At 63.6% G+C, this 111,726-nt stretch carries 113 protein-coding genes, 1 tRNA gene and 2 pseudogenes (1 of these 116 running past the window's edge); 55 read left to right on the forward strand and 61 right to left on the reverse strand.

Annotated features, from left to right (window positions below; translation table 11 throughout):
* Positions 1-276: 276 nt before the first annotated feature.
* Positions 277-405, forward strand: coding sequence for a hypothetical protein (locus tag AC0L24_RS14680; RefSeq protein ID WP_473563896.1), 129 nt, complete (start codon positions 277-279; stop codon positions 403-405).
* Positions 406-445: 40 nt separating this feature from the next.
* Here AC0L24_RS14680 and AC0L24_RS14685 read toward each other — a convergent pair whose 3' ends face one another.
* Together AC0L24_RS14685 and AC0L24_RS14690 are read right to left on the reverse strand one after the other, a co-directional pair.
* The gene (locus AC0L24_RS14685; protein ID WP_127328062.1) at positions 446-955 is read right to left on the reverse strand and encodes a flavin reductase; all 510 of its coding nucleotides are present in this window, start codon (positions 953-955) and stop codon (positions 446-448) included.
* Between the two features lie 6 nt (positions 956-961).
* On the reverse strand, positions 962-2,506 hold the full coding sequence (locus tag AC0L24_RS14690; protein WP_473563897.1) for a 4-hydroxyphenylacetate 3-hydroxylase N-terminal domain-containing protein: 1,545 nt from the start codon (positions 2,504-2,506) through the stop codon (positions 962-964).
* A gap of 92 nt (positions 2,507-2,598) precedes the next feature.
* Between AC0L24_RS14690 and AC0L24_RS14695 the strand changes: the two genes are divergently transcribed.
* From AC0L24_RS14695 to AC0L24_RS14765, 15 genes are all read left to right on the forward strand, one after another.
* Positions 2,599-3,468 (forward strand): helix-turn-helix domain-containing protein, encoded by an 870-nt coding sequence (locus AC0L24_RS14695; RefSeq protein ID WP_473563898.1) that lies wholly within the window; start codon positions 2,599-2,601, stop codon positions 3,466-3,468.
* A gap of 163 nt (positions 3,469-3,631) precedes the next feature.
* Positions 3,632-4,129, forward strand: a complete 498-nt coding sequence (locus AC0L24_RS14700; protein ID WP_127328068.1) for a hypothetical protein — start codon at positions 3,632-3,634, stop codon at positions 4,127-4,129.
* A gap of 176 nt (positions 4,130-4,305) precedes the next feature.
* Positions 4,306-5,400, forward strand: a complete 1,095-nt coding sequence (locus tag AC0L24_RS14705; RefSeq protein WP_128306893.1) for a transporter substrate-binding protein — start codon at positions 4,306-4,308, stop codon at positions 5,398-5,400.
* A complete protein-coding gene (locus AC0L24_RS14710) occupies positions 5,397-6,014 on the forward strand; it encodes an ANTAR domain-containing response regulator (RefSeq protein ID WP_127268207.1) in 618 nt (205 codons plus the stop codon). The genes AC0L24_RS14705 and AC0L24_RS14710 overlap by 4 nt, the downstream gene beginning before the upstream one ends.
* 19 nt (positions 6,015-6,033) lie before the next feature.
* Complete coding sequence (locus AC0L24_RS14715) at positions 6,034-6,900, forward strand: ABC transporter permease (protein ID WP_128278528.1); 867 nt, start codon at positions 6,034-6,036, stop codon at positions 6,898-6,900.
* Entirely contained in the window at positions 6,897-7,817 is a 921-nt protein-coding gene (locus tag AC0L24_RS14720; RefSeq protein WP_128287728.1) for an ABC transporter permease, read from the forward strand. Before AC0L24_RS14715 ends, AC0L24_RS14720 begins: the two co-directional genes overlap by 4 nt.
* An 82-nt stretch (positions 7,818-7,899) precedes the next feature.
* Positions 7,900-9,495, forward strand: a complete 1,596-nt coding sequence (locus tag AC0L24_RS14725) for an ABC transporter substrate-binding protein (protein WP_473563972.1) — start codon at positions 7,900-7,902, stop codon at positions 9,493-9,495.
* On the forward strand, positions 9,485-10,429 hold the full coding sequence (locus AC0L24_RS14730; RefSeq protein WP_127808394.1) for an acetamidase/formamidase family protein: 945 nt from the start codon (positions 9,485-9,487) through the stop codon (positions 10,427-10,429). Before AC0L24_RS14725 ends, AC0L24_RS14730 begins: the two co-directional genes overlap by 11 nt.
* 211 nt (positions 10,430-10,640) lie before the next feature.
* Positions 10,641-12,404: an ABC transporter ATP-binding protein gene (locus AC0L24_RS14735; protein WP_127808393.1), complete on the forward strand. Its 1,764-nt coding sequence runs from the start codon at positions 10,641-10,643 to the stop codon at positions 12,402-12,404.
* Between the two features lie 205 nt (positions 12,405-12,609).
* The gene (locus tag AC0L24_RS14740) at positions 12,610-13,818 is read left to right on the forward strand and encodes an ABC transporter substrate-binding protein (RefSeq protein ID WP_027040146.1); all 1,209 of its coding nucleotides are present in this window, start codon (positions 12,610-12,612) and stop codon (positions 13,816-13,818) included.
* A gap of 12 nt (positions 13,819-13,830) precedes the next feature.
* The gene (locus AC0L24_RS14745; RefSeq protein WP_127267607.1) at positions 13,831-14,610 is read left to right on the forward strand and encodes an ABC transporter ATP-binding protein; all 780 of its coding nucleotides are present in this window, start codon (positions 13,831-13,833) and stop codon (positions 14,608-14,610) included.
* Complete coding sequence (locus AC0L24_RS14750; RefSeq protein WP_127808392.1) at positions 14,603-15,313, forward strand: ABC transporter ATP-binding protein; 711 nt, start codon at positions 14,603-14,605, stop codon at positions 15,311-15,313. The genes AC0L24_RS14745 and AC0L24_RS14750 overlap by 8 nt, the downstream gene beginning before the upstream one ends.
* Positions 15,314-15,320: 7 nt before the next feature.
* Complete coding sequence (locus AC0L24_RS14755) at positions 15,321-16,208, forward strand: branched-chain amino acid ABC transporter permease (protein WP_127808391.1); 888 nt, start codon at positions 15,321-15,323, stop codon at positions 16,206-16,208.
* Between the two features lie 22 nt (positions 16,209-16,230).
* Complete coding sequence (locus AC0L24_RS14760; RefSeq protein ID WP_127808390.1) at positions 16,231-17,202, forward strand: branched-chain amino acid ABC transporter permease; 972 nt, start codon at positions 16,231-16,233, stop codon at positions 17,200-17,202.
* A 177-nt stretch (positions 17,203-17,379) separates the two neighbouring features.
* Positions 17,380-18,438 carry an aminopeptidase gene (locus AC0L24_RS14765; protein WP_127811286.1) on the forward strand — a complete coding sequence of 353 codons (1,059 nt, stop codon included), beginning with the start codon at positions 17,380-17,382 and terminating at the stop codon, positions 18,436-18,438.
* Positions 18,439-18,523: 85 nt separating this feature from the next.
* Here the strand turns inward: AC0L24_RS14765 and AC0L24_RS14770 are convergent, their stop codons facing one another.
* From AC0L24_RS14770 to AC0L24_RS14810, 9 genes are all read right to left on the reverse strand, one after another.
* A complete protein-coding gene (locus AC0L24_RS14770) occupies positions 18,524-18,757 on the reverse strand; it encodes a hypothetical protein (RefSeq protein WP_127267610.1) in 234 nt (77 codons plus the stop codon).
* A 104-nt stretch (positions 18,758-18,861) separates the two neighbouring features.
* Positions 18,862-19,245, reverse strand: coding sequence for an SMU1112c/YaeR family gloxylase I-like metalloprotein (gene gloA2 / locus AC0L24_RS14775; RefSeq protein WP_127328086.1), 384 nt, complete (start codon positions 19,243-19,245; stop codon positions 18,862-18,864).
* A gap of 95 nt (positions 19,246-19,340) precedes the next feature.
* Positions 19,341-20,321 (reverse strand): 2-dehydropantoate 2-reductase, encoded by a 981-nt coding sequence (locus tag AC0L24_RS14780; protein ID WP_127808389.1) that lies wholly within the window; start codon positions 20,319-20,321, stop codon positions 19,341-19,343.
* A gap of 2 nt (positions 20,322-20,323) precedes the next feature.
* Entirely contained in the window at positions 20,324-21,850 is a 1,527-nt protein-coding gene (locus tag AC0L24_RS14785) for an acyl--CoA ligase (protein ID WP_473563899.1), read from the reverse strand.
* A gap of 90 nt (positions 21,851-21,940) precedes the next feature.
* Positions 21,941-23,527: a gamma-glutamyltransferase gene (ggt, locus tag AC0L24_RS14790; RefSeq protein ID WP_473563900.1), complete on the reverse strand. Its 1,587-nt coding sequence runs from the start codon at positions 23,525-23,527 to the stop codon at positions 21,941-21,943.
* Positions 23,528-23,574: 47 nt separating this feature from the next.
* A complete protein-coding gene (locus AC0L24_RS14795; protein ID WP_473563901.1) occupies positions 23,575-24,375 on the reverse strand; it encodes an ABC transporter permease in 801 nt (266 codons plus the stop codon).
* A complete protein-coding gene (locus AC0L24_RS14800) occupies positions 24,372-25,298 on the reverse strand; it encodes an ABC transporter permease (protein ID WP_127380931.1) in 927 nt (308 codons plus the stop codon). The genes AC0L24_RS14795 and AC0L24_RS14800 overlap by 4 nt, the downstream gene beginning before the upstream one ends.
* Positions 25,298-26,380, reverse strand: a complete 1,083-nt coding sequence (locus AC0L24_RS14805) for an ABC transporter ATP-binding protein (RefSeq protein ID WP_127398375.1) — start codon at positions 26,378-26,380, stop codon at positions 25,298-25,300. The genes AC0L24_RS14800 and AC0L24_RS14805 overlap by 1 nt, the downstream gene beginning before the upstream one ends.
* 79 nt (positions 26,381-26,459) lie before the next feature.
* On the reverse strand, positions 26,460-27,500 hold the full coding sequence (locus AC0L24_RS14810; RefSeq protein WP_473563902.1) for an ABC transporter substrate-binding protein: 1,041 nt from the start codon (positions 27,498-27,500) through the stop codon (positions 26,460-26,462).
* A gap of 238 nt (positions 27,501-27,738) precedes the next feature.
* On the opposite strand from AC0L24_RS14810, the gene AC0L24_RS14815 reads away from it, so the two are divergent.
* Entirely contained in the window at positions 27,739-28,440 is a 702-nt protein-coding gene (locus tag AC0L24_RS14815) for a GntR family transcriptional regulator (protein ID WP_127268040.1), read from the forward strand.
* Positions 28,441-28,511: 71 nt separating this feature from the next.
* On the opposite strand, the gene AC0L24_RS14820 is transcribed toward AC0L24_RS14815, so the two are convergent.
* From AC0L24_RS14820 to AC0L24_RS14835, 4 genes are all read right to left on the reverse strand, one after another.
* On the reverse strand, positions 28,512-29,051 hold the full coding sequence (locus tag AC0L24_RS14820; protein WP_473563973.1) for a cytochrome c: 540 nt from the start codon (positions 29,049-29,051) through the stop codon (positions 28,512-28,514).
* Positions 29,052-29,074: 23 nt separating this feature from the next.
* Positions 29,075-30,583, reverse strand: a complete 1,509-nt coding sequence (locus AC0L24_RS14825) for a multicopper oxidase family protein (RefSeq protein WP_473563903.1) — start codon at positions 30,581-30,583, stop codon at positions 29,075-29,077.
* Positions 30,584-30,779: 196 nt separating this feature from the next.
* Positions 30,780-31,544 (reverse strand): SDR family NAD(P)-dependent oxidoreductase, encoded by a 765-nt coding sequence (locus AC0L24_RS14830; protein ID WP_256746507.1) that lies wholly within the window; start codon positions 31,542-31,544, stop codon positions 30,780-30,782.
* A gap of 290 nt (positions 31,545-31,834) precedes the next feature.
* Positions 31,835-33,250 carry a LuxR C-terminal-related transcriptional regulator gene (locus AC0L24_RS14835; RefSeq protein ID WP_473563904.1) on the reverse strand — a complete coding sequence of 472 codons (1,416 nt, stop codon included), beginning with the start codon at positions 33,248-33,250 and terminating at the stop codon, positions 31,835-31,837.
* A 261-nt stretch (positions 33,251-33,511) separates the two neighbouring features.
* On the opposite strand from AC0L24_RS14835, the gene AC0L24_RS14840 reads away from it, so the two are divergent.
* Entirely contained in the window at positions 33,512-33,778 is a 267-nt protein-coding gene (locus AC0L24_RS14840; protein WP_473563905.1) for a hypothetical protein, read from the forward strand.
* Positions 33,779-33,785: 7 nt separating this feature from the next.
* Here the strand turns inward: AC0L24_RS14840 and AC0L24_RS14845 are convergent, their stop codons facing one another.
* A complete protein-coding gene (locus AC0L24_RS14845) occupies positions 33,786-33,929 on the reverse strand; it encodes a hypothetical protein (protein WP_473563906.1) in 144 nt (47 codons plus the stop codon).
* On the opposite strand from AC0L24_RS14845, the gene AC0L24_RS14850 reads away from it, so the two are divergent.
* Positions 33,922-34,662 carry a hypothetical protein gene (locus AC0L24_RS14850; protein WP_473563907.1) on the forward strand — a complete coding sequence of 247 codons (741 nt, stop codon included), beginning with the start codon at positions 33,922-33,924 and terminating at the stop codon, positions 34,660-34,662. The two genes, AC0L24_RS14845 and AC0L24_RS14850, sit on opposite strands and share 8 nt — an antisense overlap.
* Before the next feature lie 444 nt (positions 34,663-35,106).
* Here AC0L24_RS14850 and AC0L24_RS14855 read toward each other — a convergent pair.
* Together AC0L24_RS14855 and AC0L24_RS14860 are read right to left on the reverse strand one after the other, a co-directional pair.
* Positions 35,107-35,183 (reverse strand) — tRNA-Arg (locus AC0L24_RS14855).
* A gap of 254 nt (positions 35,184-35,437) precedes the next feature.
* Positions 35,438-36,938: pseudogene (locus tag AC0L24_RS14860) on the reverse strand (ATP-binding protein).
* 278 nt (positions 36,939-37,216) lie between these two features.
* Between AC0L24_RS14860 and rpmH the strand changes: the two are divergent.
* The 4 genes from rpmH (at position 37,217) to AC0L24_RS14880 (ending at position 40,275) form a co-directional block, all read left to right on the forward strand.
* Positions 37,217-37,351: a 50S ribosomal protein L34 gene (gene rpmH / locus AC0L24_RS14865; RefSeq protein ID WP_008833937.1), complete on the forward strand. Its 135-nt coding sequence runs from the start codon at positions 37,217-37,219 to the stop codon at positions 37,349-37,351.
* Positions 37,352-37,367: 16 nt separating this feature from the next.
* Positions 37,368-37,721 carry a ribonuclease P protein component gene (gene rnpA / locus AC0L24_RS14870; RefSeq protein ID WP_027040126.1) on the forward strand — a complete coding sequence of 118 codons (354 nt, stop codon included), beginning with the start codon at positions 37,368-37,370 and terminating at the stop codon, positions 37,719-37,721.
* Positions 37,722-37,735: 14 nt separating this feature from the next.
* On the forward strand, positions 37,736-39,535 hold the full coding sequence (gene yidC / locus AC0L24_RS14875; RefSeq protein WP_127270245.1) for a membrane protein insertase YidC: 1,800 nt from the start codon (positions 37,736-37,738) through the stop codon (positions 39,533-39,535).
* Between the two features lie 179 nt (positions 39,536-39,714).
* The gene (locus tag AC0L24_RS14880; RefSeq protein ID WP_127271417.1) at positions 39,715-40,275 is read left to right on the forward strand and encodes a fasciclin domain-containing protein; all 561 of its coding nucleotides are present in this window, start codon (positions 39,715-39,717) and stop codon (positions 40,273-40,275) included.
* A gap of 383 nt (positions 40,276-40,658) precedes the next feature.
* Here AC0L24_RS14880 and AC0L24_RS14885 read toward each other — a convergent pair whose 3' ends face one another.
* The 3 genes from AC0L24_RS14885 to AC0L24_RS14895 are packed head-to-tail and all read right to left on the reverse strand — an operon-like array spanning position 40,659 to position 43,946.
* Positions 40,659-42,200: a DHA2 family efflux MFS transporter permease subunit gene (locus AC0L24_RS14885; RefSeq protein ID WP_473563908.1), complete on the reverse strand. Its 1,542-nt coding sequence runs from the start codon at positions 42,198-42,200 to the stop codon at positions 40,659-40,661.
* Positions 42,197-43,489 carry an HlyD family secretion protein gene (locus AC0L24_RS14890; protein WP_127808380.1) on the reverse strand — a complete coding sequence of 431 codons (1,293 nt, stop codon included), beginning with the start codon at positions 43,487-43,489 and terminating at the stop codon, positions 42,197-42,199. Before AC0L24_RS14890 ends, AC0L24_RS14885 begins: the two co-directional genes overlap by 4 nt.
* Positions 43,482-43,946, reverse strand: a complete 465-nt coding sequence (locus AC0L24_RS14895; protein ID WP_127808379.1) for a MarR family winged helix-turn-helix transcriptional regulator — start codon at positions 43,944-43,946, stop codon at positions 43,482-43,484. Before AC0L24_RS14895 ends, AC0L24_RS14890 begins: the two co-directional genes overlap by 8 nt.
* Positions 43,947-44,125: 179 nt before the next feature.
* Between AC0L24_RS14895 and AC0L24_RS14900 the strand changes: the two genes are divergently transcribed.
* From AC0L24_RS14900 to yihA, 3 genes are all read left to right on the forward strand, one after another.
* On the forward strand, positions 44,126-44,440 hold the full coding sequence (locus tag AC0L24_RS14900; RefSeq protein WP_127318876.1) for a peptidase associated/transthyretin-like domain-containing protein: 315 nt from the start codon (positions 44,126-44,128) through the stop codon (positions 44,438-44,440).
* A 124-nt stretch (positions 44,441-44,564) separates the two neighbouring features.
* Positions 44,565-45,203 carry a CatB-related O-acetyltransferase gene (locus AC0L24_RS14905; protein WP_164873738.1) on the forward strand — a complete coding sequence of 213 codons (639 nt, stop codon included), beginning with the start codon at positions 44,565-44,567 and terminating at the stop codon, positions 45,201-45,203.
* Positions 45,200-45,859, forward strand: a complete 660-nt coding sequence (gene yihA / locus AC0L24_RS14910) for a ribosome biogenesis GTP-binding protein YihA/YsxC (protein ID WP_024502094.1) — start codon at positions 45,200-45,202, stop codon at positions 45,857-45,859. Before AC0L24_RS14905 ends, yihA begins: the two co-directional genes overlap by 4 nt.
* Positions 45,860-45,882: 23 nt before the next feature.
* On the opposite strand, the gene AC0L24_RS14915 is transcribed toward yihA, so the two are convergent.
* Positions 45,883-46,617, reverse strand: a complete 735-nt coding sequence (locus tag AC0L24_RS14915; protein WP_127380942.1) for a TetR/AcrR family transcriptional regulator — start codon at positions 46,615-46,617, stop codon at positions 45,883-45,885.
* 132 nt (positions 46,618-46,749) lie between these two features.
* Here AC0L24_RS14915 and AC0L24_RS14920 point away from each other — a divergent pair, with 132 nt between their 5' ends.
* Both AC0L24_RS14920 and AC0L24_RS14925 read left to right on the forward strand, forming a co-directional pair.
* Positions 46,750-47,949 carry an HlyD family secretion protein gene (locus tag AC0L24_RS14920; protein ID WP_127808377.1) on the forward strand — a complete coding sequence of 400 codons (1,200 nt, stop codon included), beginning with the start codon at positions 46,750-46,752 and terminating at the stop codon, positions 47,947-47,949.
* Between the two features lie 22 nt (positions 47,950-47,971).
* A complete protein-coding gene (locus AC0L24_RS14925) occupies positions 47,972-49,570 on the forward strand; it encodes a DHA2 family efflux MFS transporter permease subunit (protein WP_127808376.1) in 1,599 nt (532 codons plus the stop codon).
* Between the two features lie 200 nt (positions 49,571-49,770).
* Here AC0L24_RS14925 and msrB read toward each other — a convergent pair whose 3' ends face one another.
* The 4 genes from msrB to AC0L24_RS14945 all read right to left on the reverse strand — a co-directional run bounded on the left by msrB (position 49,771) and on the right by AC0L24_RS14945 (position 52,533).
* On the reverse strand, positions 49,771-50,274 hold the full coding sequence (gene msrB / locus AC0L24_RS14930; protein WP_127808375.1) for a peptide-methionine (R)-S-oxide reductase MsrB: 504 nt from the start codon (positions 50,272-50,274) through the stop codon (positions 49,771-49,773).
* A 212-nt stretch (positions 50,275-50,486) separates the two neighbouring features.
* Positions 50,487-51,044, reverse strand: coding sequence for a fasciclin domain-containing protein (locus AC0L24_RS14935; protein ID WP_027040113.1), 558 nt, complete (start codon positions 51,042-51,044; stop codon positions 50,487-50,489).
* Positions 51,045-51,268: 224 nt separating this feature from the next.
* Positions 51,269-51,997, reverse strand: a complete 729-nt coding sequence (locus AC0L24_RS14940) for an anti-sigma factor (protein WP_127267218.1) — start codon at positions 51,995-51,997, stop codon at positions 51,269-51,271.
* Positions 51,994-52,533 carry a sigma-70 family RNA polymerase sigma factor gene (locus AC0L24_RS14945; RefSeq protein WP_127267227.1) on the reverse strand — a complete coding sequence of 180 codons (540 nt, stop codon included), beginning with the start codon at positions 52,531-52,533 and terminating at the stop codon, positions 51,994-51,996. Before AC0L24_RS14945 ends, AC0L24_RS14940 begins: the two co-directional genes overlap by 4 nt.
* 153 nt (positions 52,534-52,686) lie before the next feature.
* Between AC0L24_RS14945 and AC0L24_RS14950 the strand changes: the two genes are divergently transcribed.
* A complete protein-coding gene (locus tag AC0L24_RS14950) occupies positions 52,687-54,186 on the forward strand; it encodes an amidase (protein ID WP_473563909.1) in 1,500 nt (499 codons plus the stop codon).
* 159 nt (positions 54,187-54,345) lie between these two features.
* On the forward strand, positions 54,346-55,239 hold the full coding sequence (argB, locus tag AC0L24_RS14955) for an acetylglutamate kinase (RefSeq protein WP_013528489.1): 894 nt from the start codon (positions 54,346-54,348) through the stop codon (positions 55,237-55,239).
* Positions 55,240-55,401: 162 nt separating this feature from the next.
* Here argB and bchE read toward each other — a convergent pair whose 3' ends face one another.
* Together bchE and AC0L24_RS14965 are read right to left on the reverse strand one after the other, a co-directional pair.
* On the reverse strand, positions 55,402-56,949 hold the full coding sequence (bchE, locus tag AC0L24_RS14960) for a magnesium-protoporphyrin IX monomethyl ester anaerobic oxidative cyclase (protein WP_473563910.1): 1,548 nt from the start codon (positions 56,947-56,949) through the stop codon (positions 55,402-55,404).
* 116 nt (positions 56,950-57,065) lie between these two features.
* Positions 57,066-57,542 (reverse strand): Lrp/AsnC family transcriptional regulator, encoded by a 477-nt coding sequence (locus tag AC0L24_RS14965; protein WP_127808371.1) that lies wholly within the window; start codon positions 57,540-57,542, stop codon positions 57,066-57,068.
* Positions 57,543-57,681: 139 nt separating this feature from the next.
* Here AC0L24_RS14965 and phhA point away from each other — a divergent pair, with 139 nt between their 5' ends.
* A complete protein-coding gene (gene phhA / locus AC0L24_RS14970) occupies positions 57,682-58,518 on the forward strand; it encodes a phenylalanine 4-monooxygenase (protein ID WP_127808370.1) in 837 nt (278 codons plus the stop codon).
* A 10-nt stretch (positions 58,519-58,528) separates the two neighbouring features.
* On the opposite strand, the gene AC0L24_RS14975 is transcribed toward phhA, so the two are convergent.
* The 3 genes from AC0L24_RS14975 to AC0L24_RS14985 form a co-directional block, all read right to left on the reverse strand.
* On the reverse strand, positions 58,529-59,968 hold the full coding sequence (locus AC0L24_RS14975) for a GMC oxidoreductase (protein ID WP_473563911.1): 1,440 nt from the start codon (positions 59,966-59,968) through the stop codon (positions 58,529-58,531).
* Positions 59,965-60,141: a hypothetical protein gene (locus AC0L24_RS14980; RefSeq protein ID WP_081738956.1), complete on the reverse strand. Its 177-nt coding sequence runs from the start codon at positions 60,139-60,141 to the stop codon at positions 59,965-59,967. Before AC0L24_RS14980 ends, AC0L24_RS14975 begins: the two co-directional genes overlap by 4 nt.
* A gap of 194 nt (positions 60,142-60,335) precedes the next feature.
* A complete protein-coding gene (locus tag AC0L24_RS14985) occupies positions 60,336-61,097 on the reverse strand; it encodes a GGDEF domain-containing protein (RefSeq protein WP_127808368.1) in 762 nt (253 codons plus the stop codon).
* Positions 61,098-61,257: 160 nt separating this feature from the next.
* Here AC0L24_RS14985 and AC0L24_RS14990 point away from each other — a divergent pair, with 160 nt between their 5' ends.
* Positions 61,258-61,974 (forward strand): pyrimidine 5'-nucleotidase, encoded by a 717-nt coding sequence (locus tag AC0L24_RS14990; RefSeq protein ID WP_127808367.1) that lies wholly within the window; start codon positions 61,258-61,260, stop codon positions 61,972-61,974.
* A gap of 81 nt (positions 61,975-62,055) precedes the next feature.
* Here the strand turns inward: AC0L24_RS14990 and AC0L24_RS14995 are convergent, their stop codons facing one another.
* Complete coding sequence (locus tag AC0L24_RS14995) at positions 62,056-62,901, reverse strand: LOG family protein (RefSeq protein ID WP_023810769.1); 846 nt, start codon at positions 62,899-62,901, stop codon at positions 62,056-62,058.
* Positions 62,902-63,128: 227 nt separating this feature from the next.
* Here AC0L24_RS14995 and dapD point away from each other — a divergent pair, with 227 nt between their 5' ends.
* The 4 genes from dapD to AC0L24_RS15015 all read left to right on the forward strand — a co-directional run bounded on the left by dapD (position 63,129) and on the right by AC0L24_RS15015 (position 65,575).
* A complete protein-coding gene (gene dapD, locus AC0L24_RS15000) occupies positions 63,129-63,983 on the forward strand; it encodes a 2,3,4,5-tetrahydropyridine-2,6-dicarboxylate N-succinyltransferase (RefSeq protein WP_127269742.1) in 855 nt (284 codons plus the stop codon).
* 72 nt (positions 63,984-64,055) lie between these two features.
* Positions 64,056-64,418, forward strand: coding sequence for a DUF805 domain-containing protein (locus AC0L24_RS15005; RefSeq protein ID WP_127318322.1), 363 nt, complete (start codon positions 64,056-64,058; stop codon positions 64,416-64,418).
* A complete protein-coding gene (locus AC0L24_RS15010) occupies positions 64,411-64,788 on the forward strand; it encodes a DUF805 domain-containing protein (protein ID WP_023810766.1) in 378 nt (125 codons plus the stop codon). Before AC0L24_RS15005 ends, AC0L24_RS15010 begins: the two co-directional genes overlap by 8 nt.
* Before the next feature lie 13 nt (positions 64,789-64,801).
* A complete protein-coding gene (locus tag AC0L24_RS15015) occupies positions 64,802-65,575 on the forward strand; it encodes a hypothetical protein (protein WP_127318320.1) in 774 nt (257 codons plus the stop codon).
* On the opposite strand, the gene AC0L24_RS15020 is transcribed toward AC0L24_RS15015, so the two are convergent.
* The gene (locus tag AC0L24_RS15020; protein WP_473563912.1) at positions 65,478-66,518 is read right to left on the reverse strand and encodes a 2-dehydropantoate 2-reductase; all 1,041 of its coding nucleotides are present in this window, start codon (positions 66,516-66,518) and stop codon (positions 65,478-65,480) included. The two genes, AC0L24_RS15015 and AC0L24_RS15020, sit on opposite strands and share 98 nt — an antisense overlap.
* 127 nt (positions 66,519-66,645) lie before the next feature.
* Here AC0L24_RS15020 and dapE point away from each other — a divergent pair, with 127 nt between their 5' ends.
* The gene (gene dapE, locus AC0L24_RS15025; RefSeq protein WP_127273255.1) at positions 66,646-67,839 is read left to right on the forward strand and encodes a succinyl-diaminopimelate desuccinylase; all 1,194 of its coding nucleotides are present in this window, start codon (positions 66,646-66,648) and stop codon (positions 67,837-67,839) included.
* A 5-nt stretch (positions 67,840-67,844) separates the two neighbouring features.
* On the forward strand, positions 67,845-68,480 hold the full coding sequence (locus AC0L24_RS15030) for a transporter (protein WP_473563913.1): 636 nt from the start codon (positions 67,845-67,847) through the stop codon (positions 68,478-68,480).
* On the opposite strand, the gene truA is transcribed toward AC0L24_RS15030, so the two are convergent.
* The 5 genes from truA to AC0L24_RS15055 are packed head-to-tail and all read right to left on the reverse strand — an operon-like array spanning position 68,447 to position 71,451.
* Positions 68,447-69,217, reverse strand: coding sequence for a tRNA pseudouridine(38-40) synthase TruA (gene truA / locus AC0L24_RS15035; RefSeq protein ID WP_127318314.1), 771 nt, complete (start codon positions 69,215-69,217; stop codon positions 68,447-68,449). The two genes, AC0L24_RS15030 and truA, sit on opposite strands and share 34 nt — an antisense overlap.
* 23 nt (positions 69,218-69,240) lie before the next feature.
* Positions 69,241-69,747 (reverse strand): GNAT family N-acetyltransferase, encoded by a 507-nt coding sequence (locus tag AC0L24_RS15040; RefSeq protein ID WP_127398815.1) that lies wholly within the window; start codon positions 69,745-69,747, stop codon positions 69,241-69,243.
* Positions 69,744-70,697: a methionyl-tRNA formyltransferase gene (fmt, locus tag AC0L24_RS15045; RefSeq protein WP_292632362.1), complete on the reverse strand. Its 954-nt coding sequence runs from the start codon at positions 70,695-70,697 to the stop codon at positions 69,744-69,746. The genes AC0L24_RS15040 and fmt overlap by 4 nt, the downstream gene beginning before the upstream one ends.
* A 44-nt stretch (positions 70,698-70,741) precedes the next feature.
* The gene (locus tag AC0L24_RS15050; RefSeq protein WP_127383449.1) at positions 70,742-71,167 is read right to left on the reverse strand and encodes a type II toxin-antitoxin system VapC family toxin; all 426 of its coding nucleotides are present in this window, start codon (positions 71,165-71,167) and stop codon (positions 70,742-70,744) included.
* The gene (locus AC0L24_RS15055; RefSeq protein ID WP_127328141.1) at positions 71,164-71,451 is read right to left on the reverse strand and encodes a plasmid stabilization protein; all 288 of its coding nucleotides are present in this window, start codon (positions 71,449-71,451) and stop codon (positions 71,164-71,166) included. The genes AC0L24_RS15050 and AC0L24_RS15055 overlap by 4 nt, the downstream gene beginning before the upstream one ends.
* Positions 71,452-71,603: 152 nt before the next feature.
* Between AC0L24_RS15055 and AC0L24_RS15060 the strand changes: the two genes are divergently transcribed.
* A complete protein-coding gene (locus AC0L24_RS15060) occupies positions 71,604-71,870 on the forward strand; it encodes a hypothetical protein (protein WP_473563914.1) in 267 nt (88 codons plus the stop codon).
* 3 nt (positions 71,871-71,873) lie between these two features.
* Here the strand turns inward: AC0L24_RS15060 and def are convergent, their stop codons facing one another.
* Positions 71,874-72,404: a peptide deformylase gene (gene def, locus AC0L24_RS15065; RefSeq protein ID WP_292141391.1), complete on the reverse strand. Its 531-nt coding sequence runs from the start codon at positions 72,402-72,404 to the stop codon at positions 71,874-71,876.
* Between the two features lie 103 nt (positions 72,405-72,507).
* Between def and AC0L24_RS15070 the strand changes: the two genes are divergently transcribed.
* Positions 72,508-73,779, forward strand: coding sequence for a DNA recombination protein RmuC (locus AC0L24_RS15070; RefSeq protein WP_292632367.1), 1,272 nt, complete (start codon positions 72,508-72,510; stop codon positions 73,777-73,779).
* Positions 73,780-73,799: 20 nt separating this feature from the next.
* Here the strand turns inward: AC0L24_RS15070 and AC0L24_RS15075 are convergent, their stop codons facing one another.
* The 3 genes from AC0L24_RS15075 to AC0L24_RS15085 form a co-directional block, all read right to left on the reverse strand.
* Positions 73,800-74,204: a GFA family protein gene (locus AC0L24_RS15075; protein ID WP_013528467.1), complete on the reverse strand. Its 405-nt coding sequence runs from the start codon at positions 74,202-74,204 to the stop codon at positions 73,800-73,802.
* A gap of 61 nt (positions 74,205-74,265) precedes the next feature.
* A complete protein-coding gene (locus AC0L24_RS15080; RefSeq protein ID WP_127808360.1) occupies positions 74,266-75,231 on the reverse strand; it encodes a cation diffusion facilitator family transporter in 966 nt (321 codons plus the stop codon).
* 127 nt (positions 75,232-75,358) lie between these two features.
* Entirely contained in the window at positions 75,359-76,168 is an 810-nt protein-coding gene (locus tag AC0L24_RS15085) for a transglutaminase-like domain-containing protein (protein WP_027040094.1), read from the reverse strand.
* A 210-nt stretch (positions 76,169-76,378) separates the two neighbouring features.
* Between AC0L24_RS15085 and AC0L24_RS15090 the strand changes: the two genes are divergently transcribed.
* Positions 76,379-76,504 (forward strand): hypothetical protein, encoded by a 126-nt coding sequence (locus tag AC0L24_RS15090; RefSeq protein WP_013528464.1) that lies wholly within the window; start codon positions 76,379-76,381, stop codon positions 76,502-76,504.
* A gap of 206 nt (positions 76,505-76,710) precedes the next feature.
* Positions 76,711-77,025: a quaternary ammonium compound efflux SMR transporter SugE gene (gene sugE, locus AC0L24_RS15095; RefSeq protein WP_013528463.1), complete on the forward strand. Its 315-nt coding sequence runs from the start codon at positions 76,711-76,713 to the stop codon at positions 77,023-77,025.
* A 128-nt stretch (positions 77,026-77,153) separates the two neighbouring features.
* On the opposite strand, the gene AC0L24_RS15100 is transcribed toward sugE, so the two are convergent.
* Complete coding sequence (locus AC0L24_RS15100) at positions 77,154-77,582, reverse strand: DUF6481 family protein (protein ID WP_023761392.1); 429 nt, start codon at positions 77,580-77,582, stop codon at positions 77,154-77,156.
* 301 nt (positions 77,583-77,883) lie between these two features.
* On the opposite strand from AC0L24_RS15100, the gene AC0L24_RS15105 reads away from it, so the two are divergent.
* From AC0L24_RS15105 to AC0L24_RS15115, 3 genes are all read left to right on the forward strand, one after another.
* On the forward strand, positions 77,884-78,945 hold the full coding sequence (locus AC0L24_RS15105) for an LLM class flavin-dependent oxidoreductase (protein ID WP_128364010.1): 1,062 nt from the start codon (positions 77,884-77,886) through the stop codon (positions 78,943-78,945).
* Between the two features lie 253 nt (positions 78,946-79,198).
* Entirely contained in the window at positions 79,199-80,368 is a 1,170-nt protein-coding gene (locus AC0L24_RS15110) for an AI-2E family transporter (RefSeq protein ID WP_473563915.1), read from the forward strand.
* Between the two features lie 68 nt (positions 80,369-80,436).
* Positions 80,437-81,438 carry an LLM class flavin-dependent oxidoreductase gene (locus AC0L24_RS15115; protein ID WP_292660866.1) on the forward strand — a complete coding sequence of 334 codons (1,002 nt, stop codon included), beginning with the start codon at positions 80,437-80,439 and terminating at the stop codon, positions 81,436-81,438.
* 32 nt (positions 81,439-81,470) lie between these two features.
* Here AC0L24_RS15115 and AC0L24_RS15120 read toward each other — a convergent pair whose 3' ends face one another.
* Positions 81,471-82,490 (reverse strand): LacI family DNA-binding transcriptional regulator, encoded by a 1,020-nt coding sequence (locus AC0L24_RS15120; protein WP_473563916.1) that lies wholly within the window; start codon positions 82,488-82,490, stop codon positions 81,471-81,473.
* A 220-nt stretch (positions 82,491-82,710) separates the two neighbouring features.
* On the opposite strand from AC0L24_RS15120, the gene AC0L24_RS15125 reads away from it, so the two are divergent.
* From AC0L24_RS15125 to AC0L24_RS15140, 4 genes are all read left to right on the forward strand, one after another.
* Complete coding sequence (locus AC0L24_RS15125) at positions 82,711-84,294, forward strand: sugar ABC transporter ATP-binding protein (RefSeq protein ID WP_473563917.1); 1,584 nt, start codon at positions 82,711-82,713, stop codon at positions 84,292-84,294.
* Positions 84,291-85,607 (forward strand): ABC transporter permease, encoded by a 1,317-nt coding sequence (locus AC0L24_RS15130; RefSeq protein ID WP_127322601.1) that lies wholly within the window; start codon positions 84,291-84,293, stop codon positions 85,605-85,607. Before AC0L24_RS15125 ends, AC0L24_RS15130 begins: the two co-directional genes overlap by 4 nt.
* On the forward strand, positions 85,604-86,572 hold the full coding sequence (locus tag AC0L24_RS15135) for a substrate-binding domain-containing protein (RefSeq protein WP_127411071.1): 969 nt from the start codon (positions 85,604-85,606) through the stop codon (positions 86,570-86,572). Before AC0L24_RS15130 ends, AC0L24_RS15135 begins: the two co-directional genes overlap by 4 nt.
* A gap of 156 nt (positions 86,573-86,728) precedes the next feature.
* Positions 86,729-87,481, forward strand: a complete 753-nt coding sequence (locus AC0L24_RS15140; protein WP_473563918.1) for a DUF5131 family protein — start codon at positions 86,729-86,731, stop codon at positions 87,479-87,481.
* Here the strand turns inward: AC0L24_RS15140 and AC0L24_RS15145 are convergent.
* From AC0L24_RS15145 to AC0L24_RS15175, 7 genes and pseudogenes are all read right to left on the reverse strand, one after another.
* Positions 87,478-88,328: pseudogene (locus AC0L24_RS15145) on the reverse strand (three-Cys-motif partner protein TcmP). The gene AC0L24_RS15140 and the pseudogene AC0L24_RS15145 overlap by 4 nt on opposite strands.
* 116 nt (positions 88,329-88,444) lie before the next feature.
* Positions 88,445-88,906: a MarR family winged helix-turn-helix transcriptional regulator gene (locus tag AC0L24_RS15150; protein ID WP_023810741.1), complete on the reverse strand. Its 462-nt coding sequence runs from the start codon at positions 88,904-88,906 to the stop codon at positions 88,445-88,447.
* Positions 88,903-89,487, reverse strand: a complete 585-nt coding sequence (locus AC0L24_RS15155) for an amino acid synthesis family protein (RefSeq protein ID WP_292660879.1) — start codon at positions 89,485-89,487, stop codon at positions 88,903-88,905. Before AC0L24_RS15155 ends, AC0L24_RS15150 begins: the two co-directional genes overlap by 4 nt.
* On the reverse strand, positions 89,480-90,364 hold the full coding sequence (locus AC0L24_RS15160) for a UPF0280 family protein (protein WP_473563919.1): 885 nt from the start codon (positions 90,362-90,364) through the stop codon (positions 89,480-89,482). Before AC0L24_RS15160 ends, AC0L24_RS15155 begins: the two co-directional genes overlap by 8 nt.
* Positions 90,364-91,905, reverse strand: a complete 1,542-nt coding sequence (locus tag AC0L24_RS15165; protein WP_128364623.1) for a 6-hydroxynicotinate reductase — start codon at positions 91,903-91,905, stop codon at positions 90,364-90,366. The genes AC0L24_RS15160 and AC0L24_RS15165 overlap by 1 nt, the downstream gene beginning before the upstream one ends.
* Positions 91,902-94,736, reverse strand: a complete 2,835-nt coding sequence (locus AC0L24_RS15170) for a molybdopterin-dependent oxidoreductase (RefSeq protein ID WP_473563920.1) — start codon at positions 94,734-94,736, stop codon at positions 91,902-91,904. Before AC0L24_RS15170 ends, AC0L24_RS15165 begins: the two co-directional genes overlap by 4 nt.
* Positions 94,733-95,593, reverse strand: a complete 861-nt coding sequence (locus AC0L24_RS15175; protein WP_128287695.1) for an FAD binding domain-containing protein — start codon at positions 95,591-95,593, stop codon at positions 94,733-94,735. The genes AC0L24_RS15170 and AC0L24_RS15175 overlap by 4 nt, the downstream gene beginning before the upstream one ends.
* A gap of 245 nt (positions 95,594-95,838) precedes the next feature.
* Here AC0L24_RS15175 and pncA point away from each other — a divergent pair, with 245 nt between their 5' ends.
* Both pncA and AC0L24_RS15185 read left to right on the forward strand, forming a co-directional pair.
* A complete protein-coding gene (gene pncA / locus AC0L24_RS15180) occupies positions 95,839-96,453 on the forward strand; it encodes a bifunctional nicotinamidase/pyrazinamidase (RefSeq protein WP_473563921.1) in 615 nt (204 codons plus the stop codon).
* Between the two features lie 244 nt (positions 96,454-96,697).
* Entirely contained in the window at positions 96,698-98,092 is a 1,395-nt protein-coding gene (locus tag AC0L24_RS15185) for a sodium:proton antiporter (protein WP_245482578.1), read from the forward strand.
* Here AC0L24_RS15185 and AC0L24_RS15190 read toward each other — a convergent pair whose 3' ends face one another.
* From AC0L24_RS15190 to gcvA, 8 genes are all read right to left on the reverse strand, one after another.
* Positions 98,093-98,812, reverse strand: coding sequence for an ABC transporter ATP-binding protein (locus AC0L24_RS15190; protein WP_127321450.1), 720 nt, complete (start codon positions 98,810-98,812; stop codon positions 98,093-98,095).
* A complete protein-coding gene (locus AC0L24_RS15195; RefSeq protein ID WP_127395496.1) occupies positions 98,809-99,537 on the reverse strand; it encodes an ABC transporter ATP-binding protein in 729 nt (242 codons plus the stop codon). Before AC0L24_RS15195 ends, AC0L24_RS15190 begins: the two co-directional genes overlap by 4 nt.
* A complete protein-coding gene (locus tag AC0L24_RS15200) occupies positions 99,534-100,496 on the reverse strand; it encodes a branched-chain amino acid ABC transporter permease (protein WP_292134377.1) in 963 nt (320 codons plus the stop codon). Before AC0L24_RS15200 ends, AC0L24_RS15195 begins: the two co-directional genes overlap by 4 nt.
* On the reverse strand, positions 100,493-101,374 hold the full coding sequence (locus tag AC0L24_RS15205; protein ID WP_127321453.1) for a branched-chain amino acid ABC transporter permease: 882 nt from the start codon (positions 101,372-101,374) through the stop codon (positions 100,493-100,495). Before AC0L24_RS15205 ends, AC0L24_RS15200 begins: the two co-directional genes overlap by 4 nt.
* A 38-nt stretch (positions 101,375-101,412) precedes the next feature.
* Positions 101,413-102,717 (reverse strand): ABC transporter substrate-binding protein, encoded by a 1,305-nt coding sequence (locus AC0L24_RS15210; protein WP_127398032.1) that lies wholly within the window; start codon positions 102,715-102,717, stop codon positions 101,413-101,415.
* 128 nt (positions 102,718-102,845) lie between these two features.
* Positions 102,846-104,204: a hypothetical protein gene (locus tag AC0L24_RS15215; RefSeq protein ID WP_473563922.1), complete on the reverse strand. Its 1,359-nt coding sequence runs from the start codon at positions 104,202-104,204 to the stop codon at positions 102,846-102,848.
* Positions 104,205-104,207: 3 nt separating this feature from the next.
* Entirely contained in the window at positions 104,208-105,512 is a 1,305-nt protein-coding gene (pncB, locus tag AC0L24_RS15220) for a nicotinate phosphoribosyltransferase (protein WP_127808348.1), read from the reverse strand.
* A 136-nt stretch (positions 105,513-105,648) separates the two neighbouring features.
* On the reverse strand, positions 105,649-106,623 hold the full coding sequence (gcvA, locus tag AC0L24_RS15225) for a transcriptional regulator GcvA (protein ID WP_127808347.1): 975 nt from the start codon (positions 106,621-106,623) through the stop codon (positions 105,649-105,651).
* Between the two features lie 207 nt (positions 106,624-106,830).
* Here gcvA and speB point away from each other — a divergent pair, with 207 nt between their 5' ends.
* The 4 genes from speB to AC0L24_RS15245 all read left to right on the forward strand — a co-directional run bounded on the left by speB (position 106,831) and on the right by AC0L24_RS15245 (position 110,086).
* Entirely contained in the window at positions 106,831-107,892 is a 1,062-nt protein-coding gene (gene speB, locus AC0L24_RS15230) for an agmatinase (RefSeq protein WP_127330421.1), read from the forward strand.
* 80 nt (positions 107,893-107,972) lie between these two features.
* The gene (locus AC0L24_RS15235) at positions 107,973-108,779 is read left to right on the forward strand and encodes a transporter substrate-binding domain-containing protein (protein ID WP_128289350.1); all 807 of its coding nucleotides are present in this window, start codon (positions 107,973-107,975) and stop codon (positions 108,777-108,779) included.
* A 6-nt stretch (positions 108,780-108,785) separates the two neighbouring features.
* Entirely contained in the window at positions 108,786-109,442 is a 657-nt protein-coding gene (locus AC0L24_RS15240; protein ID WP_473563923.1) for an amino acid ABC transporter permease, read from the forward strand.
* Complete coding sequence (locus AC0L24_RS15245; RefSeq protein WP_473563924.1) at positions 109,439-110,086, forward strand: amino acid ABC transporter permease; 648 nt, start codon at positions 109,439-109,441, stop codon at positions 110,084-110,086. Before AC0L24_RS15240 ends, AC0L24_RS15245 begins: the two co-directional genes overlap by 4 nt.
* Positions 110,087-110,124: 38 nt before the next feature.
* Here AC0L24_RS15245 and AC0L24_RS15250 read toward each other — a convergent pair whose 3' ends face one another.
* Both AC0L24_RS15250 and fabF read right to left on the reverse strand, forming a co-directional pair.
* A complete protein-coding gene (locus tag AC0L24_RS15250; protein ID WP_473563925.1) occupies positions 110,125-110,940 on the reverse strand; it encodes an oxidoreductase in 816 nt (271 codons plus the stop codon).
* Positions 110,941-111,033: 93 nt separating this feature from the next.
* Positions 111,034-111,726, reverse strand: the 3' portion of a protein-coding gene (fabF, locus tag AC0L24_RS15255) for a beta-ketoacyl-ACP synthase II (protein ID WP_473563926.1). The gene runs 573 nt beyond the window's last position; the window shows 693 of its 1,266 coding nt (coding positions 574-1,266); its start codon lies off the right edge, out of view — the gene reads right to left on this strand; it ends in the stop codon at positions 111,034-111,036.

Genomic DNA, 111,726 nt, shown 5'->3' on the forward strand with positions numbered 1-111,726 from the left:
CTCCCCCCCCCCCGCCCCCGCCCCCCCGCCGCCCCCCGCCCCGCCTCTTCCGCGGCGGCCGCGGCCCCGCCGCCCCCCCCCCCCCCCCCCCCCCCCCCGCCCCCCCCCCCCCGCGGGGGGGGGGGGGGCCGCCCCCCCCCCCCGGCGTGGGCCGGGGCCTCCCGGGGCCGGGGGGGGCGGCGGTGGGGGCCCGCGCCCGGGGCGGGCCCCCGGGGCGCGGGCGGCCTCGGCGACCTCGCCATCCGCTACGGCTATCAACGATTTGAGACGTCCGTCATGATCGCGGTGGTCATCGTGCTGATCATCCTGGTCTGCGGCATCCAGTGGGCGGGGGACCGGCTGGTGGCGAGGCTGGATCGGCGGGGGGTGAAAGACTGGCTGATGGCACGGCCGCGTACGGGATAGGCGGAGGCCTTCCCGCCACCAAACCGTCTGACGCCCGGCTTCACCCGCCAAAGCTGCCCAGCCGCGTCGGCTGCGTATAGCTGCGGTCGACATAGAGCAGGGCCGAGCCGCCGCTGCCGTGCCGGACGTCGATGACGCGGCCGATCATGACATTGTGCGTGCCGACGACATGCACAGTCTCGATCTCGCAATCGAAATTGACGATCGCATCCGAGAGTGCCGGCGTGCCGGAGGTCAGCGTCTGCCAGCGCGCCGAGGCATAGCGTGCCTCCATGTCCCTGGCCGCGCCAGCGAATTTTCCCGCCAGATGCATGTGGTCATGCGTCAGCACGTTGACGCAGAAGCGCTGGTTGGACAGGAACATGGCGGCCTGCGTCGAGCGCCCGTTCATGCACACCAGCAGCGTCGGCGGCTCGTCGGAGACGCTGCACATGGCGGTGGCGGTGAAGCCGCCGCGCCCTGCCGGGCCATCGGTGGTGACGATGTTGACCGGCGCACAGACCCTCGCCATGGCGTCGCGGAAATCGGCTTTCGAAATCTGCGTGGCCATCTGGTTTCACTCGGCCGTTGAGACAAGCGGATTGAACCAGGTATCGCCCGTCCAGCCATTCTCGTCATAGTCGGCCATGCAGGTGTCGACGAGCTCTTCCATCGCCTTCAGCCGCCCGCCGCGTTCAGCTCCTTTCAGCACCTGCAGCCGCACCTCTTCCGGCGCGCCGGCATAGTTGAGCTCGTAGAGCGCGTGGCGGCCGCCGAACTCGGTGCCGGTCGCGTCCCACAAAAGCTTCATGATCTTGATGCGCTCGATGTGGCCCATGTCGTTGGAGCCGCGCACATATTGCGCCAGATACTTGTCGATCTCGGGGTTGTTGAAGTCGCGCACCGACGACGGCAGGTAGATCAGCCCGGACGCGATCACCCGGCGCACGGTGTCGATGACGCGCGGATAGGCTTCCGACATGAAGGTGCGGTAGGCGAGCGCGGCTTCCAGATTGGGCAGCACCGCGCCATTCGCCCACGGGATCGGGTTGTAGGCCATGGCGTTGGAAAAGCTCCAGAACATGTGCCTGAGCGCGATGACCTCGCCCAGTGCCGCCTGGTTGCCGCGGAAAGCATCGCCGCCCGTGGCGCGCAGCGCCTTGGCCAGCAGGCCGGCGAGGAAGTCGAGCTTGACGGCGAAACGCGTGCAGCCCTGGAAGCAGTAGCCATGCATGAAGCCGGATGCCGGATGGAAGGACAGGATTTTCTGCGCATCGCGCAGCACCAGCACGTCCTCCCAGGGGATGAAGACATTGTCGAGCACCAGGATCGCATCGTTCTCGTCGAAGCGCGACGACAGCGGATAGTCGAAGGGCGCCGCCACCGTGTTGGCCGTCTGCTCGTAGGAGACGCGGCAGAACATCTTTATCCCCGGCGCATTCATCGGCACGATGAACATCACCGACAGCGACGGATCCTCAGTGATCGTCGCCGAGCCCTGCGCCAGGAAATTGTAGTGGGTCAGCGCCGAGGACGTCGCCACCACCTTTGCGCCGGAGACATAGATGCCGGCATCCGTCTCCTTGGTGATGTGGACGAAGACGTCCTTCACTTGTTCGGCCGGCTTGTGGCGGTCGATCGGCGGATTGACGATGGCATGGTTCATGAACAGTGCGGCTTCCTGGGCACGCCTGTGCCAGGACAGCGCATTGTCCCTGAACGGCCCGTACCAGTCGGCATTGGCGCCGAGCGTGTTCATCAGCGCCGCCTTGTAGTCGGGCGTGCGCCCCATCCAGCCATAGGACATGCGCGACCACTCGGCGATCGCCGTCTGCTGGGCGGCGAGTTCGCCAGAGGATTTGGCAACGCGGAAATATTTGTGGGTGTAGCCGCCCGAGCCGGTGTCGGTCGGCGAGGTCAGCGTGTCCCGTCGCAGGGGATCATGCAGCGCATCGTAGAGGCGCGCCAGCGACCGCGCCGAATTGCGCATCGACGGGTGCGTGGTGACATCGGCAATGCGTTCGCCATTGATATAGACCTCGCGGCCGTCGCGCAGGCTCTCCAGATACTCGGCCCCGGTGAACGGCCGTGCCTTATCAGTGCGGAAGTCTTCTGATCGCATGATGGTCCTCCTCTTGAGTCGCAACACTAGCGCCTTGGGCATGCATCTGTTATGGACGGAACGGCAAAACCGATTGGACTTTTTCGGGCGCCATGAGCCAGAATTCCATCCCCGACTTCTTCGTCTATGGCGAGCCGGTGAGGCCGCTCGATGTCGGTTTCCTGCATGTCGAGACGGTGCTTGCGCGCAGCAATATCCATCTTGGTCAGGTTGCGGCGCACAAACATCCGCAGATGGGCCAGATCACCTACTGGACCAGCGGCTCCGGCACCTACCGTATCGAAGACCGATCCTGGGACTTTTCGGCGCCTGCCGTCAGCTTCGTGCCGAGCGCTGTCGTGCATGGCTTCTCGATCGGACCCGGCACCGACGCCATCGTCGTCTCGGTCGCCGACGGCGCGCTCGCGGCCATCGCCGCTCACAGCCTGCTGCCGCTGGACAGGCCGGTCTTTGCCGACGGTCTGCCACGACACGCAGCGTGGGCGAGACTGGCGGCGGTGCTGGAGATGATCGCCGCCGAATATGCCGAGGCGCAAGCCGGCAATGACAGGGTCCTGCCGGCGCTGATCGCAGTCGCACTCTCCCACATTGCGCGCCTGAGCCCCGGCGTGACCGCCTCCGCCGCCTCTTCCGATGCTTCGCTGGCGCGGGGCCTGCGTCGGCTCGCCGACACGCATTTCCGCGACAACTGGCCGGTCGATCGCTACGTCGAGGCGCTGGCCACCACGCCGCATCTTCTCGACAAGGCTGCCCATGCGGTGCTGGGCGTCGGCGTCAAGCGGGTCGTCAGCGAAAGGCGGCTGCTGGAGGCCAAGCGCCTGCTGCTGTTCACCGTACGCACGGTGGAGGACATCGCTTACGAGATCGGCTTCGACGACCCGGCGTATTTTTCACGGTTCTTTCGCGCGCGGGTCGGCGAAGCGCCCGCCGCGTGGCGCCGGAGGCACTTGCAGGGCCATTGATCCTGCGCGAAATGCAGACCCCGTGACGCGCAAATCCTCGATGTTGCAGCCACAGCCACTTTTTCGTGAAGCCGAACGGGTTGATCCCTTCGCCTGTCTGCCTAGGTAGAAAGGAGCGGCGGGCGCCACGCAAATCTGACATCGGACCAATCTGACGGTCGGCATGATATTTTCCTGCATTCAAAAGCTTGCCCTACCTGTTCTCTTCGTTGGCATCCAGTCTTCCTGCGTCGTTCCCGACGATGCGTCGCGTATCGCCAAGGTTGATCCAACGGCGGCGGCCGCCCGCAAGGAGATGGTCGGCCTCAGCGAAGCCGATGTTCGAATGTGCGCCGGGTTTCCGACCGCCACCGCCGACGCCGGCCGATCGGGCCAGATCTGGACCTACAAGCGCATCGTCCAGCGCGGCAATCTCAGCATTGTGGTTCCGACTCTAGCGGTAGGCGCGATCCCGGCGGTCGGCGGCTCCGTCAATGTTGCTCCCGGCGGTTATTGCGACACGCAAATTCGCATGGTCGACGGCCGCGTCGCCGAAGTTGCCTATGCCGGCGACAACAATTTGCCGAACAGGCGCGACGCGCTTTGTGTCAGCACGGTGGACGCCTGCGTGACCTATGCGCGTCAACACGGTCAGAGGCCGGCGGCCAGATCGGCCAGATAGCCGGCGGCAGCGAAACGGCGATGACGGTCACGCAAATACCGTTGAGGGCTTGACTGACCCGCCGGACAGAATACGCTAGCGCAAAATACCGGCTCTGATCGCCGGGCGGCAAGAATGCCTCGTATGCCTCGCCCTTCCGGCGCTGGCTGCGAGGCATTGTCATTTTGGGGATCTGTTTGAAACGGCGTATCGAGATCGGCATCCTGTATTCCCGCTCGGGGAGCTATCAGCTCGTCTCCGATGCGTGCCGCATCGGCGCCATGCGCGCCATCGCCGACATCAACGCCGATCGCAGCTCAGGCATCGAACTGGTGCCGGTCGAGCGCGATCCGCAAAGCAATGCGGACCGCTACGCGACGCTGTGCGAGGATATTTTCAGGACCAGCAGCGCGCGCCATGTCGTCGGCTGCGTCACCTCGTGGAGCCGCAAGGAAGCCATTCCGGTGCTCGAGAAGGCGGGCGGCATGCTCTGGTACGCCTGCCCCTATGAGGGCTTCGAGGCCAACGAGCACGTCGTCTACATGCACGCTTGCCCAAACCAGCATCTGGTGCCGCTGATGGCGCATGTCGTGCCGCGTTTCGGCGCCAATGGCTTCCTGCTCGGCTCGAACTACATCTGGGGCTGGGAGATGAACCGCGTCGCCCGCGACCTGATCGCCGATGCCGGCGGCAAGGTGCTGGGCGAACGCTATCTGCGCATCGGCGAGACCGACGTGTCGCGGCTGATCGCGGAGATCCGTGCCACACGGCCGAACTTCATCCTCAACAACCTGATCGGCACCTCTTCCTACGCCTTCCTGGCGGCCTATTGCGATCTCGGGAATGAGGATCCTGCCTTCCGCCCGGAAACCTGTCCCGTCATCTCCTGCAACCTCACCGAAGGAGAGTTGCCGGCGATCGGCGAATCCGGGAAAGGGCACCTGTCGGTCGGGCCGTACTTCGCGCCGCGGCCGGCCGCCTTCGCCTCGTCTTTCGAGGCCTCCGCCTATGCCTCCGTGCAGGTGATGGCCGACGTGCTCTCCAGCAATTCCGAAGCCGGTCCGGCGGAATTTTCCAGAGCCTTCGCAGAACGCCGCTTCTCCACCCGGCTCGGGCCGATAGCCATCGACGCCCATTCCCAGCACGCGACGCTGCCGGTGATCATCGGGCGCATCGCGGATGGCTTCTTCGAGGTCGTCAGCCGCGAGGACGAAGTCGCGCCAGACCCGTATCTGTCGCGCTACGACCCGGCAAAAACATTCGGCCGCCCGCGCCTGAGGGTGGTGTCGTGACGAGAACCCCACGCATCCCCAATCTCGGCGGCGCCAGGGCCTTCATCCTGCACCGTCCGCACCCGACGGTGCAGGCGATCACCAGGCAATTGTCGGCCATCGGCCTGATCACGCTGGACTGCTGGCCGGAACTGCCGCCCGAGGCGCTGGCGGCCGATTTCGTCTTCTTCGACGCCGATCTCGGCTTCGACGAGCAATTCCCGTGGAAGCCGGGCGAAGCGCCGATGCCGCTGGTGGCGCTGATCGGCTCCGAGGCGCCCGGCCGCATCGAATGGGCATTGTCGCACAAGGCCGACGCCCAACTCTTGAAGCCGGTCGGCAATGCCGGCGTCTACAGCGCACTGCTGATCGCAAGGCAAAGTTTCGAGGCGCGAAAACACCTGGCCAGCGAAATCGCCTCGCTTCGCCAGCGCGTCGCCGAGCGCCAGACCATCGTGCGCGCGGTGACGGCACTGGCGAAAGGCGCCGATGACGGCCGCGCCTATGCGCAGCTTCGCTCGCTGGCGATGAGCTGGCAGATCAGCGTCGAGGATGCCGCGCGGCGGATCGTGGCCATGACAAGTGAAGAGGCAACGGGGGAAGAAGGCGGCGATGACCAGTCCCATCGCGCCTGATCTCACCGCGCCAGGGCGCATGCCGGTCAAGCCGCGCGCCGGCGTCTGGCGCCGGCTGGTCAGGCGCCGTCTGGCACTGCTTGGGCTGGTGATCGTCGCCATTGTCGTTGCCGGCGCCGTGCTGGCGCCATGGCTGACAGGCTACGATCCCAACGAGCAGATGTTCGACGGCCTGACCATCGAGGGCTCGCCCTTGCCGCCGGATGCAAAATTCTGGCTGGGCACCGACCTGCTCGGCCGCGACCTGTTGACCCGCATCCTCTACGGAGCCCGCACCTCGCTGATCATCGGCATCGTCGCCAATGGCGTGGCGCTGTTCATCGGCACGCTGGTCGGCGTTGTCGCCGGCTATTTCCGTGGCTGGATCGGCAGTGCGCTGATGCGTTTCACCGATTTGATGATGGCGTTTCCGGCACTGCTGCTCGCCATTTGCCTGGCCGCGGTGTTCGAGCCGAGCCTGTGGATCGTCGCCATGGTCATCGCCCTGGTCAACTGGGTGCAGACCGCCCGCGTCATCTACACCGAGACCTCTTCGCTCGCCGAACGCGAGTTCATCGACGCCGAGCGCACCATCGGGGCGAGCGCACCGCGCATCCTGTTTCGCCACATCCTGCCGCATCTCCTGCCGACCATCATCGTCTGGGGCACGCTCGGCATTTCGACCACGGTGCTGTTGGAGGCGACGCTCTCCTTCCTCGGCATCGGCGTGCAGCCGCCGACCGCGTCCTGGGGCAACATCATCTTCGAGAACCAGACCTACTTCCAGGCAGCACCCTGGCTGGTGTTCTTTCCCGGCGCGGCGATCCTGGCGCTGGCGCTGGCCTTCAACCTGATCGGCGACGCGCTGCGCGACATCCTCGATCCGACGCAAAGGGGCCGGGCATGATCGCCTATCTCGGCCGCCGCCTGATCCAGTCGCTGCTGATCCTGCTCGGCGTCTCGCTGATCACCTTCGCGCTGCTCTATCTCCTGCCGGCCGACCCGGTGCGCCAGATCGCCGGCCGCAGCGCCACGCCGCAGACGGTTGAGAACATCCGCCAGCAGCTCGGCCTCGACCAGCCCTTCATCGTCCAGTACTGGCGCTATCTCACGAAGCTCGTCAGTGGCGATCTCGGCCGCTCCTACATCCAGCGCTCCGAAGTCACCGAGCTGATCGTCTCACGGCTGCCGGCCAGCTTGTTGCTGATGGTCGGCGCCATCCTGTGCGAGCTGCTGCTCGGCCTGAGCATGGGCCTGATCGCCGCCGTCAAGCGCGGCACCGGCACCGACCAGACGCTGATGGTCGCCTCCTTTGTCGGCGTCTCGGCGCCGCAATTCGTCGTCGGCCTGCTGCTGCTCTACGTCTTTGCCGTGCGGCTCAGCTGGTTCCCGATCGGCGGCTATGGCACCTGGCGTCATCTCGTGCTGCCGTCGCTGACCATGGGCATACTCGGCGCCGGCTGGTACGCCCGCATGATGCGCTCGTCGATGATCGATGTTCTGCGTCAGGATTATGTCCGCACCGCCCGCGCCAAGGGCCTGGCGCGGCGAGCCATCCTGTTCCGACATGCACTGCCCAACGCCATCCTGCCGGTCATCGCCATGATCGGCATCGACATCGGCATCTTCATGGGTGGCATCGTCGTCGTCGAAAGCGTGTTCGGCTGGCCTGGCATTGGCCAGCTGGCGTGGCAGGCCATCCAGCGCGTGGACATCCCGATCATCATGGGCGTCACCCTGGTCTCGGCCTTCGCCATCGTGCTCGGCAATCTGCTGGCCGACGTCATCGCGCCCTTCATCGACCCCCGCATCAAGCTCAGATGAAAATGAAAACCAGACAGAGAAAGGGAACATAAAAATGAAAAAGTTTCTCGCATCCACGGTAGCGGCATCGGCGCTGGCGCTGATGCTCGGCATGACAAGTGTTCGCGCCGAGGACACCGTCGATCCGAACGCCAAGCAGGGCGGCGCCATCACCATCACCTACAAGGACGATGTCGCCACGCTCGATCCGGCGATCGGGTATGACTGGCAGAACTGGTCGATGATCAAGAGCCTGTTCGACGGGCTGATGGATTACGAACCTGGCACCACCAATTTGAAGCCCGATCTTGCCGAGAGCTACGAGATCTCGCCCGACGGCAAGACCTTCACCTTCAAGCTGCGCCATGGCGTGAAATTCCACAATGGCCGCGAGATGACCGCCGACGACGTGAAATATTCGCTCGACCGCGTCACCAATCCCAAGACCCAGAGCCCCGGCGCCGGCTTTTTCGGCTCGATCAAGGGCTATGACGATGTCGCCGCCGGCAAGGCCGAGAGCCTCTCCGGCGTCACCGTCGTCGATCCCTACACGGTCAAGTTCGAGCTGACCCGGCCCGACGCCACTTTCCTGCATGTCATGGCCATCAACTTCTCGCATGTCGTGCCGAAGGAAGAGGTCGAGAAATACGGCGCCGATTTCGGCAAGCATCCGGTCGGCACCGGCGCCTTCAAGCTCGCCGAGTGGACACTCGGCCAGCGCATCGTCTTCGAGCGCAATGCGGAGTATTGGCACAAGGGCCTGCCGCATCTGGACAAGATCACCTTCGAGATCGGCCAGGAGCCGATCGTTGCGCTGCTGCGCCTGCAGAAGGGCGAGATCGACGTGCCCGGCGACGGCATTCCGCCGGCAAAATTCCAGGAGGTGATGGCCGATCCGGAGCAGAAGGCGCGCGTCGTCGAAGGTGGCCAGCTGCACACCGGCTATGTCACCATGAACACCACCATGGCCCCGTTCGACAATGTGAAGGTGCGCCAGGCGGTCAACATGGCGATCAACAAGGCGCGCATCATCCAGATCATCAACGGCCGCGCCGTGCCGGCCAACCAGCCGCTGCCGCCGTCGATGCCCGGCTACGACAAGGAGTACAAGGGCTATCCCTATGATGTCGCCAAGGCCAAGGCGCTGCTTGCCGAGGCCGGCCATCCCGATGGTTTCGACACGCAATTGTTCGCCATGAACACCGACCCCAACCCGCGCATCGCCCAGGCGATCCAGCAGGACCTGGCGGCGATCGGCATCAAGGCCAGCATCCAATCGCTGGCTCAGGCAAACGTCATTGCCGCCGGCGGCGACAAGGCCGGCGCACCGATGATGTGGTCCGGCGGCATGGCCTGGATCGCCGACTTCCCGGATCCGTCGAACTTCTACGGCCCGATCCTCGGCTGCGCCGGCGCGGTGCCGGGCGGCTGGAACTGGTCGTGGTACTGCAACAAGGATCTCGACGCCAAGGCGGCCGAGGCCGACTCGGTGGTCGACCCGGCCAAGGCCGGCGAGCGCGACAAGATGTGGAGCGCCATCTACGACAAGGTGATGGAAGACGCGCCCTGGGCGCCGGTCTTCAACGAGCAGCGCTTCACCATGAAATCGGCGCGCATGGGCGGCGCCGACAACCTCTATGTCGACCCGGTCCATATCCCGATCAACTACGACAATGTGTACGTAAAAGATGTGCAATAACTGCGACTACACCATCCACGGGCGCCAACATCATTTCGGCTGGGACAATTCGTTTGCCCCGGCCGAGCGGGTGGCGCCCGGCTCGACCATCGAGTTCCAGTGCCTGGATTCCTCCGGCGGCCAGTTGCAGGCCGACAGCACGGTCGCCGACGTCGCCAGGCTCGACTTCGCCACCGTCAATCCGGTGACTGGGCCGATCTTCGTCGAGGGCGCCGAGCCGGGTGACGCGCTGAAGGTGACGATCGAGATGTTCAAACCGTCCGGCTTCGGCTGGACGGCCAACATTCCCGGTTTCGGGCTGCTCGCCGACGACTTCAAGGAGCCGGCGCTGAACATCTGGAAATACGACGCTGCCTCGCTCGAGCCGGCGCTGTTCGGCAAAAATGCGCGGGTGCCGTTGAAACCCTTCGCCGGCACCATCGGCAACGCGCTGGCGGAAAAGGGCCACCATTCGGTGGTGCCGCCAAGGCGCGTCGGCGGCAATCTCGACATCCGCGATCTCGCCGCCGGCACCACGCTGTACCTGCCGGTGGAAGTGGCGGGCGCACTGTTTTCGGTCGGCGATACCCATGCCGCGCAAGGCGACGGCGAGGTTTGCGGCACGGCGATCGAAAGCCCGATGGACGTCGTGCTCAAGCTCGATCTGGTCAAGGATGCCAGGCTGAAGACGCCGCGCTTCACCACGCCAGGCCCGGTGACGCGCCATCTCGACGCCAAGGGTTATGAGGTGACGACCGGCATCGGCCCGGACCTGATGGCGGGCGCCAGGGAAGCGGTCGCGCAGATGGTCGACCTGCTCGCCGGGAGGTACAAGATCGACCCGGTCGAAGCCTATATGCTGGCCTCTGTGTGCGGCGATCTCAGGATCAGCGAGATCGTCGACATGCCGAACTGGGTGGTGTCGTTCTATTTTCCGCGCTGCGTGTTTGAATGATGTCAAGTCGGCGCTGCACCCCCCTCTGTCCTGCCGGACATCTCCCCCTCAAGGGGGGAGATCAGATGTCACTTCGGCTTTCGCCAATCTCTAATGTTGCAAGGGGGAGCGCCGGCCCACGTGACGGCCAATCTCCCCCCTTGAGGGGGAGATGTCCGGCAGGACAGAGGGGGGCGTGCCGGAATAAACCTCTCAGAACTTTGCCTTTGCAATGACCTCAACCCCCGAACCCATCCTCGACATCGCCAACCTCTGCGTCAGCGTGCGCGGCGAGGACGGCGAGCGCGAGGTCGTCTCCGACCTGTCGCTGACGCTGGCGCGTGGCGAGACGCTCTGCATTGCCGGTGAATCCGGCTCCGGCAAATCGATGACCGCACTGGCCATCATGCAATTGCTGCCGCAGCCGGCGGCGCGCATATCGTCTGGGAAAATCCATCTGGGCGATACAGATCTGACGACTCTCGACGAGCGCCGGATGCGGCGCATTCGCGGCGACCGCATCGCCATGATCTTCCAGGAGCCGATGACCTCGCTCAACCCGGTGCTGTCGATCGGCCGGCAGCTCACCGAATCCATCGAGGCACACACCAGCCTGTCGCAGGGCGAAGCTCGTCAGCGCGCCATCGAGGCGTTGAAGGCGGTGCGCATTTCGGAAGCCGAAAGCCGGCTGAAGCAGTTTCCGCACGAGCTCTCCGGCGGCATGCGCCAGAGGGTGATGATCGCCATGGCACTGGCGCTCGAGCCGGACGTGCTGATCGCCGACGAGCCGACGACGGCCCTCGACGTCACCGTGCAAGGCGAGGTGCTGGAGCTGCTGCGCGACCTGCAGCGCCAGCACGGCACCAGCGTCATCCTGATCACCCACGACATGGGCGTCGTCGCCGAAATGGCCGACCGCGTCATCATCATGCGGCATGGCCGCATGGTCGAAGAGGGAAGAACCGCTGACATTTTTGCCAGGCCGCAAGCCGACTACACGCGCGAGCTGCTGGCCGCAGTGCCGCGCATCGGCAGCGGCGTCGGCCGCCAAAAATCCAGGGATGTCGAGACGGCGCTGCCGGCCAATGTCGCCGAAGTCACCGACCTGCATGTCCGCTTCGACCTGCATGGCGGCTTCTTCGGCCGGGTCACCCGTCGCGTCCACGCCGTCGAAGGCGTCAGCTTCTCGATCGCGCCCAACGAGACGCTGGCGCTGGTCGGCGAATCCGGCTGTGGCAAGTCGACCACCGCCAAGGCGCTGGCCGGACTGGTGCCCTACAGCGGCGATATCGCGGTTGGCGGGCGCAATCTGTCCGGCCTTGGTCGCGACGAGCGTAAGGCGGTGCGCCGCGACGTGCAGATGATTTTTCAGGATCCCTACGCCTCGCTCGACCCGCGCATGCGCGTCGGCGAACTCGTCGCCGAGCCGCTGCTGATCCATGGCATCGCCTCGAAGCAAGAGCGCAGTGACCGTGTCGCGGCGCTGTTCGAGCGCGTCGGCCTGTCGGCCGATCAGATGGAGCTCTATCCGCATGAATTCTCCGGCGGCCAGCGCCAGCGCGTCTGTATTGCACGCGCTCTTGCGCTGCGGCCGAAGCTGATCATCGCCGACGAAAGCGTCTCGGCGCTCGACGTTTCGGTGCAGGCGCGCGTGCTCGATCTGTTGAAGGAATTACAGCGCGAATTCGGCGTCGCCTATCTCTTCATCTCGCACGACATGGCTGTGGTCGAGAACATCTCCGACCGCGTCGCCGTCATGTATCTCGGCCAGATCGTCGAGATGGGCACGCGCGACCAGGTCTTTTCCAACCCGCGCCACCCCTACACCAGACGCCTCATCGAAGCCGTGCCGGTGCCCGATCCAGCCAAGCGAAGAAGCCGCTTCGCCCGCCTCGACCAGGAGATCCCGAGCGCCACCCGCAGGATCGGCGAGGCGCCGTTGAAACTGGCGCTGAGGGATGTCGGCAACGGCCACCTCGTCGCCGCCGAGGGCTGAGCCGGCACTGCCGCCGGCGGTTCACGTGTTTGTGTCTCTATCTCGCGCTCAAGGCTCGCGTTCCGCCGCCAAACCGTATCGCTTCGAGCACGAAATCCCTAACGGCCTCTTGCCCTCTGTCCCTATCTTCCTCATGTTCAATACCATTGCGATGATCGATCGTAGGAGGGTCGGTCGGATTCATCGCTATGGGAGGAAGTCAACCATGAAGGTAAGCCTTTTCGTTTCCGCGGCACTTCTCGCCGCATCCGCGATCCCTGCCTCGGCCGCTGAAATTTCCGACGGCAAGGTCAAAATCGGCATTCTCAACGACCAATCGGGCGTCTACGCCGATTTCGGCGGCAAGTGGTCGGTCGAGGCGGCCAAGATGGCGGTCGAGGATTTCGGCGGCAAGGTGCAGGGAGCGCCGATAGAAATCATCAGCGCCGATCACCAGAATAAGCCCGATATCGCCTCCAACATCGCGCGGCAGTGGTACGACACCGAACAGGTCGATGCCATCATGGAACTGACCACCTCTTCGGTGGCGCTCGCCGTCCAGGGGATCTCCAAGGAAAAGAAGAAGATCGACATCGTCACCGGCGCGGCAACCACGGAGCTGACCGGCAAACAATGTTCGCCCTATGGCTTCCACTGGGCCTATGACACTCATTCGCAAGCGGTTGGGACAGGCGGCTCTCTCGTGCAGCAGGGCGGCGACAGCTGGTTCTTCGTCACCGTCGACTATGCATTCGGCTATTCGCTGAAGGATCAGACCACCAAGTTCGTCGAGAGCCATGGCGGCAAGGTGCTGGGCGAGGTGCGTTATCCCCTGGGATCGACCGATTATTCGTCCTTCCTGCTGCAGGCGCAATCGTCGGGCGCCAAGGTCATCGGCCTGGCCAATGCCGGCCTCGATACCTCCAACTCGATCAAGCAGGCGGCCGAATTCGGCATCGTGCAGGGCGGTCAGCGTCTTGCCGCACTCCTGTTCACGCTGGCCGAGGTGCATGGGCTTGGCCTTCAAGCGGCGCAGGGCGTTGTGCTGACCGAAGGCTATTATTGGGATCGCGACGACAAGAGCCGCGAATTCGGGCAGCGCTTTTTCAAGCGCACCAACCGCATGCCGAACATGATCCAGGCCTCGACCTATTCGGCGGTGACGCAGTACCTGAAAGCGATCGACAAGGCCGGCACGGACGAGACCGAAGCCGTCGCCAAGCAACTGCATTCGATGCCTGTGGACGACGCCGCGATAACCAACGGCAAAGTGCAGGCGGACGGCAACATGGTCCACGACATGTACCTCTATCAGGTCAAGTCGCCAGCCGAGAGCACCAAGGAGTGGGACTACTACAAATATCTCGCCACCATTCCTGGCAACGAGGCCTTCCTGAGCGAAAAGGAAAGCGGCTGTCCGACGGCCGGCCAGTGATCGGCGCGGCCGATGGCGCCGACTGACCTGAGCGCGAACGAGCCGCCTGTGGTGCTTTCCGCCCGCGGGTTGCGGCGTGACTTTGCCGGCTTCATCGCCGTGAAAAACGTCGATCTGGATGTTCGCCATGGCAACATCCATGCCCTGATCGGACCCAACGGCGCCGGCAAGACGACTGTCTTCAACCTGCTCACCAAGTTCCTGGCGCCGACCAGCGGCAGGATCGAGCTGCTTGGCCATGACATCACCCGCACGTCGCCGGCCAGGGTCGCGCGGATGGGCCTGGTGCGCTCGTTCCAGATATCGGCGATTTTTCCGCACCTCAGCGTGCTCGACAATGTCCGCGTCGCCCTGCAGCGGCCGGGCGGGCTCAGCGTTCAGTTCTGGCGCTCGCTGGCGGCGCTCGACCGGCTGACGCCGCGTGCCGAGGAATTGCTGCGCTCGGTCGGTCTCGACGACGCCAGGAACAGGCTCGCCGGCGACCTTTCCTATGGCAGGAAACGCGTGCTCGAGATCGCCACGACCCTGGCGCTCGATCCGAAAGTGCTGCTGCTGGACGAGCCGATGGCCGGCATGGGGCACGAGGACGTGGCCACGGTTTCCGACCTTATCCGTTCGGTGGCCAAGGATCGCGCCGTGCTGATGGTCGAGCACAATCTGACTGTCGTGGCCGACCTTTGCGACTGGATAACGGTCATGCAGCGCGGCGAGGTGCTGGCCGCCGGCGACTACGCCACGGTCAGCCGCGACGAGCGCGTCAAGATCGCCTATATGGGCACCGCCGATGACTAGTACCGCACCTCTGCTTGCCGTCAGCGGCCTCAACGCCTGGTATGGCGAGGGCCATGCGCTGCACGGCGTCGATCTGGAAGTGTATTCCGGCGAGACGGTCACACTGCTCGGCCGCAATGGCGTCGGCAAGACGACGACGCTGCGCGCCATCATTGGGCTGATCCGCAAGCGAACCGGCGGGATCGCCTTCGACGGCCAGGATCTGATGCGGCTGCCGCTGCACCGCACTGCGCATCAGGGCATCGGCTTCGTGCCGGAGGAGCGCGGTATTTTCGCCACGCTGACCGTCGACGAGAACCTGGTTCTGCCGCCGGTCGTGGCCGAGGGCGGCATGAGCGTCGAGGAGATATTCGATCTGTTCCCCAATCTGAAGGAGCGGCGCAACAGTCCCGGCACCAGGCTGTCGGGCGGCGAACAGCAGATGCTGGCGATCGCGCGCATGTTGAGAACGGGTGTGAAAATGCTGCTTCTCGACGAGCCGACGGAGGGGCTCGCTCCCGTCATCGTGCAGCGCATCGGCGCGTTGCTGGCGACGTTGAAAAAGCGCGGCATGACGATCCTGCTGGTCGAGCAGAACTTCCGCTTCGCCAGCCGTGTCGCCGATCGTTTCTATCTGATGGAGCACGGCAAGGTGGTGGCGGGGTTCCCGGTCGGCGAGTTGCCGGACCGCATGACGCAGCTCCACGAAGTCCTGGGTGTATGATGGCGCCATGACGATGATCTTCGGAATCCCGGTTCAGGCCTTCCTCGGCCAGTTGCTGGTCGGCCTGATCAACGGCTCGTTCTACGCCATGCTGAGCCTGGGCCTGGCCGTCATATTCGGCCTGCTGCGGGTCATCAATTTCGCCCATGGCGCCCAATATATGCTCGGCGCCTTCGTCGGCTATCTGCTGCTCACCCATCTCGGCATCGGCTACTGGCCGGCGCTGATCCTTGCGCCGCTGATCGTCGGTGTCTTCGGCATCGTGGTCGAGCGCCTGGCGCTGTCGCGGCTGTACGATCTCGACCCGCTCTACGGGCTGCTCTTCACCTTCGGCCTCGCGCTCGTGCTCGAAGGCATCTTCCGCTACTATTACGGCGTCTCGGGAAACCCCTACGCCGTCCCGCCGCTGCTTTCGGGAGGCACCAATCTCGGCTTCATGTTCCTGCCCAATTATCGCGGCTGGGTCGTCGTCGCCTCGCTGATCGTCTGCTTCGGAACCTGGGTGCTGATCGAGAAGACCAGGCTCGGTTCCTACCTGCGCGCCGCGACGGAGAATCCCCGCCTCGTCCAGGCTTTCGGCGTCAACGTGCCGTTGCTGCTGACCCTGACCTACGGTCTGGGCTCCGCGCTGGCTGGGCTTGCCGGAATTCTGGCAGCGCCGATCTATCAGGTGAGCCCGCTTATGGGGTCGGATCTCATCATCGTCGTCTTCGCCGTCGTCGTGATCGGCGGCATGGGATCGATCCTTGGCGCCATCGTCACCGGCTACATGCTCGGCCTTGCCGAAGGCCTGACCAAGGTCTTCTATCCTGAGGCCTCCAACCTCGTGGTCTTCGTCATCATGGCCATCGTGCTTCTGGTCCGGCCGGCCGGCCTGTTCGGAAGGGACGCCTGACATGTCGGAAGGGACATCTGACATGTCGGAACTGACGCTTCGCGAGACATCGGCCAAAACCTCGGCGCGGCTTGAATGGACGCTGGTCGGGCTCGGCATCCTGGCGCTGCTGGTGGCGCCTTTCCTGGTCTATCCGATCTTCCTGATGAAGATGCTGTGCTTTGCGCTGTTTGCCTGTGCGTTCAATCTCCTGCTTGGCTACACCGGGCTGCTGTCGTTCGGCCACGCCACCTTTTTCGGCGGCGCCGCCTACTTCACGGCGCATGCCGTCAAGGTCTGGGGCTGGCCGCCGGAAGCCGGCATTCTGCTCGGCATGGCGGGTGCGGCCTTGCTCGGCCTTGTCATGGGCTTTTTCGCCATTCGCCGGCAAGGCATCTATTTCGCCATGATCACGCTGGCGCTGTCGCAGATGTTCTTCTTCTTCTGCGTGCAGGCGCCGTTCACGCAAGGCGAGGATGGCATCCAAGGTGTGCCGCGCGGCATGCTGCTGGGCGTCCTCGACCTGAACGTCTCGCTGAACATGTATTATTTCGTGCTGGCGGTGTTCCTCGTCGGCGTCTTCGCCATCTGGCGCATCGTCAATTCGCCGTTCGGCATGATCCTGCGCTCGATCCGCGAAAACGAGAATCGCGCCATTTCGCTGGGCTATTCCGTCGCCAACTACAAGCTCGGCGCTTTCGTCATGTCGGCGGCGCTGGCCGGGCTGGCCGGCTCGCTCAAGGCGATGGTTTTCCAGTTCGCCACGCTCACCGACGTCACCTGGCAGATGTCGGGCGAGGTGATCCTGATGACGCTTCTGGGCGGCATCGGCACCATGGTCGGGCCGATCATCGGCGCCAGCCTTGTCATCGGCCTGGAAAACACGCTTGCCACTTCCGGCTTTCCGGTGACCATCGCCACTGGCCTGATCTTCATGGTGTGCGTGCTCGTCTTCCGGCGCGGCATCGTCGGCGAATTTTACGCGCGGATTTTCAAGCGGGCGGGAAAGGACTGATCAGCTGCAGGTTGATGGGACGCGGCTTGCGCGTGATGACGCATGCGTCTCCCCAATGAGCACCTGTCCGGATACTTCAGAAAGCTATAGACCTCGATCAAATCGATGCGACTGCTTGCGACCTGGGGCAATTGCGACTCCATCGGAACGGGTGAGCACTGCTTTGGGCAAATCGTGATGCGCGCATTCTTTCGATTGCTTGTCGTTGTAATCGTGGCGTCCGGCGTGACCGGTTGCACCAGTATTTCCTACTACGCGCAATCCGTGCAGGGCCATGTGCGGATCATGACGGCGCGCCAGGATGTCGGAAAACTGATCGAGGATCCGTCGACGCCGAAGGCATTGCGCGCGCGAATGGCATCGGCGAGCGCTATACGACAGTTCGCAACGGATGAACTGGCGCTGCCTGACAACAACAGCTACCGCAGCTATGTCGACATTGGTCGGGACTCGGTGACATGGGCCGTCTTCGCCGCGCCGGCATTTTCGCTGACGCCGCGAACATGGTGTTTCCCTGTTTTCGGCTGTGTTCCCTACCGGGGGTATTTCTCCAGGAAGTCCGCGACTGAAACCGCTGTCGAACTTCAAGGACAGGGCATGGACGTCTATGTGACGGGCATCACGGCATATTCCACGCTTGGCTGGTCGAGCGACCCGCTGCTCAGCACGATGTTCGGCCAGGATGAAACCAATCTCGCAGCGCTGGTGTTCCATGAACTGGCCCACCAGCGCGTCTACGTGCACGACGATTCCGCATTCAACGAGGCGTTCGCTGTCGCCGTCGAAACAACCGGCGTGAAAAAATGGCTGCGCGCGACTGGCGATGCCGCCGCGTTGCGCCGTTACGAAGCCGCCCGGAAGCGAAAAGCTGAATTTCTTGCGCTGGTGTCGCGGACCCGGGACGAGTTGGCGCAAGTCTATTCCAACGCCGGCACCTCGGAGCAAAAACTGGCCGCGAAGACGGCCGCGATTGAACGGCTGCGGATGCGCTACCGACACATGCGCGACAGGCGCTGGGGCCGATACCGGGGATACGACGCCTGGTTCGCTTCCCCGATCAACAACGCAAAGCTCGCCGCGACGTCCGTTTATAGCGATCGGGTGACCGCGTTTCTGCGCCTGTTCGACTTGTGTTCGGGCGACTATGTCAGGTTCTATGCGTCAGTCCGACGGATTGGCGCACTGGACCAAGCTCACCGCGTCGATGCACTTGCGGCGGCAGATCGCTGTTATTGAGCCGGTCAAAAGGGATGGCCCGAAGCGTCGGGGAACTTGCGTCCGAAACCAACCAAATCGCGCGATTGAGATCGCCCGCGCGGTTCTACTGGTCCGAGAACTTCACGCTCACGCCGCGCTGCCGAAAATAAGCCTGCATCAACTTGCGGCCCGAGCGGTTGTTCTGCGCCAGCTTGGCCGGATCGAACACCGCCTGTTTGATCCCCTCTCGCGTCAGCGCCGCCTTAAGCGCCGCGATATGTGTGTCGATGTCGGCATTGTCCGCCCGGAGCGAGGCATAGATGCTCTCGGTCGCCTCGGCCACGGTCAGTTCGCTCATTGGTGTCGTCCTTTGGTTGGTTGGGCGGCGCTTAGCACAGATTCGCGGTCCGCCGATACCGAGACCGTCAGTACACAGCGCCCGTCGTGAAAGCGAACCGTTCCTTATGGTGCTTCGTAGAGTTCCAGCGGCAATCCATCCGGGTCCCTGAAAAAGGTAAACCGTTGGTCTGTGTATGGGTCGATCCGGATTGGCTCGACGGCAACGCCTGCGGCTTCCAGGCGGATAATTACGGGCTCAAGATTAGCCACGGCGAATGCCAGATGTCTCAGGCCTGTAGCCTCTGGGTGGGATGGCCGCATCGCTGGTGCAGGGAAGGAGAACAATTCCAGTTGGGCCGACCCGATCCGCAGATCCGCCTTCCATGATTGCCGCTCCTCCCGATAAACCTCCCGGATCAGATCGAGGCCGAGGAGTTCGACGTAGAACCGTCGCGACTGGTCGTAGTCGGTGCAGATGAGCGCGACGTGGTGAATGGCGTTCAGCATGCTGCTAACCTTGGTCAAGCCGGGATATGAGGCCAAGACGCTTCAAGGCCTGGATCGTCGCGCGCCACGGCTCTGATTTGCCCTGTCCTTCCATCTCACCCATAACACCCGCGTTCCACCGCCAGCCGCCGCACCAGCGCCAGCACGGCATCGATGGTCGGGGTCGGCTTGTCCGTGAGCCGGCCAAGTTCCTGCACCGCGCTCACCAGCGCGTCGATCTCCATCGGCCTGCCGCGCTCCAGGTCCTGCAGCATCGAGGTCTTGTGTTCGCCGACATCGCCGGCGCCCTTGATGCGCCGGTCGACCGCTATGGGAAAACGCACGCCGAGGCTTTCGCCGATCGCCTGCGCCTCCAGCATCATGGTGCGGGCCAGCGTGCGGGTGCCATCGTCGGCAACGATCGCGGCCAGCGTGCTGCCGGTCAGCGCCGAGATCGGGTTGAAGGAGAGGTTGCCCCACAGTTTTACCCAGATTTCGCTACGGATGTCCTCGCGCACCGGCGCTTGCAGGCCGGCCTTGACCATCTCCTCGGCCAGAAGCGTGACCCGTTCGCTGCGCTCGCCGGAGGGTTCGCCGAGCGAGAAACGTTTGCCCTCGACATGGCGGATGAGGCCCGGCGCATCGACCTCGACCGCGGGATAGACGACCGAGCCGATGACGCGGTCCGGTCCGATCCGCTGCCAGATCGCGCCGCCGGGGTCGACCGCGTTCAGCCTGGTGCCTTCGAGCGGCCCGCCGACGCCGTGGAAATACCACCAGGGCACGCCGTTCTGCATGGTGACGACTGATGTGTGGTCCCCAAGCAGCGGCGCGATCTGGTCAAGGGCTGGGGAGAGAGAATGGGCCTTCAGCGCCAGCACGACGTAATCCTGGGCGCCAAGCTCGTTGGCTTTGGCGGCGGCCCGGACGGGGACCGAAATCTCCTGGCCATCCTCGATCAGGCGCAGGCCGTCCGCCTTGATGGCTTCCAGATGGGCGCCGCGCGCGACGATCGAAAGATCGGTCCGCCCAGTGATGGCGAGCTTGGCCGCAAGATAGCCGCCAATCGCACCGGCGCCGAAGATGGTGATCTTCATCGTCAAAGCCCGAGTTTGGCAGCAAGGCCGATGCGCTGCAATTTGCCGGTCGCACCCTTGGGGATCTCGTCCAGGATCAGGATCTTGCGCGGCACCTTGAAATCGGCAAGCCGTGTCGCGGCATAGGTGCGGATGTCGCCCTCGGTGGCACTGATGCCTTCGCGCAGCACAACCGCCGCGGCCACCTCCTCGCCAAGCTTGTCATGCGGCATGGCGAAGGTGACGACCTGCGCCACCGCCGGATGGTCCATCAGCACGTCGTCGACCTCGAGCGGCGAGATCTTTTCGCCACCGCGGTTGATGATCTCCTTGAGCCGACCGGTGACCCTGAGATAGCCGTCTTCGTCGAGCACGCCCTGGTCGCCAGTGTGGAACCAGCCATGCGCGAAAGCCGTGGCATTGGCATCCGGGTTCTTTTCGTAGCCCGTCGTGACGTTGGGTCCGCGAATGACGATCTCGCCGGTCTCGCCGGCTGCGAGCAGCCGCCCGTCGGGCGCCATGACAGCCACGGCCGGACCGGCGGAGGCGCCGACGCTGCCGGGCTTGCGCTGGCCCGGCGGCAGCCGGTTCGATGCCATCTGGTGGGCGGCCTCGGTCATCCCGTAGGATTCGATCACCGGGCAGCCGAAGGTCGCCTCCAGCTCAGTCATCACCTGCGCCGGCAGCGACGCCGAGGATGAGCGGATGAAGCGCAGACGCGCCGCCGCCAGCGCCTCGGTGTTGCGTGCCGCGCGGGGCAGGATCGCCTGATGCATGGTCGGCACCGCCGTGTACCAGCTCGGCTGCGCCTCGCTCAGCCACTGGAAGAAGCGCAGCGCGTTGAAACCCGGCGTGCAGTAGATGCTGCCACCGGCAGCCAGCGACGACAGCACGGCCGCGATCAGGCCGTGGATGTGGAACAGCGGCATGATGTTGAGGCAACGGTCATCTGGCGTCAGGCCAAGCGTGCCGCCGATATGGGCAGCCGAGGCCGCGATGTTGGCATGGCTGAGCGGCACCAGTTTTGGACGCGATGTCGTTCCGGAGGTATGCAGCAGCAGCGCAATGTCGCTGTCTTGCGCCATGTCGGGCGCGGCCTGCGGTCCGATCGCTGCGCCCTCGATCGTGAAGCTGCCGGCGGGTGTGCCGGGCTGCACGATAAGCCGCAGCACGCCGATGCCGAGGCGTTCGGCCACCGTCACAGCCGGTCCGGTCTCGCCCTCCCCGACAAGGATCGCCTTGGCGCCGATGTCGGTCAGGTAGAAATCCAGCTCGTCGGCCCGGTAGGCGGGGTTGAGCGGAGCCGTCGAGGCGACGGCCGCCACGGCGACGAAGGCGGTGGCCATCTCGGGCCCGTTCGGCAGCACGATCGCCACCCTGTCGCCGCGGCCGATGCCGCGCGCATGCAGCTGTTTTGCCGTATCGGCGATCAGGCTGCGCAATTCGCCATGGCTAAGCGTCGCCCTGTCGGGTGCCAGGATGGCGGGCGCATCGTCGGCGCCGGCGGCGAGACGGCGGGAGAGATCTGCGTGGGTTTCGGTTTGGGTCATGATCACCGGCTGGATTTCGAACGACTATTGGCGGGAGCCCTTCTGACGGGCTTGCCTCGATACGGATACGCCATTGGACAACGGATCGCCTCAGTAGCCAAGCGCCAAACCATCCTTGCGCGGATCGGAAGCGCCGGTCAGCGTCCCCTTCTCCCAGTCGATCAGCACCACCTGCCCGCCGCCCAGCGGGTGATGCGGTTCGGCGATGCGGTGGCCGCGCCGGCGCAGGCCCTCGATCGCCTCGGTGGGAACGCCACGCTCGGCCTCCACGGTGTCGTCATTGTAAAACACCCTCGGCGCATCCAGCGCCTGCTGCGGGTCCATGCCGAAGTCGATCATGTTGGTCAGCAGATGGACATGGCCGAACGGCTGATAGCCGCCGCCCATGACCCCGAACGGCATCACCACGCGGCCGTTCTTCGTCGCCATGCCCGGCATGATCGTGTGCATCGGCCGCTTGCCCGGTGCGATCGCGTTCGGATGCGCCGGGTCGAGGCGGAAGCTCGAACCGCGGTTCTGCAGCACGACGCCGGTCTTCGGGCCGACGACGCCGCTGCCGAACGAATAATAGGTCGAGTTGATGAAGGAGACCGCGTTGCGGTCGCGGTCGACGATGGAGATGTAGACCGTATCGCTGCCGGGCAGCTCCACGCGCGGCAGATGCGTCATGGCGCGGCCGCGGTCGATCTCGGCGCGCAGCCGGTCGGCATAGGCGCCGGACAGGAGCTGCTTCACGGGCACTGGGACATGGTCCTGGTCGCCGACATAGCGGTCGCGGTCGCGATAGGCCAGGCGCCCGGCCTCGATCTCCAGATGCAGGCGCTCGGCGCCATTGGGGTCGAGCCCGCCAAGCTCGAAGCCCGACAATAAATTGAGCATCAAGAGCGCCGTCAGCCCCTGATTGTTTGGTGGCATCTGGTGGATCTCATGGCCGCCATAGGAGGTGCTGACCGGCGCCACATAGTCGCCTCGGGTCGCGGCGAAATCCTCGGCCGAATGAAGTCCGCCCAATGCGTTGAGCCGGCTCACCATATCGTCGGCGACAGCGCCTTCGTAGAAACCGGATCGGCCGTGTTTGGCGATGATGCGCAAGGTCGCCGCCAGTTCAGGCTGCCGGTGGACGTCACCCGCCTTCGGCGCCTTGCCGCCGGGCAGGAAGATGCGCGTGGCGTGCTCGTCGGCCGACAGGTCGGTTTCCGGTTCGGCCCAGTCGAAGGCGACGCGGTCGTGCACGACATAGCCGTTCTCGGCATAGTGGATGGCCGGCGCCAGCGCCTCGGCAAGGCCCTTGCGGCCATGGTCTTCGAGCAGACGGCTCCAGGCATCGACGGCACCCGGCACGGTGACCGCATGCGGCCCCTGCAACGGGATGCGGTCGAAGCCTTTTTCGCGGTACCAGTCGACTGTCGCCCTGGCAGGCGCGCGGCCGGACCCGTTGAAGGCCAGCACATTGCCTTGTCCCCCGGGAGAATAGAGCACGAAGCAGTCGCCGCCGATGCCTGTCGATTGCGGCTCGACCACGCCCTGCACGGCGGCGGCGCAGACCGCGGCATCCATGGCATTGCCGCCTGAGCGCAGCATGTCGATGGCCGCAAGGGTTGCAAGCGGATGCGAGGTCGCGGCAACCGCCTCGGTGGCACGAACCGGCGAGCGGCCGGGAAACTGGAAATCACGCATTCTGTCTGGATATCCCATGGGTCACTTCTGCGAATTCGTCTGGTGAATCAATGCCGCCGGCCGAAGATCTGCGCAACCGACAACAGCACGACCGAGAGCACGATCAGGCAGGTCGAGATGGCGGCGATCGTCGGGTCGATCTGATCGCGTAGCGCATTGAACATGCGGCGCGTCAATGTCGTGGTCTCGCCGCCCGATATGAACAGCGAAACCACCACCTCGTCGAAGGAGGTGATGAAGGCAAACAGCGCGCCCGAGACGATCGAGAAGCGGATCTGCGGCATCGTCACCTGCCAGAAGGCGGCGACACGGCCGGCGCCAAGGCTGCGCGCCACCCGCTCCTGGTTCATGTCGTAGGAGCGCAGCCCGGAAAGCACGGTCAGCACCACCAGCGGCAGCGCCTGCACTGTGTGCGCGATGACCAGGCCGGTCAGCGTGTTGTTGAGCCCGATGCGCGCATAGAGGAAGAAGGTGCCGATGCCGATCAGGATCACCGGGACGATCAGCGACGCCGTCAGCAGCGCATTGATGGTGCCGTTGAAGCGCAGCGTGCCCCGGTTGATGGCATAGGCTGCGGCAGTACCAAGCGGCGTCGCCACCAGCACCGTCATGATCGCGACCTTGACCGAGACGATCGTGGCGTCGCGCCATTCCAGCGACCCGAAATAGGTGTGGTACCAGCGCAGCGACCATTGCTGCGGCGGGAATTGCAGCAGCGTCGAGTCCGAAAACGACATGATGACGATGATGATCGACGGCGCGATCAGGAACAGAAGCACGAGGCCGCCGAGGCAATAGAGCCACAGCCGTTGCCGGTGCGAGATAGGCAGGCCAAAATCCTCGCTCATCGCGAACTCCACACACCTGTGGCGCGCGCGCCGAGCAGCCACTGGAACAGGCCGAGAAGCGCCAGCGTGACCACCAGCAGCACCACGCCGAGTGCTGCACCCGCGCCCCAGTTGGAATAGAGGCTGGTGGTCTGTTCCATGCGCATCGCCCACATGATGACCTTGCCGCCGCCCATCAGCGCAGGCGTGACGAAGAAGCCCAGGCAGAGCACGAAGACGATGACCACGCCCGAGGCGAGGCCGGGCAGCGACAGCGGAAAGAAGATCTGCCGGAAGGTGGCGGCCGGGCCGGCGCCGAGGTTCATGCCGGCGCGCAGGCAGTCGGTGTCGATTGTCTTCATCGAGGCGTAAAGCGGCAGCACCAGGAACGGCAGCAGGATATGCGTCATACCGATGACGACGCCCGAAAAATTGTTAGCGAGCGATAGCGGCTGGCTGATCACACCGAGGTCGATCAGCCAGCTGTTGATCAGGCCCTTGCGCTGCAGGATCACCAGCCAGGCATAGGTGCGCACCAGAACCGATGTCCAGAACGGCAGGATGACGAAGATCAGGCAGATCGACGCCGCGCGGCGCGGTAGTTGCGACAGCATGTAGGCCAGGGGATAGCCGAGCAGCACGCAGGCGCCGGTGACGATGAAGGCGACCTTGAAGGTGGTGACAAAGGTCTTGATGTAGGAGGCCTGCTCGAAGAATCGCGCATAATTGGCGGCGCTGAAGCCGCCCGCTTCGTCGAACAGCGACAGCCAGAACAGCCAGCCGATGGGCACGATGATGATGGCGAAGACCAGCAACAGGCTCGGCGACAGCAGCGCCAGCAGCCGCAACGACTCGCGCCGCGCGTCCGTGCGCAGCGCCTGCGTGTTCAAATCCGGGCCCGCGCGGCCGGCATTCTCCTGCATGACGGCGGTCTGCGCGCTCATCAGTCTGCCGCTACCAGGATTGTGTCCTGCGCATCGAGACCGAACGAGACTGGCTGGCCGGGCGCCGGCATTTTCGCCAGCACATCGCTGCGGCAATAGTCGCGCAAAGTCAGCTGCCGGCCGTCGCGCAGCACGGCATAGCAGACGAAGCTGTCGCCCTGATAGATGATGTCACTGAGCGTCGCGTTGAGCACGTTGACGCCGCTTGTCGGTTCGGCGGTTGCCAAGAGCCGCAGCTTTTCCGGCCGCACCACCATCAGGTACTGGCCTGCCGCCGGCGTCGCCGCCGCCGTATGGATTCTTCGGTCCTCGTACCAGACGGAGCCGTTGCGGCACTCGACCGGAATGAAATTCGATTCGCCGATGAAGCCTGCTACAAATTGCGTTTGCGGCCTGGCGTAGAGGCTTTCGGGCTTGTCGAGCTGTTCGATGCGTCCGCCGTTCATGACAGCAATGCGGTCCGACATGGTGATGGCTTCGCGCTGGTCGTGCGTGACATAGACGGTGGTCATGCCGAGCCGCCGATGCAGGGCGCGCAGCTCGATCTGCATGTGCTCGCGCAGGCCCTTGTCGAGCGCCGACAAGGGTTCGTCCATAAGCACGATGCGCGGCTCGAAGACGATGGCGCGCGCCAGCGCCACGCGTTGGCGTTGGCCGCCGGAGAGCTGGTCGACCCGGCGCTCGCCCAGTCCCTGCAATTTCACCAGATCGAGTGCCTTCTCGACACGCTCGGCCGTCTCGGCGGCGGCGACGCCGCGTTGCTTCAGCGGAAAGGCGATGTTGTGAAAGACGTTCATATGCGGAAACAGCGCGTAGTTCTGGAACACCATGCCGATGTTGCGCTTGTGCGGCGGCGTGGTGATGATCTCGTCGCCGCCGACCCTGATCGAGCCGGCATTGGCCCGCACGAAACCGGCCAGGATCATCAGCAGCGTCGTCTTGCCGGAACCGGAAGGCCCCAGCAGCGTCAGGAATTCACCAGCCTCGACATCGAGGTTGAGGTCGCGCAGCACAGGCACGCTGCCAAATCGTTTCTCGATCCCGCGCATGCCGATCGGCAACGCGGATGGCGCAATGGACAAGATTTTTCTCTCCCAGGGGCTGAGGCGGCGAAAGCAGGGCGAGGCGTCGCCCTGCCGTGGTTTGGATTGCGGCCGCAGCCTATTGCTGGATCAGATTGTTGAACTTTTCCGTCGCCTCGACCAGGTTGTCGCGCCAGAATTCTGCATCCTGCAACACCTGCTTCTTGACGTTTTCGGGCGCCGAATTGATGTCCTTGATCCTGTCCTGCGGGATCTTGCCAGTCTCGAAAGCCTTCTCGTTGACCGGGCCATTGTCGACATAGAGCGGCAGATTGACCTGCAATTGCGGGCTGACGAACATCGCCAGCGCCTTCATGGCCGCTTCCTTGTTCTTGGCGCCCTTGGGGATGACCATGCAGTCGGCGGTCAGCACGCCCTGGTCGAAGGAGAAGCTGATCGGCGCGCCTTCCTTTTTCAAGGTGCCGGCGCGGCCGTTCCAGATGCTCGCCATGTCGACTTCGCCGTCCTTAACCAGCTGCATGGCCTGGGCGCCGGAGGTCCACCAAGCGTCGACATTGCCGCGGATCTTGTCGACGGACTTCAACGCGCCGTCGATATCGACCGGATAGACCTTGTCGATCGGAATGCCCTCGGCCAGTGCGGCAACGCTCAGCGTTTCCGTCGCCTGGCTGCCGCTCAGCGCGCGCCGTCCCGGAAACTTTTCCACGTTCCAGAAATCGGCCCAGGTCTTCGGGCCTTTGTCGCCGAAGACGTCGGTCCGGTAGATCAGCACGACGGATGTGTAGGAAATGCCGACCCAGTCGTCGTGGACAAGCTTCGGGTTGATGCCGCTCTTGTCGATGATGCCGTAGTCGAGCTTCTCGAACAGCCCTTCCTTCGAGCCGCGCGCACATTCGTCGGCGCCAAGTTCGGTGATGTCCCACTTCACCGCATTGCCGGTCACCTGCAGCCGGACGTCGTCGAGGCCGTTGGTGGTGTCTTCCTTGATGGTGATGCCGAGCGCGTCGGCGGTCGGCTTGAAAAACGCCTTGGTCTGCGCCTCCTGGTAGGTGCCGCCCCATGAGGCGACGGTGATAGTGTCGCCCGCCATGGCGGGGGCTGCGAACGAAGCCATGAGGCCCGCCATCGCAACGATGCTAACGTTTCTGGTTCTGTTCATTTTTCGGCTCTCCAACCGGTGTTCCCATTGTTTTTGATTTGGCATGCTATTTTGTATACAATTTTGAGTGTAGCCTAGCGATCGATGTTGTCAACACCGCCGGCGCGCTCGAAATGTACGCTTCGTGCCGGACCAGGTTGGTGAGGGACGGCTTCGCCGGAGGCGTGGCAAATTGCGCCGACTGCGGCTACAGCTATGCGTGTTCCGGCTGAAAGGCCGGAGAAGTGGGAAGGGAAGCTTGGCCAAGGAAACCAAAAATACGCTGCGCGACTCGGTCTACTCCGCGCTGAAGGCGATGATCGTGACCGGCCAGATCCCGCCGGGCTCCCGCGTCACCGAAAACGACATCGCGGCGAAGCTGACGGTCAGCCGAACCCCGGTGCGCGAGGCTTTCAATCGCCTCGAGCGTGACGGGCTGGTCACCGGCCGGCCGCGCCAGGGCTATGTCGTCACCGAGTTCGACATCAACATGTTCCGCGAGGCCTTCGAGATCCGCGAACTGCTCGACGGCCATGCGACGGAACTTGCGGCAACGGCGGCGACGGAACAGGACAAGGCGCGGCTGCGCGCCATGCTGGCCGAATGCGAACGGCTGGCAGCCATTCCGGAACGCACGAACCGGGAAAAATTCCAGGAACTGGAAGTCGGCATCGACCTGCACCGCGTCATCGCCGAAATCAGCGGCAACGTCATGCTGCACAACATGCTGTGCGGCATTCTCGACAAGTGCCAGCACTACGTCTGGACCGAACTGTTGTGGCTGGACGAATGGAAGATCGCCCGCGACGAGCACGCCGAGATCGTCGATGCCATCTGCGCCGGCGACGCCGCCAGAGCCGGCACGCTGGCACGCGCCCATGTGCGCGGCTCGCGCGACAATGTGCTGCGCCTGCTGCAGGCCAAGTCGGATTATCGGAATTTTCTGGCGAAGGCGTCTTGATACAGGTGGCCTTCCTGGCATTCCGCATCGCTGCACAAGAGGGCAACAAATGGCGGTGTGATCGCCGGTTCTCACTTCACCTTTTGCCGAAACTTGGAATGGCAGCTTGAGCAATCCTGGAGGATAAGGTGCAGAAGATGCTCCGCCGGCAACCCGGCCGGATCCGCCTCCGTTGTCTTCAGCCGCTTGCCGAGCAGACTGCCCCCGTCCATTGACGTCATCGCGCCCATGCGCATGTCCGAGGTGATCCGGGCAGGCGCGGTTTCGGCCTTGGCTGCCAATGCATCGGCGAGTTCGCCAATGTGATTGGCGAGCGCCTCGAACTCCCGCCGCGCCTGATCGATTTCGGCTTTGGCGCCCGACGGCGCGCCCAGCGTGCCCGCCGGGAATTCAGCCATCAGGGCGGGTCCGGTACGGGCCCTGAGCGCCTCCGCCGCCGCCTTGAAGCTGGCGGCGTCGTAGGCGCGCTTGCCGCCGAACATCTCGGCGATGGTTTTCGCTGCCGCCGCCATAGCCTTCATCGAGGCCTGGCGTGCGGCCACGATCTCATCACTGGAGGCGACCGCCTGCGGCGAGGAGAGGCTCAGCGAACCGGCCAGCGCCAGCAACACCGCTCCGAACGCGATGCCGAACTTCATGCCATGACATCGAGCACGCCCATCATGCCGAGCTGCTCGTGCTCGAGGATGTGGCAGTGATACATGCGCTGCCCCGGCCTATCCTGGCGCAGCAGGAGCCGCACCGTCTCGCCGCGGGCGACGTTCACCGTGTCCTTCCATGCGAGATAGGGCGGCTTGGACACCGCGCCGTCGCGCTCATGCTCGACGACCTGGAATTGAGTACCGTGGACGTGAAAGGGATGGTCCATGTCGGCCTGGTTGACTATCTCCCAGAGCTCGATCTCGCCGGCCCTGGCGACGAAGTCGACGCGTCCCATATCGAAGGCCTTGCCGTTGATCAGGAAACCCATCTCCATGCCGGTGGGTTTCATCGCCATGGTCTCCGTTAAAACGAGCCGCCGGCTGAGGACAGGGTCGGCGAACGGTGCGATCGGCCGCAGCCGCGCCGGCAGCTGCGGCACCGCCTCGGCTTCGTTCTCCGAGACATCGACCGTCAGCAGCGTCAGCCCCGCATCGGCCGGGCGGCCGGGACCCATCCAGCCACGGTCGTAGCCGAGCGTATCGAGGGTGATGGGGCCGGGCCTGTCGAAGGATGCGACCAACTCGAGGCGTTCGCCCGGGCTGAGCAGGATCTCGTCCGCCGCCACCGGCGCCGCGAGCAGCCCGCCATCCGTCCCGATGACTGTTATCGTCGCGCCGTCGAAGGCAAGCTTCAGGAACCGTGCGTTGGTGGCGTTGTAGAGGCGCAGGCGTCGCTTGGCGCCCTTTGCCACCGAGAGCCTGGGATTCTTCTGGCCGTTGACCAGCACGTGGTCGCCAACGCGGCCGTTCATCAGATCGCTCATGCTGTTGCTCGGTATCGAGCCATCGGCGGCAAGTCTGAGGTCGGTGAACACCAGCACCGTGTCGCCATATTCGGCCGGGATGGGATCGGCCTTGGCCTTGACGACGAAGGCGCCGGCAAGACCCCGATAGACCTGCTCTGCCGTCTTGCCGTGCGGGTGCGGGTGGTACCAATAGGAGCCTGCGGAGCCTTCCGGCAGCTCGAAGGCATAAACGCGCTCGGTGCCCGCCGCAACCGGATCCATCGGACTGCCGTCCTGGTCGGGGGGCACCGGCATGCCGTGCCAGTGGATGGTGCTCACCTCGTTATCGATGCGGTTGGCAAATGTGATCTCGACGCGGTCGCCTTCGAAGGCCTCGATCAGCGGCCCCGGGCTGATGCCATTATAGGCGAGGATCGGTGTGTCTCGCCCCTCGGCGAACCTCGCAATGGCCGGTTCCGCCGTCAGCCTCGCCCTGAGCAGGCCCGGCCGGTCGGCTTCGTTGGCAAGCACCTGCAGGGCGCGCAACGCCTGGCCTTCGGGCAGGGTGACCGCGTCTTGCACCATCGCGGCCATGTCGTGCCCGGCATGGCCGCCCATGCCGGGCATCGACATATCGTCCATCTTCGTCTGCGCCAGCGCACGCGGGCTCGCCAGAACCGTCGCCAGGCTTGCCGTCAGAAATCCGCGTCGATGCATTTCTCCGCTCCTTGCTCTCGATGAAAGGCCCGCCGGAAGACCTCGCGTGACCCTAAGGGTTCCAGCAGCTGGAAGGTCAAGTGAGATCGAGCAGTCGACGGTGACGATAGAAGCTGCCTTGGCGCACGACGTAGTGAGAGCCCGGACCCGCTGTCCGATCATGAACACCGGTCGTTCCGGCGAAGCCGCAGAGTTCTCAGCCCTTGCGCTCCTGAAGGCTGTTGCCGCCGTCGACCACCAGCAGCGCGCCATTGACATAGCTGGCGCCTTCCGAGGCCAGGAATGCCACCGCGGCGGCCACTTCATCCGGCCGCCCGGCCCGCGCCGGCGGCGTATGCAGGGCGGCTTGCCGCTCCATTTCGCTCGACGAGCCCGTTTCGATCCAGCCGGGAGCGACGGCGTTGACCGTGATGCCGTTTTTCGCCACTTCGAGCGCCAGCGTGCGCGTCAGGCCGGCCATGCCGGCCTTGGCGGCCGAATAGGCTGCCGTGCCTTCGAAAGACACCAGCGGGCCGGTGACCGACGCCACATTGACGATGCGCCCGTAGCCCGCTTCGACCATCGCCGGCAGAAAGGCCTTCGTGACGAGGAATGCCGTCTTCAGGCTGACGTCGATCCCCTGGTCCCAGTCGGCCTCGGTCATGGCGAGAAACGCCTTGTCGACCGATGGCGATGCCAGCGAGCCCATGCCGGCATTGTTGACCAGGATATCGACCGCCCCGACATCGGCCCGCAGCCGCGCGACATCGGCAGCGATGGTGAGATCGGCGACCACGGCCTTGGCATCGATGCCTTCTGCACGGAGCCCAACGGCGCGATCGAGCACACGCGCACTGGCACCGGTGAGAAAAACGGCATGACCGGCATAGCCGAGCTGCCGGGCAATGGCAAAGCCGATGCCGTCGGCCGCGCCGGCCCCGGTGATCAAAGCGCGTTTGATGCGGGTATGGGGAATGGTCAAATCGGGCTCCGCTGGTTCCGCCTGTCGCGGTCTTACCACGCAGATTGGACGACGGCGCTTTGAAGATTTGCTCTGCAGCATTCTGCGCCGCTTAGCCGAGCTTCGTCCTGGTGACCTGCCTAGGCGCCGCCCGAATGCTTAGTCCATTGCGTGGCCGGTGTTGACCAGCCATCCTGCCACCGCCGTGCAGTCGCAGGCCGTCACTCGTTCCCGCCGTTCGGGTTGGAGCCCGCCATGACGCAAGTTGACACGCAATCGGACCTTATGCGCCCAATGTCATCCTCGATAGGTCACTTCCATGGCAGTCCTGCTGCGCTGAGGCGTGACCACAGGTTATTTCTAAACTCCGGACCGCGCGCTTGCTGCAATCGATCGACATACTCGCCGGTCAACCTGGGCGACTCGCGCGAGACGAACGACACGTCGTTCCGCGCAGACTCGAGATCGCCCATCCCCATGTATGATGCAGCCCGCAGGAGCCGTGCCCAGTGGTATTCAGGCAGGACCATCAGAAATCGATCAAACGAGGCAGTCGCGGCGTTATAGTTCCCGCCGGCGTATTCGGCATCGCCCCTGAACAGAAAGATCGGATGATAATTCGGACTGAGAAGGTCGGCCCGCGCGAAAGCTGCCTGTGCACCTTCGAGATCTCCGGCGTAAGTTAACCCAATTCCCAGCCAGGTACGACACTCTGCATCGTTCGGATTGAGTGCGATGGCCCGCCACAGGCAGCCAAGGCCCGTCTGCAAGTTTCCGAGATAAGTCTCGGCCAATCCGAGAGCACTGTGCAGAGATGCTTCCCGGTCGTGGCCACAAAGTCCGGCCCGAGCCTCATCACCAGCCCGGCGAAAGGCCTGGTCGGGTTCAGTGGACCATCCGTTGAAGCAGGAGTGGAAATCGACCCAGGCAAGAGTCTCCCTTATCAAGGCATGCTCTGGCTCGGCGGCGAGGAGCCTTTCACAGAGACGCCGCGCTACGACCATGCCTTTCGCCGTCGGCCGTTCGACGTGGTAAAACGCCTTCAGATAGAGCTTGTGGTGCTGAATTGCTTCCTCGAGGGCGGGCGGGCCTGCCGCGTGCTTCATCAACACCTGGAAGAGATTTCCGCTGATCACGCCTGTCAATTCGTCATGCGATGACGTCTGGGCGAGATCATATCTTGCGCTCCAGACCTCGACTTCCTCCTCGGCGTCCACGAGATGCGCGAAGGCGTGCATGGCTTTGTCTTGGCTATGGACCGCGACCTCCAGGACATAGTTGGCTCCTGTGGTCCTGCCGATTTCCTTGACAGTGAGATGCCGCTTCGCGAGCGCGAACATTGTGGCGGCTGCGACGATTCCGATCTGGGAGAAGCGTCCGAGCTCTGCGGTCAACGCGCGCGTCAATGCATCCGCATCGGTCCTTGTTTTGCCGAACTGACCCTTGACCGGCATCACCGCCAGCCGCGGTTTTTCGCTTTGATGGGGTGACAGCCCGCCTGGCCTGGCGCCGGAAGCGCCGGCAAAGTACGCCGCGAGCCCGATCTTGGTCCGCACCCCAAGTTTTCCGTAGATGGTCGCAAGGTGAGTGCGAACAGTGGCCGGAGCAATGAAAAGCGCCTTGCCGATCTCCCGATAGGTCAGGCCGGCGGCAAATTTTTCCGCGACCTCGCGCTCACGACCCGACAATGCGACAAGCGTTTGAGCTTTCGAAGCGCCGAGCACCATTGTGGACCCCCGTCCTTGGAAACCCCTCCGTAGCCGAAGAATGCTACAGAAGAATGCTACAAATGCACTAGGCCGAATACCGCATCTGCCCGATTCCGCCGCAGGCTCGCACGGCGCAAGCTTCCCAACGGCAACAAACAATCGGCTAAGGGGGGTTCCATGCGTCCTGTATCCATAGTGCTGGCATGCACGGCCTTGGGCTATTCCGCCCAACCGTCACCTTCTTTCGCAAGCGGGTGCCGACAGTTGCTGGAATCAAACGTGAAAATCGCCAGCATGCATGCCTATGCCAGCATCTTGGCCAATGCTGCCCGCAACGGCTGGAACTACACGCCTGAATCGATCGTCAGCGGCTCGAAGCGTCACTTCGAGGAGATGAGTCTCCAGTTGATCGCAGCCGGTTATGAGATTGTCCCGGCCAACGCTCACCCGCACTGCGCCAATCTGAACAGGGCGGGAGACGACGAGAGCACGATGACGACCGAGCCGAACACCGAAGCAAGCCCGATCGACCGCGGCCTGATCTAAGCTGGTCTCACCGCGCGCCACATAACACCAGCTTTTGTCGAAACACCGATATGTCGAAGGTGCAGGCCAACTGTCTGCTGCTCGGATCGAGATGATCCAGCACGTCTTCTGCGTGCGCTGCCTGATCGCGGGGTTCGTTATCAATGACCATGCATGACCTTCCTGATGCCGCCGGAGAGCCGGGCGACACTTCAGGCCTGTCGCGTTTCGCCGCGGCAATCCGTTCACGCATGGTAGGTCCCGGAGGATATTACAATCTCGGCAATGGGCTCGGGCTGGCGACGGGCGTCATGGTCCAGATCGTTGCCGTGCCGCCGGGTTCCGCCGTGAGTGGCTATGCCGCGCTCCTCGATTATTTCGTTGGCAGCATCGCTGCCCTGTCGCTCACCCTGGCCACGCTGGTCTTCTTCTGGAGCGGCGAGATCTACTGCCGCGCATGGGCCAGGAAGCCGTCCCCAGACGTGTCCCTAAACCGCCTTGGCGACATCACGTCGGGGGTCGGGGCGATCGGACTCGGCATCGCCCTGTTCCTGTTCGGCGAACCTGTGCTTGCGGCGACCTCGGGCTTGCTGCATGCGCTCGGCAAGTTCGGCAGCGCCTTCGAGGACGGCAAGCCGTTGCCCGGCTGGCCAGCCAACTGGCCCAATCCGTTCCGGAGTGCCGTTCTGGCCAGCCGTCTGCCGGCGCTGGTCTCGGCCGCGGTGGGAAGCGGCGGTGCCCTGCAACTGGTATGGTCGGGCGCTTCCTGGACGCTCGTCGCAGCGCCGCTGACATTGCTTGTCTGCTATCTGCTTTGGGCCAAGGCAGACCTGTTGCTGCTGCTCCAGGAGGTGCGAGCCGGGAGCGCGCCGGCATCGTCCGCCGGCAACCGAGATCGAACGTGACGGCCCATGTCGAAGACAGAGGCCCCTGCTTGCAGGCGCCTTTGGGGGTTTGGCAACGTCGCGCAGAAGACCGTGCTGGATCATCTGCAGCATCAGAAAACTCTTCCGGAGTTGAAGCGCACCAAATTCGAGGTGCGGGCGAGGGCCGGAGCGAGAGCGCGCCTCATCCCGCCGATCAGCATGTATGAGAACGCGAGGAATCGGCGGCAGTTGAAAACGGCCTTTTTTCGGACAGTCATTCCCTAGGTTTTGCGTTGGGAGCCGGCAACATCAACACCGGTGCCTGATGCGTGTACCCAGCGACCGCGATGACCGCCAGCCCGATCCGTGCGAATCTGATCGAATCGTCTGTTGACCAACAGGCGGGCCACCATTCGTCAGGAATTCATGCCGATGCGGTTGATTAGCGAGGCCTGAAAGGCAAGCAATTTCAGCTGGATGGAATGGCGCGCCCGAAGAGATTCGAACTCCTGACCCCCAGATTCGTAGTCTGGTGCTCTATCCAGCTGAGCTACGGGCGCGCAACAGGCCATGCTTTCCATGACCCCGCAATCCGATCGTAAACGACCGGTCGCGACGAGACGTGTTCCCTAGCGACTGAATTTCGGAAAAGCAAGCCGATCCGGCAAAAGTTTTGTCACAAGTGCCTTGGCCGGCGATGATGGCCCGGATTCCGGCGCTTGGAAACGGTCCGAAGCCGAGGCCGGTTCACTCCTCGGTAGGAAGAGGCATCTGCACAGAGGGCACGGGCATCGGGCAGACAGTGCTTAAAGGATCATGCCGGGCGGCGCAGGCCATTGCGCCTGGTCGAGCCGGACCGGCTGATCGGGAATGGTGACGGCGAATGTGGTGCGCCCGCCAATGCTCTCGACCAGTTCCACCGTGCCGCCATGCGCGCGGATCAGTTCGTGCGCGATCGCCAGGCCAAGGCCGGTGCCGCCGCTGCGCGCCGAGCCGCGAAAGGCCGCGAACAGGTTTTCCCGCGCTTTGGGCGGCAGGCCGGGTCCGGTGTCGCTGACGGCAATGCGGCTGACGCTGCCCAGACGCACGGCCGAAACCGCCAGGCGGCGCACCAGGGCGTTTTCGCTGTCGGCCGCCATCGCCTGCACGGAATTCCGGCACAGATTGGTGAGCACCCTGAACAGCTGGTCGGAATCGGCATCGACCTCGAAGGCCGGCTCGACCGAATTGACGAACTCGATGCCTTGCTCGATGTCGAGCAGGCCTTGCACGTCCTCGACCAGCTGCCGCAGCCGGAGCCGGCGGCGCGCGGGCGGCGGCTCCTGCGTGCGGCCGTAGTGAAGCACGCCTTCGGAATAGGACACGGCACGGTCGAGTGCGCGCAGCAGTTTCGGCGCGAAGGCCTGCACGGTCGGATCCTTGACCTGGCGCAGGCGGTCCGACATCAGCTGCGCCGAGGCCAGGATGTTGCGCATGTCATGGTTGATCTTGGAGACCGCGAGGCCGAGGTCGGCAAGATGCTTCTGCTCGGAGAGCATTTTTTGCAGCCGCTCCTGCATTTGCGACAGCTCGCGCTCGGCAACGCCGATCTCGTCGGCGCGGGCAGCCGGATGGATGATCCGTCCGGGATCGTCGGGGGCCTCGGAGAAGGACAGCATCGAGCGCGTCATCGTCCGGATCGGCCCGATCATGATCAGGTCGATGGCGGCGTAGACCAGCATGGCGGTGAACAGCGAGATCAGCAGCGAGACGAAGGCGACGTTGCGCGAATAGCGCAGCATCGCATTGCGCAGGCTGTTGTCGGGCATGATCAGCTCGAACTCCTTGTCCGAGTCACCAACCGGGCCGAAGACGCGCAGCATCCGGTCGCCGCCGAAAAACAGCGTGTCGAGCGCGCCGGTCATGCCCTTGATCATGCCGATCGAGGCGATATCGATGTGTTCGTCGACCTTCGGCGGCATTTCGGCCACCACCAGCAGCCGCGAGACGCCGCCGTCGCGCACCGCGATCGCCTTGGCGCCGATCGCCATCAGCACGTCGTTCTGGGCCGTGCGCGACAGCGAGGTGGATTCACCTTGCACCAGCACGATCGACACCGCCGCCGCCGTGCTCAGCCGCTCCTTCAGCCAGTTCAGCCGGTAGCTGGCGATCCAGGGCAGGAAGATCAGCACTTCGGCCAACAGCACGAAGACGATGGTCAGCAGCAGCAGCTTGGTCGACAGGCCGCGCGACAGCGGAACCGTGCGCACGGCGGCTGGCGCCTCGGTGGACGCCGCCGTGCCGATCCCTTCCTGTGCCTGTATGGTTTCGCTCATGCGGCTAATGTCTTCACGATCACTTGATCAACGCAGATTAGGCGATTACGGCTTTTTTGCCAATTTCATCCTTGGTCGCAAACATAAACCGGCCTGAACGGAGCCGGATTGCGCCCGACGACTCCGGATTGACTTCCAAAAGCCTTCTTTCTATAAGCCCGCACACGCTCGGGCCATTCGTCCCGGCGCGGTTTCGATCGCGCCAAAGCCGGCCCGGCAAAGCTCCTGTTACACAGTGACAGAATCAAGAAGGGCCGCACCCCGCGGTATTAAAACAAATGAAGCGTACCTACCAACCGTCTAAACTCGTCCGCAAACGTCGGCACGGCTTCCGTGCCCGCATGGCCACCAAGGGTGGTCGCGGCGTCGTCGCAGCTCGCCGCAACCGCGGCCGCAAGCGGCTCAGCGCCTGAACGGAAGACGAGATCGTTGCCCGCAACCGGCAAGCCAGTGGGACCAAATCCCAAGCGGCTTCTGAAGCGCGCGGAATTCCTGGCTGTCCGTCGTGGTGAAAAACGACGCGGGCGGCTTTTTCTCGTTGAAGTTCTCGACCGCGGCGACGGCCTGTCGCCGCGCGTCGGCTACACCGTCACCAAGAAGGTCGGCAATGCGGTTGTCCGCAACCGTGTCCGGCGGCGGCTGCGAGAAGCAGTCCGCACGCACGCGGCAAGTGACATGGCGCCTGGCAATGATTATGTCATCGTCGGGCGCGAAGACGTGCTTACCACTCCGTTCGGCCAGTTAAAGGCCGAACTCTCCCGCCGACTGCGCGGAACACGATAGGCCAAGGGCTTTCGATGGAAAACAACCGGAACTTCTTCATCACCATCGCGCTGTCGGTGCTGATCCTTGCGGTATGGCAATATTTTTACGTGTTGCCGCGCAGCGAAGCCCAGCGCGAGGCGGCCCGCGTCGAACAGCAGCGCATCGAGGAGCAGAAGAAGGCCGCCGGTACCGACACCGGAACGCCCGCCGCACCTGGCGCCATTCCGAATGCACCGGGTACCGACGCCGTGACGCCGGCCGGCCGCGAACAGGCGCTCGCCACGACGACCCGCGCGAAGATCGACACGCCGAGCCTCGAGGGTTCGATCAACCTGACCGGCGCCCGCCTCGACGACCTCAAGCTCAAGCACTACACCGAGACGGTCGACAAGAACTCGCCCGAGATCAGCCTGCTCAACCCGGCGGCACTGCCCAATGGCTATTATGCCGAGATCGGTTTCGTCGGCAACGACAAGACCGGCGCGGTGCCCGGTCCGGAGACTGTGTGGACCGTCGACGGCAATGCGACGCTGACGCCGACGACCCCGGTCACGCTGACCTATTCGAACGACAAGGGCTTGACCTTCAAGCGCACCTTCTCCGTCGACACCGATTACATGTTCACGGTGTCCGACACGGTGCAGAATGCGGGCACGGCCGCCGTCTCGCTGTCCAATTACGGCCGCGTCACCCGCTTCGACAAGCCGCTCGTTGCCAGCACCTATGTGCTGCATGAGGGCCTGATCGGCTTCACCGGCACCGAAGGCCTGCAGGAGCACAAATACGCGTCCATCGAATCGGACAAGCAGTTCACGCCGGGCAAGTCGACTGACGGCTGGTTGGGCATTACCGACAAATACTGGGCGGTGACGCTGGTGCCGACCGAAAAGCAGCCGTTCCAGCCGCGCTACGCCTTTTTCGAGGACGGCCGCCACCGCTATCAGTCCGACTTCCTGACCGACCCGATAACGGTTGCCGCGGGTCAATCGGCGACGGTGGAGAGCGAGATCTTCGCCGGCGCCAAGGAGGTCGGCAAGATCAACGCCTATGCAGAGGACCGTCAAATCAAGCGGTTCGATCTTTTGATCGACTGGGGCTGGTTCCACTTCATCACCAAGCCGATGTTCTGGCTGATCGACACGCTCTACAAATTCTTCGGCAATTTCGGTCTGGCCATCCTCGCCACCACCGTCATCGTCAAGGCCATCTTCTACCCGCTCGCCAACAAGTCCTACGCGTCGATGGCGAACATGAAGAAGGTGCAGCCGAAAATGCTCGAGATCCGCGAGAAATACGCGGACGACAAGATGAAGCAGCAGCAGGCGATGATGGAGCTCTACAAGACCGAGAAGATCAATCCGATCGCCGGCTGCTGGCCGGTGGCGCTGCAGATCCCGGTGTTCTTCGCGCTCTACAAGGTGCTCTACATCACCATCGAGATGCGTCATGCGCCGTTCTTCGGCTGGATCCAGGATCTGGCCGCGCCCGATCCGACATCGCTGTTCAACCTGTTCGGCCTCATTCCGATCACGCTGCCGCATATGCTGATGATCGGCGTATGGCCACTGATCATGGGCGTCACCATGTTCCTGCAGATGCGCATGAACCCGACGCCGCCGGACCCGACGCAGGCGGCGATCTTCACCTGGATGCCTGTCATCTTTACCTTCATGATGGCGGGTTTCCCGGCCGGCCTGGTCATCTACTGGGCCTGGAACAACACGCTGTCGATCCTGCAGCAAGGCATCATCATGAAGCGCCAGGGCGCCAAGATCGAGCTGTGGGACAATCTGGTCGCGCTGTTCCGAAAGAAACCATCACCGGCCGAATAGAAGGCGCAGCGCTTTCTCCAGCCTTCAAAGCCCCGCCTCGCGCGGGGCTTTTTCGTTCAAGCCGCTTTCGGCATCACGTTCCTGTGATCGGCGAAACTTGCGCCCCGCCGGCGGCGTGACTGCCTGTGCGTTTCCAAAGGCTATCAATTCCGATCAGCCCTCACCCGGAGGAAGACCATATGCGCTTGCCGTCATTCAGGACCATCGCCCTTTCCGCGTTCGTCGCCGGCGTGGCGATTGCCGCGCCCGCCTATGCCAAAAACCCGAATGTCGGCGGCGCGCCGATGTACACCACCAAGAACATCGTCGAGAACGCCGTCAATTCGAAGGACCACACGACGCTGGTCGCCGCGGTCAAGGCCGCCGGCCTGGTCGACACGCTGCAGGGCGCTGGCCCGTTCACAGTCTTCGCCCCGACTAACGCGGCGTTTGCGAAACTGCCCAAGGGCACCGTCGACACGCTGCTGAAGCCGGAGAACAAGGGCAAGCTCACCAAGGTGCTGACCGCGCATGTCGTGGCAGGCAAGATTTCGGGCGCCGAAATGATGAAGAAGGCCAAAGCGATGGGCGGCAAGTACGAGATGAAAACCGTCTCCGGTGACACGCTGACCGCTGAAGTCAAGAAGGGCAAGCTCTACATCATGGATGAGTCAGGCGGCGAGGCGCGAGTGACGATCGCCGACGTCAACCAGTCGAACGGCGTCATCCATGTCGTCAACAAGGTGCTGTTGCCGAAGTAACGGCTTTCGGCAAAAGGGATCAAGGCAGGTCCGTCGGGGCTTTCTCGGGCCTGCCATCCCCACCTCATGACGAGGTGCCATGTTTCTTGGGAAGTCGTATCGGCATCGGCCGGGGTCCTGTCCCTCACAGGACCCCGGTTTCTTTTGGTTCATGGACCGAAGACCGTAGAGAACAAATACCTGAACGGAGCGGGTAGCCGAGATGCCGGTTAGCCGGCAGGAAATCGTATCCGGCGATTGCCGTCCTCAATCAGCTGGATACTTGGGCAACCTAGCATCACGTGCAACGGGACAGCCGACGACGTCGCCATACGTTGTATTTCCATTTTGTCGACAGTGACGCATTCGAAACTTGCTTCAACAAAAGGCCCTCGACCAAAACATCACTCTATCACGGCGCTGTGGTCGATCTTCGCCGGAGTCGCCGGCTTGCGCAGCAACAGAACCAGCGGAATGGCGGCAAGCGACAGGATCATCATCAGCTTGAAGTCGTTCATATAACTGATGATTGTCGCCTGCAGCGTCACCACGCCGTCGAGCGCGGCGCGGCCCGCGGCGCTGTAGGGATCCATCGCCTGGAAGATGGCCGGATTGCTGAAAGCCTGGTTGTAAGGCGTCACATAGGTGGCGATGTTGGCGTGGTTGATCTGCACGTTCTCCGTCAACAGCGCGGTGACGACGGATATGCCGACGCTGGAGCCGATGTTCCGCGACAGATTGTAAAGGCCTGTGCCTTCCGCGCGCCGCTCCGGCGCCAGCGTGGCGAAGGTGATGGTGGTCAGCGGCACGAACAGGAAACCCAGGCCAGCGCCCTGGATGAAGCCGGTGCTGATGATCGTCCATTGCGACACATCAGGGGTCCAGCCGGTCATGTCGTACATCGCCCAGGCGGTGACCAGCAGGCCGGTCAACAGCAGCCAGCGCGTGTCCACCTTGCCGATCAGCCTGCCGACCAGGAACATGCAAGCCATGGTGCCGAGACCGCGCGGCCCCATGACGATGCCGGCCGTCACCACCGGATAGCCCATCAGCGTCTGCAGATACGGCGTCATCAGGGCCAGCGAGGCCAGATAGGTGATGCCGATGATGAAGATGAAGATCATGCCGACGGCGAAATTCCTGTCGAGGAACAGCCGCGGGTTCACGAAGGTGTTTTTGGCGGTGAAGGTGTGGACGAGGAAGATGTAGAAGGCCGACGCGCAGATCAGCGCCTCGACGATGATCTCGGACGACGAGAACCAGTTGAGCTGCTCGCCGCGATCGAGGAACATCTGCAGCGATGCGATGGTGACGCTGAGCATGCCGAAGCCCAGCCAGTCCAGCCTGGCCTTGAGGTCCGTCTTGGTTTCCTGGACGAACATCGAGACGCCGGCGAAAGCCAGGGCCCCGATCGGGACATTGATGTAGAACACCCAACGCCAGCTGACGTTTTCGGTGAGCCAGCCGCCGATGACCGGCCCGAGCACCGGCCCGACCATCACCGAAACGCCGAACAACGCCATCGCCGAGCCGCGCTCCTCGACGCTGTAGATGTCGAGCAGGATGCTCTGCGCCAGCGGCACCAGGGCCGCGCCGAACAGACCTTGCAGCAGGCGGAAGCCGACGATCTGCGGCAGCGACTGCGCGAAGCCGCACAGCACCGACGCGACGACGAAGCCGGTGATGGATATCAAAAGGATGCGCTTGCGGCCGAAACGATTGGCAAGATAGCCCGAAGGCGGAGTCATGACGGCCGCCGCGACGATATAGGACGTCAGCACCCAGTTTATCTGGTCGGCGCTCGCCGAAACGCTGCCCTGGATATAGGGCAGCGCCACATTGGCGATGGTCGTGTCCAGCGCCTGCATGATCACGGCCAGGATCACGCAGGCGGTGATGGCGCCGCGGTTGGCGACCACGCCACCTGTCGCGGACGCGCTGCTCATGACTTTTGTCCGAACCGGCCGAGGAGGTCCGTCACGAAGTCCGGCAAGCCGCGCGCATGACCGGTGTCGATGCCGACCACGACGCTCATCCCGCCACGCAACGGCGGCTTGCCCTGGAGATCGTCGACCGTCACGCGCATCGGAATGCGTTGCACGACCTTGACCCAGTTGCCGGTGGTGTTCTGCGCCGGAAGCAAGGAGAAGCTCGACGACGACGCCGGGCTGATCGAGGCGACCGTGCCGTGCCAGACGGTGCCGGGATAGCTGTCGACGCTGATCGTCGCCGTCTGTCCCGGCCGCACATAAGTCAGTTCGGTTTCCTTCGGCTCCGCCGCGATCCACAGATCGGTCGCCGAAATCAGGCTGAAGGCCGGCTGCGAAGCCGGCAGGTACTTGCCGACCTGAAGCGCGTCGACATTGGTGACTATGCCGTCGAACGGCGCCTTGACGATGGAATCGGCAAGATTGCGCTGGGCGTCGTCCACCGCCGACTGCGCCTGGAGGTAGAACGGATTCTTCTCCACCGGCTGGCTGGCGTCGCCGCCAAGCTGGGCAAGCGTCGCCTGTGCCTGCGCCTGGGCAACGGACACTTTCTGGCGGGCGGCGACGAGGTCGTGCTGGGCGCTGTCGAAGGTCGCCTTGGAGGAGGTGGAGGTCTTGAGCAGATCCTGCTGGCGCTGGAAAGCGGCCTCGTAATAGGGGATGTCGGCCTGCGCCTGCTCGATCAGCGCCTGCGACTGCTGGTAGCTCGCCTGCAAGGTCAGCACCTGGTTGCGCACAGTGCCGAGCTGCGCCTGGGCGGCGGCAAGAGCGGTTTCGAAAGAGGCCGGCCGCAGCCGGAAAAGCACCTGGTCCTTCTTCACCGCCTCGTTCTCGTGCACGTCGATCTCGGACACAGTGCCGGAGACATCGGTGGAAACGCCGAGCGACTGCGCCTGGATGTAGGCGTTGTCGGTCGTCATGACCTGGCCGCCGATGACGTAGTAATAGCCGCCGACGACCAGCGCGACCGGAAGCAGGGCAAACAGGATCGGCCGTGCCCGGCCGCGCTTGGGCTTGACCGGCGCCGGCGGCGCCACCGCAACCCCGGCCTGCCGTGGCTCCTTGGACGGCGCCTCGAGCGCGGCCGGCTCCAGGGCGACCGGTGCTTCGAGTTCGTCATTGCCGATGAGGGTGCCGGCTCGCCTTTGTTCGCGTTCGCTGTCCAGTCGGATGATCTGGTCGTGCGCCCGGCCGGCGGAGGATCCGTCTTCTTCGACAGGCTTCTTTGGTGAGGTTGATTCAGCCATGTGTTTTCTCCCGGTCGGCGGCAGGCTGGGTGCAAGCCGCGAGCAGATTGGATTTGATGAGGGATAGGGTTTGCAGCAGATGCAGCTGGGCATCCGCGGAAAGACCGACAAAGGCCTCGTCCCGCGTCTTCTGCCCATTGGTGCGCATGGCTTCAATGAGCGGATAAGCTTGCGGCTTCAGGTAGAGCAGCCATGCCCGGCGGTCAGCGGGATTGGGCCGGCGCTCGATGAAGCCGCGTGCCTCCATCTTATCGAGCAGCCGGGCGAGCGTGATCGGCGTGATCTCGATAAGATCGGCCAGTTTGTTCTGGTGGATGCCCTCATGCAGGCAGAGATAGGCGAGCACCTGCCACTGGGCGCGGGTCAGCCCCGATGCCCACGACCTCTGCTCGAACCGCTTTCGAAGCAGGCGCGCGACATCGTGCAGCACGAAGCTGATGTTGGGTGACGATGGCATGGAAGGTACTGAGGTTCTAAGGCGCAACTTTTAGTGAGCATGCTTATTATCATCATGCACATAATCCCGCTGGACGCGGTGCGCAAGACGGACTAAGCCCGCCTGGAAAAAATGACGCATGTGCTGCGACACCATAAAAAGGCTCAGGTAGCAGGCTGTTGCCGGGCAAGGATAGGACGATGAATTGGCTGAAGATCGTGACCGTGGCGGCCATCGCGGGATGGCCGGGCCTTGCGCTCGCAAAGGACGCCGTCAGCTGCGGCGGCGCCGCGATGCTGGGTGGCGCGCAATTGAACTGCAGCCACGTCGAACCCCAGGCGCCGCCTCAGTTTTGCACCTATAGCTGGGCTCTCCACATGCCGGCCGGAGACCAGAAAATCGTCGAAGGCAGCTTCATGCTGCCGCCCGGCGCGGCGAACGTCACCGTCTATCAGGGCAGCGGTTTCGACAGCGCAATGTCCGATCCGATCGTGATCTGTCGCGGCGGCAAATGAGCAAGGCCGTCAAGGAAAGCTCGCTCGTCGCCCGATTGGTGCTATAGGGCGGATCACGCTATTTTGAACGGGCGCATTCGAGTTTCGGATGTGCCTGGCTGCCATTTCTCTGACGGATTTCGACATGGACGGACCCAACCCAGACATCAAGCACCCGATCCCGATGCATACCCGCGTCGGCTTCCTCAAGGGGCTGGTGAATGCGCCGAACATCGAGATCGGCGACTTCACCTACTATGACGATCCGGACGGCCCCGACAAATTCGCCGAAAAATGCGTCCTGCACCACTATCCCTTCATCGGCGACAAGCTGATCATCGGTCGGTTCTGCGCCATCGCCGAGGGCGCGCGCTTCATGATGAACGGCGCCAACCATGCTATGTCCGGCTTTTCGACCTATCCGTTCAATATCTTTGGCCATGGCTGGGAAAAGGGTTTTGACCCGGCGACGTGGTCGAAGGAAGTGCGCGGCGACACCATTGTCGGCAGCGACGTCTGGATCGGCATGGAGGCGGTGATCTTGCCCGGGGTGGAAATCGGCCACGGCGCCATCATCGCCGCGAAATCGGTGGTGACGCACGACGTGCCGCCCTATGCGATCGTCGCCGGCAATGCGGCCAAGGTGGTGAAGATGCGTTTCGACGACCGGACAATCAGGCGGCTGCTGGCGGTGGCGTGGTGGGACTGGCCGGTGGACAAGGTCAGTCGCAACCTCGATGCTATCCGGGGCGCCGATATCTCTCTTCTGGAGGCAGCAGCTTGAACGCTCTGAACAGCAGCATAATCGGCACCGAACTGTTTACGCGAGGGTGGATCTTCATCCGCGGCGTGCCGGCCATGAAATTCCTGCCGCCTGAAGGGCCGCCGGAAATCGCCTTTGCCGGCCGCTCGAATGTCGGCAAGTCGTCGCTGATCAACGCGCTGGTCAACCAGAAGGGGCTGGCGCGCACCTCCAACACGCCGGGGCGCACGCAGGAGCTCAACTATTTCGTGCCGGACGGATTTTCGGGTGAGGGCGCCGACCTGCCGCCCTTGGCGCTGGTCGACATGCCCGGCTATGGCTATGCCACCGCGCCGAAGGAGAAGGTCGACGAGTGGACCAAGCTGGTCTTCGACTATCTCAAGGGCCGCGTCACGCTGAAGCGCGTCTATGTGCTGATCGACGCCCGCCACGGCATCAAGGCCAAGGACGACGAAGTGCTGTCGCTGCTCGACAAGGCGGCGGTGTCCTACCAGATCGTGCTGACCAAGACCGACAAGATCAAGACTGCCGGCGTGCCGAGGCTGATCGAGGAGACGCTGGCAAAGATCAAGAAGCGGCCGGCGGCGTTCCCGTTCGTTCTGGCGACGTCTTCGGAAAAAGCCGAGGGCCTCCAGGAATTGCAGGCGGCCATCGTGCTTGCCGCCAATGGCGGCTAAGCATCCACAGCTTAGAGCATGGCCTACGGCTTGGCCTCGATAGCAATCGTCTGGTGGCCTTCTTCCGCCACAAGCCTTTCGGTGCCGTATGCCTTGAGGAACATGCTGACGCCTGACCTGACGATGCGGTCGATCTCGTCCTGGCTCGGGGCTTTGGTGCGGTAGGCGAAGATGCACTGGCGGAACAGACCGGCCAGGCACAGTTCGGTGAACTGATAGGCGGCAAGATCGACATCGTCGATGCGCAGCAGGTCGCGCTCGATGGCGGCATTGAGAAAGGCCGCGACCTTGTCGTGGCCACGCTTGGGACCGCGCTCGTAAAACCGCGCGCCCATGTCGGGTATCCGGTCGGATGCACCGATCACCGTGCGCTGCGCCTGGATCACCTTGGCCGACGTGATCTTGAGGGCCAGCACCTTGCCGAACTTCACCAGCGTCTCGCGCAGGTTGTCGGCATTGTCCAGCACGTCATACATGTTCTTGAAGATGGTGCCGCGCTCTTCCTCGATCAGCGCTTCGAACAGCTCTTCCTTGTTGGCGAAATAGACGTAGATCGTACCCTTGGAGACACCGGCCTCGCGGGTGATGTCGTTCATCGAGGCGGCTTCGAAGCCCTTGTCGATGAAGACACGACGGGCGCCGTCGATGATCTGGCTGCGCTTGACCGGATCCTGCCCCGCGGCCGGGCGGCCACGACGCAAGCTTTCCAACAGGTCGTCGCACGACTCGTTTTCAACATTGGGCGGGGTCTCGGCCATGAAAGTCACACCTCGAAAATAATTCGAACCAAGCGGTTCGATTGCCCTTGATATGGTCCTCTTTACGCGCTATGTCAACGGCCGGATCGAACCGAACGGTTCAGTATTATATTATAACTTTAGAGAGATGTCATGTCCTCGAACGCGCCGACCACTGCCGAAGTCCGTCCCTTTCCCAACGCCAAGGTTGCGCCGGCGACGGAAGCCCCGGAAGTGCCTGTCCAGCCTGTCTCGTCGCCACCGGCAGAGGCTCCGGCCAAGAAGAAGCGTTCGGTGCGTTCCTTCCTGCTGCCGGTCATCGGCGCCGCTTTGCTGGGCGCCGGCGCCTGGTATGGTTACGACTACTGGACAACGGGCCGCTTCATGATCTCCACGGACGATGCCTATGTCCAGGCCGACATGGCGTTCATCTCGCCCAAGATTTCCGGCTATGTCGATCAGGTCAAGGTCAGCGAGAACCAGCAGGTCAAGGCCGGCGATCCGCTGCTCGTCGTCGATGACGGCGATTACAAGATTGCCGTCGCCCAGGCCGAGGCGCAGATCGCCACCTTGAGCAAGACGCTCGACCGTATCGACGCCCAGACTGAAGCAGCGCGCGCCTCGCTGCAGCAGGCGCAGGCGCAGAAGGTCGCCGATCAGGCCGCCGCCGACAATGCGGCCAAGGTCGCGGCGCGCGCCTCGCAACTGCTCAAGACCCATGTCGGCACGCAGGCGCAGCTGGACGACGCCCAGACGGCGGTCCAGCAGGCCGATGCCGCCCTTGTCGGCGCCGACGCGACGATCGCCGCCGCGCAGGCCAATATCGGCGTGCTGCAGGCGCAACGCGCGGAATCGGCGAGCACGCTGGCGTCCCTGCAGCTCAGCCATGACAAGGCGCTGCGCGATCTTTCCTTCACCGTGCTCAAGGCGCCTTATGACGGCATCGTCGGCAACCGCTCGGTCGAACAGGGCGACCTTGTCAGCCCCGGCCAGAAGCTCGCCGTCATCGTGCCGATGGACAAGCTCTACATCGTCGCCAACTTCAAGGAGACGCAGCTTGCCCGGCTGGTGCCCGGAGAGAAGGTGAAGATCTCGGTCGATGCGACCGACGGCCAGGACTTCGAGGGAACCGTCTCGTCGCTGGCGCCGGCTTCGGGTGCCGTGTTCTCGCTGCTGCCGCCCGAAAACGCCACCGGCAACTTCACCAAGGTCGTGCAGCGCGTTCCGGTCCGTATCGATGTGCCGGCAGATGTCCTGAAGAGCGGCAAACTGCGCGCCGGCCTGAGCGTCATCGTCGCCGTCGACAGCCGTACCGCCCCATCCGGGTCGGCATCAGCGGCAGCGTCGAACTGAGCGGCTGCCGGGGAGCAATGCCATGGCAACCGCAACCCTGACAGCAGGAGCACCGCCGGCGAGGCCGGCTGTGCCTGACACCATTTCGACGCGGCGCGTCATCGCTTTCCTGGCGATGGTGTTCGGCATGTTCATGGCCATCCTGGACATTCAGATCGTCTCCGCCTCGCTGTCGGAAATCCAGGCCGGCCTGAGCGCCAGCTCCGACGAAATCCCGTGGGTGCAGACCGCCTATCTGATCGCCGAAGTGGTGATGATCCCGCTGTCGGGCTTCCTCAGCCGGATGCTGTCGACGCGCGTGCTGTTCACGATCTCGGCGGCGGGCTTCACCGCGGCCAGTGCGCTGGCGGCGACTGCCACCAACATCGACCAGATGATTGTCTACCGCGCCGTCCAGGGCTTCATCGGCGGCGGCATGATACCGAGCGTCTTCGCCGCTGCCTTCACCATCTTCCCGCCCTCGCGCCGCGCCTTCGTCTCGCCGATGATCGGCCTGGTGGCGACGTTGGCGCCGACCATCGGCCCGACTGTCGGCGGCTATATCAGCCATGCCATGTCCTGGCACTGGCTGTTCCTGGTCAATGTCGTGCCCGGCATCCTGGTGACAGCGGCGGCCTGGACGCTGATCGACTTCGACAAGCCCAACCTCAAGCTGTTCAGCAAGTTCGACTGGTGGGGCCTCGCCGGCATGGCGGCTTTCCTGGGCTGCATGGAATATGTGCTCGAGGAAGGCCCCAACAATGACTGGCTGCAGGACCAGGGCGTCTTCATCTGCGCCATCGTCATGACCATCGGCGCGGTGCTGTTCTTCTGGCGGGTGTTCACCGCCGAGGAGCCGATCGTCGACCTGAAGGCCTTCACCAACATCAACTTCGCCTTCGGCTCGCTGTTCTCCTTCGTCATCGGCATCGGCCTTTACGGCCTGACCTATCTCTACCCGGTGTATCTCGGGCGCATCCGTGGCTACGATTCGATGATGATCGGCGAGGCGCTGTTCGTCAGCGGCCTGGCCATGTTCTTCACCGCGCCGATCTCGGGCATCCTGTCGAACAAGATGGACCCGCGGCTGATGATGATGATCGGCTTCTTCGGCTTCGCCACCGGCACCTGGTGGATGACGCATCTGACCGCCGACTGGGATTTCTACGAGTTGCTCATCCCGCAGATCCTGCGCGGCTGTTCGATGATGCTGTGCATGGTGCCGATCAACAACATCGCGCTCGGCACCTTGCCGCCCGAGCGGCTGAAGAATGCGTCCGGCCTGTTCAATCTCACCCGCAACCTTGGCGGTGCGGTTGGCCTCGCACTGATCAACACCGTGCTGATCGACCGCAATGCCTTCCACTACGCAAGGCTCTCCGAGCATGTGCAATGGGGCAGTGAAGCCGCGCAGACCAAGCTGCAGAACATGACGCTCAATTTCGAGCAAACCCCCGGCCTGGACGCGACAAGTGCCGCCATCTCCAAGCTGTCGGGCATGGTCCAGCAGCAGGCGGCGCTGCTGTCCTTCATGGATGTGTTCTTCATGCTGACGGTGCTGTTTGCGACGCTTGGCCTGTTCACCATGTTGATCCGCAAGCCGGCCGCGGCGGCGGGTGGAGGTGGTGGCGGCGGCCACTGATACCGGAGCAATTCCAGGAAAAGTGTAAGGCGGTTTTCCCGGGAAAAGCGCGCAGCGCTTTCCCTTAGGAATTGCGACAAGACAGAGATACGTGGGCAGCTGTTTCGGGAAGCTCCTCCAGTCCACGCCCGAAAAAGCTCTGACCGCGCAAAAAACTCCGGGCCGCAAGCCCGGAGTTTTTCATATCCAGTTGGAATTTGTCAGGCTGTGGTGGGCTCGAAGGTCAGCGCGACGCCGTTGATGCAGTGGCGCAGGCCGGTCGGCGCCGGACCGTCGTCGAAGACGTGGCCGAGATGGCCGCCGCAGCGGCGGCAATGCGCCTCGGTGCGCGTCATGCCGAGCGAGCGGTCCACGGTCGTGCCGATAGCCTTGGGGATCTCTTGCCAGAAGCTCGGCCACCCGGTGCCGGAATCGAATTTCGTCTCCGACGAATAGACCGGCAGGTCGCAGCCGGCACAGGCGAAGATGCCCTTACGGTGTTCGTTGAGCAGCGGGCTGGTGCCGGGATACTCCGTGCCTTCCTTGCGCAGCACGTCGAAGGCGGCCGGCGACAGGATGGCTTTCCACTCGGCGTCGGTCTTGGTGACTTCGAATTTTTCGGCGGCCTGTGCTGCCTGCGGATCGCCCATGCGCAGCATCGTTGCTGCGGCCCCGACGACGCCGATGGCGGCGGCACCGCTCAAAAGAAAGTCGCGACGGTTCATGACCGGTTCCTCCTGATGTCCTTTTGCCAAACTATACCGCCGCGCGGAAATCAAAAGCCGGTGACGGTAGCCCCCTCGAACGAACACTCCGCGCCCTCCCACATCCGAATATGGGCGGCGCGGAGTGCGCGGGTCAATTGCGGATCACGGGAGCGGGATCGTGCAATCGACGGAGGGCCCTTGCTGCCAGTTCGCCGGCAGCAATCCCCTTGTTACATCTTCGGCAAAAGAACCTTGTCGATGACGTGGATGACGCCATTGGACTGTTCGACATCGGCGATCGTCACATTGGCGACATTGCCGTTCTCGTCGGTGACGGTGACCTTGCCGCCGTCGGCCTTGAGCGACAGCTCGCAGCCGCCGACCGTCTTGACCTTGTGGGCGCCGCCGTCAGCCTTGGCCATCGCGGCGACATCCGCCCCCATCGCCTTGGCGCCGATGACATGGCAGGTCAGGATCTTGGTGAGCTTGTCCTTGTTTTCAGGCTTGAGCAGCGTCTCGACCGTCCCGGCCGGAAGAGCCGCGAAGGCTTCGTTGGTCGGAGCGAACACGGTGAACGGACCGGCGCCCTGCAGCGTTTCGACAAGGCCGGCGGCCTTCACGGCGGCGACCAGCGTGGTGTGGTCCTTCGAGTTCACGGCGTTCTCGACGATGTTTTTGTTAGCATACATCGCGGCGCCGCCAACCATCGGGTTTTCGGCATAGGCGGCGGTGGCAAGGGCCGAAACGGCGATCGTACCGGCGAGCAAAAGGGTGGCGTATCTGCGCATGATGTCAAACTCCTCGGGTTTTCTCTTCCCATTTTTGGGGACGCGAGGAGATACGGAACAGAAGTGCGGGAGTTTCAGAAATATTCTTATTTTTTATTTTGCCCGGGATGCCGAAGAGATTTTGCCACGCAACGGCTTGCCGGCTACCATGCTGTCTACGGACGTGGAAGGTGGGAGATACACTTCAGGTACTCTATTTTGAGTCTGGCGACGCCAAGAGCCGGTCAGATGCTCTTCAGGTCGCCGGCGGCGACCACCGGTCCGGTCGGCTGTCCGGTCGGCGAACCGCCTGACGGCTCGAGGCTGACGGCAAGCACCGCGCCCTGGGCAAGCTTCTGCTGGGCCGCCGGTGAGACGACGATATGTGCCGTAGCACCGGTCGGAATGACGCCCATCGAGACCGGCGGGTTCTTGCCCTCGATCATCCACAGCTCGAAGTCCTTGCCGGAAGCACGCTCACCGGAGACATGCGACAGGCCGACTTCGTGATGCGCGGCGTCGTAGACGGCAAGATATCTGACGTCGCTGCCTTCGGCGGCCAGCGAAGCGACGAGGCGCGCCTGCGGCTCCTCGACCGGCGGGTTGAGGACTGGCACGGCAATGTAAATCGCCAGTGCCGCAACCGCAGCCGCGGCAAGGCCGCGCCAGAAAGCGAGGCTGGACCACAGGCCGCCGCGCGATTCGGCGGGCGTGGTCACGGCGGCAGCGTTCGCGAACAGCCGGCGGTCGACCGCGGTCTTCACCGAAACCGGCGGCTCGATTTCCGGGTAGGCGGCGGCCAGCGGTGAGAGACGGACCTCCCATCCCTCGACAAGACGAGCAAAAACCGTATCCGCATCGATGCGGCGGGCGACGATCTGGCGTTCGTCGGCATCGAGCACGCCGAGAACGTATTCGGCGGCGAGCAGGTCGTCGCCTCCACGTTCCGGTCCGGTGTCTTCTGCCAGCGTCATCTTTCCAGACATTCTCTGAGTTTCAACAGGCTGCGGCGCAGCCATGTCCGCATCGTGTTCAGCGGCACGCCATGGCGCTCCGCCAGTTCGGCATAGCTCTCGCCCTTGAGATAGGCGCCCCGGACGGCGGCTGCCCGGTCCTTCTCCAACTCATCGAGACAATGGTGGATACGTTCGGATTCGTCGCCCGCCACCGCCATCGCTTCAGGCCCCGGCGCCGGATCGGCCACGTCGAGCGCGGCATCGATGTCGGCGGCAGGCCTGCGCCGCGCTCGTATGCGATCGATCGCATGATTGCGCGCAATTGCCACCAGCCAGGAGATCGGGCTTAGATCGGAGACGGCAAAACGATCCGCCTTCGTCCATATCTTGACGAAGACTTCCTGTAGCGCTTCTTCCGCATCTCCCCGGTCGTTCAATACACGAAGACAGACGCCAAAAAGTTTCGCGCTGGTCTGCCGGTAAAGCAGATCGAACGCGGCCCGATCCTTCATCGAAGTCCGGACGATCAGCTTGGTGATGTCCTGCGGCGTCATCTGCGGCAAGTTAGGCGATTGCAATGTATTTGCAACGGCGGAAATAACCTTGTGCACGCCTAGGCTTTTATGTGTCGCCAGCCCGGGTCCGTCGACCGATTGCCAATGGAATCGCCACTGGCTAGCTTGCCCTCAGTGATGGGGGGAGCGCGCATGTCGGTCGAACGGATCCTTTGGGAAGAAGATGCCGCGGGCCTCGCCGATCTGGTCCGCAAGGGCGAGGTTTCGGCCGTCGAGCTGACCGACGCCGCGATCGCCCGCGCCGAGGCCACCCGTCCCGACATCAATGCCACGGCCGAACCGCTCTACGATGCCGCCCGCGCCCGTGCGAAGACCGTCGACCGCTCGCTGCCGCTGGCCGGCGTTCCCTTCGCCATCAAGGATCTCGGCATCGCCATCAGGGGCGTGCCGACGCATGGCGGCAGCCGCATTCCGGCATGGCTGGCCGATGTCAATTCGGTGCTGACCGACCGCTATCTCGCCGCCGGGCTTATCCCGATCGTCACCTCGACATCGCCGGAGCACGGGCTTCGATTGATGACCGAATCCAGGGCCTTTGGCATCACCCGCAATCCGTGGAACACCGGCCATACCAGCGGCGGCTCTTCGGGCGGTTCGGCAGCCTTGGTCGCAGCTGGCGTCGTGCCGGTGGCGCATGCCTCCGATGGCGGCGGCTCGATCCGCGTGCCTGCCGCCTGCACCGGGCTTGTCGGCCTGAAGACGTCGCGCGGCCGCACCCCGCTGACGCCGCTGGTGAGCGAAAGCTGGTACGGCATGGTCGTCGACCATGCGCTCACCCGTTCGGTGCGTGATTGCGCGCTGCTGCTCGACCTCACCCATGGGTCCGATCCTCTGTCGCCCTATGCCGCGCCGCCGCCGAAGGGCACGTTCGCGGCCGCTGCCGCACGCGATCCCGGCAAGCTCAGCTTGGCCGTGTACCGCAAATCCCCGCTTGGCCTGCCGATCTCGGACGAGACGTTCAAGGCGCTCGACACGGCGATGGCGCTTGCCCGCGAGGGCGGCCACACGGTCAAGGAGATCGACCTACCCTTTATCGGCCGCGAGTTCTTCGCCGATTTCTGCAGGACGGTTGCCCCCGCAGTCGCCGGCACGATGCGGGCCGAAGCGCTGCGTGTCGGCCGTTCCGTTACCGGCGACATCGAGCGGGCGACGCGGGTGCTCGCCCGCTTCGGCGAAATGGTGTCGGCCGGCGAGACCTATGCCGACCTGCAGCGGCTGCATGCCGCCTCGCGGCAGCTGATTTCGGAGACCGTGCAGTACGACGCCGTGCTGATGCCGGTCATTGCCCACCCGCCGCTCGCCTGCGGCGCCATGGATCCGAAAGGCGCCGACGAGTTCATCGAAAACCTGCTCGACAAGCTTCACCTCACTCCCTTGCTGAAGCTGAAGCCGTTCTTCGGCCAGCTGATGGATAAGAGCCTCTGGTTCACCCATTGGCCGGCGATCCAGAATGTCAGCGGCCAGCCGTCGATCGCGCTGCCGGTCCATGTCACTGACGCCGGCCTGCCGCTCGGCGTCCAGGCGGCCGGCCGTCCGGGCGACGAGGAGACGCTTTTGTCGCTCGCCGCGCAGATGGAGAAGATCTCGGGTTGGCTGGACCGCAGGGCGCCGCTGATGGTGCCGACACGATGACGAGGTCGTGAAGCGCTTGAATATGGCAGCAAAGCCATTTGCGGGCGGCGCCAATTCCCGCTAAGACGCCGCCGTCCTTACCTGATGCATGTCGTCCAAAAGGGTCCAGGGGTTTTGGGACAACGACGTGCTTAAAATAAAAAGCCGGGAACCAAGCCGATGACGGAAATAACCGCCACCGCCGAAATGCAGGCAGCCCTGTTGTCGCGGGCGCTGCCCTACATGCAGCGCTACGAGCACAAGACGGTCGTGGTGAAATATGGCGGCCATGCCATGGGCGACATCGAGCTCGGCAAGGCCTTCGCGCGCGACATCGCGCTGCTCAAGCAGTCCGGCGTCAACCCGATCGTCGTCCATGGCGGTGGCCCGCAGATCGGCGCCATGCTGGCCAAGATGGGCATCGAATCCAAGTTCGAGGGCGGCCTGCGCGTCACCGACCAGAAGACGGTCGAGATCGTCGAAATGGTGCTGGCCGGTTCGATCAACAAGGAGATCGTCGCGCTGATCAACGCCGAGGGCGAATGGGCGATCGGCCTGTGCGGCAAGGACGGCAACATGGTGTTCGCCGAAAAGGCCCGCAAGACCATGATCGATCCGGACTCCAACATCGAGCGCGTGCTCGATCTCGGCTTCGTCGGCGAGCCGGTCGAGGTCGACCGCACCTTGCTCGATCTTCTGGCACGCTCCGAAATGATCCCGGTGCTGGCGCCGGTGGCGCCAGGCCGCGACGGCCACACCTACAACATCAATGCCGACACCTTCGCCGGCGCCATTGCCGGCGCCTGCCAGGCGACGCGCCTGCTGTTCCTCACCGACGTGCCTGGTGTGCTCGACAAGAACAAGAAGCTGATCGACGAACTGACCGTGGCCGAGGCCAAGGCGCTGATCAAGGACGGCACGGTCTCGGGCGGCATGATCCCCAAGGTCGAGACCTGCATCGAAGCGATCGAACGCGGTGTCGAAGGCGTCGTCATCCTCAACGGCAAGACGCCGCATGCGGTGCTGTTGGAACTGTTCACCGAGCACGGTGCCGGCACGCTGATCGTGCCTTGATGGGCATTGATATTCAGGTGATGCCGGCCTGCAAACGGCGACTTTCTCCGCTTCCGGTGCTCACGGACCCGAACGTCCGCTGCGCTCCGGTTCTCGAAAGCCACCGTTTTCGGCTCGGCCTGACCTGAATCTCAACACCCCTTAACCAGGGCACAGCAACAGTCAGGCACTCGGCAAAATCGTGACCTCGGGCGGTGCCAGCTTGCGTACCGGGCGTCGAACGGACATCGATTCCTCCTCGGCGTCCTGCGGCGCGCCCCAGAATTCGGCCAGCGTCGGGCCGTCTTTCACCCTGATGTCGCGGATCAGAAAGCCCCAGACCTCGCGGAACCACACGCGGCGGCCCATCTGCGTGTACCAGCGCATCGAATGGCGCTGCTCGGGATCCTTGTGGAACAGGATGCGGGCCAGCGCCTTCGGCCGCGACTGCACAGCCAGCTCGATCAGCTTGACACTGAAGAACAGCATCCAGGGTTTCAGCCGCGTCATCTGCAGCACCTGGTGCTTGTAGTCCCACAGGCGCGCATCCTGCTGGATCACCTTGCGATCCCGCGCGATGCGGAAGAACGGCGTCCAGCGATGCGGCGTCACATAGAGCGCCTGGATCTGGTCGGGGTCGTAGGCGATGAGCTGGCGAAAGCCGCGCCACAGATCGCGGAACCCTTCGTCCTCGAAGCCGGCCACCCAGGTCGCCATCGACAGGATGCCGTTGAGGCGCAGCAGCCTTATCGCCTCGCGGTCGGATGATGTGCTGCCGCCCTTGCGGATCAATTGAAGCGTCTGCTCGTCGGTGTTTTCCATGCCGAGCAGCCAGCGGATGACGCCGGCCTTGCGGTAGAGATGCAGGGTGTCGGCATCGCGCACGATGTCGTCGGCACGGGTCGAACCGACGATCAGCACCGGCACGTTCTCGGCGATAAGGGCGTCGAGGAAGGCACGCCAGGCCTTCTTCGAGACCGTCGGATTCTCGTCGGCGAGATTGATCAGCTCGACGCCGTGCTCGCGGTGCAGCCAGGCGATCTCCCTGGCGAATTTCACCGGGTCGCGATGCCGCCAGCGGGTCCAGAAGCCGCGCTGGCCGCAATAGTTGCACAGATGCGGACAGCCGCGCGAAAACTGCATGACCACGGCCCGCTTGCCGCCCCAGTAACTGTACCGCGAGTGCTCAATCAACTCCCAGCCGACGCGGTAGGCGTCGAGGTCGGCAATGGTCATGGCGGCCTGTGTGGCGACGGGACGGCCGAGATCGTCGCGACAGGCAATGCCGGCCACGCTCGCCGGCGGCTGGCGCATTTCCAGCGCCTCGACCAGCGCCACGACGGTCGCCTCGCCCTCGCCGCGCACGATGAAGTCGAAAGCATCGGTAGCGGCCAGGATGTCGCGCCAATGATAGGTCGGGAAAACGCCGCCATAGACGATGATGGTCGCCGGCTCCCGCTGCTTGATCTGCTCAGCGATCAGCAAGGCGGTCGGGTGCGCCGAGGTCGAGCCGGAATGGCCGATCAGGACGAAGTCGGGGTGGTCCTCCAGTGCGTTGCGTACGACGTCATCGAGCGGCATCGGCCCAAACTCGGCGTCGACGAGCCGCACCTGATGGCCGGCATCGATCAGCGGTCCGCCGATCGCCAGCAGACCGAGCGGCGGCAAATGATCGTCAGGCACGCGGCTGCCGATGGCGGTGTGCGGCGGATTGATCAGGACGATTTTCATGGCGGACCTCTTGGGCAGTTGGTCCGCGCAAGCTGGCCGGCGATGTGGACACGCGATTGGCCCGTTTCAGCAGTTTGCGTGCAGCTTTTCCCCAAGGAGTGCGAAGAGAGGCATTGTCATCGCCTGAGATGCCCGAGCGGCACATGGCCCGGCCCCTTGATGTTCTGCAGCACCAACTGCGTGTGGACGTCGCGCACGCCGTCGAGCCGCATCAGCCGGTGCATAACGAAGGCGTTGAGTTCGTCGACCGACGGCACCATGACATGCAGTAGAAAGTCATGGTCGCCAGTCATCGTCCAGCACGAGGACACCTCGTTCATGCGCTGCACGGCGGCGATGAAGCTTTCGGGCGAGCCGTCGCTGTGGCTGACCAGGCGCACCTGGATGAACACCTCGACCATCAGGCCGACCGCGCGGCGGCTGATCACCGCGGCAAATCCCTTGATGATGCCGGCCTCCTGCAGCGCCTCGAAGCGCCGCGCGCACGGCGTCGTCGACAGGCCGATCTCTTGCGCCAGTTCGGAAACCGGCTTGCGCCCGTCGCGCTGCAGGACATCGAGCATCTTGATCTCGAAATCGTCGAATTGAGGCATTTTCACTCCGATAGAGGGTTTTGTGAGTGGATGTTATCCCAAATATTCCGTTCGAGCCATCATCAAAACCGATTTGCCTCGGCAAATCCGGTTAGCCTTTCGGCACGTCAGCCATTCATGATTTGCGAGGAGGAAAACCATGACGACGATGAGCGTTGCCGAATATGCCCGCGACTGCGCGGCGCAAGGATTGCGCGGTGACTATTCGGTCTGCCGCGCCGATTTCACCGTGTCCCAGGGTTACGATTACAGCGAAGAAGAGCAGGCGGTGTGGCGCACGCTGTGCGACCGCCAGACCAAATTGACGCGCAGGCTCGCCCACCATTCCTATCTCGACGGCGTCAAAAAACTTGGCCTGCTCGACCGTATTCCCGATTTCGACGAGGTCAGCGCCAAGCTGCGCAAATTGACCGGCTGGGAGATCGTCGCGGTGCCCGGTCTCATTCCCGCGGCCCCGTTTTTCGATCATCTCGCCGATCGCCGCTTCCCGGTCACCAACTGGCTGCGGACTAGGCAGGAGCTCGACTACATTGTCGAGCCCGACATGTTCCATGATTTCTTCGGCCACGTGCCGGCGCTGTCGCAACCGGTGTTCGCCGACTTCATGCAGATGTATGGCGAGAAGGCCGGCGACATCATCGCGCTGGGCGGCGACGAGATGATTTCCAGGCTCTACTGGTACACGGCCGAATACGGCTTGATGCAGGAGGCCGGCCAGCCGCTAAAGGCCTTTGGCGCCGGCCTGATGTCGTCGTTTACCGAGCTGCAGTTCGCGGTCGAAGGCAAGGACGCCCACCACGTGCCCTTCGACCTGGAAACGGTGATGCGCACCGGCTACGAGATCGACAAGTTCCAGCGCGCCTATTTCGTGCTGCCGTCCTTCGACGCCTTGCGCGATGCCTTCCAGACCGCCGATTTCGCGGCGATCGTCGCCCGCCGCAAGGACCAGCCGGCCCTCGATCCGGCGACGTTATAGCGCAGAACCGTCAGGCGGTGACCACCTTGCTCAGATGGTCGCCCAGCCGGCAGGCCAGCGCGGTGATCGTCGTCGTCGGGTTGCATTGGCCCGACGTGCAGAACACCGAGGAGCCGCCGACATAGAGATTGTCCATGCCGTGCACCTTGCAGTTGGCGTCGACCACGCTCTTGCTGACGTCGGTGCCCATGCGCGTGCCGCCCATGTGATGATGGCCCGCCGTCTCGTCGTTGGTCGGATAATCCTGACCATTGCTGATCCAGTCGGCAATACGCACGCGGCCGAGATTCTTCTCGATCAGCGTCTTGCCGAACAGTCTGAGCCCTTCGAGCAGGGTGCGGCGCTCCATTTCCGATTTCTTCCAGTGCAATTCGATGCGTGGCACGCCGGCATGGTCGACATCGGTCTTCGACAACTCGATCTGGTTGGAGGCCAGCGGCGCCTGTTCCCAGGCGACGTAGAGCTGGGCGGCGCAGCGCAGTCTCTGACTGAGCTTGGAGGACATCCACTCGGCCATGTCGGGTGCCGTGCAGGCGAGGTCGGCGATAAGGCTCTTGACGCCGGGATACGGCGTCTCGATCAGCCGGACGCCGAAATTCATGATCTGCAGCCGCTCCATGGCGGCAAGGGTCGGCGAGAAGAAGGCCTCATTGACGGCGTCGACCTCGAACGCGTTGTAGTCGGCCAGGATCGCGTTGCCGCCCTCGAAGGTCGGATGCTCCATCCAGTAGCGGCCAAGCGCCGTCGCATTCGGCACGACGCCGCCGTTCGAACGCTGGTTCGACCACAGAAGCAGCCGCGAATTCTCCAGCCCGCCGGTGCAGACGATGAAATAGTCGGCACTGAAGGAGCCGGCATCCTGCCCGTTCGACCACAGTCTGGCGCCCGTCACACGTTTGCCGTCGCCGGAAAGTTCGGTGGCACAAGTGTTGAGCACCACCGCGATGTTCTTGGCCTTGTCGAGTTCATCGCCGAACTTCTCGGCGAAGCGCACGGCCGGGCTCTTGATCAGCTGCACCCAGCGAATGTCGTCCGAGATCGGCATATCGGGCCGGAGGGCCGGAAGGTCGAGAATGTCGCGCACTTCCGGCAGATAGGGTTCGATGTCGGTGCGGCGGATCGGCCAGCCCGTATCGGGTACCCAGGCCTTCGGCTCGAAATCCTGCTTGTCGAGCACGCGGCACCAGCCGGCCCAGTGGTTGGAACTGCCGCCCATCAACCGCAGCCGGGTTATGTCGAGATCGAAATAAAAATCCCCGACCGTGCTGCCACGGTAAAAGTCCTGCGACTCGTCGCTGAATTCGCGCGGACCGGCCTCCATCACCACCACCGGAATGCCGGCCGCACCAAGCTTGCGCGCAATGGTCATACCGGCCGGGCCGGAGCCGAGAATGCAGACTTTTGGAGTGAAGTTCGCGGCGCGATACGCCTCGTAGCTGTCGAAGATCATGCCAGGTCGCTCCGTTTGAGGATCCAGCCATTGACCTCGACGATCTCGTTCGGGTCGGGCTTTGGACCGGCGGCATCGGCATCAGGCAGCTTGCGGAACAAAGACAGGGCAGGCAATGCGATCAACGCCTGCACGAGCGCGCGGCGTGACATTCTCTTGATGATGAAACTCATGGCTGGTCTCTCGGCTGGGCTTCGGCACTGCATGGCGTTCCCAGAACGGCAATTCCCGGAACGACACATGCATCACCGTGGAAGCCAGTATCGTGCCAAGTCTGGCCGCAAAGCAGTGAAAACCCGGCTAAGCGGTACAACCGAGTGCAAACAGGGTTAGAATTTTCTTAACAGGCCGGTTGCGGCAGATCGGATCACGCCGCCTCGGAAATGCCGGTGTCGATGATCGTCAGGTTACGGCCCTGGTGCTTTGCCTGGTAGAGGCGCCGGTCGGCGGCGCGCATCAGCTCCGACACACTGGCTTCCTCGCCGCAGACAGTACCGCCGATGCTGACCGTGAGCGGAATGGTCCGCTCGTCGACGGGCCGGAAGCGGATCAGCTCCACTTCGCGGCGAATGCGCTCGGCGACGCGCTTGGCCTCCTGCTCGGTGGCGCCGGTCAGGAAGGCGCCGAACTCCTCGCCGCCGATGCGGCCGAGCACATCGCCGCTGCGCACGCCGCGCTGGATCGCGCTGGCGATCAAAAGCAGCGCGTCATCACCTGTCAGGTGGCCAAAATTGTCGTTGATGGTCTTGAAGTGGTCGGCATCGATGATCAGCAGCGCGCCGCGATCGGACTTGCGGCGCGAACCGTCGAGCGCGGCAAAGAAACTTTCCCGGTTGAGCATGCCGGTCATGTCGTCGCGGCTCGCCTTTTCCGCCAGGCGGCGATGCGCGGCGGCGAGCTGGGCATGGGCTCGGGCGAGATCGCGATGCGCGTTTTTCAGCCTGTCGCTTTGCCAGAAAGTGCTTGCGCTGGCAGCCCACGCCAGCACCAGCGGACAGAGGGTGGAGGTCAGCCAGATCGTGCGGTTGACCGGAAATCCCATGGCCGGAACGATGATCAGGGTCAGCAGGAGAGAGGCCGCGACTGAGGCGAAAGCAACGGCGGCGGATCTCAGAATTATGCTGTTCATCGCTTGCTCCCACAAGACTGCCTCTCTGCCAGCAAGCCCTAAAGGCCACCTTTCCCAGATGCCTAAAATTTGAATCGTGAGGCGATTTACGCAACCTCAACGAGCAGAAGTTGTGGATAAAGTCGCTTCCGGAATGCGCGTTTCATGCCATAAGGAGCCCATGACCACGCTCCCTGACCCCGCCCGCTTCGCCCATGTCACCGACTGGGTTTTCGATCTCGACAACACGCTCTATCCGCATCATTCGAATCTGTTCTCGCAGATCGACGTCAAGATGACCGCCTATGTCGGCGAGCTGCTGGCATTGCCGCGCGACGATGCGCGCAAGTTGCAGAAGGAACTCTACCGCGAATATGGCACGACGCTGAACGGCCTGATGACACGTCATGGCATCGACCCCGATGATTTCCTCGAGAAGGTCCACGACATCGACTATTCATGGCTGGTGCCAGACCCCGTTCTCGGCACCGCCATCCGCCAGCTTCCGGGCCGCAAGTTCATCTTCACCAATGGCGACCGCAGGCACGCCGAGCGCACCGCGCGCCAACTCGGCATCCTCGACCATTTCGACGACATCTTCGACATCGTCGCCGCCGGGCTCAATCCCAAGCCGGCGCGCCAGACCTACGAGAAGTTCGCCGAACTCCACGCCGTCACCGGCCACAATGCGGTGATGTTCGAAGACCTTGCCCGTAACCTGTCGGTGCCGAAGTCGCTCGGCATGACCACGGTGCTTATCGTGCCGCGCAATTTCGAGCCGACCTTTTCCGAGATCTGGGAGCGCGACCCGGCCAATGAGGATGATGTCGATTTCGTCACCGACGATCTGGCGGGGTTTCTGACGGCGATTGTGGAGGGGGAGGAAGAGGGGAATTGAAGAATTGAAGAATTGAAGAATGAAGGACGGTCTCTACGGATCAATTCCCCCAGTTCCCCAGTTCTTCAATTCCCCACTCCCCTACTCCCCTAACTTGTAGAACCGGCTGATGATCCCCCAGGCTTCGTCGGCGGTGTCGACGAAGTCGATGATGTCCTGATCGCCGGGGCTGATCGTGCCCTGCTCGGCGAGAAAATCGAGATTGATCGCCCGCTTCCAGAAGGATTTGCCGAACAGGATCACCGGCACGCGCTCCATGCGCCCTGTCTGGATCAGGGTCAGCGTCTCGAAGAATTCATCCATCGTGCCGAAGCCGCCCGGAAACACCGCGACCGCCTTGGCGCGCATGACGAAATGCATCTTGCGGATAGCAAAATAATGGAAGTTGAAGCAGAGCTCCGGCGTCACATAGATGTTCGGCGCCTGCTCGTGCGGCAGGACGATGTTGAGGCCGATCGACGGCGCGCCGACATCGTCGGCGCCGCGGTTTCCCGCTTCCATCACGCCGGGCCCGCCACCGGTCACCACGACATATTCGCGGTAATAGGAGGTAGCCGACTGCTGCGAGCAGAGGCGGGCGAATTTGCGCGCTTCCTCGTAGTATTTGCTGTTCTCCTCGAGGTTCTTCTTCTGCGTCTCGTTCTTGGCCGCCCAGGCCTCGCCGCCGGGTTCCGGCAGGCGCGCGCCGCCGAACAGGATCACCGTCGAACGGATGCCGCGTTCGGCCAGGATCATTTCCGGTTTCAGCAATTCAAGCTGCAGCCGGACCGCGCGCAACTCGCGCCGCGTCATGAAGTCGGGATCGTTCCAGGCGAGCCGGTAGGTTTCGGCACGCGTCTGCGGCGTATCCGGCACACTCTTCGACCGCTCCAGATCCTCGTCCGAATGCGGCAGTGGCGTCCAGCCCGCCTTTTCCATAGGTGTCATATGCTCTACCCGTCCAAATTCTTCACTTGCGCCGCCCCATGACGCAGCCGCGATTGACCCTCACCAAGGCTTCACATAAGCAGGTTCCGCAAAAGTGTCCCGCGGTTTTGTGACAAGAACCTGCTACATGCGAAGATCCAGGCAGGCAAAGCCTGCCAAGGGGTCCGCGCGACTTTCAAAACAGGTTAAGGCGTTGCCCCTTAACAGCTTGGTAATGGAGCGAATTCATGTCGAAGCCCGATCTGGCGAGCCTCGAAAAGACCATCGAGAAGGCCTTCGAGGAACGCGACGCGATTTCGACGGCAACGCGCGGCGAAACGCGCGACGCCATCCAGTCGGCGCTCGATCTGCTCGACCGCGGCGCCGTCCGCGTCGCCGAGCGGCAGGCCGACGGCAAGTGGCATGTCAACCAGTGGCTGAAGAAGGCCGTGCTGTTGTCGTTCCGGCTCAACCCGATGGAGATCATCAAGGGGGGACCCGGCGAGGCGGTGTGGTGGGACAAGGTGCCGTCGAAGTTCGACGGCTGGAGTGCCGTCGATTTCGAAAAGGCGGGCTTCCGAGCCGTGCCGTCGTCGGTCGTGCGCCGTTCGGCCTATGTCGCACCGGGCGCCGTGCTGATGCCGTCCTTCGTCAATGTCGGCGCGTATGTCGACAGCGGCACCATGGTCGACACCTGGGCCTCGGTCGGCTCCTGCGCCCAGATCGGTAAGAACGTGCATCTGTCCGGCGGCGTCGGCATCGGCGGCGTGCTGGAGCCGATGCAGGCCGGCCCGACCATCATCGAGGACAATTGTTTTATCGGCGCGCGTTCGGAGGTGGTCGAGGGCTGCATCGTGCGCGAAGGCTCGGTGCTCGGCATGGGCGTCTTCATCGGCCAGTCGACCAAGATCGTCGACCGCGCCACCGGCGAGATCTTCTATGGCGAAGTGCCGCCGAATTCCGTCGTCGTCGCCGGAACGATGCCGGGCAAGCCCTTTCCGAACGGCGAGCCGGGTCCCAACCTCTACTGCGCCGTCATCGTCAAGCGTGTCGACGCCAAGACCCGCTCCAAAACCTCGATCAACGAATTGCTGCGCGATTGATCTTTGCGCAAAGCGAGCGCACCTTCCGCCGGCGCGACAATCGGTCGCGCTGGTTCAAGATGGAGGGGTGACATGGACTGGAAGTATCTGCTCACAAGTTTTGATGGTCGCATCAACCGTGGCAAGTTCTGGGCCGCGATTGGCGTTTTCATCGTCATTGGTATCGTTGCCTTCATTCTCGATGCGATCCTCGGTACACGTCTCACCACCGCCAGTGGCGCCCAGATCGGCATCATCGGCATTCTCATCGCTCTGGCCTCGATCTATTTCGCGCTCGCAGTCTACGCCAAGCGCTGGCATGATCGCGGCAAGTCGGGCTGGTGGAGCCTGATCATGCTGGTGCCGCTCATCGGCCCGATCTGGTTTCTGGTGGAGTGCGGCATTCTCGAAGGCGCCAGAGGCGCCAATCAATATGGACCGGACCCGCTTGCCTGACAGATCAGATCTCACCTGGCTTTTCTTCAAAACCTCGGGCCGCGTCAGTCGCGCGGCCTATTTTCTTGGCGGGTTGCTCGTCGCCATCATCCAGGCCTTCCCGCTCTACCGCTTCACGCTGGTGCCGGAAGGTTCGGCCGAGAGCAACATGTGGTCGTTCATCTTCTTCGTCGCCTTCATCGCCTCGCTGTGGTCGAACATCGCGCTGGCGGTGAAGCGGCTGCACGATTTGGACAAGCCGGGCATTGCCGCGCTGATCCTGTTCGTGCCGGTGGTCTCGATCGTCGCCTTCCTTGTGTTGTGCCTGTTTCCAGGGCAGCCTGGACCCAACCGCTACGGCCGGCGCACCAACGAGCCGGAACAATCCTGAGGGCCGATCGGACATGCGCTACCGCACGCTTGATCCGAAACTGATCGTCGAAACCGCCGAGCGGCTGGAAGAGCGGATCGCCGACCGTTTCCCTGAAGCGGGATTGCGTGGCGTCGCCGCCGAACTGGTCTCGCTGTCGCGCGATCTGGCCAAGGCGGCCAAGGTGCTCGAAGCACCGATCTGGTGGCTGCGCGGGCTCATCGTCGCCGCCTTCGTCACGGGTGTGCTGGTGTTCCTGTTCGTCGGTACCATCTTGCCGATCGACCGCATTTCGGGAACCCACGATGCCCTGCAGTCGGTGCAAGGCATAGAGGCTTCGATCAACACCGTCATACTCGCAGTGTTGGGCTTGCTTGCTCTGATCCGCACCGAGGAGCGCATCAAGCGCAAAAGGGTGTTTCGCCAGCTGCACGGCCTGCGTTCGCTGATCCATGTCATCGACATGCACCAGCTGACCAAGGATCCGGCAGCCCTTTCGGCCGATTTCAAGCCGACGGCGCACTCGCCGGCCCGCATCACCAATGCCGCCGACCTGGCGCGTTACCTCGACTATTGCTCCGAAATGCTGTCGATCACGGGCAAGATCGCCGCATTGTTCGCACAGTCGGTCAATGACGACGTGGTCATCGACGGCGTCAACGACATCGAGAACCTGGCATCCAACCTGTCGCGGAAAATCTGGCAGAAGATCACGTTGATCGACGGCCGGCCGGTGCAACAACCTGCTCCGGCGCCAGGCCCGGCGAGCCAAGCCGCTCCGCTTCCGCCGCGCGCACCAAAGCGGTGACCCGCTGAACCGTCGGCACGGGCGTGCCGGCCTTCCCCGCCAGCTGCAAGATGGCGCCTTGCAGGTCGTCGATCTCTGTCGGCCGGCCGCGCTGAAGATCGTCCCACATCGACGAGCGCGCCTGCAGGTCGATCGCCAGCAAGCGCCGCGCCAGCAGCTTGAACAGCCAGTCCGGCAGCCTGAGCACCTTGGGCAGCAACGCCGGCGGCAGGCCGGCGATCCGCGCCGGCTCGATGCCGGACGCTCTCATCGCTCTCAGGGCCTCGTCGATCTGGCTGGCCAGGATCAGCCGCCAGCGCCGATCGGCCAGTTCGGTCGCCAGCGGCAGGCCGGAAAGCGCCACCAGCGCGTTGTTCAAATTCATCAGCAGCTTGCCCCACAGCACGGCTTTCATGTCGCCATGGGCTTCGACCGCAAACCCTTCGACGCCAAGCAGGCCGACCAGGCCGGCGTCGCCATCCTCGACCATTACCGTGCCGTCGCTGGCGCGGTGAACGCGCAGCGGCAGTTCGCCGTCCGGCGACTGCACCACATTGAACGGCACCATGCCGGCCAGCACCGTACGTCCGGCAAGTTCAGCGCGCAGCCTGTCGGCATTGTCGACGCCGTTCTGCAGGCTGATCACCACGGCGTCGGGCCGGGCATGGGCTTTGATAAGATCCGCCATATCCTGGGTGGCGCCGCTCTTGACCGTGACCAGGATCACGTCCGCCAGCGGCAAAGCGGCGGCCGGATCGACGGTGACGACAAGCGCCTCGGGCTTGATCGAGCGATCGCGGCCCTGGAGGTCGCTGACCCGCAATCCACCCTGCCGTAGCGCTGCCTCGATGCGCGGCCGAGCCAGCAGAATGACCTCTCGGTTGGCCAGCGCCAGGCAGCCGCCGGCATAGCAGCCGATGCTGCCGGCACCGGCAATGACGATCCGTTTGTCCTTGTCTGCCATCCTGTCGCCCGCGCCGGGTCGGAGCTATACGACATGAAAACCATAATATTGGCGGTATCGCCAGCCATGAGGCTGGCCCCTATGTCTGGCCGTGACAGGCCCTGCGCTTTCGACTATCGCTTTTGCCATGACGCTGCCGACCGATCCCGCCGAAAACCTCGCCGCCCTTATCCGTTGCGCTTCGGTGACGCCCGCTGAGGGCGGTGCGCTGACCGCGCTGGAGACGATGCTCAAACCGCTCGGCTTCCTGGTCGATCGGCCGGTGTTTTCCGAAGACGGCACGCCCGATATCGAAAACCTCTATGCAAGGCGCTCCGGCAATGGCCCGCATCTGATGTTCGCCGGACACACCGACGTGGTGCCTGTCGGCGACGAAGCCGCCTGGACGCATCCGCCTTTCGCCGCCGAGATCGCCAATGGCGAGATGTATGGCCGCGGCGCCGTCGACATGAAAGGCGGCATTGCCTGTTTCATCGCCGCCGTGGCACGCCATGTCGAGGCCAATGGCGGTCCGAAAGGGTCGGTTTCGCTGCTGATCACCGGCGACGAGGAAGGCCCGGCCATCAACGGCACGGTGAAGCTGCTCGAATGGGCGGCTTCGCGGGGCGAGAAATGGGATGCCTCTGTCGTCGGCGAGCCGACCAATCCGGACGCTCTCGGCGACATGATCAAGATCGGCCGCCGCGGCTCGATGTCCGGCGCGGTCACCGTCAATGGCCGCCAGGGCCATGTCGCCTATCCCCTGCTTGCCGACAATCCGGTGCGCGGGCTGATGAGCCTGGTCGACGCCTTGCTGCATCCGGTTTTCGACAAGGGGACCAGGGATTTCCAGCCGACCAATCTGGAGATCACCTCCATCGATGTCGGCAACCCTGCCACCAATGTCATTGCGGCCAAAGCGACCGCGACCTTCAACATCCGCTTCAACGACACCTGGACGGACGAGACCCTGCAGGCCGAGATCCACAACCGGCTCGACCAGGCGGCCAGGCGCAGGAAGTACCGGCAGGGCAAGAAGACGCCGGTCGACTACGAGCTCGTCTGGCGCGACCGGCCGAGCCATGTCTTCCTGACCCGCGACGACAGGCTTATCGAAACGCTGCGCGGCTCGATCAAGTCGGCGGTCGGCAAGGAGCCGACGCTGTCCACCTCCGGTGGAACGTCCGACGCGCGTTTCATCAAGGACTATTGTCCGGTGGTCGAGTTCGGGCTGGTCGGCAAGACAATGCATATGGTCGACGAGCGCGTCGCCATTGCCGATTTGGAAACGCTGACGCAAATCTACCAGCGCTTCATAGAAGACTGGTTCGGACAGGGCTGAACAGCATGCTTTCGGCGGACGAAACCCAAGCTTCGCTGACGGGCGCCTGGCGATTGATGCTCGGCAAGGCCGACGGCCTGCGCCTGCTCGACCTGTCGGCCGACGGCTTCTGGAATTCCTTCTTCGCCATTGTCGTTGCAGCACCGGCGCTGATCGTCGGCTGGGTCGGCATCGCCAACGAAATCGGCGATCCCGACGCCTTCGCGGGCCGCTTCAGCATGCTGGTCCGCCTGGCGACGGTCGACATCGGCTCCTGGGTGCTGCCGCTGGTTGCGCTCGCCCTGATCGCGCCGCGCGCCGGCATCGGCGGCCGCTTCGTCCACTACGTCGTCGCCAGCAACTGGGCTTCGGCCATCACCGCATGGCTGATGCTGCCCTCGGCGCTGATCCGGCTTTTCCTGTCGTCCGCAAGCCAGGCTGCGAGCCTTGTGTCGCTGTTCCTGTTTGCCCTGTCGATGGTGCTGATCTGGCGCATGACCAACGCCACGATCGGCAGGGACGCATCGGTCGGCACCGCCGTTTTCGTCGGCATGTTCATCGCCTCGCTGCTGGTGCTGTTCGGCCTGCAGGCGCTGCTCGGCATCACCGTGCCGGAGGATGTCGGAGTTCAGAGCCTGTCCGGGCTCGTCTCGACTGGATAATCGACACCGGTGAGAAACAGCCCGTCGGGCGGCGCCACCTGGCCACAGGCGGCGCGGTCGTGCGCCTCGAGCGCCGTTTTCAGGTCGGCCGCGGTCCAGCCGCCGTCGCCGACGCGCTTGAGCGAGCCGACCATCGAACGTACCTGATTGTGCAGGAATGAGCGCGCCGAAGCCCTGACCTCGATCATGTCGCCCTGTCGGCTCACATCGAGCCGTTCCAGCGTCCTGATCGGGCTGTTGGCCTGGCACTGGGTCGAGCGGAAGGTGGTGAAATCATGCCGTCCGAGCAGGACTTTCGCCGCTTCGTGCATGGCGCCGGCGTCGAGCCGCTTCGGCACCCACCATACCTTGCCCTTGTCGAGCGCGGCCGGGGCACGGCGGTTCAGGATGCGGTAGAGATAGTGGCGGCCGATGGCCGAGAAGCGGGCGTCGAAGCTGTCGGAGACGACTGTCGCTTTCAGGATGGCGATGCGCGCCCCGCCCGCCTGCAGATGGGCGTTGACGGCATCGCGCACCTTGTCGCCCGGCCACGCCTTGGCGAGGTCGGCATGCGCCACCTGCGCGGTCGCATGGACGCCGGCATCGGTGCGGCCGGCGGCGCGCAGCCGGATCGCTTCGCCGCAGAATTTTTCGATCGCCCGCTCGATCGCCTGTTGCACCGAAGGCTGATCCGCCTGGTGCTGCCAGCCGGCAAACAGACTGCCATCATATTCGATGTCGAGGCGAAAACGCGGCATGCCGGGCGGCTATACGCTCTCGCCTAGGCGGCGAGAGCGGTGAAGGCAGAGGCGTAGACTAGCCTGCCTGCTTCTGGTGCGTCACCCCAGGCCAGCGCCTGCAGCGCTTCGCCCTGGTACTCGCTCTCGAAGTTCTCGGCACGCGTGTGGCTATATCCGAAACGCCCGTAATAGATGGGGTCGCCGAGCACCACGGCCAGCGTTTCGCCGGCATCCCTGAGGCGGATATGCGCCTCGCGGATCAGCGCGCCGCCGATGCCGCTGCCATGGAACGAGGGCTCCACCGCCAGCGGTGCCAGCGCCACGGCCGCGAAAGTCTTGCCGCCATTCTGGACGAACAGCCGCGAAAACAGGATGTGACCGACCACCTGGCCGTCCTCTTCCGCCACCAGTTCGGCAACAGCGTCGCCGCCGGTCACCAGCGCGTCGACCAGACCGGCCTCCGCCTGCTGGCCGAAAGCGTGTTCCTCGACGAGGCGGATGGCCTCGCGATCCCGCGGCGTTGCCGCGCGTATCGACATCATGCTCATGAGAATTTCAGTCCTTTTTCGATCTTGGCCCCGCGCAGGAACTCCGACGCGGCAGCGGGCTTTCCGCCCGCGCGTTGAACTTCGACCAGCCTGATCGCGCCTGCCCCACAGGCGACCGTCAGCCGGTCATCGAGAATTCCTCCCGACTCGCCCAACTCTTCCCAAAGCGACAGGCCTTGCGACAGCGTCGAGCGAAGCAGTTTCAGCCGCTCCTGACGGCCGCCAATTCCTATCTCCGACCACGCGCCGGGAAAGGGCGACAGGCCGCGAATATGATTGTGGACCTCACTTGCTGAGCGAGTCCAGTCCACGCGAGTCTCGGATTTATCGATTTTCTTGGCGTAGGTCACCCCATCCACAGCTTGTGTGGTGAATGTCAGGGTATTCCTTTCCAGTCGCGCCAGCGCTTCCACCATCAAGGCAGCACCGACACTCATCAACCGATCATGCAGATCGCCGGCTGTCATATCGGGTTCGATGGCGCATTTTTCAACCAGCCCGACCGGGCCGGTGTCCAGCCCATCTTCCATGCGCATCACCATCATGCCGCTTTCCAGGTCGCCGGCCATGATGGCGCGCTGGATCGGCGCGGCACCGCGCCAGCGCGGCAGAAGCGACGCATGGCCGTTGATGCAGCCGAGCCGGGTCGCCTCGAGAACCGCCTTCGGCAGCAGCAAGCCATAGGCGACGACCACGGCGACATCGGCCTGCAAGGCACGGAAAGCGGCCTGCTCGGCCTCGCCCTTGAGCGAAACCGGCGCCCGGACTTCAATGCCCAGCCGCTCCGCCTCGCGCTGCACCGGCGATGGCGTCAACTCCAGCCCGCGCCGCCCTGCGGCGCGTGGCGGCTGGGTATAGACGGCCGATATCTCATGGCCAGCCTCGGCGATCGCGCGCAAAGTCGGCACCGAAAACTCCGGCGTGCCCATGAAGATGACGCGAAGGGGCATTTTTCTTCTGGTATCCTGTCTTCTTGCTCGCACCGTGTGCCGGCTCAGGCGTCCGCTTCAAACGGGTTTACGCGCTTCAGGTCAAGCTCGTCGAAGTCGCGAACGTTGCGCGTGGCAAGCGTCGCATCATGGGCGAGGCAGATCGCGGCAATCATGGCGTCGGAAAGACTGATCGGACGGCCAATTCTTTCCCGCGTCGCCCGCAGCTTGCCGGCAAGTCGGGGGATCGAACCGGAAAATTCCACGATACGGCCGGCGAACTGCTGCGAAATCAGCTGATCGAGCACGCGAATATAACGGTCTGATCCCGTCTTGTTCAAAAACCGTTCGGCCCCGAAAGACTGCTCCATGATGACTGGCCCACACATGTAGAGTGCGAGAAGATCCTGTTTGCGGAACCAGGCGGAGACATTCAAGTCGGGCGCCGGTTTGCTGGCTTCGGAAACAACATTGGTATCGAGGATGATCACTCGAAATCCTCAACTGGATGGCCGAAGTCGCGTTTTCCGTCCGCTTCGATTTGGTCCATTATCTCGGAAAATTCATCGCCTATTGCATTTTCAGCAGCGAACGCCGAACGAATGGCATCCCACGCGGAAAGTCCCGGCTCCGGTTTGGCTTCTTTCTCCGCGACCATGCCTTTACGCAAGAGATCGATCGCCTTGCCCGACAGACTTTGGCCGCCCTTGCGCGCCGCGTGTTCAATTTCGCGCTTCAAGGGTTCGGGAATATCTCTGATCAACATATCGCCCATGGATGCCTCCAAGATTTGATATCTCTGATATCACCCCCGGAGTCATTGATCAACAAGAGTTCCGCCCCTTCACCCAGCCACTCAAAACGGTCCATTAAGTCTACACCAACTGTTCAGGCGTATGCTTCGCGGATCTGTCCTGGGAGCTTCATATGCAGCGCGCTCAAAATCCCTTGGGGAAACGCAGGAAGCCAATAGCTGAACACAAATCGGTCGAAGAACGATACGAGAAAGGCGAATTGTCGAGGCGAAGAGAGAGCAATTTCGCCATTTATAACACCCTGCTAATGATGGTGTTAGCCGTGGTTGTCTCTCTGGTGCTGATCATCTCGCCAGAATCTCGCGCGCTTGCATTAGAGATCGGTGCAAAAGCGTTCGAGCTTGGCAGGGATTGGGTTTTGCGTGGCGTGCTCGAATGATCCCTATCCCGCCAGCTTGCCCGGCGCCTTGTCCCTGGCGAGCTTCTTGAATTTCTTCACAACCATGTCGCGCTTCAGCTTCGAGATGTGGTCAATAAACAGGACGCCATTGAGGTGGTCGATCTCATGCTGCAGGCAGGTCGCCATCAGGCCTTCGGCCTCCATCTCCTGCAATTTGCCGTCGCGGTCGAGATATTTGACCCGCACGGCGGCCGGGCGTTCGACCTCGGCGTAATAATCCGGGATCGACAGGCAGCCTTCCTCATAGACCGAGCGCGCGTCGGCGCTCTCCAGGATTTCCGGGTTGATGAAGACATGCGGCGCCGGCGTCTCGTCTTCCTTGGCCAGATCGATCACCAGTAAGCGCAGCGGTTCGCCGATCTGGATCGCCGCCAGCCCGATACCCGGCGCGTCATACATGGTCGCCAGCATGTCGTCGGCTAATCTGCGCAAAGGCGCGTCGACACGCTCCACGGGCTTGGAAACCTGGCGCAGGATGGGGTCGGGAAGGATGATGAGCGGCTTGATCGGCATGGCGTTCCACCTAAGACCTCCAGAGAAAAGCGTCAACCGGTAGGCTGGAGGCTCGTTCACGTTTTGATCTGTGCCGGCAGCGCGAATCGTTTATGCTGTCCACATGAATGATTTGAGCACCATCCTTTCCGAACCTGTCGCCCGGCTTGGCGCCACAACCGTCACGCTCGGCCATGCGCTGGCCTTCGGCGCTTTGCTGTTTCTGGCCCTGTTCGTGGCGCTGGTCATTGCGCTGTGGCGGTCGGCGAAGGCTCGCGCCGTCGCGGCTGCGGAAGCCGCCGATCATGCCCGCGATGCGGAAGTGCGGATGGCCGGCATTCTGCAAAGCCAGGCCGAAATGCAGGGTCGTATGGGCGCCATCGCCGAAGTGTTCGGCGCACGGCAGGCGGAGCTGACGCAATCGATCGGCCAGCGCCTCGACGCCATGACCGGCCGGCTCGGCCAGACCATGACCGAGCAGACCAAATCCACGCACGAGAGTCTGGCCAAATTGCAGGAGCGGCTGGCCATCATCGATGTCGCGCAGGGCAACATCCAGTCGCTCGCCGGCCAGGTGGTGCAGCTGCAGGCGATCCTCTCCAACAAGCAGACGCGCGGCGCCTTCGGCCAGTCGCGCATGGAGGCGATCGTCGCCGACGGCCTGCCGCACGGCGCCTATGAATTCCAGGCGACGCTGTCGAACGGCAGCCGTCCTGACTGCCTGGTGAAGATGCCGAACGGCGCACCGTCGCTGGCCATCGACGCCAAGTTTCCGCTCGAAGCCTGGAATGCCATCCGCGCCGCCGATGGCGCCGACCTGCAGAAGGCCGCCTCGCAGGCCTTCCGCCGCGACATCGAGATCCATGTCCGCGATATCTCGGAAAAATACCTGATCCAGGGCGAGACGCAGGACACCGCCTTCATGTTCGTGCCCTCGGAATCGGTGTTCGCCGAGATCCACGAGAATTTCGAGGCGATCATCCACAAGGCGCACCGTGCCCGCATCGTCATCGTCTCGCCGTCGCTGCTGATGCTGTCGATCCAGGTCATCCAGGCGATCCTCAAGGATGCCCGCATGCGCGAACAGGCGCACCTGATCCAGGGCGAGGTCATTCGGCTGATGGAGGATGTCGCGCGTGTCGATGAGCGGGTGCGCAAGCTGCAGGTCCATTTCGGCCAGTCGGCCAAGGACATCGACGACATCCTGGTTTCGACGTCGAAGGTCACCAAGCGCGGCCAGAAGATCGAAGCGCTGGAGTTCGGCGCACAGCCCGACGGCGATGCCGCCGCGGACGCAGCGTCACGGGCTCCCGCCGCGAAGGTCGATACTGGCGCGCGCGTTGCCGATTCGAAAACCGGGCAGCTCAGGCTGAGGGTCGTCGAAGGCGACGATTGAGGCGCGGTGCCGGACCGGCGCTATTGCTCCTCCAACGTGGTCATGCCCTGAAATTCAGGCAGCCAGTGCAGCGCCGAGCGGTGCCATTTCTGCTGTGTTGGAATCAAATCCTGGCGCTGCCGCGCGGTCCCCACGCGAATCCCATAGACCTTGGGGCCATCGCCGACAGACGTGGCGTAAAGATGCGAGCCGCAGTCAGCGCAAAAGGCCTGGGTGCGCTTGGCGCCGCTCGCCACGATCTTGATGTAGATTTTCGGCGTGCCCTTGGTGATGCGGTAGTTGCTTTCCGGCGCCGGAACCGTCAGGCGAAAAGCCGTGCCGGTCAGTTGCTGGCAATCCGTGCAGTGGCAGATCGTGGTCTTTTCCGGATCGACCTCGGCCTCGTAAGTGATGGCGCCACAATGACAGCCGCCGTCTATTCTCATCTTCGTTCCTCCAAAGTCCCTTCAATCTAGCGGGGCAAGGCCGTGAGGCAATGGCGCAGCGCTAGTCCAGAGCCGGATCGGATGCGGTCTCGATCAGCTTGCGCCGCTGCTCCCAGGTGCCTGTCGTCTGTGGCTTGACGAACAGCCGCGTGATCTCCGGCATTTCCTTCTTCAGCTGCGCCTCCAGGCGCTCGACGCAAGCTTCGATCTCGGGCGCAGTCAAATGGTCCTCGAACTCGATGCTCAAGCCGGCGACGATCTCTGTCGGCCCCATATGGACGGTCAGGACGCCGTTCGCCCGCTGCACCGCCGGATCCTGCTGGGCGATCGCCAGCACCTTCATCTGCACCTCGGGCGATGCCGGCTCGCCGATCAGCAGGCCCTTGCTTTCGCGGGCCAGGAAGATCGCCGTCGCGCCCAGGATCAGCCCAATGCCGATCGAGGCGGCGCCGTCGAGTTCCGGCATCTCCAGAACTTCCGCCGCCAGGATGCCGGCGAACGCGACGATCAGGCCGAGAAGTGCTGCACTGTCCTCGAACAGCACGGTGTAGACGCTCGGATCCTTGCTCGACTGCACCGCCCGCAGCCAGCCCTGCTTGCCCTTCTGCTGGCGGAACTCCTTCAGCGCCACCCACCACGAACTGCCTTCGAACAGGAAGGAAAGGCCGAGCACGACGTAGGTCACCTCGGCGTTGGCGACCGGCTCCGGCGCCATCATATGGATCACGCCTTCGTAGAACGACACGCCGGCGCCCAGCGCGAAGACGAGGAGCGCGACGATGAAGCTCCAGAAGTAGAGTTCGCGGCCATGACCGAGCGGATGCGTGCGATCGGCCGGGCGGGCGGCGCGGTGCATGCCGTAGAGCAGCAGGCCGCCATTGCCGGTATCGACCAGCGAATGCACGCCCTCCGACAGCATCGCCGAACTGCCGGTGAAGAGGGCGGCGGCGAACTTGGTCAGCGCGATGGCGAAATTGCCGGCGAGCGCCGCGTAGATCACCTTTTTTGAGCCGCCGTGCCCGGCCATGGCATTTGTTCCCATTCAAGGCGCAGTCTAGCGGCCAGGCCGCTAAAGCTCCACAGGCATCACACCGCGCGAATGTCGGGTCGTCCAAGCCAGCGGTCATGAGAGATCGGCCTATGGAAAACGGCGACTACTCGACGATCTCGCTGGTCCACACCTTGAAGCCGGCAAGCGTTCCCGGGCCGAATATATGGGTCAGCGGCACGTCGGCGGCGTCGCGGCCGGAGGCGATCAGGATGCGGCCGATGCGCGGTGCATTGTTGCGCGGGTCGAAGACATGCCAGCGGCCGCCGAGATAGACTTCCATCCAGGCGCAGAAATCCATGCTCGCCCATGGTTTCGGCATACCGATGTCGCTGATGTAGCCGGTGCAGTAGCGCGTTGGGATGTTGAGCGCCCGGCAGAAGGTGACGGCGAGATGCGCGTAGTCTCGGCACACGCCGCTCTGTTCACGATACGCTTCCGCGGCGGTGCGTGTCGGCCGAGCATTGCCGTAGTTGAAGACGATGTGGTTGTGGACGAAGTCGCAGACCGCCTGCACGCGCGGAATGCCCAGCGGCGTGTTGCCGAACAGCCGCCACGCTTCATCAGCCAGAAGGTCGCTTTCGCAAAAACGGCTGGGCAGCAGGAACAGCAGCGTGTCCGCCGGCAGGTCGCGAACCTCGTGCTGCCAGGCCATCAGATCGCCCATCTCGAACGTGCCGGGATCGCGGATCACCGCGTCGGTGCCGAAGGTGAAACGCCCGGGCGGCGCGACGAACCGGTTGCACCAATTGCCGAAACTGTCGCGATAGCTTTCGATCGGCACCGGCGGGTTGGAAATCAGGAAATCCGGCCGCTCGAGGTCGGAGGCACGCGAATAATGCACATTCAGCATCGCGATGAGCGGCGTTTCCTGCGGAAAGTCGAAGCTCATCTCGCAGCCGATGTGGATTCGCATTGTCGTCCTGACGGCCTGCCTGACGATCACCCGGCGAAGCTCGGGTCGATGCTGCAGTGCGAAAATGACCATCGCACGGACCGTCATGGTTTACGAGCAAATTAGAAACCGGTTGAAAGCGAGCCGGCGACGCCGGCAACGGTCGCTAACCCCTTGCGGTCGGGCGGTTCTCTTGTTTCACTTGGCGTCCCACATCAGGAGGAACGAATCATGGCTAAAGGTGCGATGAAGGCAGGCAAGGAAGCCCGCAAGCCGAAGAAGGACGCCAAGAAGCCCGCTCCGGCTCCCGCGCTGAAGGCGCCGCCGGTCAAGGCGATGAAGCTCAAGGACAAGTAGGTCCGGCGATCCACTTCGCAATAAGGGTTACGGCCGGCGACACTGTTGCCGGCCGCTGTTGATCGAGCGCTCGAAATTCCTATATTGGCATGGCGGGGACGACCTCGCGCTTCCCCAAAATCCGGACGGGACGACCCGCCATTGTTTGACTGATCGTCGGACGCCGAAATCACCTTCCGGTCCGATGCTCTGATGGAGCGTTGTCGATGTCGTGGATTCTTCTCTTTTTCGCCGGCCTATTCGAGATCGGCTGGGCAATCGGCCTCAAATACACAGATGGCTTCTCGAAGCTGGTGCCGACCGTGCTGACCGTTGCCTCGATGGTCGTCAGCCTCACTCTGCTCGGCCTGGCGCTGAAGGCGCTGCCCGTTGGCACCGCCTATGCGGTGTGGACCGGCATCGGCACCGTCGGTACGGCACTGCTCGGCATCTGGCTGCTCGGCGAACCAGCCACCGCGATCAGGCTGGCCTGCATCGCGCTCATCGTCTGCGGCATCATGGGGCTGAAGTTCGCCGCCTGACGGTCTTTTGGTTTGCGCATGTCGTCCTCTCAGAACCGGGACCAATATTTGGGCGACGGACTAACACCTTCAGGGCCGCTGTGAGGCGACCCTGATTGTCGAAGCTGGCTGCTTCGGTAATCCTGAGGCTAGCGGGCGGAGAAGCCCGGCGGCGTCCTGCCGGTGCGCTGCTTGCGTGCCGCATAACGCGCGTCACGCTTGGCCTTGCGTTCGGCTTCGTCGGCCAGAAAACGGGCGATGCGCTCGTTCTCTTCGGATTCCCGAATCTTGGCCTCAGCCTGTGCAGCTTCCTCGGCGGCGATACGTGCCGCTTCGGCTGCTGCCTCGCGCTCGGCCTTCTCGACCGCTTCGCGTGCCAGCTTCTCCTGCTTCAGCCGAGCCTTTTCAGCCTCGCGGATTTCGCGGGCCGCAAGGATCGCCTTGCGTTCAGCCTGCCGTGCCAGCACAGCAGGATCATCCGCCGCCGGCTTTGCCTTGAAGCGCTCGAGGAGCGCCTTCTTTGCCTCGTTTGCGGCATTGCGCCGCTCGAAAACGTCTTTTTCCCTGTAGATAGCCAAGTCCACTTCCCTGAAGTCAATTCGCGACGCTTACATACGCGCGAAAACCGAGAGTTCAAGCGCCAAAACGGCATGGCAGCCATGAAATTGTCGGCTGTTGCACTCGGGAGACGCCTTTGGAGCAATTTCAGGGAAAGTGTGAAACGGTTTTCCCGGGAAAAGCGCGCAGCGCTTTCCCTTGGGAATTGCGACGAAGAGATTGAACCGAAAACGACATGCACTGTTCACCGTCGCGCCTCTGGCGGCGAGGTTGGCGGATGGCTACGTCTAGCGGCAAATTCCAACACCAGGATGACATTAGATGGAACTCGGTCTCTACACCTTCGCCGACGTCAGCCCGCAGCCGGGCCCCGGCGCCATCGGCCCGCATGAGCGGCTGCGCAACCTGATCGAGGAGGTCGAGTTGGCCGATCAGGTCGGCCTCGACGTCTTCGGCCTCGGCGAGCATCACCGGCCCGACTATGCCGCCTCCGCACCGGTCGTGGCCCTGGCCGCGGCCGCCGAGCGCTCGAAGCGCATCAAGCTGACCAGTGCCGTCACCGTTCTGTCTTCCGATGACCCGGTGCGCGTTTTTCAGCAGTTCGCCACGCTCGACCTTCTGTCGGGCGGCCGCGCCGAGATCATGGCCGGGCGCGGCTCGTTCATCGAATCCTTCCCGCTGTTCGGTTACAACCTCGAGGACTATGACGAACTGTTCGCCGAAAAGCTCGATCTGCTGCTTGCCATCCGCGACAGCGTGAAGGTTACCTGGTCCGGCAATCTGCGCGCGCCGATCAACGATCGCGGCGTTTATCCCCGGCCCTTCCAGGACAGGCTACCGGTCTGGATCGCCATTGGCGGCACGCCGCAGTCTGCCGCCCGCGCGGGTGCGCTCGGCCTGCCGCTGGCGCTCGCCATCATCGGCGGCGAGCCGGCGCGCTTCGCGCCGCTGTTCGATCTCTATCGCGAAGCCGCCAAGCGCGCCGGCAGCGACCCGAGGGGCCTTGCCACCAGCATCAACGTGCACGGCTTCATCGCCGAGACGACCGAGCAGGCGGCCGACGATTTTTACGGCCCGCAGGCGGAGGTGATGAACCGCATCGGCCGCGAGCGCGGCTGGGGTCCGACGTCGCGGGCGCATTTCGACCAGTCGCGCGGCCCGAACGGCGCGTTGTTCGTCGGCGGTCCCGAGCAAGTGGCCGAGAAGATCGTCGCCCAGCACAAGGTCTTCGGCAATGACCGATTCCTGCTGCAAATGGCGATCGGCACCATGCCGCATGCCAAGATCATGAAGGCGATCGAACTCTACGGCACCAGGGTGGCGCCGATCGTGCGCAAGGAAACAGCCAGGGCTGCCACAGCCGTCACCGCGCCGGCAGCCTGACGGAAATGTCGGCTGCTGGCTGCTACCCTTGTGAAGGACCGGATTTTTCGCCCTCGTCGCCACGACATTCGGAAGAAAGCCAAATCTTTCTTCCAACGCCGTGAGTGCAGGCCTGGATGCTGCGGCGCCCTCTGATTTCCGGACCCGTGCAAACGGGCCTCATTCCGGAAGCCGGCTCATGGAACCTGCGCCCATAACTCTGCGTTCATGCAGGCAATAGCCGACCGCCGAGGGCGCCGGCTCGAGGGTGAGCATGAAAACCGAACCCGCTGCCTTGGGCCACGCCATCGCCGACGAATCGGATTCGCGCGTTGCGGCCCGCGCCGACACGCATCTGATGCGCTCGCTGCTCGTCGGCATTTTCCTGTTCATGGCCATCTATGCGCTCTACTTCGCTCGCGCTTTCTTCATGCCGGTCATTCTGGCTTTCCTGCTGGCGCTGACGCTGACGCCGATCGTTAGGCTCCTGCGCAGGCACGGCATCTCCGAAGTGATTTCGGCGACCCTTCTGGTGCTGTTGTCGATCTGCATCTTTGCCAGCGTAGGCTACCTCCTCAGCGGACCGATCATCGACCTCATCAACAACACCTCTTCGATAGGCCAGCAACTTGCCGAGCGGCTGGCGCAATTGCGCCGCCCGCTCGAGAAGATCATGCAGATTTCGCATCAGATCGAACAACTGACCCAGACGTCGCAGGAGCCGGGCATCCAGAGGGTGGCGATGGCGCAGTCCGGCATCCTGTCGGCGGCCGCCAGCAACATCCTGTCGGCCGGAACAGGCCTGACCATCATCTTCGTGATGTCGCTGTTCCTGCTCGCCTCCGGGACGATGTTCTATGAAAAGATCATCCAGTCCTTCGCCAGCCTCAGCGAAAAGAAACGGGCGCTGCGCGTCGTCTATGACGTCGAGCGCGAAATCTCGCACTATCTGCTCACCGTCACCATCATCAATGCCGGCCTTGGCACAGTCATCGCTCTCGGTCTGTGGGCGCTCGGCATGCCCAATCCGCTGGTCTGGGGAGCCGCCGCGGCGCTGCTCAACTTCTTGCCCTATGTCGGAGCGCTGATCACCATCGTGCTTGTCACGGTCATGGCGTTGATCAGCTTCGATACCATCTTCTACGCGCTTCTGGCGCCGGCCTTCGTGATCTTGTGCGACATCGTCGAAGGCCAGTTCGTGACGCCGATGGTGGTCGGCCGGCGCCTGGAGATCAACGCCGTGGCAATCTTGATCGCCATCGCCTTCTGGTCATGGCTGTGGGGCTTCGTTGGCGCCCTGATGGCGGTGCCGCTGCTGGTCGTCATCAAGGTATTCTGCGATCATTTCGACGGGCTCAGCCATGTCGGCAATTTTCTCGCCGCGCAGCACGCGGTTGTCGTCGAGGTGGACGACATCGCCGACCCCGAAGCTATCAAAGGCTGATCAATATTTTTGAATTTGCGGCGCCGCCGGATGCTTCCTACATGCGGTCCTGACACAGGATCCCATCCATGACCGCTCTTTCCGTTCTCGACCTGTCGCCGATCGTCGAAGGCAGCGATGCCTCGCAGTCGCTGGCCAACTCGCTCGATCTTGCCCGCCATGCCGAGCGCCTGGGCTACAAGCGTTTCTGGCTGGCAGAGCATCACAACATGCCGGGTATCGCCAGCGCTGCAACCGCCGTCGTCATTGCCCATGTCGCCGGCGGAACCAAGACCATTCGTGTCGGCGCCGGCGGCATCATGCTGCCCAACCATTCGCCGCTGGTGATTGCCGAGCAGTTCGGCACGCTGGCCGCCTTGCATCCGGGCCGCATCGATCTCGGCATCGGCCGGGCGCCCGGCACCGACATGGGCACCGCCCGTGCCTTGCGCCGCAATCTCGAGGCCGGGGTCGACAATTTCCCTCAGGATGTCGTCGAGCTGATGGGCTATTTCCAGCCGGCCGAGGAAGGCCAGCGAATTCGCGCCGTGCCCGGCGAAGGCCAGAACGTGCCGGTCTGGATCCTCGGCTCCAGCCTCTACGGCGCGCAGCTCGCCGCCATGCTCGGCCTGCCCTACGCCTTCGCTTCGCATTTCGCGCCGGCGGAGCTGGATCACGCGCTGGATGTCTACCGCTCGCGCTTCCAGCCGTCCGAGCAGCTCGACAAGCCGCATGTCATGCTTGGCCTCAATGTCTTCGCCGCGCCCACCGATGCGGAGGCCCGTTTGTTGTTCACCTCGCTGCAACAGGCTTTCGTCAATCTGCGCACCGGTCGGGCCGGCCGGCTGCCGCCGCCTGTCGAGAACTATGACCGCGATCTCGATCCGATGGCAAAGACAATGCTCGGCCAGGCGTTGTCCTGCGCCGTCGTCGGCTCCCCGGAAACGGTGCGGCAAGGCCTCGATGCCTTCGTGCGCCGCACCGGTGCCGACGAGCTGATGGTCACCGCGCAGATGTTTGATCATGCGGCGCGGGTGCGGTCGTTCGAGATCCTGGCCGACGCGCACAAATCCCTGTCGCAGGCGGCCTGACAGGCCCTGCTACGACTTACGCCGGGGGAAGGCTACGCGTTCACGCTCTGCGCAATCGCGCCGAGCGGACGGCATGAATTGCGGATCATCAGCCGGCCCTTGAGCAAAAGCTTGCGCGGCGGCGCGTCCCTGTTGCCGGCGAGACGATCGAGAAGCAGATTGGCCGCCTGTTCGCCGATCGCCTGCACGGGCTGGGCCACCGTGGTCAACTGCGGCTGGAACACGTCGGACCATGGAAAGTCGTCGAAGCAGGCGACCGAAATATCTTCCGGGCAGGACAGGCCGATGTCGCGGATCGCCTTCATGGTGCCGATCACCATCGGATTGTTCGCTGAGAAGATCGCGCTTGGACGATCATGCGAGGAAAGCATCTGCATGGTTTCGTTATAGCCGTCGATCTCGTGGAAATTGCCGAAGCGGATCAGCTCCTCGGCGATCGGCAGGCCGGCGGCGTGAAGCGCCTCGCGATATCCCGCCATGCGGTCATGCATCGGCGAGATGTCCGAGGTGCCGGTGATGTAACCGATGCGCCGGTGGCCGAGATTGATCAGATAGGTGATGGCGTCGAACACCGCGCGCTGGTTGTCCAGCACCACGGCATCGGTGTCGATGCCTTTGCAGATACGATCGAGCAGCACGACCGGCACGTTGGCGTCGTCGACGATCCGCTTGAGGATCGCGCCGTCGCCGACGCGCGCCACGATCAGCCCGTCGACCATGCGGTCGAGCAGCAGCCTGATCTGGTCGTCCTGGGTGTTCAAATCCTCGTCCGTGCAGCACAGCATGACGGCATAGCCGGCCCGGTCGAAGGCCTGCTGGATGACCGAGACGACATCGGTGAAGAACGGGTTGGTGATGTGCGGCACGGTCAGTCCGATGGTGCGGGTCGTGCCCATCTTCAGGCTGCGGGCGATCGCGTTGCGCTTGTAGCCGATATCGCGGATTGCCTGCTCGATGCGCTGGCTAAGCTCCGGGCTGACCGTCGCCGTGCCATTGATCAGCGCCGAAACGGTGGCGACAGAAACACGCGCCGCTTCAGCCACATGAAGCATGGTGGGCGCGGTGGATTTGCGGTGTCTTTTTTGCCCTGACGCTGTCATTTTCGAAACGTTTCGCCACCCTTGCTGGCCAATACGTACGGAATCCTGTCCTTTTTAGCAAGAATCGAATTGCACCAAACGTCCGGCACCTTATATCGGCTTGACATGATCGAAACGTTTAGATTAGCGTTTGCGGGAAGTTGACGACGACGGAAGGGAGGCCGCCATTGTCATGCAAGAGAGCAATTGCCTGTCCCCGGAGCACGGTGCGGCCGATCGGTCGCACATCGTTCTGAGTGCCGAGCGCATTTCCAAGAGCTTCGGCGGCATCGCCGCGCTTGTCGATGTCGGCCTTGAGCTGCGTCGCGGCGAGGTTCATGCCTTGATGGGCGAGAACGGCGCCGGCAAGTCGACGCTGATGAAAATCCTCTCCGGCGTCTATACCGGTTATGACGGCACGGTGAGCGTCGATGGCCGCCCCGTCAGCTTCGCCGGCGTGCGCGACGCCGAGGATGCCGGCATCGCCATCATTCATCAGGAACTCAACCTGGTGCCCGAGCTCAGCGTCGCCGACAACATCTTCCTCGGCCGCGAGAAGCTGATCGCCGGGCTGATCGTCGACCGCAAGGCGAGCAGCCGCGCGGCAGGTGCTTTGTTGCAGCGGCTCGGCATCGAACTCGATCCGCAAGCCCGCGTCGGCGCCCTGCGTGTCGGCGAGCAGCAACTGGTCGAGATCGCCAAGGCTCTGTCGATGTCGGCACGCATCCTGATCATGGACGAGCCGACCTCGGCGCTTTCGCCGGCCGAATGCCAGCGGCTGTTCCGCATCATCCGCCAGCTTGCCGACAGCGGCGTCGCCATCGTCTACATCTCGCACCGCATCGACGAGGTCATGCATCTGGCCGGCCGCGTCACCGTGTTTCGCGACGGCCGCCATGTGCTGACCGAGCCGATGGCCAGGCTCGACGAAGATACGATCATTTCGGCGATGGTCGGCCGCAACCTGCTCGCTTCCTCCGAGGAAGAGCGCAACACCAGCGGCATGACCGTGCTTTCGGTCGAAAACCTGTCGCTGTCGAAGCCCGATGCGCATGGTTGGCGCACGGTGATCGACGGCGTCGGCTTCGATCTTGCCGCCGGAGAAATCCTCGGCATTGGCGGGCTGCTGGGTTCGGGTCGCACCGAGATCCTGGAAGCGATCTTCGGCTCGAGCGATGGCCGCACCGGCGGCGAAATCCGTATCGACGGCCATCCCGTGGATATCCGCTCGCCCCGCGATGCAAGGCGGCTGGGCATTGCGCTGGTGACCGAGGACCGCAAGACGCAAGGCCTGCATCTTCAGGCTTCGATCGCGGACAATGTCGCGCTGCCGCTGGTCGGCTCGCTGGCCCGCTTCGGCATCCGTTCGCTGGCCGGCGAGCAGGGGCTGGCGCGGCAGGCGGTCAAGGCCCTCGGCATCCGCTGCCGGGACATCGACCAGCCCGCCGGGACGCTGTCGGGCGGCAACCAGCAGAAAGTTGTCATCGGCAAATGGCTGGCGACGAAGCCGAGGGTGCTGTTGCTCGACGAGCCGACGCGCGGCATCGATGTCGGCGCCAAACGCGAGATCTACGACCTGATCTTCAAGCTGGCGCGCGACGGCCTCGCCATCGCCGTCATCAGCTCCGAACTGCCGGAGCTGCTGCACCTCTCCGACCGCATCCTGGTGATGGCCGATGGCCGCCAGACAGGCATTCTTTCCCGCGACGCGGCCAGTGAGGAGGCCATCATGCGCCTCGCCGCCCCGCGCCGGACCATATCGAGACCAGCCGAATGACCGTTTTGAAACTCCTGTCCCGGACCAAGCTCTATTGGGGCCTGATCGCCATCTTCCTGATCGGTGTCCTGGGCTCGCCGATGAGCTCGAAGGGCAACAACATCTTCCTCTCCTACGGCAATCTGCTCGATGTGCTGCGCCAGGTGTCGACCACCGGCCTGATCGCCACTGGCATGACGGCTGTCATCATCACCGGCGGCATCGATCTCTCCGTCGGCTCGCTGATGGCCATCTGCTCGGTGGTCTGCGCCATGCTGCTGACGGTTCCAGGCGTGACGCCGGGCGTCGTGCTGGGCGTGCCAACCGTCGCCCTGGTGGCGCTTTGCCTCGGTTTCGTCGTCACCCGTTTCATTTTCCAGAACCTGGCAAAATCCCGTGCCGGCGCCGACCTCCTCCGTGAGATCAAGCTGGACGGGATTCGCGGCCTGGTCACGCCCGCCGTCGTCGGCGTGGTCCTGTGCTGCCTGTCGCTGTGGTTTCTGCTGCCGCAGATCGAGCCGAAATTCGGTGTGCTCGGCGTGCTGCTGGTGGCGCCGTGCGTTGGTTTGCTGTTCGGCGCGCTCAACGGCTTCATCATCGTTGCCGGGCGCCTGCAGCCCTTCATCGTCACCCTGGCGATGATGGTGACGGCGCTCGGCATCGCACGGCTGACCGCCGGCCAGAACAATGCGGTGCTGCCGGTCTATACCGGCTCCAACGCGACCGCCGATTTCGAGATACTGCGCTCGCTGGTGTTCGGCATCATCCCGATGCCGGGCCTGTTCTTCCTCGGCGCCATCCTGATCTATGGCGCGGTGCTGCGCTTCACGCCGTTCGGCCGTTACGTCTACGCCATCGGCGGCAACGAGGAGGCGGCGCGCCTCTCCGGCATCGCCGCCGGCCGCGTCAAGATCGCCACCTATGCTGTCTCCGGGCTGCTCGCCGGCATCGCCGCCGTGCTCTATGTCGCACAATACCGGCAAGGCAAGCCGGATGCCGGCGCCGGGCTGGAGCTCGACGCCATCGCCGCAGTCGTCATTGGTGGCACCAGCCTGATGGGCGGGCGCGGCAGCCTCACCGGCACGTTCTGCGGCGTGCTGATCTTCGGTCTGCTCTCCAACATCCTGCAGCTCCACAACATCAATTCGAACCTTCAGCTGGTGCTGAAGGGGATGATCATCATCGGCACTGTGCTTGTGCAGGAGCGCAATGCCGGTGATCTCCTGGCCTATCTGCGCCTGCCCGGCGGGCAATCGGCGCACAAGGAAACGGCCGCGGCAAAGCGGCCGTCGCAAGAGACACCGTCTCTCAATCTCGGAGGAAACAAAAAATGAAACGACGTGACATGCTGAAGCTTGCTGCCGTGACCGCGGCACTGCTGACCACCACCGCGCTTCTGACCACCGGCAATGCCTTCGCCCAGGACAAGAAGTGGAAGATCGGCTTCTCGCAGGTGACGACCATCGAGCCCTGGCGCGCGCAGTTCAACAAGGACATTCTGGCCGAAGCCGCCAAGCATCCCGAGGTCGAACTGATCATCACCGACGGCGAGGACAAGACCGAAAAGCAGGTCGCCGATGTCGAGAACCTGATCCGCCAGGAGGTCGATGCGCTATTGGTGTCACCGAAGGAATCGGCCGGCCTGACCGGCGTCGTGCAGCAGGCGATCGACGCCAAGATCCCGGTCTTCGTGCTCGACCGCAATGTCGACACCAAGGACTACACGCAGTTCGTCGGCGGGGACAACGCGCTGATCGGTCGCGCGGCCGGCGAATATGCCGTCGAACTGCTTGGCGGCAAGGGCAAGGCTGCAGGCAATGTCGTCGAGATCTGGGGCGGCATGGGCACCCAGCCGGCGCATGACCGCCATGACGGCTTCCACGAATTCACCGACAAGGAGCCGGGCATCAAATATCTGCTCGACCAGCAATCGGGCGACTGGAAGCAGGACCAGGCCTACAATCTGATGGCCAACGCGCTGAAGAGCAACGAGAAGATCGATCTCGTTTACGGCCACAACGACCCGATGGCCTATGGTGCCTATCTCGCCGCCAAGGATGTCGGCCGCGAAAAGGACATCAAGTTCATCGGCATTGACGGCCTGCCCAACGAAGGCGTGCAGATGGTCAACAAGGGCGAGCTGACGGCGACCTTCACCTATGTCACTCCCGGTGCCGAAGGCCTGCGCCAGGCGATCAAGTTCCTCAACGGCGAGAAGGTCGAAAAGACCATCACTCTGCCGACCGAGAAGATCACCAAGGAAAACGCCGCCCAGGTGCTGAAGGACAACGGCCTCTGAATGCTATTGCCGGAGAAGGTAGCTCCGGTGTTTAGAATTCGGCCATAGCTCTCCCGCTCTTTGGTGGGCTATGGCCGGAACCTCTTCACCCGTCGAACTCGATAACGGAAGCTTCATCACCTTGAATTAACCATCAACGTGAAGGAGAATCTTCCTATGGCTGAGACTTCGATCGAATGGACCGACGCGACGTGGAACCCGGTGGCCGGCTGCACGATCCTGACCGCCGGTTGTACGAACTGCTACGCGATGCGCATGGCGGCACGACTAGATGCCATGGGCATGAACAAGTACCAGGGCTTAACACGGAAGACGGGTGGCCGGGCGAAGTGGACCGGCAAAATCATCACCGATCCGAAATCGCTGTCGATCCCCGCAACTTGGTCAAAACCACGCCGCGTCTTCGTGAACTCGATGTCCGATCTCTTTCATGTCGATGTGCCAGCCGATTTCATTCGGCAGGTATGGGCTGTGATGGAAGAGACGCCACGGCATACTTATCAGATTCTAACGAAGCGCCCGGAAGTCATGGCCAAGGTTCTGACGCGTGGCGACTTTCCCGTTCTGCCGAATGTCTGGCTCGGGACCAGCGTTGAAGACCATCGAGTGCTGGGCAGACTCGATGACCTTCGCCGAGTGCCAGCAGCAATCCGGTTCGTTTCTCTAGAGCCGTTGATTGGATCTGTGGCCGGTGCCAATCTCACCGGTATTCAATGGGCAATCGTTGGCGGTGAAAGCGGGCCAGGGGCACGGGATATGAATCCTCACTGGGTCGACGAGATCGAAACGATGTGCCGACGCGCGGGCACGGCATTCTTCTTCAAGCAGTGGGGAGGCAATAATAAGAAAGCCGCCGGTCGTATGCTCAATGGTCGTATCTACGATGAGATGCCGTCAGCTACCGCCTAGAAAAGGTTGCCCTGTCTTTGGTTGTTGGCAGCGACCTTCCAAAACGCCAGAGCGAGTTCATGCTTGGCGGCTAGCAGAAGCCAATATAGCGGCTGGTTGCCGGGTCCGGTTACTAGCTTGGGTTCGGGGGAGGGCCATACGCCGAGTCGTCCAACAAGTTCCGACCAATAACGCAAAATTGCCTGGCGTGTTGCCTTGGCGTTTCCCGCTTTGATGGCGTCACGCCAGCCAGGAATGAAGGCATCGAACACCGTCGAGTCGCCCGACGAGTATTTGTCGAGGTTCCGCTGCAGGTCCATTTGGCTGACATGTACAAGCATGTCGACGTACCGAAGGTCTGACAGCGTCCTGATCATCTCGAAGTTGAGCGTCTCCAGGTTGTAAGGATCCAGGTATGCGAAATTCAAGCTATGAGGGTTCACAACGCCGACGACCGTCTTGATGGTGGCAACAGCATTACCCGTGAAAGCCACGACCGGAGCGTTCAGCGCTTGTAGCCGTTTCTTGCAAGCCTCAACCCGCCCGGGTTCGATATCTCCGATATATACCGCAGAGAATGCGTTCTGCTGTCCGCACTCTTCTTCCAGGCAGCAACCACACCGCCATCAATGAACTCATTGGTGCCGCGAATCCTGCATCTGCCCGGTCCACAGAACGGATCAATCAGAGTTGCTCCAGCCTTTCCGTGATCGAGCCATTTTGATCGGACGCCACGGCTGATGTCGACATAACGACATAGATACTCGTGCTTAGTTTTGGCCCAGGCGCCGACCTCCTCTACGGGCGATCCGTCGTCGCCTTGAACAAGCTGCCCCACAAACGCCCCCGTTTTGATCGATCCAATCATCTTTGGTGTCAATCGACAAGCAACGAGCTAACCGCATTCGCCTGAGGCGAACTCTTCTCCGACAGCTATATTACATAAGGCCTTGCTAGTCGGCCCATTCTCGCGGCAGCGCCGCTCTAAGCCAGCTTCACCAGCAGCTTCATGAAGGTGGCGATCTCCTTGGCGGAGAGCGGTGCCAGCGTCTCCTGGGTGATCTCGCGCGCCAGCGGGATCAGGCGCTCGATGGCATCACGGCCTGCCGCGGTCAGATTGACCAGCAGCCGTCTCTTGTCGACCTCGTGCCTGGAAAGCTCGACCAGGCCGCGCGCCTTCAGCCGGTCGATGACGCCCTTGACCGTCGCTGCATCCATCGCGATCAGCGTGCCGAGCTGGTTCTGCGAGGTCTCGCCGACGTCACGCAGCTTGGCCAACGCCGCGAACTGCGGCGGCGTCAGATCGCCGATATGCGCGGCAAAGATCGCCACATGGCGCTGATGCGCCTTGCGCAGGATGAAGCCGACCTGCTCCTGCAGGAGGTAATCCTGGTCGTCCGGCGCCTCGACCTCGACCAGCTTGAGCAGATTGTCCTCGCCGCTCACCGCAAGCCATCCCAGGCTTTGATGTCATCGGCCGCGAGACCACCCATGCGATCGTGGATGCGCGGGCCACAGGTCATGGCGAGGCAGAACAGGATCTCCTCGGGGCGCGGACCATCGCTGATGCCGACTTCCATGGCGTCGAAATGGCTGCGCACATAGGCGGCGTTGATGTGGCCGAGCGGTACATCGAGCTTTGAACCGAACGCGCCGACCTTCTTGGCCGACGGCACGATCGCCTTGGCGTCGCCGAGCCGTTCGCGCATGGCGTAGCCGCCGGGCACATGCCACAGCGCACCGTGCTCCAACTCGCCCGCCGTGCCGACAATGGCGCCCTTGCCGTAGCCGTCGATCTGCTTGACGTCGCCGCCGAGCGCCGCGATCAGCCGGTCGGCGAGCAACAGGCCGAGCGGCTTCAGATCGTCCATGGCGCTCTGCAAGTCTTCGACATAGCGCCCGGCGAACGGGTTTTTCACCAGGGCCATCGCGGCGGCGCGGCGGCGCGGCACCTGGGCCACCGGCCCGCCCTCGTGAAAAATCTCTTCGGTCAGCACCGCGATTTTGCGGATCGAAAACTCAGGCATGGGCAACTTCCTCCCTCGAACTTTTGTTGGGCGCGGCAAGCGCAACCGAGCCACTGATGCGGGCCTCACCGCCAAGAAACAGCGCCGATCCGGCAATCAGGCCGCGCCGGCGAAAATCTTCGGCGACGGCAAGGCCATTGTCCAGCGCCCGCGCCACTTCGCCAAGGGCAAGCGTGCCGACACCATGTGTCACCAGGCGCGCGCCGAGATCGCTGTCGGGCGACAATTCATGTGCGGGAATGCGCTTGATGGCGGGATTGCCGGGCAGGTCCACCGCGTTGGCAATGAGGGTCGCCGCCGCATCTGCCTCGGCGCCGGTCCGCGCGAGCACGGTGACGGCGTCGGCAATGCCAAGCGAGAAGGAGCGGCCGCGCCAGCCGCTGGTGGCAACGCCACGAACGCCATCTTCCGCGCGGATCGTGATCCGGTCCGCCATGCCGTTGCCGGTGCCGGCGACCGCCAATCCCATCGACTGTCCCCTGCCGATATGGATTGCGCAGTCGCCGCCATTGTTGACATAGGCGCGATCGAGCTTGCGGCCGGCAAGCAATGCGGCGAGCATTTCGTCGGCTACCGATCCCGCGACGGCGGCCATCGGTGTTATGAAGCATTCCGCCAGGGGCATGACGGCTGCTTCCATGCGGCGCGCCGTCGGGCCGGCGAAGGTGCGCGGCGCCAGGAAAAACGCCGGCAGTCGCAATTCGGGGAGCTCCTCGACCAGCTCCATCAGGATCGTCTGGAACCGCGCTATGGCCTGTTCATAGGCTTGGCGGCATTCATCCGTCGCACCAAAAACCTCGACGATCAGGTCGATCGGCCCGTGGTTGAGATGCAGCCGCTTGCCGTCCTGCAGCCAGTTGGCTTGCGGGCCTTGCATCACCCGGCCTCGTTCGAGCCGGCACGGCGCAGCTGCGCGAGTGGCGGCCATGGATTGGTGGCTTCGGCGCCTGTGCCGCGGCGCGGATTCAGGTACTCACCGCCTTTTGCGACAATATCCTCGACGCTGCGGATCTCGGCCTCGTACCCGCCAAGCCTGACATAGTCGTCGCGGCGCAGCGTGAATTCGATAGGCGCCACCAGCGCCGGCGTCGGCACATAGCCGAAGGCACCCTCAGGCACTCTGGTGACATCGACCATCAGCGTGATGCCGCCGCCTGGCCAGACATAGACCGGCGCGCCGCCGACCGTGACATAGGTGGTCAGGCCCTGAACCGAGCGGGTGAGATTGACCGGGTTTTCGGTGACGCCGGCCCGCAGCGAGCCGCCGGCGCCGCCGATGAACAGCACTGTGCACAAAGCCGGCTCGCAATTGTCCTCGATCAGCCCGACCGACTTCTGCAGCCGTTCGGGGAAAGGTTTTTGCACCGGTTTCAGCTCGTCGTCGAGTTCGTAATAGGCGAACTGTTCCCCGGTGGTCGACACCATCAGCAGCGACAGCCCCGGCCGCGCGCCTTTCTTGGCGTTCCATTCGCCGAGAATCGACAGCGGGTCTGAAATACTGGTGCCGCCCCAGCCAAGCCCGGGTTCGGAGACCTTGAAATAGCGGCCCGGCGTCGAACGGCGGCCGATTATTTTTATACCTGTATCCTGCCAGCCCAGCACCTTGCCGGCCTGGTGCTCGGAAACGACGCCGGTGATGTGGTCGTCGACCACCACCACCTCGTCGACAAGGCCGCGCCATTGCGTGGCGAACATGCCGATGGTGGCCGAGCCGCAGCCGACGCGCATTCGGTGTTCCTGCTTGCCGTCGATGACAGGTGCTTTGCCGGCTTCGACTATGATGGTGGCGCCGCCGTCGATGGCCAGTTCCACCGGCTTGCGGTTGCACAGATTGAGCAGCGCGTCACAGGTGGCGCGTCCCTCGGCCTTGGAGCCGCCGGTCAGATGGTGCACACCGCCCAGCGACAGCATCTGCGAGCCATACTCGCCCGTCGTGACATGGCCGATCGCTTCGCCGGCTGCGCGGACTATTGCCGTCTCGGGACCGAGGTGACGGTCGGTATCGATCTTCACCTTGACGCCGCAATAGGAGAAGATGCCCTCGGTGACGACGGTGACGAGATCGACGCCTTCGACCTCCTGGCTGACGATGAAAGGGGCCGGCTTGTAGTCGGGATAGGTGGTGCCGGCGCCTATTGCGGTGACGAAGCGGCGGCCGGTGTTGACCAGTTCGCCGTCCCAGGCCTCGCCCACGGCGACGAACGGCACGATCGCCGCGCCGGTCTCGGCCGCATGATCGAGGATGGTCAGCGGATCCATCCGCACGATCCTGCCGCCGACATTTCCGTAGCGGTCGCAGGCGCCGGTGCGCCCATCCGCGATATAGCACATCACCGGACAGGCATCGCAGCGGATCTTCTCCGCCACCAGCTTCTCGCCGGGATCATGGGTTTCGAAGCGCTCGGCAAGCTCGCTCATCGGCGTGCCTCCTTTTCGCGGATACCATCTTTCTCGCGGATGCCAGCGCGGATACGCGTCGGCGTCGCCGGAACTTTGGTGACCAGCACACCGGTGGCGTGGCGGATGGCGTTGAGGATCGCCGGCGCCGTCGGGATCAGCACGTGCTCGCCCAAACCCTTGGCGCCAAAGGGTCCTTCCGGATCCGGAACTTCTATCAGGATGGTCTCGATCGGTGGCACGTCGCCAATGGTCGGGATGAGATAATCGTGCAAATTCTCGGTGCGGCCGGGGATATACTCTTCCATCAGCGCCATGCCGATGCCTTGCGCAATGCCGCCTTCGATCTGGCCCTCGGCCAGCAGCGGGTTGATCGCCTTGCCGACATCATGCGCGGCGGTGATTTTCAGCAGCTTCACCGTGCCGAGCTTGAGGTCGACCTCCAATTCGGCGATCTGCGCGCCATAGCCGTAGACGGCGTAGGGTTTGCCCTGGCCCTTGGCGTCGAGGGGCAGCGTCGGCGGGTCGTAGGTCTCCTCGGCGCGAAAGACGAAGCCTTCGGCATCCACGTCCAATGTGGTGAGATCGATGCGGCGGGTGGCTTCTCCCTCGCGGATGACGATCGCCGAACCGTCCAGTTGCAGAGCGGCTTTTTCCGAAACATTGGCGAAGCGCAGGATCTTTTCGCGCAAGGCGCGGCCAGCCTTTTCGGCCGCCTTGCCGGTGACGAAGGTCTGGCGCGAGGCCGAGGTCTTGCCGGCGTCGGGGGTGATGGCTGTATCGGCGCTCTTCAACTGGAATTTCTCAAGCGGCAGGCCGAGCGCGTCGGCGCATATCTGGGCGATGACCGTGTTCGAACCCTGGCCGATATCGACAGCGCCCTGGTGCAGGATGACCGTGCCGTCAGCCGCGATGCCGACCCGGATGGTCGACGGGTTGGGCAGCGAGGTGTTGCCGCAGCCATACCAGCAGGACGCGACGCCAACGCCGCGCTTTCTATCCCTGCTGGCACGGTTGAACGCATCCGCATCGGCCGTTGCGCGCACCCAGTGCGGCTGCAGCGATTCGAGGCATTCGGCAATGCCGACGCCGGACTCCAGAAGCTGCCCGGTAACCGTTTCGGATCCGTTACGAAGGCAGTTCTTCAAGCGAAAATCGAGCCGGTCCATGCCGAGCTTGCCGGCTAGCTCGTCATACAGCGTCTCCTGCATGATCGTCGCTTGCGGCACGCCGAAGCCGCGGAAGGCGCCGGAGATCGGCCCATGCGTGTGGATGGCGCGGCCTTCGGCGCGGTAATTCGGCGTCGCGTAGGGTCCGGAGGCGTGCACCGGCACGCGGTTGGCCACGGTAGGGCCCCAGCTTGCATAGGCGCCGGTGTTGAAGTCACCTTCGAAGATCATGCCGGTGACAAGGCCATCGGCATCGGCGCCGATGGTCGCTCTCATCTCGGCCGGATGGCGCTTGGTGGTCGAAATCATCGATTCGGTGCGGGTGTAGGCAAGTGCCGCCGGCCGCCCCGTCTTCATCGCCACCAGGCCGATCAGCGGCTGCAGCGAAACGTCGAGCTTGGACCCGAAACCGCCGCCGGTCGCGGTCGGCACGATGCGCACCTTGTCGACGGCTAGGCCGAGCACCTTCGCCGTCTCGTCGCGGTCCATATAGGGCGCCTGGGTGCAGGCGACGACGACCAGCGTGTCGCCGTCCAGATAGGCATAGCCGGCTTCCGGTTCGATATAGGCGTGCTCGACATAGGAGGTGTCAATGGCGCCGGACACGGTGAACGCAGCGCCGGCAAGCGCCGTCTCGGGGTCGCCTCGCTCGACCAGGCCGGAGGTGAGCAGGTTCGCCGGCCGACTTTCATGGATCAGCGCAGCACCCTCAGCCTGCGCCTCGGCAGGTTGCAGAAAATGCGGCAGTTCGCTCCAGCGGACAGGAAAATCCGACAAATCGAGATCGAGCATCGCCTCGCGCTCGCCGGCGATCAGCGCCACAGCCTCACCGCGAAGGCGGGCAAACCCTTCCGCCAGCGCCGGCTGGTCGGCGAACGGGCCTATGACGCCGAAACAGTTTTCCCCGGGAATGTCGGCGGCTGTGAAGACACCGGCGATGCCAGGGTGCTCTTTCGCCCAGCCGTCCAGATCGCCGAAGGCGAAGCCGGCGTGATAATGCGGCGAGCGGACCACCAGCACGGCCAGCGCATCGGCGGGGAAGGAATCGCCGCCGAATTTCTCAGCCCCGGTGACCTTCGGCACGCCATCGAGCCGGACGGGCGAGGAGCCGATCGCATGGCCTGATCGAGGCAAGCGGAAATCGAGGCTTGCGCCCTGCAGGGACGCATCCATCACCGCCGCGATGATCTTCCGGTAGCCGGTGCAGCGGCAGAGAATACCGCCCAGCGCATCCTGCACCTCGGCCTCGGTCGGGCTTGGCTGTTTGTCCAGCAACGCCGTTGCCGCGACCAGCAGCGCCGGCGTGCAGATGCCGCACTGCGCCGCGCCATGGGCAAGGAACGAGGCCTGCAGCGCCGACAGCCGGCCATTGGCGAGGCCTTCGACGGATGTTACCGCCGTCCCGGCGGCGGAAGCCGCCGACATCAGGCAGGCGCAGACCGGATCGCCGTCGACCAGCACCGTACAGGCGCCGCAGTCGCCGGCGTCGCAGCCGACCTTCGTGCCGGTCAACAGCAATTCATCGCGCAGCACCAGGGACAGGCGGCGCAGGGGCGGCACATTGACCGAGATGGCGGCGCCGTTGACCTCGAAGGCGATATCGGCGCGCAAAGCGCCGAAGCCTGGCTGGGCCCTGCCCGGATCGGGCAGGGCTTCACGCGCGTCAGGCTGAATTTGGCTCATGCCGCCACCTCTTCGCCAGTCGTAAGCCCCATAGCCGCGAGCACCGTGCGGGCAACAATCTCGCGCACCGCATCGAGCCGGTATTCGGCGCTGCCGCGCACATCGGCGATCGGCGACAGTTCTGCCATCGGCGCGGCCAGGACCGCGTCGGCGAGTCCGCCGTCCACCGGCAGACCGTGCAGCGCGGCTTCGACGCCGGCCAGCCGCTTGGCCACCACCGAACAGGAGCCGGCGGCGACCGCCGCTTGCCGGACAAGGCCATCCTGGACGACCAGACGCGCCGCCACCATGGCGATGGAAATGACGAGATAACGGCGCGCGCCGAGCTTGACGAAAGCCGACATGCCCGCAGCGGCGGTTCTCGGCACGCGGATCGCCGTAACCATCTCACCGGGCAGCAGAGCCGTGTGGCGATTGCCGAGAATGAAGTCCTGCAGCGGCAGGTGCCGCGTCGCGGCAACTGAGCGCAGCTCGACCTCCGCGTCGAGGACGAGCAGGGCCGGCACGCCGTCTGCGGCAGGCGATGCGTTGCAGAGATTGCCGGCGACCGAGGCGACGTTCTGGATCTGCACCGAGCCAACCTCACGCGCCGCCTGTTTCAGCGCATCGAAGGCCGGCGGCAAGGGATGGCGGACGATGTCGGTCCAGGTCGTGCGCGCGCCGATGACGAAATGATCGCTCGTCTCGGCAATGCCGCGCAGCGAAGCCAGGCCGTTAACGTCGAGAACATTGTCGCGAAAGGGTTTGCTGCCCTGTGCCGGATAAAAATCGGTGCCGCCGGCAAGGATGCGCCAGGCGCCCTCGCCAAGCAAAGCGAGCGCTTCGTCGACCGAGGTGGGTTTCGCGTAACGGATCACGCTTTGCCTTCCAGAAAGGAATTTTCCGAATCCGGTATTTCCGGCGTTCGAGCCGAGAAACTCATTCGTATGCAAATGATATCAAGCCCGCAGGATTTGTCAAAGCCCGAGTTTGCGGCGGCCCGGCCGGCACGCATTTGTTATGTCACGAGAGGTTGACGCCGCCGGCCATCTGGTCAAGTTTCTGCGTCCGGTCGCGTCAGCGGCATTTTCCACTGGAGCCTGCATACGGAAGAGGAAAGCCCATGGCCGACAAAGCGCTTGTTGTCATCGACCTGCAGAACGATTTTTGTCCCGGCGGCGCGCTGGCGGTTGCCGGCGGCGATGAGATCGTGCCGCTGGTCAACGACCTGATCCGGCGAACCGACCACGTCGTGCTGACGCAGGACTGGCATCCCGCCGGTCATTCCAGCTTTGCCTCCAGCCATCCGGGCGCGCAGCCTTTCACGATGATCGAAATGCCCTATGGTCAGCAGACGCTGTGGCCGGACCACTGCATCCAGGGCAGCCTGGGCTCGGATTTCCATTCCGGCCTCGCCTGGACCAAGGCCGAGCTCGTCATTCGCAAGGGATTTCGGCCTGATATCGACAGCTATTCGGCTTTCTTCGAGAACGACCGCACGACCCAGACCGGCCTTGCCGGCTACCTCCGGGAGCGCGGCATCGACACGCTGACCCTGGTCGGGCTGGCGACCGATTTCTGCGTCGGCTTTTCGGCGCTGGACGCCGTCAGCCAGGGCTTCAAAACCACAGTGCGGCTCGATGCCTGCCGCGGCATCGATCTCAACGCTTCGCTCGATACAATGCTGCAGCGCATGCGCGACGCCGGCGTGACGCTCGAAGACCCTTTGTCGGATTGAACGGCCGTTGGGCAAGCACCCCCTCACCCGGATTGCCAGCCGAATTGCGAAGGGCAATTCGGGGCAATCCGACCTCTCCCCGAGGGGAGAGGAGGCTGCCGGCGCCGAAGCTCGTCTCTTCTCCCCAGCGGGGGTCCGAAGGACGGGCGAGGCCCGTGACTCGCCCCGGCATAGGTGGCCGCGTAGCGGCCGGATGAGGGGGCCTTTTTTATATTTGATCCCCTTGTTGGCAGCATGCGCTGCAATGATTGCCGCGATGCTGTTTCCGGCACAGGCATTCGCCGCCGAAGACCACGGCCTGCCCGGTGCTTCGATGTCGCTGTGGTGGGCGCTGCCCTTTGCCGGGCTGCTATTGTCGATCGCCACCGGTCCGCTGCTGTTTCCTCATGTCTGGGAACATCACTACGGCAAGATATCGGCCCTTTGGGCCGCACTGGTGATCGTGCCGCTGGCGGCTGCCTTCGGTGGTCCCACAGCGACCGAAGCGGTGCTGCATGCGTTGCTCACGGAATACATGTCGTTCATCATCCTGCTGTTTGCGCTGTTCACCATTTCGGGCGGCATTCTCCTTGCCGGCAACATTCACGGCACGCCGCTGGTGAATGCAAGCCTGCTGCTGGTCGGCGCGCTGCTGGCCTCGGTGATAGGCACGACCGGTGCCTCGATGATCCTGATCCGGCCGATCATCCGCGCCAACGATAACAGGCCGTTCAACGCCCATGTCGTCATCTTCTTCATCTTCCTGGTGTCCAACATCGGCGGCTCGCTGACGCCGCTTGGCGATCCGCCGCTGTTCGTCGGCTTCCTCAGAGGTGTCGACTTCTTCTGGACGACCGCCAATCTCTGGCGCGAGACCTTGTTCGTCGGCGGTGCCGTGCTGGCCGTCTTCCTGGGCATCGACATCATCCTGCATCGGCGCGAGGCTGGCGCGCCGAAGATCAAGGATCCGACGCCGGACACGACGGTGCGTCTGCGCGGCCTGGCCAACCTTCCGCTGCTGGCAGGTGTGATCGGCGCCATCCTGCTGTCGGCGGCCTGGAAGCCGGGCGTCAGCTTCTCCGTGTTCGGGGTCAGCCTGGAACTGCAGAACCTGGTGCGCGATGCCATCATCCTGGCGCTCGCCCTGCTGTCGCTTCCGCTCTCCTACAAGAGCCACCGCGAGGCGAACGGCTTCAACTGGGGTCCGATAGCGGAGGTGGCCAAATTGTTTGCCGGCATCTTCGTCTGCATCGTGCCGGTCATCGCCATCCTCAGGGCGAGCCATGAGGGGGCACTGGCGCCGCTGGTGTCGCTTGTCAGTTCACCCTCGGGTGCGCCCAACGATCTCGCCTATTTCTGGCTGACAGGGGCATTGTCGTCCTTCCTCGACAATGCGCCGACCTATCTGGTGTTTTTCGAGCTTGCCGGTGGCGACCCAAGGCACCTGATGACGGAGTTCGCTTCGACGCTTGCCGCGATCTCGGCCGGAGCCGTGTTCATGGGCGCCAACACCTATATCGGCAATGCACCGAACTTCATGGTCTACGCCATCGCCCGCCATCGCGGCGTGAAGATGCCGGGCTTCTTCGGCTACATGCTGTGGTCTGGGCTGGTGCTGATCCCGACATTTTTGGTCGCGGGCTTTCTGTTCTTCGGCTGATCACCCGACGCCGACATAGCGGCGCACCGCCGACGGGTCGGCGCGCAACTCCTCGACGTCGACCGTCTCGCGGTTGCGGCCGTTTTCGATGAAGGCAACGTGGTCGGCGACCGAAAGCACGGCATCGACACGCTGCTCGACCAGGATGGTCGAGACGCCCATGTCGCGCAGCTTCGACACCGTCTCGCGGATCTTGGCGATCATCGACGGCATCAGCCCTTCGGTTGGCTCGTCGAGCAGCAGCACTTGCGGTTCGAGACAGAGCGCGCGCGCCATGGCCAGCATCTGCTGTTCGCCGCCGGACAATGTGCCGGAACGCTGCCGCAGCCGCTGGCGCAGCAATGGAAAGAGGTCGAGCACGTTTTCACGCGTCGCCTTGCCCTTGCCGCGCGCCATCAGGCCGATCTCGATGTTTTCGGCCACCGTCATTTCGGCGAACAGCCGCCTTCCCTGCGGCACATAGGCGACGCCGGCCTTGGGCACTTCATGCGCCGGCAGACCAGTCAACTCTTGGCCAGCCAGTTTGATCGAGCCGGCGCTTGAGGGAACCAGTCCCATGATGGCTTTCAGCGTCGTCGTCTTGCCGGCGCCATTGCGGCCGAACAGGCACAGCACCTCGCCCTTGTTCAGCACCAGGTCGAGGCCATAGAGCACCTGGACCTCGCCATAGTAGCAGTCCAGTCCAGAGATGGTCAGCGCCTCGGACTTTGCCTCGGTCATGGGGCGGTCCCCAGATAGGCTTCCTGCACCGCCGCGTTCTCGCGGATCGCTTCGGGGGTGCCTTCGGCCAGGATCTTGCCGGCATTGAAGACGGTGATGCGGTCGGCGAGTTGCATGACGACAGGCATGTTGTGCTCGATCAGAAGCACGGTGGCGTTCTTGGCGATCTCGCGCACCAGGGTGATGAAATTGTCGATCTCGCTGTCGGCCAGCCCTTGCGTCGGCTCGTCGAGGATCAGCAGGCGCGGCTTCAGCGCCAGGCCCATCGCCACTTCCAACAGGCGCTGATGGCCGTAGGACAATTGGCCGGCCGGCATGTGGGCACGATCGGCCAGGCCGGTGCGTTCCAGTGCGGTCAAGACAGCGGCCTGTATCGCGCTCTTGGAAAGACTGCCATGCCGCTGCGTCAGTTGCGCGGGCAGCGCGACGTTGGCGTAAACGGACAGGTTGGCATAGACGCTGGTGAGCTGGAAGGTGTAGGCGATGCCCCTGCGCACCCTGACATAGGCAGGCAGATTGGTGATGTCGGCGCCGTCGAACACGATCATGCCGGCAGACGGCTGGATGCGGCCGCTGACCAGGCTGACGAAGGTGGTCTTCCCCGCCCCGTTGGGGCCGATCACGGCGCGGATCTCGCCCGGCATCAGCGCGAAATCGACATTGTCGACGGCGCGCAGACCACCGAAATTGCGCGACAGGCCCTTGGTGGTCAAAAGCGGCATCATGGCAGCCACCCGAGCCAGCGCTGGCGGATGCTGCCCAGAATGCCTTTCGGGAAAAACAGCACCAGCAGGATCAGCGCGATGCCGACGATCAGCAGATAGGCGGAGGTGTAGCCGCTGGTGATATCAATGACATAGTACATGAACAGCGTGCCGATCAGCGGTCCGAGCGTCGTCGCGGCACCCCCCAGCAGCACCCACAGCAGCGGCAGGATCGAATACTGCACCGACGCGAAGCTCGATCCGACATAGCCGAACAGCAGCGCATAGGCGGCCCCCGAGGCCGCGCAGATGATGCCGGAGATGACGACGGCGGCGAGCTTGTTCGAAAACGTATCGTAGCCGAGCATCTTCGTGCGCTCCTCATTCTCGCGGATGGCGACCAGCACGCGGCCATAGCGGGAGCGGACGATGGCCAATGTGACGAGCAGCACGATGGAAAACAGCGCCAGCGCTGTCATGTAGCGCACCGTCGGATTGGTGAGTTCGAGCGATGTAGCGCCAAAGCTGAGCACCCGCGCCGGCTGCGGCACGACCATGCCTTGGTCGCCGCCGGTCCAAGTCGCGAAGTAGAGGATGAGGAGGTAGAACACTTGAGCGAACATCATGGTGACGATCATGAAGGCGACGCCCGTGGTGCGCAACGCCAGCAGGCCGATCACGAGTGAAACAACAACACCACAGCCGAGGCCCGAGGCGAATGCCGCTGGTACGCTCCAGCCGAGCTGGATGACGGCAAGGCCGGCGCCATAGAGCCCGGCGGCGAAGAACATCGCATGGCCGAGGCTGAGCAGGCCGGCATAGCCGAACAGCATGTTGTAGCCCATGGCAAAGACCGCCAGCACCATGATGCGGGCAAGCAGGCCGTGATAGTAGTCCGGCAGCAGGAAGCTCAGCACGAAGAGCAGGGCGATGACGCCGAGATGCAGGGCATAGGCTTTTGCCGGCGAAGCTTCGCTCATCGCGATGCCGTCCCGAACAGGCCTTGCGGGCGGAACACCAGCACCATGGCGACGAGCAGCGTGGCAATGATCTTGGCCAGCGTCGGCGAGAAGAACATCGAGATGATGCCGTCGGAGAGGCCGATCAGCACGGCGGCGACGACCGTGCCGCGCAGCGAGCCGAGGCCGCCGATGATGACGACGATGAAGGAGAGCAGCAGCGGATCCTGTCCCATCAGATAATGCGCCTGGCTGATCGGCACGATCAGCACCGCGGCAATGGCCGCCAGCATGGCACCGAGCGCGAAGACGCCGCCATAGACACGGCCGACAGGGATGCCGAAGGCCTGTGCGGTTTCGCTGTCATACTGCGTGGCGCGCATGACGAGGCCGATCCTGGTGCGCGTCAGCACCAGCCATGTCGCGGTGAGCAGCAGCGCGGAAGCGGCGATAACAGACAGTTTGTAGCCGGAATAGCCGAACCAAGGCAAAAGGATGCGGTAGCTGAACGGCGGCTCGACCGGCCGAGCCTCCGGGCCATAGAAAGTCAGCGCCAGCTGCTGGATGATGTAGAGCATGCCGATGGTGGCGACGATGGTGGCTTCCGGATTGTAATTGAGCCGGCGCAGCACCAGCCGTTCGGCGACCAGCGCAATGGCGCCGACGATCAGCGGGGCAATCACCAGCGCCGCCAGGAAGCCGAGCGCAGGGTGACCGCCGATGGCCGTGGTGATCGCCCAGGCGAGCACCGCGCCCAGCATGAAGAACTCGCCATGCGCGACATTGACCACGCGCATGACACCGAACACCAGGGACAGCCCAAGCGCCGTCAGCGCCAGCACGGCTGAGGTGACGAGGCCTTCGAGGGCAGCGAGGAGGAGGTGGGGACCAAAGTGCATCGGTTACACGCTGGCAGGCGCTTGCTGGAATGCCAAACTCACAGCGCCTGCGTCGTATAATCTCCCTCGGCCTCGTAAAGCCCGTCCTCGATCTTGGTCTTGTGCACGACCTTGAGCTTGCCGCCCTCGACCTTGGAGATGTTCTGGATACCAAAGCACTGGTGGATCTTGCCGTTGAAGGTTTTTGGCCCCTGCGGATGCTGCGGGCCTTCGGCGAACTCGGTCAGTGCCTCGGTCGCCTCGACCAGCTTGGCGCGGTCTTCCGGACCCTTGTAGCCGGCGTCTTCCATTGCCTTCTTGACGACATAGAGCGTCTCCCAGCAGCCGAACATGTGGGCTGCGGTGGAGACATCCTTGGGATCGCCGACGGCAGCGCCATTGTCATCGATGCCGACAGCGGTGCGGTAGGCCTTCTGCGCTTCGGAATCGTTGGCCTGCGCATAACGCGGCGAGCCTTCCCAGAAATGGCTGCCGTCGAGGAATTCGAGGCCGGGACTGTTGATGTCGGTGGCTTCGAGCGAATCGATGAAGCCGAACAGTTGCGGCCGGTTGGAGCCATAGAACTCGCCGAGCTCCTTGACGAAGGTCAGCACGGCCGGGCCGACCATGACGTGGTAGATCACCTCGGTCTCGGCCGGGATCTGCGGGAAGTATTTGGTGAAGGACGATTCCGTCGGCGGGATGGCGATCTGCGCGATGACCTCGCCGCCTTGCGCCTTCAGTGCCGGCGGCAGGTAGTCGCGATGGTCGTAGCCGAAAGCGAAATCGGGGAAGATCTGCGTCACCTTCTTGCCGGCATTGGCCGCGATCCACGGCGCCATCGACTGGATCTGGCTCTTCACGTCGGTGATGCCGGGCTGGAAGACATAGCGGTTCAGCTTTGTCGAGGCGACGTGATGGCCTTCGCTGACGACGAAATAGGGCATCTTGTTTTCGCCGGCGGCGGGCGCAGAGCCAATGACGACATGCGAGAACAGCGTGCCGAAGACGATGTCGGTCTTGTGCTGGGTGGCGAACTTGCCGACCACCTCGGCGCCACGGCCGGGATCGGTGCCGTCATCCTCGATGATCACCTCGACCTGACGGCCGTTGATGCCGCCGGCGGCGTTGATCGCCTTGACCGCGGCAGCCGTGGTCTTCTCGTACCAGCGGCCATAGGCGGCGCCGATGCCGGTGCGGTGCGACTGGAAGCCGATCTTGATCGGCGCCGAGCTCTGCGCCTGGGAATAGCGGACGAAGCCGGGGGCCAGGCCCAGACCGGCGCCGGCGGCCAGACCCTTCAGCGCCGTGCGGCGGGTGAGCGTGGATCTGGAGAGATCGAAAAACCCATTCTTGTCAGTCACGGCAGTTCCCCTGTTTTTGAGTTTTGACTGGCTGTAACGAGGCAAAAAATCGCATGTGTACAAACTAAATCACCAAAGCCCCGACGTGGCAAGCGGGCTTTCCCCGAAGGCATGCTGGTCGCCTTTTCTCATCCGACAGTCGGCGTGGCAAGCAACCAGAGGCCGAAGACGGTGTAGGCGATCATCAGCAAGGTGAGCGGGAACTGGCTGAGTGCCGCGCGGGAGGGCTGTGGGTGCAGGCGCCAGGCGAAGCCGTGAGCGACGAGGACGGCGAGCACATGGCCCAGGATGATGGCGCCGGCCTGGATATTCCACAGCCACCACGCAGAGTCCGCCCCCGCAACGATGCCGGCCTCGATCTGCATGTCGGCGGTGCCGAACAGGTTCCAGCCCAGCGCCAACGGATCGGACAGTGCCGCAAGCGCATACTGGCCGTCGACGAGCAGCGCCGTCAGATAATGCGCAACGTGATAGGCAAGCGCAATCGGCACGATCGACCACACCAGCAGGCCTGCGGCCTGGCCGAGCGTGTGATCGCTGCCGGCAAGACGCTGGCCGAGCCGGACGGCAAGCAGGAACACCGCCGCCAGCAGCGCGAATGTCAGGATCAGCCCGCAAGTGCCGCTGCCGATCAGCGCGGTGCGGCCGGGAAATTCGAGCGGGTTGATGCCGAACAGGCCGAGCCAGAAGAAGGTCTTCGACAGGCCGTCGAAGGACACCGACGACAGGGCCAGCAGCAGGAAGGCGATGCCGCTGGCCGGCAGGGGCTGCGCCGTCAGCAGCTTGGCGCCGGGCCAGCACAGGCCAAGCCGGCCGTCTTGGTTGCGTTCGGCCACGGCGAAGCGCGCCACCATCGAGAAGAAAACCGTCAGGAATTCACCGCTGCGGCTCCAGTCGCGATAGCCGAACGCCAGCATGGCGAGGAAAGAGAACAGCCAGTAGAGGCCGGCGGCCAAGGCCAGCCGCCCCGGATCGTCGGGCGCCGGATCGATGAGTTCGAACCAGGCGAAGGCGAAGAACAGGATGACAGCCGGCCAGCAGCCGACCCATCCGGGCAGGCGCCATGCTCCGTGATCCCTGGTCCCGAACAGGCGCGAGGCGAGACGCCATGCTCCATACCAGGGGTTGAGCCATGACCAGAGGTCGCCGAAGACACCCTGCAGCAGCGTGACGCCGGCCCACAACAGTGTCCAGATCACCAGTGGCAGAGGATTGGAAAGTGGGTCGCGGCTGCCGAAAAGGCCGGCGGCTATGAGGATTACAAAGCCGGCAAAGGAGAGCAGGCTGATGACGGTGCGGGCGGCGTTGCTGAGGGCAAACAACGGCAGGCGCCGGCGCCAGAAACGGTCCAGCAAATCCGCAGGCAGCAGCGCCAGGACGAGGAAGCTTACGGCAACGGCGAAGGCGCCGCCGATCAGATAGTAGCCGGTCGGCAGCAGCAGGACAGAGGGGGGCGCCAGGGAACTCGTATTATCCAGGAACCCCACCCCTCACACCTTGACCAATTGCTCCACGCGGTCCTTCTCGCCGAAAATTCTGAGATACCGCTCGATCTCTTTCACATCGCCGGTCGCCTTGGCCGGATTGTCGGAAAGCTTGACCGCTGGCCTGCCATTGGCCTCGGTGACCTTGCAGACCAGCGATATGGCGTCGAGGCTGTTGGTTTCCGTCGGCGCGCAGCCTTCGAAATCATTGGTCAGATTGGTGCCCCAGCCGAAGGACATGCGCACCTTGCCCTTGAAGTGGCGATAGGTCTCCTCGATGGTCTCGACTTCAAGCCCGTCGGAGAAGATCAGCAGTTTCTGCCGGGGATCTTTGCCCTTGTCGCGCCACCAGGACAGGATCTTTTCGCCGCCTTCGATCGGCGGCGCGCTGTCGGGGCGAAAGCCCGTCCAGTCGGCCACCCAGTCCGGCGCATCGCGCAGGAACGATGCCGTGCCGAAGGCGTCGGGCAGCACGATCAAGAGATTGCCGCCATAGTAACGCTGCCAGTCCTGCAGCACCTTGTAGGGCGACTGCCTCAGCTCTTTTTCCGAGTCGGCGAGGGCGGCGAACACCATAGGCAGCTCATGTGCGTTGGTGCCGAGCGCTTCGAGGTCGTTGTCCATGGCCAGAAGCACGTTGGAGGTGCCGGTGAACGCTTCGCCGATGCCTTCCTTCAGCGCCTCGACGCACCAGCGCTGCCATAGGAAGGAATGGCGCCGGCGCGTGCCGAAGTCCGAGATGCGGATGCCGGGCAGCGCCTTCAGCCGCTCGGTCTTGGCCCACATCTTGGACTTGGCGCGGGCATAGAGCACGTCGAGCGCGAAAGGCCCGAACGCCCGCATCGCCGCGCGCGATCGAAGTTCATTGATGATGGCGAGCGCCGGGATTTCCCACAGTGTGGTGTACATCCACGGCCCGCTGAAGGTCAGCTCATACTGCCCGTCGCGCTTCGACAGCTCGTATTCGGGCAGCCGGAAGCCTTCCAGCCAGGCGAGGAATTCTGGCTCGAAGATCTGCTTGCGGCCGTAGAAATTGTTACCGCCGAGCCAGATCATCTCCTTCTTGGAGAAGCGCAAGGTGCGGGCATGGTCGAGCTGTTCGCGCAATTCGGCCTCGTCGATCTCGTCGGCAAGGCGCACCGAAGTCGTGCGGTTGATCAGCGAGAAGGTTGCGTCGACCTTGGGATACATGCCCCAGATCATCTGCAGCATCAAAAGCTTGTAGAAATCCGTGTCGAGCAGGCTGCGCACGATCGGGTCGAGCTTCCAGGTGTGGTTGTAGACGCGCCGCGCAATATCGGTCTTAGCCATGTCTCAACACCGCCTTCGCTGCCTGCCATCCACAATCGCGACAGGCCTCATAGCATCGAATCGGCCAGAACGCTGCCCGCTTTCAGGCTGGCCCGACAAAAAGAGCTGCCTGCATGCGGTGGCGCAGAGCTTGGCATCAACTTGCGGATTTTCCGCCCATCACCCTGAGCGCCGGACGCTTGCGGCGGCTGACGATGCGGCCGGCCACAGGGGCGTCGGCGCGCCCGTCATCCCCGGCCTTCTCGGCGAACAGCCAGTCGATGAACACCTGCACGATCGGTGTCGCCCGCATCTCGTTGCGGCAGACGACATAGAAATCGTCGACCGCCGGCACCGACAGGCTGAACGGCGCGACCAGCATGCCCCTGGCCAGCAGCGCGCTTGCCGTCACGGAGTCGCCCAGCGCCACGCCATGGCCATGCACCGCCGCCTCGGTCGCCATACGCGCATCGCCGAGGTGATGGCGGCGACCCCGCTCCAGGTCCAGCGCATCGGCGGCCGCCAGCCAGGTATGCCATTCGCGGCCGTCATCGCCATGCAGGAAGACATGGTCGGCGAGATCCCTGACGCTGCGGATCGGCCGGTTGTTGATCAGTGTCGGGCTGACCACGGGAAACAGTTCGAGGCCCGACCATTTGCGCATCCAGCAATCGGTCCAGCTGCCGTCGCCATAATGCACGCAGACATCGATGGTGGGCGCCCGCAAATCCTTGGAATCGTTGGAAGGGATAAGCGTCAGCCTTATGTCGGGATATTGCGCCATGAAACTGCCGAGCCGCGGTGTCATCCACAACAACAGAAGCGCCGGCACGCAGGAGACCGAAAGTGTGCCGCTGCTCGCCGGCCTTGTCATGCGCTGGGTGGCGGCGGCGATGCCGTCGAAGGCGGTCGACACCGCCGGCAGAAGCTCCGCGCCATGCGGTGTCAGTTTGACCCGCTGGCCGGCCCGCTCGAACAGCTTGACATTGAGCGACTGCTCGAGCGCTTTGATCTGATGGCTGACGGCGCCATGGGTGACATTCAGCTCAATGGCCGCCTTGGTCAGCGAGCCATGCCGGGCCGTTGCCTCGAAGGCGCGCAGCGGATTAAGCGGTGGCAGGCGCTTGGTCATGGGTATCAACTTTATTGTGAGATTTTCTCACAGAAAACACCCTAACAATATCAATTGATTTTTCAATGCCGCTGCCGGACACTGAACCTGGAACAGCATCAAGACGTGAAATCTGCAGGCAGCCAGCGGGACAGCGGCCCGGCCGGATGACGGTCGGTTCGCAGGCGTCATCCGCGGCGGCACTGCATCAGCCCAGGAGGAGCGGACATGGGATACGATCGCGGCAAGCTCGACGCGTTGCGTCGCAAATATGGTGAAAGCCATGGCGGCGAGATGTTCGACCCGAAATTCCGCAAGGTCGCCGATAAGATCTTCTCCAAGAGCGGCACGCGGCTGGCACCCTATTCAGGCATCCCGACCTTCCTCGCCGCGCCCTACCGCGAAATATCGGCCGACAATCCGGATTTCGGCGATTTGCAGGTGGCGATGATCGGCGTGCCGATGGACCTCGGCGTCACCAACCGGCCAGGCTCGCGCTTCGGGCCGCGAGCGCTGCGCGCCATCGAGCGCATCGGCCCCTACAATCACGTTCTGGAATGCGCGCCCACACATGAGCTCCGGGTCGCCGATATCGGCGACACGCCGTTCCGCAGCCGCTACCGGCTTGAGACAAGCCATGAGGATATCGAGCGCCGCACCAACCAGATCGTCGATGCCGGCGTCATCCCGCTTTCGATCGGCGGCGACCATTCGATCAGCCATCCGATCCTGAAGGCCGTCGGCAAGAAAGCTCCGGTCGGGTTGATCCATATCGACGCCCACTGCGACACCAGTGGCTTGTTCGACATGACCAAGTTCCACCATGGCGGCCCGTTCCGCAACGCGGTGCTTGACGGCGTGCTCGACCCGACGCGCACGATCCAGATCGGCATCCGCGGCTCGGCCGAATATCTGTGGGAATTCACCTATGAGTCCGGCATGACCGTGGTGCATGCCGAGGAGGTGACCGGTCTCGGCATTCCGGCCATCATCGAGAAGGCGCGCAGAATAGTCGGCGACGGCCCGACCTATGTCTCCTTCGATATCGACAGCGTCGACCCGGCCTTCGCGCCCGGCACCGGCACGCCGGAAGTCGGCGGGCTGACGACACGCGAAGTGCTCGAACTGCTGCGCGGCCTCAAGGGCCTCAACATCGTCGGCGGCGACGTCGTCGAGGTGGCGCCGCAATACGACGCCACCACCAACACCGCGCATGCCGCCGCACAGGTGCTGTTCGAGATATTGAGCCTGATGGTGTTCAGCCCGGCTGTCACCGGCAAGGGAGCCTGACCTCTACGAATCCAACGAAGGCGGCCGCCGCGCTGGAGCCGGCGGTCGTATCAAACAAGCGTCCAGACAGGGGAATAACAATGACAATCCGCAAGACATTTGCCTCGATCGCCGCCGTGCTGATGCTTGGCACAGCCGGTTTTGGCCTCTCAATTCAGGCCGCTAGCGCCGATGCGCTGGCGGACATCACCAAGGCCGGCACCATCAATGTCGGCGTCTTCGCCGATTTCCCGCCCTTCTCCTCGGCCAGCGCCGACATGAGCCTCAAGGGCTATGACATGGATGTCGCGCAATACATTGCCGATACGCTCAAGGTGAAGCTCAACCCCATCGCCGTCACCGGCCAGAACCGCATCCCGTATCTGAACGACAAGCGCGTCGACATCCTGATGAGCGTCGGCTACTCGAAGGAACGCGAACAGGTCATCGACTTCGCCGCCGCCTATGCGCCCTACTACATCGCCGTGATCGGTCCGGCGGCTCTGACGGTCAAGGGCAAGGAAGACCTCGCCGACAAGTCGATCGCCGTCAATCGTGGCACGCTGGAAGACACCTCGCTCACCGAGGCAGCACCGGCGTCGGCCGACATCAAGCGCTTCGACAACTACAATTCGGTGATCCAGGCCTTCATCTCCGGCCAGACGCAGCTGATGGTCGTCGGCAACGATGTCGGCGCGCAGGTGCTGGCCAAGCAGGACGCACTGAAGCCGGAGCAGAAGTTCCAGCTTCTGACCTCGCCCTCGCATATCGGCCTCAACAAGAATGAGGACGGCCTGAAGAAGGCGGTCAACGATGCCATCGCCAAGATGCTGGCCGACGGCAAGCTGGATGAAAGCTCGAAAACCTGGCTGAAGACGCCGCTCAATCCCGAAAACCTCAAGGATTGAGTTTCCGTGGCCTTTGCCTGGCTTCCAGGTGCTGTCGGCGACATCGCGCACGGTGCGGCCACGACGATCCTGCTGATCGCCGTGACCACGCTGGCCGGAACGCTGCTCAGCATCCTGGGTGCCGCGGGGCGACGAAACGGCCCGGTTCTGCTCAAGCGGGCAATCGCCTGTTACGTCGAGGTGATGCGCAACACGCCGTTCCTGGTGCAGCTGTTCTTCATCTTTTTCGGGCTGCCCAGCCTCGGCATCCGGCTCGACCCGCTCCTGGCCGCCATGCTGGCGATGACGCTCAACATGGCGGCCTACACCATCGAGATCGTCGGCGCCGGGCTTGACGCCGTGGCCGGCGGACAGACGGAAGCAGCGCTCGCGCTTGGGCTGCGGCCCCGCCAGGTGTTCGTCAAGATCGTCCTGCCGCAGGCACTCAAGATCATCTATCCCGCGCTAACCAGCCAGATCGTCATCATGATGCTGGAGTCGGCCGTGGTGTCGCAGATCGCCGTGCGTGAACTGACCTACGAGGCCGACATGCTGCAGGCGCGCACCTTCCGCTCTTTCGAGACCTATTTCGTCGTGACGCTGGTCTATCTCGCTCTGTCGATGGCCTTGCGCCGGCTGCTGGTGACAGGCGGACGCCGCGTCCTGGGGGCTGGCGTGTCATGATCGAATTCACCTTCTGGGACATCGTGCGCAACCTGCTGCTCGCCGCCCGCTGGACGGTGCTCCTGTCGCTGGCCGCCTTCATCGGCGGCGGCATCGTCGGCATGATCGTATTGTTTTTCAGGATCGCCAAGAACAAATGGAGCCGGCGCATCGCCTCCGGCTACATCGCCCTGTTCCAGGGAACGCCGCTCTTGATGCAGCTGTTCCTGATGTTCTTCGGGCTGCCGATGCTCGGCCTGCGCATCGAACCTTGGACGGCGGCGGCGCTTGGCCTCACCTTCTTCGCCAGCGCCTATCTCGCCGAAATCTGGCGCTCCGGCGTCGCGGCGCTACCCCTGGGCCAATGGGACGCCGGCGCAAGCCTTGGCCTGCACTATCTGCAGGAGCTGAGGCTGATCATCCTGCCGCAGGCCTTTTCGATCACCCGCGCACCCACCGTCGGCTTCCTGGTGCAGCTGATCAAGTCGACCGCGCTGACCTCGATCATCGGCTTCGAGGAACTGGTGCGGACCTCCAACGCCATCAACAATGCGACCTTCGCACCGTTCAAGGTCTATGGGCTGGTGGCGCTGGTCTTCTTCATCATGTGCTTTCCGCTGACGCAATACGCCCGCATGCTCGAGAAACAGGCGGCTGCCCGCTGACGCGCCAAGGCAGATGTCCTTGCGGTTAGCGCTCGATTTCAGGCCGGCAGCCCAAGCTGCCTGCGCAGGCTCTTGTCGAATGCGGACGCGGGGACGAAACGACGCAGGAAACTGACCTGGCGCGCCATTTTTCCCGCCGCATAGCGCTTCTTCGGCGCGGAATCTGTCGCCGCGGCCAAAACGGTGCTGGCGACCACTTCGGGCGCATCGCCTTTTTCCATCGATTTCCGCACGGATACAGTCATCCCGGCACGCGCGGAGTCGTAGATTTCGAGCGACCGGTCGGGGGCGGCAAGATTGTCCTCGAATGCCGTGCGGGTATAGGCGGGCTCCACCAGCGAAACGCGGATGCCGAACGGGCGCAATTCGTGATCGAGCGACTCCGAATAACCCTCGATGGCATGTTTGGTCGCCGAGTAGAGTGCGAAATAGGGAGCGGGGATGAACCCCTGCACCGAACTCAAATTCACGATTCTGCCCTTCCCTTGGCGCCGCATTGCCGGCAGAACCGCGTTGGTCACACGCAAGACGCCGAAGACGTTCACGTCGAACAACGCCTTAGCCTGGGCGGTCGAGGACTCCTCCGCGCCGCCAAACAGGCCCATGCCTGCATTGTTGACAAGCAGGTCGATCCGTCCGGCCTTGGCCAGAACGTCATCGACCATTGTCGCGACGGACGCGTCGTCGGTCACATCGCAGGTCAGCATGGTCACGCCGGCGGATTGCTGGGAGGCCGTGCGACGGCTGGTTCCGAAGACGCGAAAGCCGGCGGCTAGCAAGGCATCGGCGGTAGCGCGCCCGATGCCGGAAGATGCCCCTGTGACCAGGGCGACGCCAGGATTGGTGTTGTTCATGGAAATCATATCCTTCTTTGCGTTGGATCGGATTCGGAAAAGCATGAGAGGCCGGGGCAAAGGGCGTTGGTCATGACTGCGTCTGGCAACCGGTTAGTCCCAGCGTCTGAACAGGACGCTGGCATTCACGCCGCCAAAGCCGAAGCCATTGGAGATCGCGTACTCCATCTCCATGGGCCGGGGCGCGTTTGTGACGAAGTCGATTCCGTCGCCGGCCGGATCGGCCTCGCCCAGATTGAGGGTTGGCGGGGCGAGCTGATCCCTGAGCGCCAGGATTGCGAAGATCGCACCAAGCCCGCCGGCCGCTCCGAGCAGATGTCCGGTCGCCGATTTCGTGGCACTGACAGCTATCGCGAAATCGCGCCCGAACACGCTCTTGATCGCTTCGATCTCACCCAGGTCGCCGACTGACGTGGATGTCGCATGCGCATTGAGATGACGAACCTCGCGTGGCGAAATCCCTGCCTGGGCAATCGCGATCTGCATGGCCCGGCGCGCGCCGTCGCCGTCCTCTGGTCCGGAGGTGACGTGGTGGGCATCCGCGGTCGTGCCGTAGCCGACGAGCTCAGCCAATGGCTTTGCGCCGCGCGCCAACGCGTGGTCCAATGCCTCGATGACCAGCACGCCGGCTCCTTCGCCCATGACGAAGCCGTCCCGCAATGTGTCGAAAGGGCGCGAGGCTTGAGCGGGTGCCTCATTGAAGCCGGTGGAAAGAGAACGAGCGGCGGCGAACCCGCCGAGACTGACGGTGTTGATGCACGCTTCCGTTCCGCCGCATACGGCGAT

The organism is Mesorhizobium sp. WSM4809 (assembly GCF_055811655.1).

Coding starts and splice junctions, on each gene's coding strand:
- AC0L24_RS15245 (WP_473563924.1), top strand. CDS start 109,439: ATGATCGAATTCACCTTCTGGGACATCGTGCGCAACCTGCTGCTCGCC.
- AC0L24_RS14965 (WP_127808371.1), bottom strand. CDS start 57,542: ATGCCTCAATTCGACGATTTCGAGATCAAGATGCTCGATGTCCTGCAG.
- AC0L24_RS15005 (WP_127318322.1), top strand. CDS start 64,056: ATGGACTGGAAGTATCTGCTCACAAGTTTTGATGGTCGCATCAACCGT.
- def (WP_292141391.1), bottom strand. CDS start 72,404: ATGCCGATCAAGCCGCTCATCATCCTTCCCGACCCCATCCTGCGCCAG.
- AC0L24_RS14950 (WP_473563909.1), top strand. CDS start 52,687: ATGTCGGTCGAACGGATCCTTTGGGAAGAAGATGCCGCGGGCCTCGCC.
- AC0L24_RS15040 (WP_127398815.1), bottom strand. CDS start 69,747: ATGAGCATGATGTCGATACGCGCGGCAACGCCGCGGGATCGCGAGGCC.
- AC0L24_RS14905 (WP_164873738.1), top strand. CDS start 44,565: ATGGACGGACCCAACCCAGACATCAAGCACCCGATCCCGATGCATACC.
- AC0L24_RS15090 (WP_013528464.1), top strand. CDS start 76,379: ATGGCTAAAGGTGCGATGAAGGCAGGCAAGGAAGCCCGCAAGCCGAAG.
- msrB (WP_127808375.1), bottom strand. CDS start 50,274: ATGAACCGTCGCGACTTTCTTTTGAGCGGTGCCGCCGCCATCGGCGTC.
- AC0L24_RS15170 (WP_473563920.1), bottom strand. CDS start 94,736: ATGAGCCAAATTCAGCCTGACGCGCGTGAAGCCCTGCCCGATCCGGGC.
- ggt (WP_473563900.1), bottom strand. CDS start 23,527: ATGCGTGATTTCCAGTTTCCCGGCCGCTCGCCGGTTCGTGCCACCGAG.
- AC0L24_RS14995 (WP_023810769.1), bottom strand. CDS start 62,901: ATGACACCTATGGAAAAGGCGGGCTGGACGCCACTGCCGCATTCGGAC.
- AC0L24_RS14685 (WP_127328062.1), bottom strand. CDS start 955: ATGGCCACGCAGATTTCGAAAGCCGATTTCCGCGACGCCATGGCGAGG.
- AC0L24_RS14810 (WP_473563902.1), bottom strand. CDS start 27,500: ATGAACAGAACCAGAAACGTTAGCATCGTTGCGATGGCGGGCCTCATG.
- AC0L24_RS14690 (WP_473563897.1), bottom strand. CDS start 2,506: ATGCGATCAGAAGACTTCCGCACTGATAAGGCACGGCCGTTCACCGGG.
- AC0L24_RS14780 (WP_127808389.1), bottom strand. CDS start 20,321: ATGAAGATCACCATCTTCGGCGCCGGTGCGATTGGCGGCTATCTTGCG.
- AC0L24_RS14700 (WP_127328068.1), top strand. CDS start 3,632: ATGATATTTTCCTGCATTCAAAAGCTTGCCCTACCTGTTCTCTTCGTT.
- AC0L24_RS15155 (WP_292660879.1), bottom strand. CDS start 89,487: ATGCCTGAGTTTTCGATCCGCAAAATCGCGGTGCTGACCGAAGAGATT.
- gloA2 (WP_127328086.1), bottom strand. CDS start 19,245: ATGCTGAACGCCATTCACCACGTCGCGCTCATCTGCACCGACTACGAC.
- rpmH (WP_008833937.1), top strand. CDS start 37,217: ATGAAGCGTACCTACCAACCGTCTAAACTCGTCCGCAAACGTCGGCAC.
- pncA (WP_473563921.1), top strand. CDS start 95,839: ATGGCCGACAAAGCGCTTGTTGTCATCGACCTGCAGAACGATTTTTGT.
- AC0L24_RS15080 (WP_127808360.1), bottom strand. CDS start 75,231: ATGGCCGGGCACGGCGGCTCAAAAAAGGTGATCTACGCGGCGCTCGCC.
- gcvA (WP_127808347.1), bottom strand. CDS start 106,623: ATGACCAAGCGCCTGCCACCGCTTAATCCGCTGCGCGCCTTCGAGGCA.
- AC0L24_RS15185 (WP_245482578.1), top strand. CDS start 96,698: ATGATTGCCGCGATGCTGTTTCCGGCACAGGCATTCGCCGCCGAAGAC.
- AC0L24_RS14825 (WP_473563903.1), bottom strand. CDS start 30,583: ATGCATCGACGCGGATTTCTGACGGCAAGCCTGGCGACGGTTCTGGCG.
- speB (WP_127330421.1), top strand. CDS start 106,831: ATGGGATACGATCGCGGCAAGCTCGACGCGTTGCGTCGCAAATATGGT.
- AC0L24_RS15070 (WP_292632367.1), top strand. CDS start 72,508: ATGAATGATTTGAGCACCATCCTTTCCGAACCTGTCGCCCGGCTTGGC.
- AC0L24_RS15105 (WP_128364010.1), top strand. CDS start 77,884: ATGGAACTCGGTCTCTACACCTTCGCCGACGTCAGCCCGCAGCCGGGC.
- AC0L24_RS14925 (WP_127808376.1), top strand. CDS start 47,972: ATGGCAACCGCAACCCTGACAGCAGGAGCACCGCCGGCGAGGCCGGCT.
- AC0L24_RS14680 (WP_473563896.1), top strand. CDS start 277: ATGATCGCGGTGGTCATCGTGCTGATCATCCTGGTCTGCGGCATCCAG.
- AC0L24_RS14920 (WP_127808377.1), top strand. CDS start 46,750: ATGTCCTCGAACGCGCCGACCACTGCCGAAGTCCGTCCCTTTCCCAAC.
- AC0L24_RS14880 (WP_127271417.1), top strand. CDS start 39,715: ATGCGCTTGCCGTCATTCAGGACCATCGCCCTTTCCGCGTTCGTCGCC.
- AC0L24_RS15125 (WP_473563917.1), top strand. CDS start 82,711: ATGCAAGAGAGCAATTGCCTGTCCCCGGAGCACGGTGCGGCCGATCGG.
- AC0L24_RS14935 (WP_027040113.1), bottom strand. CDS start 51,044: ATGCGCAGATACGCCACCCTTTTGCTCGCCGGTACGATCGCCGTTTCG.
- AC0L24_RS15075 (WP_013528467.1), bottom strand. CDS start 74,204: ATGAGAATAGACGGCGGCTGTCATTGTGGCGCCATCACTTACGAGGCC.
- AC0L24_RS15060 (WP_473563914.1), top strand. CDS start 71,604: ATGCAGCGCGCTCAAAATCCCTTGGGGAAACGCAGGAAGCCAATAGCT.
- AC0L24_RS14765 (WP_127811286.1), top strand. CDS start 17,380: ATGCGCGCATTCTTTCGATTGCTTGTCGTTGTAATCGTGGCGTCCGGC.
- AC0L24_RS14695 (WP_473563898.1), top strand. CDS start 2,599: ATGAGCCAGAATTCCATCCCCGACTTCTTCGTCTATGGCGAGCCGGTG.
- AC0L24_RS14915 (WP_127380942.1), bottom strand. CDS start 46,617: ATGGCCGAGACCCCGCCCAATGTTGAAAACGAGTCGTGCGACGACCTG.
- pncB (WP_127808348.1), bottom strand. CDS start 105,512: ATGGCTAAGACCGATATTGCGCGGCGCGTCTACAACCACACCTGGAAG.
- AC0L24_RS14795 (WP_473563901.1), bottom strand. CDS start 24,375: ATGAGCGAGGATTTTGGCCTGCCTATCTCGCACCGGCAACGGCTGTGG.
- AC0L24_RS15110 (WP_473563915.1), top strand. CDS start 79,199: ATGAAAACCGAACCCGCTGCCTTGGGCCACGCCATCGCCGACGAATCG.
- AC0L24_RS14730 (WP_127808394.1), top strand. CDS start 9,485: ATGTGCAATAACTGCGACTACACCATCCACGGGCGCCAACATCATTTC.
- AC0L24_RS14975 (WP_473563911.1), bottom strand. CDS start 59,968: ATGATCTTCGACAGCTACGAGGCGTATCGCGCCGCGAACTTCACTCCA.
- AC0L24_RS14985 (WP_127808368.1), bottom strand. CDS start 61,097: ATGAACAGCATAATTCTGAGATCCGCCGCCGTTGCTTTCGCCTCAGTC.
- AC0L24_RS14755 (WP_127808391.1), top strand. CDS start 15,321: ATGACGATGATCTTCGGAATCCCGGTTCAGGCCTTCCTCGGCCAGTTG.
- AC0L24_RS14720 (WP_128287728.1), top strand. CDS start 6,897: ATGATCGCCTATCTCGGCCGCCGCCTGATCCAGTCGCTGCTGATCCTG.
- AC0L24_RS14980 (WP_081738956.1), bottom strand. CDS start 60,141: ATGAGTTTCATCATCAAGAGAATGTCACGCCGCGCGCTCGTGCAGGCG.
- truA (WP_127318314.1), bottom strand. CDS start 69,217: ATGCCGCGTTTTCGCCTCGACATCGAATATGATGGCAGTCTGTTTGCC.
- AC0L24_RS15115 (WP_292660866.1), top strand. CDS start 80,437: ATGACCGCTCTTTCCGTTCTCGACCTGTCGCCGATCGTCGAAGGCAGC.
- fmt (WP_292632362.1), bottom strand. CDS start 70,697: ATGCCCCTTCGCGTCATCTTCATGGGCACGCCGGAGTTTTCGGTGCCG.
- AC0L24_RS15160 (WP_473563919.1), bottom strand. CDS start 90,364: ATGCAAGGCCCGCAAGCCAACTGGCTGCAGGACGGCAAGCGGCTGCAT.
- AC0L24_RS14990 (WP_127808367.1), top strand. CDS start 61,258: ATGACCACGCTCCCTGACCCCGCCCGCTTCGCCCATGTCACCGACTGG.
- AC0L24_RS14895 (WP_127808379.1), bottom strand. CDS start 43,946: ATGCCATCGTCACCCAACATCAGCTTCGTGCTGCACGATGTCGCGCGC.
- AC0L24_RS15250 (WP_473563925.1), bottom strand. CDS start 110,940: ATGAACAACACCAATCCTGGCGTCGCCCTGGTCACAGGGGCATCTTCC.
- AC0L24_RS14900 (WP_127318876.1), top strand. CDS start 44,126: ATGAATTGGCTGAAGATCGTGACCGTGGCGGCCATCGCGGGATGGCCG.
- phhA (WP_127808370.1), top strand. CDS start 57,682: ATGACGACGATGAGCGTTGCCGAATATGCCCGCGACTGCGCGGCGCAA.
- AC0L24_RS15020 (WP_473563912.1), bottom strand. CDS start 66,518: ATGGCAGACAAGGACAAACGGATCGTCATTGCCGGTGCCGGCAGCATC.
- AC0L24_RS14725 (WP_473563972.1), top strand. CDS start 7,900: ATGCTCGGCATGACAAGTGTTCGCGCCGAGGACACCGTCGATCCGAAC.
- AC0L24_RS14890 (WP_127808380.1), bottom strand. CDS start 43,489: ATGGCTGAATCAACCTCACCAAAGAAGCCTGTCGAAGAAGACGGATCC.
- bchE (WP_473563910.1), bottom strand. CDS start 56,949: ATGAAAATCGTCCTGATCAATCCGCCGCACACCGCCATCGGCAGCCGC.
- AC0L24_RS14800 (WP_127380931.1), bottom strand. CDS start 25,298: ATGAGCGCGCAGACCGCCGTCATGCAGGAGAATGCCGGCCGCGCGGGC.
- AC0L24_RS15130 (WP_127322601.1), top strand. CDS start 84,291: ATGACCGTTTTGAAACTCCTGTCCCGGACCAAGCTCTATTGGGGCCTG.
- AC0L24_RS15085 (WP_027040094.1), bottom strand. CDS start 76,168: ATGCGAATCCACATCGGCTGCGAGATGAGCTTCGACTTTCCGCAGGAA.
- AC0L24_RS15190 (WP_127321450.1), bottom strand. CDS start 98,812: ATGACCGAGGCAAAGTCCGAGGCGCTGACCATCTCTGGACTGGACTGC.
- AC0L24_RS14850 (WP_473563907.1), top strand. CDS start 33,922: ATGACCATGCATGACCTTCCTGATGCCGCCGGAGAGCCGGGCGACACT.
- sugE (WP_013528463.1), top strand. CDS start 76,711: ATGTCGTGGATTCTTCTCTTTTTCGCCGGCCTATTCGAGATCGGCTGG.
- AC0L24_RS15015 (WP_127318320.1), top strand. CDS start 64,802: ATGCGCTACCGCACGCTTGATCCGAAACTGATCGTCGAAACCGCCGAG.
- AC0L24_RS14750 (WP_127808392.1), top strand. CDS start 14,603: ATGACTAGTACCGCACCTCTGCTTGCCGTCAGCGGCCTCAACGCCTGG.
- AC0L24_RS15140 (WP_473563918.1), top strand. CDS start 86,729: ATGGCTGAGACTTCGATCGAATGGACCGACGCGACGTGGAACCCGGTG.
- argB (WP_013528489.1), top strand. CDS start 54,346: ATGACGGAAATAACCGCCACCGCCGAAATGCAGGCAGCCCTGTTGTCG.
- AC0L24_RS15235 (WP_128289350.1), top strand. CDS start 107,973: ATGACAATCCGCAAGACATTTGCCTCGATCGCCGCCGTGCTGATGCTT.
- AC0L24_RS15205 (WP_127321453.1), bottom strand. CDS start 101,374: ATGCACTTTGGTCCCCACCTCCTCCTCGCTGCCCTCGAAGGCCTCGTC.
- AC0L24_RS14885 (WP_473563908.1), bottom strand. CDS start 42,200: ATGAGCAGCGCGTCCGCGACAGGTGGCGTGGTCGCCAACCGCGGCGCC.
- AC0L24_RS14760 (WP_127808390.1), top strand. CDS start 16,231: ATGTCGGAACTGACGCTTCGCGAGACATCGGCCAAAACCTCGGCGCGG.
- dapD (WP_127269742.1), top strand. CDS start 63,129: ATGTCGAAGCCCGATCTGGCGAGCCTCGAAAAGACCATCGAGAAGGCC.
- AC0L24_RS14735 (WP_127808393.1), top strand. CDS start 10,641: ATGACCTCAACCCCCGAACCCATCCTCGACATCGCCAACCTCTGCGTC.
- AC0L24_RS15195 (WP_127395496.1), bottom strand. CDS start 99,537: ATGATGCCGCTTTTGACCACCAAGGGCCTGTCGCGCAATTTCGGTGGT.
- AC0L24_RS14945 (WP_127267227.1), bottom strand. CDS start 52,533: ATGACGCCGCAGGACATCACCAAGCTGATCGTCCGGACTTCGATGAAG.
- AC0L24_RS15030 (WP_473563913.1), top strand. CDS start 67,845: ATGCTTTCGGCGGACGAAACCCAAGCTTCGCTGACGGGCGCCTGGCGA.
- AC0L24_RS14785 (WP_473563899.1), bottom strand. CDS start 21,850: ATGACCCAAACCGAAACCCACGCAGATCTCTCCCGCCGTCTCGCCGCC.
- yidC (WP_127270245.1), top strand. CDS start 37,736: ATGGAAAACAACCGGAACTTCTTCATCACCATCGCGCTGTCGGTGCTG.
- AC0L24_RS15120 (WP_473563916.1), bottom strand. CDS start 82,490: ATGCTTCATGTGGCTGAAGCGGCGCGTGTTTCTGTCGCCACCGTTTCG.
- dapE (WP_127273255.1), top strand. CDS start 66,646: ATGACGCTGCCGACCGATCCCGCCGAAAACCTCGCCGCCCTTATCCGT.
- AC0L24_RS14715 (WP_128278528.1), top strand. CDS start 6,034: ATGCCGGTCAAGCCGCGCGCCGGCGTCTGGCGCCGGCTGGTCAGGCGC.
- AC0L24_RS15055 (WP_127328141.1), bottom strand. CDS start 71,451: ATGGGCGATATGTTGATCAGAGATATTCCCGAACCCTTGAAGCGCGAA.
- AC0L24_RS14835 (WP_473563904.1), bottom strand. CDS start 33,250: ATGGTGCTCGGCGCTTCGAAAGCTCAAACGCTTGTCGCATTGTCGGGT.
- AC0L24_RS14770 (WP_127267610.1), bottom strand. CDS start 18,757: ATGAGCGAACTGACCGTGGCCGAGGCGACCGAGAGCATCTATGCCTCG.
- AC0L24_RS14740 (WP_027040146.1), top strand. CDS start 12,610: ATGAAGGTAAGCCTTTTCGTTTCCGCGGCACTTCTCGCCGCATCCGCG.
- AC0L24_RS14845 (WP_473563906.1), bottom strand. CDS start 33,929: ATGGTCATTGATAACGAACCCCGCGATCAGGCAGCGCACGCAGAAGAC.
- AC0L24_RS15135 (WP_127411071.1), top strand. CDS start 85,604: ATGAAACGACGTGACATGCTGAAGCTTGCTGCCGTGACCGCGGCACTG.
- AC0L24_RS15200 (WP_292134377.1), bottom strand. CDS start 100,496: ATGAGCGAAGCTTCGCCGGCAAAAGCCTATGCCCTGCATCTCGGCGTC.
- AC0L24_RS14745 (WP_127267607.1), top strand. CDS start 13,831: ATGGCGCCGACTGACCTGAGCGCGAACGAGCCGCCTGTGGTGCTTTCC.
- AC0L24_RS14940 (WP_127267218.1), bottom strand. CDS start 51,997: ATGACGCTGGCAGAAGACACCGGACCGGAACGTGGAGGCGACGACCTG.
- AC0L24_RS15165 (WP_128364623.1), bottom strand. CDS start 91,905: ATGAGCGAGCTTGCCGAGCGCTTCGAAACCCATGATCCCGGCGAGAAG.